This is a genomic window from Rhodococcus sp. 27YEA15 (assembly GCF_049739425.1).
GTDB lineage: Bacteria > Actinomycetota > Actinomycetes > Mycobacteriales > Mycobacteriaceae > Rhodococcus_F.
The window spans coordinates 1,337,672-1,453,014 of sequence record NZ_JBMHHW010000001.1; the positions used below are offsets into that span (position 1 = coordinate 1,337,672).

Consider the following 115,343-nt stretch of genomic DNA (forward strand, 5'->3'; position numbering starts at 1 on the left):
TTCGGCGGAATTGTCTTGTTGTTGCTCTGCTACTTCGGATTCATCGTCGGCGACGGTGACAGTCGTGGATTCTTGGGTCTGAGCACTGACGGTGGGATGAATATCCGCATGGTGGCCGTGTTGGCCGCCGTCTGGTTCGCAGTTTTCGCCATTCCGGTGTTCCTGAAAGTCCCGGAGTTGTCGACCCCGGATGTCGACCCCGGATCAGGCAAAGCCGGCTTCGTCGAGTCGTATCGAGTGTTGTGGCGCGATCTACGGGAGATGTGGAACGTCGACCGACGCACCATCTGGTATCTGATCGCCAGTGCGCTCTTTCGGGACGGTCTTGCCGGTGTGTTCACCTTCGGCGCCGTTCTGGCGGTCAACGTCTACGGCATCAGTGCCGCGGACGTCTTGTTGTTCGGTGTCGCAGCCAACGTCATCTCGGCAATCGGTGCTCTGGTGGCCGGGCGCTTCGACGACCGCGTCGGCCCAAAGCGCGTCATCACCGTCTCACTCGTGTCGATGATCGTGGTGGGAGCCATCTTGATGGCAGTGTCGGGACCGTTGATGTTCTGGATCTTCGGCCTGGCTCTCTGCCTGTTCGTCGGGCCTGCGCAGTCGTCGGCACGAACGTTTCTCGCTCGTATCACTCCGCCCGGCCGCGAGGGGCAGATGTTCGGCCTCTACGCGACCACCGGACGCTCGGTGTCGTTCCTCGCGCCTACCCTCTTCGGTCTGTTCGCCTGGCTGTTCGGTGCCGACCGCGCCGGCATCATCGGACTTCTGGTCGTTCTCGGTATCGGCTTGGCCGCGTTGTCTCTGGTGAGAGCTCCCGAGGGCGACCGGGCCGTCACCAGGAGCTGAATCCGGCTCGGGGTGTGGTGATCGAGATACTCAATCCTTGAAGTACACGAGCTGATGTGTGGTGGCCAGCAGCTCACCGTTGCTGCCCCACACCTCGGCCGACTGATCGAAGTAGCCGTTGCCGAACCGTTGTGCGCGAGCAGTTCCCAGAACGGCGTTGTCGGCCTGGGCGGTCAACGCCTGTGCGTCGGTGTGGAAGTAGGTCGTCATCGACACGGTGCCGGCGGGAACAGCTTTGCCGCGCCGAAGGAAGACTCGGGGATAGAACACGTCACACAGGGCGGTCAATGACGAGTAGTCGAGAGCGCGAGCGGGACGGTCGCGCACCCACAGCGTCGTCGTCGAATCGGAGTGTTCGCCGGCATCGATCCCGGGTATCGCGCCCTGCGCGAAGCGCATCTCGTACTTCTGTGCCCACGCGATGAAGTCGGGAAAATCCAGTGGTGCAATCGCTTCCGCCGGCGGAACCTCGGGCATGGTGATCTCGGTGGACGACCACGTAGGCCGTCTGGTTCCGAACACCGCCGTCGCAGTGGTGGCGACGGCCCCGTCCTGCGAGAGCTCGACGGACCAGTGCTGCGTCGCGCGATTGGTGCGTACCGGTCGAGTGGCGATCTCGAATGCCCCTTCGGCGACCGGGCCGGCGAAGTTGACGGTCAACGACACCGGATCGCCCAGCCGATCCGGATGCCGCAGCACCGAGCCGAGCAGCGTGGCGGCAGTCACCCCACCGAACGGCCCGACCATGTTGTTGTAGGCGGGAGTGGTGCGGCCGGTCGACAGCTCGGTGGCCGCGCCGTCGCCGCGTTCACCGAGGGGAGTCTTCGACTCCAACTCTATTGCCGCGTCGAAGGGATGGAGTGGGGAATCGGTCACGGCTGGGCTCCTGACGCTGGAATGAATTCGGTTTGCCGCAACATACCCGGAGCCGACTATGTGGTGGTGAACGGTGCGATCGTGATCAGGAGCGGGCGCGCTCGATGATCGCCTGCGCCAGATCTTCGGGGCGCTCTTGCGGAATCCAATGGCTGACGCCGTCGAGGACGACGAAGGTGTACGGCGCGTCGACGTACTCGCCACAGCGTTCTGCGCCTGCTCGACCGAGCGCTGCATCACCGGTGCTCCACACATACGTGGTCGGCACAGTGGTCGCCGCGATGTCTCCGAAATCCCGGGTCATGGCGCGATACCAGTTCAGTGCGCCGGTCAATGCGCCGTCGCCGCTGAGTACTCGGATGTGTTCGTCGGCGATGTCCGGGTCGATCCGGCCGTCGAACATCGTGCGCAGCCGGCGGAACTTGTCCTCGGACAGGAGTGATTCGGCTTTACCTTCCTGGCGCAGCAGTCCGATGTACGAGGAGCGCTTCTTCTGGTCGTCGTCCTCTCGCAACGCCCAGCCGAAAGCGGCGGGGTGAGGAACCGAGACGGCAGTCAGTGTGCGGACACGATCGGGGTGACTACCGGCAACCTGCCAGGCGACCGCCGATCCCCAGTCGTGTCCCACCAGGTGGGCCGAGTCGATGTCGAGAGCGTCCAGGATGCCGACGACGTCGCCGACCAGGTGTTCGACGCGGTACGCATCGACTCCCTCGGGACGTGCGCCCGCTGCGTAGCCTCGCTGATTCGGTGCGATAACTCGATACCCGGCATCGGTCAGAAACGGCATGACCAGACTCCATGACGATGCACTTTCGGGAAATCCGTGCAGTGCGAGCAGCGGGGTGCCGTCAGCCGGTCCTGAAACGAGGGCATCGAAGGTGAAGCTGCCGACGGTGATGTCGATCGATGTCGCGGAAGTCATGGCCTTCACCGTACCGGCCTGATGTGAACCCGAGGTCAGTTTCGAGATGGGTTCCAGGTTCGCATGCCGAGAACGACCAGGCGCAACTGCTTGTGCGCGCGAGCAATTACTTCCGATTCGGGCGGGTTGGCGATGCTGCCTGCGTCGAGCAATTCGACGACAGTGGTGAACATGGCGCCGACGATCAGCTCGGCGGCCATCTCCAGATCCTCCGACGTCCAGTTTTCGAATCCCGCGATCCGTGACAGATCGACCGCCAACTCGCTGCAGAACAGCCGCACTTCCGTTGCGATGGCCCGACGTATCTCGGGGACACCGCCGTAGCGTTCTCGGCACAGGAATCGAAATTGAGGGCCGTGTGTATGTACTTGGCGTACAAGGATTTCCAGTGACGCGGACGCTTTGTCGGTGACGGAGTTACGTCGGGTATCGCGAAGCATCCGACGCAGCATTCTCATGCTGTCCTCGACCAGGGCGACGCCGAGCTCTTCCATCGACGCGAAATGCCGGTAGAACGCGGTCGGAACGATACCGGCTTCTCGGCTCACTTCACGCAGGCTTATGCCGGAGAATCCGCGATCGGCCAGCAGGTTCATGGCAGTGTCCAGGAGCGCTGTTCGGGTGCGTTCCTTCCTGACTGCTCTGCTTTCCGGTTCGTCCGGCACGGCCTTGCTCACGAGGACGAGTCTAGGTAGCGGCACCCGGTGCCCTTTCTGCGGCGGGTATGGCCGGCATCACAGTCACGTCGACATGTGTCTGTGTCCACCGTTCACGCCATATTCAGTGAACATTTGTACACTGAAATTTGGCACGCTGGGAACGGCTCCCGGCATGGACTGATAGGGGGAGAACAATGTCGATCACATCTGGCCCGGAATCTCGAGTCAGGCGCAGGCTGTCCGTCATGGGATTGCTGGAGACGATGGTCACCCCTCATCACGTCGACCGCTACCTGGAGTTGATCAACCCCATGGCCACCGTGCGTGACATTCGCGCACAGGTGGTCAGCGTGCAGCACCCGACTTCCGATTCCGTCACGCTCACGCTGCGCCCGACGCGTCAGTGGCAGGGGTTCGCGGCGGGACAGTTCGTCCAGCTCGGTGTGGTGATCGACGGAGTCCGGCACACCCGCTGTTATTCGCCTGCGGGCAGTGCGGCGGATGCACACGAATTGATCGAGTTGACAGTGAAGGAACACCCCGGCGGCCTGGTGTCGCACTACCTCAACACCTCGGCGGCGCCAGGTCTGATCGTCAACCTGTCGCAAGCGGACGGGGTGTTCGTCCTCCCCGCCGATCGACCCTCTCGACTGCTCTTGATCAGCGGCGGTAGTGGCATCACACCGGTCATGTCCATGCTTCGGACGCTCGTCGACGAGAGACATCACGGCGATATCGTATTTCTGCACTACGCCAACCGCGACGCAGATGTGGCGTATCGCCGGGAACTGACCGAGATCGCCCAGCGACATCCCAACGTGAAATTGGTACGCGTGTACACCGAAACCGGAGGTGGTGAACTCGAAGGATTCTTCGATCGGGAACACCTGGACTCGGTAGCCTCCTGGATCACGGATCCGGTGGCGAATGACGCCCAGGCTTACGTGTGCGGGCCGCCCGGACTGATGCGCGGAGTGCGAGAGGTGTTCCGGGATGCCGGTATCGAGAGCCTCCTCAATGCCGAAGAATTCGCACCGGTAGTTGCCGAACCCGGTAAAGCCGGCGGTACGGTCTCGTTCACCAAAACCGGAGTTGAAGCGGAAAATTCCGGTGCCACTTTGCTGGAACAAGCCGAAGCCGCCGGTCTGAACCCCGAATACGGGTGCCGCATTGGTATCTGTTTCTCCTGTACCTCCGTCAAGGCGTCTGGGCGCACCCGCAACATCCGCGCCGGCGATACCGACGACGAACCCGACAAGAAGATCCAGCTCTGTGTCAGTGCCCCCGTCGGCGACGTCGCCGTCGACATCTGAAATCACTGCTCGTCCCGCAACCGTTCGGAGACCGACATGTTTGGACTTTCACTTCCCACGCTCCCGTTCATCGGCAACAACGCCCGTGCCGACCAATCCGCACCGACCGTGCTCACCTATGAGCAGGTCGAGGAGATCGGCCGCGAACTGGACGCACTGCGTGAGCGCACCGTCGCCTCGCTCGGTGCCGACGATCGCGACTACATCTACCGAGTTGTCAAGACACAACGGGGATTGGAAGTAGCCGGGCGCGCACTGATGTACCTGGGCTTCCTACCGCCGGTGTGGCTCGCCGCGGTGGGAGCCCTGAGTATGTCGAAGATCCTGGACAACATGGAGATCGGTCACAACGTCATGCACGGTCAGTACGACTGGATGCGGGAGGCGGGCCTCAATTCCGAAGAGTTCGAGTGGGATACCGTCTGTCCGGCGGATCAGTGGCGCCACTCCCACAACTACATGCACCACACGTACACCAACATCCTCGGCAAAGACCGCGACATCGGATATGGAATTCTGCGGATCGACGAGGCCCAGAAGTGGAACCCCTACTACCTGGGTAACCCGGTGTGGGCATTGACGCTGATGATCCTCTTCGAGTGGGGAGTGATGATGCACGACCTCGAGATCGAGAACGTCATCCAGGGCAAACGCAAGTGGCATGAGGTGAAGCCGCTACTGAAAGGGTGGTGGAACAAGGCAGGCAAGCAGGTCCTCAAGGACTACGTCGTCTTCCCGGTGCTCAGCGGCCCACTACTGGCGACCACGCTGGCCGGAAACGTCACCGCCAACCTGGTGCGGAACGTGTGGACGTACTCGATCATCTTCTGTGGACATTTCCCCACCGGGGTCCAGAGCTTCACCGAGGACGAGACGGCGGAGGAGACGCGCGGTCAATGGTACGTCCGGCAGATGCTGGGTAGTGCGAACATCGAGGGGAGCCCGCTCTTTCACGTCATGTCCGGCAATCTGTCACACCAGATCGAACATCACCTCTTTCCGGATTTGCCTGCTCACCGATACCCGGAACTCGCTCCACAGGTCCAGGCGTTGTGCGTGAAGTACGGTTTGCCGTACAACACCGGCGGATTCTTCAAGCAGATCGGATCGGTATGGGGCAAGATCTTCAAGCTCGCACTGCCGCCCGGACTGGTCAGGACACAGACTCCGCCAGGTGTCGTGATCGAGCGTCGACGAACCGCAGCCTGAGGGAGGGCACACACTGATGGTCGGAAAATTCGAGCGCGGTAAGGACACGGTCCAAGAACTGACCGAATCGGCCGCCGATCACGTCGGAACCATTGCGAAGATCATCGCCGGCGCGGTTCGTGATGTAACCCGCGAGATCGGGGACTGGGTGTCCGACGGCATCGAAATGCGAGAAGCAGCGCAACGCGCCGCGGCCGACGATCGGGCCGAGGCGAGAGCTAGCAGCGGTGAAACCGAGACTGCTCGCAGTGGTGATACAGATACCCCGACCGAGAGCTGACCTGCCTGCAACGACACTGGGTGCCTCCGCGAATTGCGAAGGCACCCAGTGTCGTTGGACAGCTATTCTCAGATGACGCCCAGTGAGATCATGGCGTCGGCAACCTTGACGAAGCCGGCGATGTTCGCGCCGTGCACGTAGTCGCCGGGCTTGCCGTACTCGGCAGCGGTATTGATGGTGCGCTTGTGGATGCCGCGCATGATGCCTGCCAGGCGCTCGTCGGTGTACTCGAAGCTCCAGGAATCACGCGAGGCGTTCTGCTGCATTTCGAGAGCCGAGGTGGCGACGCCACCGGCGTTGGCTGCCTTGCCCGGAGCGAACGCGACGTCCGCATCACGGAAGAGCTGGATGCCGCCGGGAGTGGTGGGCATGTTCGCACCCTCGGCAACGGCCTGAACACCATTGGCGATCAAGGTCTTTGCGGCGTTCTCGTCGAGCTCGTTCTGCGTGGCGCAGGGGAGTGCGACATCGCACGGCACGTCCCAGATCGAACCACCTTCGATGAACTCCGCATGCGGAACCGCATCGGCGTACTCGCTGATCCGACCGCGACGAACTTCCTTGATGTCCTTGAGGAGATCGAGGTCGATGCCCTTCTTGTCCACGATGTATCCCGAGGAGTCCGAACAGGCGATGGCGACGCCGCCGAGCTGGTGGATCTTCTGGATGGCGTAGATCGCGACGTTGCCGGATCCGGAGATCACCACATTCTTGCCCTCGAGGTCGGTGCCCTTTGCCTTGAGCATCTCCGCGACGAAGTACGCGACGCCGTAACCGGTTGCCTCGGTGCGTACCTGCGAACCACCCCAGGTGATGCCCTTGCCGGTGAGAACGCCCGACTCGTAGGTGTTGGTCAGTCGCTTGTACTGGCCGAAGAGATAGCCGATCTCGCGACCACCAACGCCGATGTCGCCGGCGGGAACGTCGGTGTACTCACCGATATGGCGCTGAAGTTCCGTCATGAAAGATTGACAGAAACGCATGACCTCGGCGTCGGACCGGCCCTTGGGATCGAAGTCCGAGCCGCCCTTGCCGCCGCCGATGGGCAGACCCGTGAGAGAGTTCTTGAAAATCTGCTCGAAACCGAGGAATTTCACAATGCCCAGGTTGACACTGGGGTGAAAACGCAGGCCGCCCTTGTACGGTCCGAGTGCGCTGTTGTACTGCACGCGGAAGCCACGGTTGACGTGAACGTTGCCCTGGTCGTCGGTCCACGGCACCCGGAAGATGATCTGGCGTTCCGGCTCGCACAGCCGCTCGATCAGACCGGCGTCGGCGTAGCGTGGATGGCGTTCCAGCACGACGTGCAGGGATTCGAATACCTCGGCGGCCGCCTGGTGGAATTCGGGTTCACCTGCATTGCGAACTATCACCTGATCGTAAATCTGCGCTACGCGGTCACGTACGGACACCGCTCACCTACCTGACATTGTGAGAACTCTTTTACATTTCGGACACATCTTAGTCGGCAATCTTGTAATAAATGACAACCGTGCGACGATGGTGAAATCGGACACATTTGTCTCTTCAGGACCGTCTGGCCGGTTTAAGGCGGTTCGCACCGCACGGTCCTCGTACGCATGGTTCGCCGCTCGGATGTGAATCGGCTCGCTGCAATCCACCGTAAACGCACGTGGCGGTAGATGACAAGGAGTCTGTGTGCACGAAATGCCGCCGTATCGGCAGTGACGTCGGTCTGGCCCGTTGCCCTGTGGCCCGTCACTCGCATGTTTCAGGGTCGGCGCGAGTTCTGTCGGTACCTCGGAGCGATTGTGCCTCGGGGTCTCTACCGTCAAATTATCTGGCGCAACAGTCATTCCGGTGCCGACTACCGGCACCGCACCGACCGGTCCTCGAGAGAAGCGTCCGCCGGCGCGTGTCCTGTACTGGGGGTGTCCGTGGAGTTCACCGCCGTGCTGACAGCCTGAACGGCTTCGCGGCCGACAGCCGGAACGGCTTCCTGGCGAATGTAGTTCGCCGTTGCGAGCGCTCGATCCTGGACGCGTGTTCAGTCGGTGTCGGCGATGCCGGCGGGTGCGGTGGTTCGAGTCTGCGCGTTCGGTTGCAAGGGTGTGCTGCGACGGGGGCCGTCCGCTCGGCAAACTCCATCCGAGTACGCGCAGCAACATTCGTGATCGCGGACACGGTCTCTCCTTTTCGTGGAGTAGACGGGTCGTTCGGTGGGAGGGGATTGGTGATCCGAATCACGTTGGGCGAGTCGAGGCATTCGGTGAGGAACGCGTAGTTGCACAGTGGCGAACCGCAGTGGGCTCCCTCGTTCGACGAGCGCTCGACCGGACCGTATCCCGTCGAGCGCTCGTCCAATGTCAGGCCGGCATCCGCCGTGGCCCTTCTGTTCGGTAGTTCAGTGCGGTAGTTCCGGTGTGCGGTGTGGTCGGGTTCAGAAGGACGTGCTGTGTGACGGGGGAGTCACCGACCGGTGCGCTGCATCGAAGGCGGTGCGTCGGCGTACGGCCGCTGCGGCGCGCAGTGCGTCGTCGATCAACACGACCTGCTGGAGCGCGTCCTCCAGATCGCGGGAGATGAAGGACGGCGACGACATTCGTTCGATCAGCCGCGATGTGGTCCGCGACAGCCACGTATGCGGATCCGAGGTACTGCTTCCCTGCCACCGGTGGGCGATCAATTCGCACCAATCGGCTAGTTCGTCGAATGATTCGGGTTCGGTGGCGACTGCCCGTACCGCCCAGTCGACCGACGCTGCGTCCGACATGTCGATACGTACCCCGGCTCGTTCGAGGATTCGTCCGAGTTCCAGGTTGCCGAGATCGTCGCCGCGACTCCACCACCAGGCGGCAACGAGTGTCAATCCGTTCGCGTTCCGGTCGCGTCGAACCGTTTCGAGAACTGATTTCCACCCGTCAGATACGTGTGACATTTTTCCCCCAATTCACTTTCCGATTTCCTGTATGCAGGCGGAGTTCCTTGTGCGCAGATGGATGAGTCCCGCGAAATGATCGGGAACGACAATGCGACTTTCGGATCTCCGGTGCTCAATGTAGCGCCTTTACTTAGGTCGGAGAACGAACCCCGGTGAATCGGCGTGCCACCGTCTCCACATTGTTACCTGAACCGCGAAAGATGTGTCACGATGGGCGAATTGGTCCTTATTTTCCTGGTGGTGCGGGGTGCGGTCGGGCTGGACTCGGCGAGGTGTCGAGTAAAGACGATCAGTCCCGAATCGGGTATTCAGGCTGATTTATCTCATAACTACTACGTTTAGTCCGCATTATCTGATTGATTGGATATCGACTGAAAGTCCTGTCTTGGTGCCGATGTAAAAGAATGGAATTAACTTGCCGGGACGGATTCTCTTGCTATGTACCAGTTACTGAAACGGTAACCATCTCGGTTGTGGAAAAGATTGCGGGTGTCTGCTCGAAATTCGACGAGTGGAGATTCGATATCCGCTCGGTCCATCGGTGTCGGGCCGGACGACCACTACCCTGAGGTCCTGGCCCGGACGCCACCCGTCGTCGCGCCTCGCCAAGAGCGACAGTTCACCACGATTCACCGAGAATGCATGAACGCGGACGAGTGCTTCGTCGGGTTCGGGTCGGGGGGCGTCGACCTCCTGACGGCTGGTCGGATCTTCGGTATTCGGGGTGTCGACGACGGACAACATGTTCGATCTCCGATCTTCGTCGAGCGAGCGTTCGAGTCGATCCGACAGGTCGGCGTGAAGCCAGAAGAAAGTCGGCGTGAAGCCAGAAGAAATACGGCAATGGTGAATTCACCAATACTGATCAGCGCTCGACAGCGACGCGCAGATATCGAGGACGGCATCGACGAGTGCCGTACGTCGACGTACCGCCAACCACGTCTGTACTTGTAGTCCACGATCTGTGACGCGTCGGAACGTGACCCGCTCGGTGCTGAACGCGCGTGCCGATCCTTCGTGGATCGCCGTCCATGCCGGTGCACCCGAATCGAGCTCGAGCACGTTGCTCTGAAGATCACGGTAAGCAGGTCCGGCCACCGGCTCGACACCCGCGTCGCTGCACGCTTTCGACACCAGCGCCGAGGACGCGGGGTTCTGTTATGCCGGAATCAATCGCGAGGGACGTGCGGCGAGGTCCGACAGGCTCAACGATGGTTGCACTGCCGCCGGACGGCGCGTCCAGACGGCAACGACGACGTGGTCGATCGGTTCTTCCGCGACTGCCAGGAAATATCTGAGTCGTCGGCGTTCGCGCCGTGGCTCGGCGGGTTCACGGCCAGGTTTGCCGAGCAGACCGGCGATCATCCCCGATGATCGTCGGCCCGCTCGATGGCGGTCAGAGGATGAAGAGCATTTCCTGATAGGTAGGAAGTGGCCAGTGATCATCGGCCACAATGGTTTCGAGTAGATCTGCCGTCGCCCGCACCTCGGCCATGGCGGGCAGTAGTGAGTTCCGGGCGTGGTTGGCTTGATCGAAAGGCGTCTCACCGGCGTCGGCTTCGATTGCCGTTCGTAAGGTGAGCAGCGCGGCACGCAGCGCATTGATGGGCTGTGAGACCTCTTCCAGTGGAGCCATGTCCGGTTTCATGCCGGCGGATTTCAATGCCACGACGTTCTGAGCCACCTCCGTCTGGTGGCGCACGGCGGCCGGAAGTATCGACGTGGTGCCGATCTCCGCGGTCAGGCGAGCCTCCACCCCGATGCTCAGCGCGTACTGCTCGAGTCCGACTTCGTAGCGGCTGTGCATTTCGCGGTGGTTGAACACCTTGTACTTCTCGAAGAGTTCCATGGCAGAATCGGTGATCAGTTCCGGGAGTGCATCCAAGGTGGTGCGAAGGTTCGGAAGCCCGCGGGACTCGGCTTCGATCTGCCAGTTTTCCGAGTAGCCGTCTCCGTTGAAGACGACCGCACCGTGGTTGGTGATGATCTCGGTCAGCAGGTTCTGTACTGCCGTGTCGAAGTCCTCGCCCCCTGCGACTGCAGCCTCGAGTGCGGTGGCCATGTAGTCGAGGGCCTCGGCCATGATGGTGTTGATGGTGACCATCGGACCGTTGACGGTCTGCATCGATCCGGGGGCGCGGAACTCGAACCTGTTGCCGGTGAAGGCAAATGGGCTGGTTCGGTTGCGATCGCCAGGATCGGTCGGGAGTATCGGTAAGGTGTCGGCGCCGATCATCATGGTGCCTTTGTCCTTCGACGACGTCGCCGCGCCCTTGGCGATCTGCTCGAACACGTCGGCCAGTTGGTCGCCGAGGAATATCGAGATGATCGCAGGTGGGGCTTCGTTGGCGCCGAGGCGATGGTCGTTGGTGGCCGATGCGACGGACGCCCGAAGCAGTCCCGCGTACTTGTGGACGGCACGGATGACCGCTGCACAGAAAACCAGGAACTGGGCATTGTCGTGCGGATTGTCCCCTGGCACGAGGAGGCTGCCCAACTCGGCGTTGCCCAGCGAGAAGTTGACGTGCTTACCGGAGCCGTTCACGCCCTCGAACGGCTTCTCGTGGAACAGGCATTCCATGCCGTGCTTCTTGGCGACGGTCTTGAACGTCGTCATGAGCAACTGCTGATGGTCGGCGGCGATGTTGCCGCGCTCGAACATCGGGGCGATCTCGAATTGTCCGGGAGCAACCTCGTTGTGGCGAGTCTTCGCAGGTATGCCGAGTTTGAAGAGTTCACGTTCGGTGTCCATCATGAACCCGAGCACCCGCTCGGGGATGGCGCCGAAGTAGTGGTCGTCGAATTCCTGTCCCTTGGGCGGCTTCGCACCGAAGAGAGTTCTGCCGGCGTTGAGCAGATCCGGCCGCGCGACGAAGAAATGACGGTCCACCAAAAAGTACTCCTGCTCTGGGCCGCAGAACGAGACGATGTGTCCAGGATCGTTGTGTCCGAACAACTTCAGAATACGTTCGGCGTGTGTTCCCATTGCCTGCTGCGAGCGGAGGAGAGGAGTTTTGTGGTCGAGAGCTTCGCCGGTCATCGAGACGAACACTGTCGGGATGCACAGCGTGTTGCCGTTGGGGTTCTCGAGGACGTAGGCCGGGCTGGTGACATCCCATCCCGTGTAACCGCGGGCCTCGAAGGTGTTGCGCAAACCCCCGTTGGGGAAGCTGGATGCGTCCGGTTCCCCTTGGATCAGCGTCTTGCCGGCGAATTCGGCGAGCGCCGATCCGTCTGCGACCGGCTCGAGGAAACTGTCGTGCTTCTCCGCGGTAAGGCCGGTCAAGGGATAGAAGACATGCGCGTAGTGGGTGGCGCCCTTCTCCAACGCCCAGTCCTTCATCGCCGACGCAACGGCGTCCGCCACCATGGGGTCGAGTGGCTTGCCCTGCTCAACCGTGGCGATCACCGATTTGTAGATCATTTTCGGCAGTCGCTTCTGCATGACCACCTTGTTGAAGACGTTCGCCCCGAACACCTCGCCGGGTGCCTCGTCGGTGGTGAAGCTGACGGTCGGAGGTGTGTAGGCCTCGACGTCCTTGATCGCCTGCACGCGAACTGCATTCCCACTCATGTGCTTACCCCTCGCCCTGGCTCGGGGCTACACACCTGATTGCGAGCCCGATGGCGCACACCCTACGAAGCTCTCGTATCGACGATGTTTCGAAGGCATTGCGCCTGCGCGCAATTTTTCGCAGTCGCGTTGAACAAGATTCTGGTGGCAGGCACGATCGAGATGGTGATCGACCGAGGTTTCTCGACCGCTACCGTGAGCCGATGATCGAGATCAACAAGGGGTCTTGATGCGCCGGTGGCCAATTGACGCACCGGCGACAGCGATACGACGACCGAGTGACCGAGGTCAGAGTTGCTGATTCGGCCCTGTCAACGATGCCGGTCCGGTGGTGGTCTGATGTGCGCCGGTCAGTCTTTCGACGACGGAGACAACCACTACTGCGAGAGCCAGAACTCCGGCGAACCGTGCAGCCGATGCCAGGGCGCCGGGAAGTGCATTCGTCATGGGAAACAGGGTACTGCCGAGCCGGCGGGATTTGTCCTGCTACGTGTCGTGCGTGCAACGGACACGCTCAGGCGAAGACGGCCGTCCCGCCGTCGACGAGCATGCGCTCGACGGAATCGGCGTCGACGGCTTTGCTGAACAGATAGCCTTGGCCGATCTCGCAGCCGAGGTCGAGCAGCACCTGCCGTTGTTCGTCCGTTTCGATTCCTTCGGCCACCACGTCGAGTGCGAGGATCGGTCCCAAGTGGACGATTGCCTGCACTATTGCCGCGATGAACGGTTCTTCGCTCAGCCGGCGGACGAAATCGCAGTCGATCTTGAGAGAGTCGACCGGATAGTCCCTCAGATGGGTGAAGGAGGAATGGCCGGTACCGAAATCGTCCAGCGTGATCCGTACGCCGGATCGCTTGAGCTTGCGCAATGCCCGCACCACGTACTCGGAGCCGCGCTCACCGAGGAAATGTTCGGTGATCTCGACTTCGACGAGCGACAGCGGTATCCGGAAGTGCTCGAGTCTACGTAGCAGTCGCTCCGCGTAGTTGTCGCGGAGAAACTCCACCGGCGACGCGTTGAGCGATACCGGTAGGACCGTCACGCCCGACTCCATCCATCGGGACATGTCCGCGAAAACCTTGATCTGCATCAGATCGCTGATCTTGGCTGCCAACTCGTGATCATTGAATGCCTCGGCCACCGAGTCGGGTGCCTGGATGTCGCCGCATGGCGATCGCCACCGAAGAAGAGCTTCGAATCCGACGATCGACCCGTCGTCGAGTCGGACCTTGGGCTGGTAGTAGGGCTCGATGGCGTCGTCACGGACGATTTGACGCGCGTTGCGCAGCTGTGTGGCCGTCCGCTCGGCATCGGCCAGCATCGTGGTACTGAACATTCTGATGCCGCCGCGGCCACCGGCCTTGAGATCGTTGAGTGCGGTGTCGGCGCACTTCATCAGATTCGCGGCGTTCTGTGCGTCGCGGGGGTAGACGGCGCAGCCGATACTCATTCCGCCGTTGACCACTTTGCCGCCGTAGGTGATCGGAGCATGTATCTGTGTCAGTACCTGTTCGGCTGCCGCCAGGAACTCGGCCTCGTTCTGCACGTCGCCGATCAGGATCGCGAACTCGTCGCCGCCCAGTCTGGCGACATAGCTGTTCGCCGGTAGGCATGCACTCAGTCGCCGGGACAGAATCCGTAGCAGATGATCGCCTGCCGGATGGCCGAGGGTGTCATTGACGTGTTTGAAGTGGTCCAGATCGACGAGCATCAGGCCCACCGACATCGCCTCGCGATGAGAGCTTCCCAGGAATTGTTTCAACTTCACGTTGAACGAGCGACGGTTGTGCAAACCTGTGAGTTCGTCTCGTTCGCTCGCGATGCGCAAACGAAGTTCGGCTTCACGTTGTGGCGTCACGTTCCGGGACACACAGAGGATCCCACTGGTCGTTCCGTCGTCGTCCTTCATCGGCGTCAGTATGTTGTCCCAATGCTGAGGCTTCTGGCCCGGCGCGATACTCATTCCCATGAAACGTGCGTTTCTGCCGTCCAACGCGGTGCCGAGTGCCTTTCTGCCCTGAGCGCGCACCTCTTTGGGTAACAGGTCCAACCATTGGAGTCCGGCAATGTTCACCTCCGGCGGAATGCCGAACGCCAGGTAGCCGGACTTGTTCATGTGCGACAAACGGCCGTCGACGTGAAGGATCTTGATGCAGTCCACGCTCACATCGAGCATGTTGTTCTGTTTTTGCAGTTGCTCCGACAGGCTGCGCATTTTCGATACGTGCTCGTCGACGTCGACGAAGGTGACGCTCCATTGTGAAAGCTGATCGTCGAACGATTCGGGCTTTGCCGTGATCGAGAACCAGCGGTAGTAACCGCAGTGGTGACGCAGGCGACACTCGACGTCGACAATTCCTCGACGCTCCTGCGCCTCCTGCCAGGCGGTGTAGACGGCCGCGATGTCGCTGGGGTGTACAACGTGAAGGATGTCTTCGACAGTGGTGTGGGCTTCGAGGGAGCCGGTGTACTCGCGCCACGCCTTGTTGGAGTAACCGGCCCGGGTGGCAGCGTTTCCCACCCAGACCGGATGCGGAAGTAAATCGAGAACCGATGCGGTCTCGCGTGAAACGCTCGCCGGTGCCGGCTCGGCAACGGCGACGTCCGAGGGCTTGTCGGTCGACGTGCACCGCATCGGCCGGTGGTCGAGGAAAGTCACTGTACGAGCTCCACTGTATAAATCTCCACGGGCATACCACCGAGCGTGCTCGGTGTAACTTCTCCGGTTACCGCACCCGATCGCGGCAAACGATAACTACGCATCCCGAGCTCTCGCGCTATCGGAGACGCTGTGCCGGTTTTGGTCGCCATTGCCCGTCTTCCTCGCCGAATGTCCATACTGTATCAGGGGGATAGCCTCTTGGTAACAGTCTGATTTGGGTCAATATTGTCCCAGATCGACTGGAGATTTCCCTGTATCGAGCGGAGATCGGCAACGATTATCGCGATAGTCGACCATGTCGACCGATGCGCTGTTCCGCCCGGGTATGTCGCGTTCGTCGATGGTGTTCCGGCGACTGTTTCCTTCCGAACTGCGATGATGCGAGGTGCGGTGGGCGCGCTGCTCGGATGTCGGAAACAGAGGTCTCATACTGCCGAACTATCGCGAGGCTGCTGATGTAGTTGATGCGTCGATTGAGCGACTGAACAGCCGCTGCCACGGGTTTCTACGAATTTTCCGGTATGCGGGTTCGGGGAATCGACCCAGGGACGTCGCCCGCTGTTGCGTTCGGGCGGGCGGATCTGCGTGCCGCTGGGCGTCGAATTGGTCTCACCCCTCATGCGCCTCGGATAACGGTCGATCCGGTGCGTATGCCGACACGACGCTCGGGTACTGCCGTATCGATTTTCAGGCCTCGTCGGGGGTGGTGGATATCGCCGGGGTACGCGCCTGTCGGGCTCCACGTTCGTGCGAATTGACCCGTCATCGAACTTGTACTCGAAGCTCTCGTAGCTGTCTCGTAGCTGGCTTGCCCCACGCGAGGTGAGTGTCCGGATGGCATCGCAATCCGTTCAGCCCCGAGATCACGGGGAGGTGACCGGTCGGGATTTCGTCAGCCGGCGGGTCTGCCGGCGGCCATCGTGACCGCCGTGGTTTCCGGGCCGAGAATGCGGCCGTCTTCGGCGAGTACCTCGACGCGGGCAACCGGACGTCCACTTTCTCGGTCCACCAGCCGAGCGCGAACCTCGTCGTCGTCGAACAGGTAAGCGTCGCCCCACTGTCTCAGGGCTGCTATCACCGGAAAGAGGGCTCGACCCTTCTCGGTGAGGACGTATTCCTGGTACGAGCTGCCGTCGGTGGCCGGAATCGTCTCGAGCATGCCGTTCGAGACGAGTGCGTGTAGCCGTGCGGACAGGATGTTCTTCGCCAGTCCGAGGTTCTTCTGGAACTGACCGAATCGGGTAACCCCCTCCAGGGCGTCCCGGATGATCAGCAAGGTCCAGCCGTCTCCGATCAGGTCCAGTGGCCTGGCGACGGGACAGCTGGCGTTCTCGTGCGTCGTTCTCTTCGGCATGGGCACTCCCGGATTCTCGGTTCCGACGGTTCCAAACTGGTTGCTTAATGCTACCACTTGGTGCATATTGAGCCGGTAGCACTATGCAACCACTTTTGAGTTCGGAGAAGACATGCATCACGAGAGAGCGGAGTCGCCGCAAGGTGTGGGAAGGTCGCCGTCCTCGACCGACGTCCATCGACGTCTGCCGAGAGCGGTGGTGTGGTTGTTCGCGGTTGCGTGCGGCCTCGCAGTGGCCAATGTGTATTACGCGCAACCCTTGCTCGATTTGATCGCCCAGGACTTCGAGATGGCGAGCGCGTCGGTCGGCGTGGTCGTCACCGCAACCCAAATCGGATACGGGATAGGTCTTTTGGCCGTCGTTCCGCTTGGAGATCGTCTCGACCGAAGACGTTTGATCGTCGCGCAGTTCGGACTGTCCGTGCTGGCGCTCGCCGGGGTTGCGGTGGCCCCGTCGCCGTTGATCATGTTGGTGGCAATGGGACTCGTCGGGGTGCTCGCGGTGGTCGCTCAAGTTGTCGTGGCGTACACCGCAGCGCTGGCGAACCCCGATGAGCGTGGGCGGGTGGTCGGTACCGTCACGAGCGGCATCGTCATCGGAATTCTGTTGGCACGCACCGTTGCGGGAGCCATGGCGGACGTCGGTGGTTGGCGGGCGATATTCGTCGTATCAGCCGGGGCGACGCTGATCATGGCCGCAGTCCTCGTGCGGGCCACACCGCCGGACGGTCGGGAACGCCCGAAGATCTCGTACCCAGAACTGATCGGTTCGGTTCTCGTCCTACTCGTACGCGAGCCCGTGTTGCGAATACGTGCGCTGCTCGCCTTGTTGATCTTCACGGCGATCACCGTGTTGTTGACCCCCATGGTTCTTCCCCTGGCAGGTCCGCCGTTCTCGCTCTCGCACACTCAGATCGGATTGTTCGGGCTTGCCGGCGCAGCGGGCGCCCTCGGGGCCTCGTACGCCGGACGGCAAGCAGACCGCGGGCATGGTCAACGGACGACGGGCATCGGACTGGTGATCATGCTCGCATCCTGGATACCGATCGCGCTGCTACCGCACTCACTGTGGTGGCTCGTGCTCGGAGTGGTGACCATCGACTACGGACTGCAATCCGTTCACGTCGCCAATCAGAGCCTGATCTACCGAGTGCGCCCCGAAGCGCAAAGCCGACTCACTGCGGGATACATGCTGTTCTATTCCATCGGCTGCGCATCCGGAGCGATCCTCTCGACCCTGGTCTATGCGAGGTGGGGTTGGAGCGGAGTGTGCACACTGGGTGCGGGTGTGAGTGCGTGTGCGCTGTTGTTCTGGATGTCGACCAGGCGTCTGGCCCCTTGAGTCGAATCCTGCGCCGTGTGCTCGATCCTGAGGTCTCGTAACGCCGTTCGAGCCCGGCCGACGCAATTGGTGGCAGGGCGACTACTCCCGGAGGCGACCGCAGTCGGCGGCGCGGATCACGCTCGTTCTCGAATCGCTGCCGCCAAAGCACCCACAGTCGGGTACCCGCGCAAGCCGTCCTCGGTTCGGTAGACGCGGCATGCCAGATCGGTAATCCGGCCGGTGTCGGGGAAGGCGTCGACGCCGTCGATCAAAATCGTCGGTGATCCGGCGAACGACACCGCTGCGGCCTCGTCGCTCGTGGACAGCAGTCGGTACGACACTGTCGCGTCGATGGGACCGACCGCCGCCAACGCCTCGCTCACCCGAGCACCTGCGCCCTCGGCATTCGGGCACTCGTCCACGTACAAAATCTCTATATCCATCGCGTTGTCATCTCGTAATTGTCGTGGGCGGTCCACGCGGCATTTGTGTGTCGAACGAGTGGGATCGGCGACGGCCCGATTCGTCACAGCGTGGAAAGGTGTCCGGCTACCGCCGAGCCCATGAAAAGTGCCCCCGGCAGGATTCGAACCTGTTTGTGAGGGTCGAGGCCCCGGCCCCGATACCAGCGCATATGCCGATCTACGTGCACGTACGCGGTGTGGCGGTAACGGGTAGAAGTGTGCACCGATACCCTTTTGTAGGTATTGCAAGGGAACGATAAGGGAACGCAGGGGCACGCTATGGCGGCACGGCAACGCAGGTCATTCGGAACGGTCAAGGAACTGCCCTCGGGGCGGTGGCGTGCGTCGTACATTGCCCCCGCCGACGGTGTGCGGTACGCGGCACCGGTGACGTACCCGTTCAAGTGGGAAGCCGAGGCGTGGGTGGCCGCCGAACGTAAGAAGATCGACCTCGGGACGTGGCGGCCACCGGGGGCCGAGGTCGAACGGGGCCTCACCCTCACCGAGTATGCCGAAAAGTGGTTGGCCGAACGTACGCTCAAACCGCGCACCCGGTCGTTGTACGACGACCTGTTGCGTCTGCACATCGGCCCCGGCCTCGGCAGCCTCGAGATGGGTTCCTTGCGGCCCGCTACTGTCCGCACCTGGCACGCGGGATTGACGACGGGGGACACCCGCAAGGCTCATGCCTACGCCCTACTGCACGCCATTTGCGCCACCGCCGTGCACGACGAGGTGTTGGACGCCAACCCGTGCGTGATCCGCAAGGCCATGGGTACCGAACGGTCGAGGGCTATCAACTTGTTGACCCCCGCCGAGCTGGCGGCCCTGGCCGACGCGATGCCCGCCCCGCTCTCGTTGTCGGTATTGCTGGCCGGTTGGTGCGGGTTGCGCTCCGGTGAGTTCAAGGAACTACGCCGTGGTGATGTGGAGGCCGACGGGTCGATCATCCGCGTACGCCGCGCCGTGACGTACCGGGGCGGTGAGTATCGGGTCGATACCCCCAAGACCAAGGCGGGGAGCCGGGACGTGAGTGTGCCGCCGCATGTACAGGCGGCCCTGGTTGCCCACCTGGCCGCTCATGTGGGCCGCGCCAAGACTGCCCTGTTGTTCCCCTCGAAAGATGGTGAACACCTTGGTGATTGGGATTACCGCCGCCCGTTCAAGGCGGCGGCCTCGGCTATCGGCAAACCGGAACTCACGGTGCACGACCTACGCCACGTCGGTGCCGTGTTGGCGGCGCAGGTGGGGGCCACCACCGCCGAACTCATGGGACGCCTCGGCCACGCTACGCCGAATATGGCCATGCGCTACCAGCATGTAGCGGCGGGCCGTGACGCCGATATCGCGGCCAAATTGTCGGCCATGGTGACCCCGTAATCGGTGTTACTCGGGTGATACTGCCGTGTTACTTAACCTGTTACTTTCTCATGCATAATCAAGCCCCGCAACAACTTTGGTTGCGGGGCAGTTGCGTTCTGTGGGCACGTACGTGTAGAAATGTCGTAGCGGGTTCACAGGCCCGCTGGTGATGTTCTCAGTCACCAAGACTCACGCGATGTCGGGGCACCTAGCCATCCCGAGGTACATCACGACGGTAAGCCCGCCTGTGGGGCGCTCCGGCGGGTGCTCGGTACAGAATCCACCCCTGTACTAGGAGCACTGTTATGGCCCGCAAGCTCGTTACCATCGCCCAGGCCGCCGAGGCCGTCGGCGTCGAGGATTCGACTATCCGTCGTTGGATACGTGACGGCAGGTTGCCCGCGTTCCGTCTGGCCGGTCGCCAGGTGCGTATCGACGTAACCGCAGTCGACGCCCTACTCACCCCGATTGGTGCGGCCAAGTGATCGACCCCGAGGTGGTGCGCGCCGTCGTCGACAAGGCCCCACCACTCACCCCGGCCCAGCGTGATCGCCTACGCGTCGTCATGGGAACCGCTAGGGCAAAGCCGCGCAACGCCATTGGTTGCGCAGCATGACCGCCCTCGTGATTGCCGTCTACAGCACCATGTTCGGGTACGTCACCGAATTGGCGCGCAATGCCCGTTCCCCTAGATAGCGAAGAACCCCGGCCCACCAAGCCGAGGTTCACGCACTGCACAGATCAAGGTAAAAAATGACTGAGAACCACAGTACCATTGCTGACCTGCTACGACACGCTGCAACGATGCCAGGGTGCGCCTCGTGTGACGCCGACGTGTCGATGACCAGCGACGGGGGTACACCGGGCATTTTCCACGTCGAGGTAGCCCATGCGCCGGGTTGCCCCGAACAACGAGTGCGTGACCGCAAGACGCGGCGCGCAAACCGTGCCCGTCGTACGGCACGCCACAACGGCAAGTACACGCGATGACCACGTTTGACTGGACCGAGTTGGACGGTGACGCCGACCGTATTCCGCTACACCTCGATTTCGAGTCGTTGCCGCAGTACGTTCGAGAGTTCGTGTACGACGAAATCGCCTGCGCCGAAACATTCGACGACGTACCCAAGTGGATACGAACTCTCACCGGCGCGCCGAGTGATTGGTCGTGGACCGAGATACACAACCGCGCCGAGTACGACAGCGCATGGAACGACGCCTACGCCGAGGACAACCGTCGTGGCGTCGAGGCGGCCAGGGCCGCAGAGGCGCAACGACTGGAAGACGTCAAGGCCGAGCGTCGGCTACGTGCCACCGAGGCCGCACGCGAGACGCTGGCCCGTGAGAAGGCCGACGCCGCCGGTGTTCGTCCGGTTGCGTCCATGGTGATGACCGCCGCCGCCCTCATGGCGGCAACCCCGCCGCCCGCGTTGATCGAGGACGTACTCGACGGCGGCGGCATGTCGATGCTTGTCGGCATTCGTGGCACGGGTAAGTCGTTCCTGGCGCTCGACATGGCGTTGAGCATTGCAACGGGCCGTAAGTGGGGAACGCACGATACGCACCCGGTCACGGGTCGCGTCCTGTACCTCGTCGGTGAGGGCGGGGGCCGTGCGTTCGGTATCCGTATCGAGGCCTGGTGCAGGCACCATGGCGTTGATCCTGCCGACCTTGACGGACGGTTTCTGGCCGTGGACGGGGCGGTGCCGTTCATGTCGTCGAGGTGGGACGAATTGGTGGCCCTGGCAACCGAGTTCGGCCCCGACCATGCCGTGATCGACACGTTGAGTCGTCACGCCGTCGGACTCGAGGAGAACAGCAACAGCGACGCCGCCACCGGTGTAGCCAAGGCCGAGGCCCTACGTGACCGCACAGGGTGCTCGGTGATGACGTTGCACCACCCGGCCAAGGCCGTTACCGGTGGCGTCAACGCGGGCCGTGGCGCTGGAGCGTGGGAGGCCGCAATCGACACGGTGCTCACTCTCGAGGAAATCGACGACGGGGTGATCGTCGTCGAGGCCACCAAACAGAAACATCGCCCCGAGGTGATCGTCGGGCATTGGCGACTCGACGCCGTACGCGTGACCCCGAACGGCACATGGGACACCTCGGTGGTGCCGGTGCCCGTCGACCCGATGACGCTGCCGGGGGTGGTGGCAGAACGCACCGCGACGGGTAACAAGGCCGTCGCCGTCGAGGCGTGGCTTGTCGAGGCAGTGGCCGCCGATCCTGGCCTTGCGGCTACGCGTTACTACCGGGCCGAGGGTGTCGAGCGGGTCGTCGAGGTGGACGGCGTTCCGGTGGCGTTCTCGGTCACCGATGCCAAGGCCGCCCTTGACCGGTTGACCGGTGACGGTCGACTCGTCGAGACGGTCCACAACGCGAATAAGAAGACTCTCACGGTGGGGTTGGCCGGGGCCTCGGAGACACCCGCGTGAGGGGTCCAATCCGGTTGTTTGCGAGGCCCGAAATCGGGGCCGTTTTGGTCGTGTTGGCAAACAACTGGACTGGCCGTCGGTTGTTTGGTGGGGCAAACAACCGGAAACCATGGCCCACCTGGCATTACGTGATCGGTTGTTCGGGTTGTTTGAGTTGTTCACTGCACTCACAAACAACCGGAAACGGTGGTTGTTCGGGTTGTTCAGGTGTCTATGTACCTGAACAACCAAACAACCGACCTCGGAACGACGCCGACAAGGGAAGAAATCGCCCCCGTTGTCGGGGCGGTGGCGCTGGTCGATCACCACCGCCGAGGCCGATCCCGTTACCGCCGACGGGGCACCGGCCAATCCCTCACGAAACGTACGACGCGGCACTACCGAGAGACGGGGCCAAGCAATGCCAGTGCGCGTAATCCGGTCGAGGCGGCTACGGCCTCACATCGTCCGTGTGGGTGGTGGCTTACCGCCGGCCCACCACCAACCGACAGCCGACGAGTTCGACGCCCATAGGGCCACAGCAAGCCAGCAACACACAACCGACGAAAGGCACAACCAATGGACATCACAGATCAACCGATGAATGGTGCAATCGCAGCGTTGCGCATGGTCCTTGGTGTCCGTGCCGCCGAGGACGGCGACCCGGCGCAGATGCTCGCCACCATCCACGACCTCAACGAGCACAACCTCATCGAGACGCTGACAGAGCTGGCCCGCCTGCTGTCGGTGTACGTCGAGTTGCAACACGGTGAGGGCACCGACGCCATGCTCAGGGCCAACCTTGCGGCGGCGGTGGCCAATGGCGGTTAGGACGGAGCGGCAACGGCGCGTAGCAGCGGCCAGGAACGCACTACGGGCCGATCCTTGGTACCAGCTACTCGACGAGGCCATTGCCGACCGCCGCCGACGCCAGCGGATGCGTGGACCGGCGTACGGCGTCGAGGGCCGGGTGGACGGCGCGGTGGTATCCGCCCGGTTGGCAAGGCGGGCGGCGGCCTCGGCGGCAATCCTTGAGCGGTACGGTTCCAAGGCCACCACCGAGGTCGCCGATCCCCAGGGTAGTGCATAAAACCACTATTTTATGCACAACTTTATGTGTGGCACTGCGTGTCAATTTCGACTGTGACATGCGGTGTCGCCGCCGCTATTCGGGTCATTACCGGAGTCAGTGGGGTAGGGGTCGGAATTGTAAGGCCTCAGTTGAGAATCCACCCCCCTCCCTCCGAGGGCATTCGCGTGCGCAATGTCTGGCGTTGATGTGGCACAGGGCATCTGGGGGCCAGTCCGGGGCATCCTGGCGGAGGTCTCCACCCCCTCGGGGCGGTGGGGACGGCCTCACGGGCCGCTATCACCCCAACCACCGAGTTCGCCGGTTTAGTAGGGCACCCTAAGTTAGGCACCGAGTGCCACTATCATTCATTTCATGCACGCTCGTGCATGACCATTCATCACCCGGTAGGGTGGGGGTGTTCCAATGTGAGTGAGGTCGGTCGCCATGCCGACGGGTCGGTGGCCAAGGCCGTGGAACCTCGGCCACCGACCCTGCATCTACCGAAAGGCGTTGGCGCACATGCCAGGACCGAAGCCCGCGAACCTCAAGTTGATCGGTGGCAGAGGCCCCGGCAAGGACAGTTCGGGCCGTTCCGTCGTGACTGTACCGTCGGAACGCATTGCCCCGCTGATGCCCAAGGGCCTACCCCGTGAGGCGCAGGCCGAGTGGAAACGCGTTGTGCCGTTGCTGGACAAGCTCGAGGTGTTGGCCGGTGACCTGCATCGTGGCGTGTTGATCCGCTACGTGCGGGCGTGGGCCGAATACGTCGAGTTGACCGCAGACATTGCCAAGCATGGCCGCACGGCGGTGGCCAAGGTTCGAGACAGTGCAGGCAACGAAACCACCAAGCGGGTGCCGCGCCCCGAGGTCAAGTTCCTGGCCGACGTGCGGGCCGAGGTGAACCGACTCACCGCCGACCTCGGGTTGTCACCGGCCACCGAGGCCAAGGCGTACGCCTCGGCGCAGGCGTCGAGGACACCCAAGGATTTCGGTACCAACCCGTTCGCGGCGGGGTCACGATGAACGCCGCCGAACTCGACGCCCTGGTGGCGCGGTTCGACCCCCTCGGTCTCACCAAGGCCCCACGCACCGGCCCACGCGACCCCGAGGCGTTCGACCTGCGCGTGTATTGGACCCTCGGCAAGGGGGCCGCGAAAGTGGCATGGGGGTTCAAGGGTGACCACGAACGGTGCACCATTGCCCTGGGCAAGCATGTGGGGGAGGACCGCGCCAAGCGGATATGCGCGGCCTATCACATCGACCTGTTCGGCGTGGCCCCGCGTGAGTCCGTCGTGGCCGCGAAACCAGACGTACCCGCCGAGTGGGATTTCGACGCCGACTCACCCGAGGACGCCATGCCGCCGGAATCCGACGAGGCCCCGGCCACCGAGGACGACACCGAGGTACCGGCGGAACCCATCGACGACCATGCAGAGGACGAACCAGATGAACCCAAGCCCGACAACCGAACCCGCAGAGAACGTGAGCGAGACGCCCGACGGGGGCGCAACCGCAACGGACGAGGCAAGGCCGACGAGGTACCCGATACTGCCGGTGTACGCCTCGGGGGACTACGCGGCGATACACGAACCGACGACGTACACGAGCGACCCGATAGCGGCGGCGCACTGGGACGAAAGATTGTGGGGCTACCGGTGATGAAGCACAAGGGAATCACTGTCGGCAAGATCAAGGCGGGGGCCGACGACGGCCTCGGTGAGGGTGAGTTCATCGCCTACGCCTCGGTGTTCGGCAACCGCGACAGTTACGGCGACGTGGTGCAACCGGGGGCGTTCGCCAAGTCGATTGCGGCTTGGGCCAAGTCCGGTAATACGTTGCCCATCCTGTACGGCCACGACGCCAAGAATCCGCACATGAACGTCGGCGGGGTGGTGTCGATGGTCGAGGACGAACGGGGCCTCAAGGTTCACGGAAGGTTGGACCTCGACACGCCGACCGGTGAACAGGTGTACCGCCTGGTCAAGGGGCGGCGGCTATCGCAACTGTCGTTTGCCTACGACGAGGTGACCGCGCACCCGGTCAAGGGTGACCCACGCCTCGGTAATTACAAGTCCCTCGACGAACTGCACCTACACGAGGTGTCCCTCGTGCCGGTGGGGGCCAACCGTGAGACCTCGGTACTGGCCGTCAAGGCGGCACCCACAGGGCCGTCGGTCAAGGCGTGGGAAGCCTATTTCACCGCCGCCCGTTTCGGGTCGGTACCTGCTCCCCTTTAGGGGAGCGGTACCCCGAGAGCATTGGCATGCAACGGCTCTCGTTCTGTATTATCCTTTGTATGACGTCGACACGGCCAGGCACCCGCCCCGCCGTCCGGGTCATCCTCGCCAACGCGAGTGGACGCCGGAAAGGCCAGCGGACTACCGCCCGCCGACCGGGAACACCCCGTCGTGAGGCTCACAGTAACCGTTGTGCACCAACGTGTTTCGTTGGCGCAGTGAGTCCCGCGAAAGGGGACCGATTCATATGAAAATCAAGGAACTACTCGACCTGTCGGCCAAGGCCGAGGCAGGCACTCAGGGTCACGTCGATGAGGCCAAGGCCCGCCTGTTGACCCTCGGTAGTGACCTCGTGGCCGTTGCGGGGGATGAGGGCCGCGAACTCGACGACGAGGAACAGGCGGCACTCAAGGCGGCGGCGGGGGCTATCGACAAGCTCGACGTCAAGGCGGTACAGATCAAGGAATCGGCGGCGGTTATGGCGCGGTTCGCTGGTCTGGCCCCGGTGGCCAAGGCTTCGGTCCTCGGCGGTGGCGCGGGCGGCCATGGCAGCCCTACCCCGACCGGTGAGATTCCCGAGGGTTCGCGCCTCAATTTCCGCGCCAAGGCCGCCACCGTCGGACTGGTGACCAAGATGGGTGACCCGAGTGGCAGCAAGGCCCTGGCGTCGAGCGGTGACGCACTCACCGGCACCCCGATTGATTCCACGATCTACGAACAGGGCAAGGTGTCGACCTCGGCACTGGGAATCCTGCCGGTCAAGACCCGCCCGCCGACGTACACGTACCTACGCCAGACCAAGCGGGACAACAAGGCGGCACCGGTTGCCCTCGGTGACCTCAAGCCCACGAGTGAGTACGGCGTCACGAGCATCGACGGCAAGCTCGAGGTCATCGCGCACGTTGCCGAACCGACCCCCGAATACTGGCTCGAGGACTTGCAGAGTCTCGGATCGTTCGTCGAAACCGAGTTGATGTACGGCCTCGACCGCGCCGTCGAGGCGCAGGTGCTCAATGGTGACGGCGTTGGCCCGCACCTCACGGGTGTACTCAACCAGTCGGGCGTGCAGGTGCAGGCGTTCACTGTGGACGCCACCACGACCGTGCGTAAGGGCCTCACCGCCCTCGAAATGGTTGGGTACGAGGGCGGGGGCATCATCATGCACCCGCAGGCGTGGGAAGCAATCGAGTTGTCCCGCCGCCAGGACGGTAGTCCCGACCTCGGTTCCTCGTTGCCGGTGGACCGTGCCGCACAACGTCTGTGGGGCCTGCGTATCGCGGTGAGTACAGCGGTACCGGTCAAGACCGGCATCCTGTTCGACCTCGGGGCACTGGCGGTCACCACCGACGGCGCGGTGCGTACGCAGTGGTCGAACAGCGTTGCCGACGACTTCGCACGCAACCAGGTTCGGGCACGTAATGAGGGCCGTTTCGGCCTCGACATTTACCGACCCAACGGCATCGTCAAGTTGGCCCTGGCCGCCGCGTAGACCGGCGTTACTCCGCTGATACTGCGGCGTTACTCAAACCGCCCCGGACCTCGATACGAGGCCGGGGCGGTGGTATCCGCGTAGGAGGTTTGTCTACGAGGCGCTAGGGGTGTAGTCCCACTCGTACTGGCGTTTCGGTGGGTCGATTGTCACCCAAAACAATCGGTAGGTACTGACACCCGCGCCGGGGGTGAGGTCGAAGTACGCACCGTTCTCGATGGGGTGGGGCACCGCTTCGTTGTAGCGGGTGCCGAGTCCCTGAATCGTAATCATCGCCGCCTTTGCGCCGGTGATGTTGGTGAGTCGGTACTTGCCGTCTACAACCTCTACCGACCATGGATCTGCTGACATACCGAGTGCCTTTCGTCGAGGGTACCGACTCGTCGGTCGGTTACCTGCAAGCGTAGGGCCGCCTACCGACAAACCGGGATGATCCCGACATTTGTCGACGCGCTTTCGTGGGCACTGGCCGCCGCGTAGTTCGCCCAAACCACCACCGCCCCGGCCTCACACGAGGACCGGGGCGGTGGCGTTTGTGCAGATGGTCAAGGGAACGATAAGGGAACGATACCCCTCAAAACATGCTCTGACCTGGTGCCCCCGGCAGGATTCGAACCTGCGACCAAGAGATTAGAAGGCTCTTGCTCTATCCCCTGAGCTACGGAGGCGCGAAGAACAGCATACTCGAGGCCATGGGTAGTGATGTGCACCGCCCAAGTCCGACGCGTTGTCGTAGAGATTTCCCGAAGGTCCTACCCTGGGAACCATGGCTACACCCGACCTCGCGCCGACGGATTCGCCCTCTGAGTCCGAAACGCCCAATGACGCCCCCGCGTCGACTACCGCAATCTTCGTCGTCTGCGGACTGATCGCCGGGCTCACTGCCGCAATCGTGGTGGGATTTTCCGCCTCGCAAGCGCTGACCCTTCTCGGTATTCCGGATCCTGGACCGATCACCACGTACGGGCTTCCGGCAGTGCGGGCGGTCGGGGAGATCGCGGCGGTGATCGCGATCGGATCGCTGCTCCTGGCAGCGTTCTTCGTACCGCCGCAGCAGTCGGGTGTGCTCGACGTCGACGGCTATCGGGCGGTCCGGACGGCGTCGTACGCGGCGATCGTGTGGGCGGCCTGCTCGTTCGTGATGGTGCCACTCACCTTGTCCGACACGTCGGGTCGGCCGTTCTCCGAGGCGATAAAGCCGGCTAATCTGTGGTCGGGTCTCGACCAGGTCGACATCGCCGGCGCATGGCGGTGGACGGCGATCATCGCCGTGGTCCTCGCCGTTCTGGCGCGCCTGACACTGCGCTGGTGGTGGACCCCGCTGTTGCTGGTCGTCGCCGTGATCGGTCTCATGCCCCTCGCGCTCACCGGGCACTCGTCCTCAGGAGGGTCGCACGACGTCGCCACCAACAGTCTGATTCTGCATCTGGTCGCGGCGTCGCTGTGGGCGGGCGGATTGTTCGCACTCCTGGCCCATGCTCGGCGCGGTGGTGTGCATACGGACGTGGCTGCGCACCGTTTCTCCACCGTTGCCACCATCTGCTTCGTGGTGATGGGCGTCAGCGGCATCGTCAACGCGATAGTTCGCCTGCCCCTCGACGACCTGTTCACCACTACCTACGGGCGCCTCATCGTGGCCAAGACCGTCGCTCTGGTGATACTCGGCTTCTTCGGATTCGCACAGCGTCGTCGGGCGTTGCCCGCGCTGGCGAAGAATCCGCAGAGCCGCGGCGCCCTCATCCGGTTCGCCGGCGCCGAGCTGATCGTGTTCGCGGCCACCATCGGTCTGGCAATCGGCCTCGGCCGTACCCCGCCGCCTCCGCCGCTGACGATTCCGTCGATCCCCGAGGTGGAGTTGGGCTACAACCTGCCGAACCCCGCCGTCGTTCACTGCTTTCGTCACGGACTGGCGTTTCGATCTGATCTTCGGCACGGCAGCGGTGGCCGCGGCACTCGTCTACGTGCTGGGTCTGCGTAAGCTCGCCAAGCGCGGCGACTCCTGGCCGGTGGGCCGCACCATCGCGTGGATGTGCGGGTGCGCGGTTCTGCTCGTCGCGACGTCGTCGGGCGTCGGCAAATATTCACCCGCCGTGTTCAGTGTGCACATGGGAGCCCACATGGCGCTGTCCATGCTCGGCCCGGTACTGCTGGTGCTCGGCGCGCCGATCACATTGGCGCTGCGCGCACTCGATCCGGCGGGCAAGAATGGGGTTCCCGGACTTCGCGAGTGGATTCTCACCGCCCTGCACAGCCCGTTCTCGAGGTTCATCACCCATCCGGTGGTCGCGGCCGTGCTGTTCGTCGGCGGCTTCTACGTGCTGTATCTCGGTGGAATCTACGGAGCCACCGTTGATTCGCACAGTGCACATCTGCTGATGAATCTGCATTTCATCCTCAGCGGCTATCTCTTCTACTGGGTGGCGATCGGAGTGGACCCGTCGCCGCGTCAGCTGCAACCGGTGACGAAACTGGCGATGGTGTTCGGGTCCTTGCCATTTCATGCCTTCTTCGGTGTTGCGTTGATGAGTACGACGGAAGTAATGGGTGCCACCTACTTCCGGTCACTCGGCTTGGGTTGGAACAACGATCTTCTCAGCGATCAACAACTGGGCGGCAGCATTGCCTGGGCGACGGGCGAGATCCCGCTGATGGTGGTCATGATGGCCCTGCTCGTTCAGTGGTCACGCAGTGACGGTCGCACGGCGCGGCGGACAGACCGTGCCGCCGAACGCGATCACGACGCCGATCTGGCCGCCCACAACGCCATGTTCGCGGAGTTGGCGCGGCGTGAGCGAGAAGGCCACGACACCCGTCGTCGTGACGAGTGAAGTCCTATTTCGCCGATTTCGTCGCCGATGCAGAATGAGCTCGTAGGCTCCCTCGACGCCGCGGTCCTCGGCACAGCGTGCAACTGTGCCGAGGTCCGAGGTTCGATCTCGATGTCCGAGGAATTACTCCGAGTGCTGTCGTGATTTTCGGCCTGGATCAGGGGATACGTGAGGCTGCAGTGGACAGTGCGTCGGTGACGCGGTCCACTCCCCAGGGCAGTGAGATCGGCGACGGAAAGCCCAGTGCGTTCGGCACACCCGAATTGCGGGCGATGGACACGATGGCCCCGCGTTGGACCGTTGACAGGTTCCGCCACTGTGCGTTGTCGCGCATGTAGTCGATGTCCCCGCTGGGGGAGATGACAACAGCGATGTCGGTATCGAGCTGTGCGACGAATTCGTAGCTGATGACGCCACGTCCGTCGGCATCGGTCGCTACTGTTTTCGCCCAGTCGGTCAGCTGGAATCCCAGGTCCTTCATGGCCATTCCGATTCCGCGACCCTCGTCGGCGAGGATGTACAGCTGTCCGTTCAGGTCGCCGATGACTGCGTTGAACTGCACCCCTTCGAATTCGGGATGGGCCGCGCGGACGGTGGCGAGTCGGGCCTCGGTTGTCGCGACGGCGGTTTGTGCCGCGTCGTCTCGGCCCAGAGCCTTGCCGATCTTCCGGGTGGAGTCCTGCCAGGGCTCGGCGTTCGCCTTCTCGTCGAAGTGCACCACCGGGGCGACGTTCGAGAGTTGCTCGTAGGCGCCTTCGGTGAGACTCCACTGGCCGGTGGCAACGATGACATCGGGTTGAAGTGCCACTATTTGTTCGAGGTAGGACTGTGGATCGCCGTCGAACAGTAGCGTCGGGATTTCGCGGTCTCCAGCGGAGAGCAGAGCATCGACGCCGCCTCCCGGATCGGGCGGCAGAACCTGGTACCCCACCTCTGCCAATGCATCGACTTGCCAGGGCCATGCCCCGACGCCGTTCGTGGACACGAGGATGTTCGCGTCAGTCGGAAGCGCTATCGGCATGACACCGATCGAGATGACCATGTCGGCATCCTGTGGCGAGAGCGGGAGCACCCGGGCGGCGCCCACCGGTACCTGGGCTTCGCCGAATTTTCCTGTCACAGTGACTGTTTCTCCATCGGCGGAGTTGAGGGAGTTCCCGCCGCAGGACGAGAGGACCACCAGGAGCAGGCCGATGAAGGCGGCGGTCGACGCGCGCTTCACAGCGGATGCCCGTTCGGTCCACCGGCATTGCCGGGCACAGTGCACTTGGCCATGGCGCGGTGTGCCATGAAGCACAGGCTGTCGTTGCTCAATTTCCACTGTCCGTCGATCCAATACCACTTGAGAGTCGCTTGAGTCGGAGTCGTTCCGGGCAGCGAGGTAGTGAGCTGAGCGCGAGCGACGTCGCCGGTGACCGTCACCGGAGCCGAGAGTTCCCATTTGTAGATGGCGGAGGCGATGTTCAAGGCGCCTCCCACTGCACGAACGGTGGGAACACCTGCTGCGCCGCCTTCGATCGACGCCGCCACTTCGGCGTCGGTCGTGGCCGACGAGAGACCACGCTGTAATTGACTGTTCAACGTCGACAGTTCCGGTGTGGACGGACCTTGCGCTGCTGGTGCGTCTACCACCGCGGCATCTGCTGCCGGGGCGTCCACCGGGGCAGGCGCTTGAGCCGCCGGAGCGCTCGCGGCCGGGGCGTTCGCCGCGGTCGAGGTTGTCGACGGAGCGGCCGAGGCCGGAACCTGCGGATCGAGCACGGTGACGCCACTGTCGGCTGCTTTGGTGGGCAGGCCGGCAGGGGTTGCCATGGTCACCACTACCTGGCGGTCCTGGTCGCCGAGGTGCATGCCGAGCAGGACGAGGCCGGGGATCGCGGCGCCGATGACGCCTGCCACACAAGCAGATACGGCCACCGTCGGCCAATGCGGGCCGCGACGTCGCGGCGGCGGGCCGGTGTGCGTGTCGTGCTCTCCCCACTCTTCGAGTTCGTTGCCCGTCTGCATGCTCATCGCGTCGTCTCCATTAGGCGATAGGGATCTTCCTGGTGGTCGCACTGGTGCTCACGGCCACTCTCTGGTGCGTCGAGTTCGTCCACACACCGCGAGAAATGTTAGCTTAGGCTAACTTGTCTTTACTGTCGGGGTGGTAACAGACGCAGGCGTCCAGTCGGACGGTGTTGTCCACAGACGACCTGGCGATGCACAGGTCGATATCCGTTGGTGCCGTCGGCGTCGCGCCGTTCCACACTCGAACCTGTCGACGATCGGTCGGCCCCGCAGGATCTGAGCGGGTTCGAGATTCGGAAGGAATCGGACATGTACGAAACGCATGCCACAGTCGTGGGCACCGTCATCACCAATCCGGTGAAACGTCAGACCGGTAGTGGTGAAGAAGTGCTGAGCTTTCGGATGGCGAGCAATACCCGTCGGCGCGACATGTCGACGGGGGAGTGGATCGACGGCGTCACTCTGTATCTGACCGTGACCTGCTGGCGCAGGCTCGTCACCGGCGTCGGGGCTGCGATCATGAAAGGTGATCCGGTGATGGCGACCGGGGAACTGCGTACCAACGAATACACGAGCAAAGAGGGATTCCCGCGTTCCGATCTGGAACTGCGCGCTACCGCTGTGGGTGCGGATCTGGCGCGCTGCATCGCCAAGATCGAACGACCTCGGCCGGCGGCGGAAGGTACGGAATCTATTGTAGGCGAAGGGGATTCGAGTATCGGTGGGGATGCAGCGGCCGCGTGAGGGTTACCTGGGGCAGTCGCGAATCCGGCCCTGGCCGCCGTCCACGCGCTCGAGAAGTTGATGCAAGATCGTGCGCTCGTCCTCGTCGAGGTCGTCGAACACGTCCGACGATTCACGTCGTTGCGCCTGGGCGACCTCGGCGGCAAGCGCGGCGCCGGAATCGGTGAGTTGGAGAAGGACGGCGCGGCGATCGTCGGGGTCGGGTGTGCGGCTCACCCATCCTGCGGCTTCGAGAGAGTCCACCACGTCCGTCGCCGAGCGAGGAACTATTCGGAGCCGTTCGGCAAGGAATCCCAGCCGCACCGGTTCGCCCGCTCGGGTGAGCACTCGAAGCGCTCGGCTTTGTGAGGGTGAGAGTCCGAACGGCTCCAATGCCGACATCTGACGGCGACGGATGCCGCGCGCGACGGACATCACTACATCGGTGAGTTCGCGGTCTCGGGAATGCATGGCATCAGTCTAGCGTTATGGGTGTCAGCCTCATAGTGAGGTAACCTCATCAATATGAGCCACAGGTGAGAACGCCTCCAGGAGGTAACGTGAAACCCGATCACATCGAAAAATTCGAAAACCCCGCCGTCGAGACCACTCCGGCGGAACCCGTACCGGTACGACGCGTACTCGGACTCTTCAAGCCCTACCGATCTCAGATCGCCATTGTCAGTGCCGTCATCACACTCAGTGCGATAGTCGCCCTCGGAAGCCCGCTGCTCCTGCGCGCAATGCTCGACCACGGCATCCCCGACAAGAATCTCCGACTGATCACAGCTCTGGCGATCGGCATGATCGTCATCGCAGTGGTGACCAGTTGCCTCGGTGTGGTGCAGACGTGGATGTCGAACAGTATCGGCCAAAAACTCATGCATCAATTGCGGGTCCGTGTGTACACGCATCTGCAGAATCAATCTCTCGGATTCTTCGCGAGAACTCGAACCGGTGAAGTGCAATCGCGTATCGCGAACGACATCGGCGGTATGCAGTCCGTGGTGACCAACACCGCTACGTCCATCGCGCAGAACGCGACTACCGTTGCCGCCACTGTGGTGGCGTTGTTCCTGCTCGACTGGCGGTTGGCGATCTTCTCGCTGGCGATCCTGCCGGTGTTCATCCGTATCGCCCGCAAGATCGGCAACGAGCGACGCAAGATCTCGGGTCGACGCCAACAACTACTCAGTGATCTGTCGGTTCAGGTGGAGGAATCCCTGTCTGTCAGCGGGATTCTGCTCGGGAAGACCACCGGCGCCAAATCCGCTCTGACCGACCGATTCGCCGAGCGCTCCGCCGAAGTGGCCGATGTCGAGTTGCGCTCGATGATGGCAGGCAAGTGGCGGATGGCATCGATGTCCATCACCTTTGCCGCCATGCCGGCGCTGGTCTACTGGTTCGCCGGATTCACCCTCGACCACGGCAACAGCATTACCGTCGGCACGCTGGTCGCGTTCACCACCTTGCAAACCCAGTTGTTCCGGCCCACCATGATGCTCCTGAACACCGGGGTGGAAGTGCAGAGTTCGATGGCACTGTTCAGTCGGGTGTTCGAGTACCTCGATCTTCCGATCGAGATCGCCGATCCCGAGGAGTCCGTCAGCTTCGATCGCGACCGGATGTCCGGTGAACTCGAGTTCGTGCATGTCGATTTCTCCTACCCGGGTACCGAGAGCAAGACTCTCGACGGCATCGATCTGACTGTCCCGGCGGGTGGGACCCTTGCGCTGGTCGGGTCGACCGGTTCGGGCAAGACCACCCTCGGATACCTCGCCGCCCGGTTGTACGACCCGACCGCCGGGTCCGTGACCATCGACGGCATCGACCTGCGGGAACTTGACTTGAAGACCGTCTCGGACCTCGTCGGAGTGGTGTCCCAGGAGACCTACCTGTTCCACACGACCATTCGCGAGAACTTACGATTCGCCAAGCCCGACGCCACCGACGCCGAGATCGAGCAGGCCGCGCGCATCGCTCAGATCCACGAATTCATCTCGGGGTTGGACGACGGCTACGACACCATGGTCGGTGAGCGCGGCTACCGATTCTCCGGTGGTGAAAAGCAGCGCATCGCGATAGCCCGCACGGTCCTGCGTAACCCCCCGATCCTCGTTCTGGACGAGGCGACGAGCGCACTGGACAACAAGACCGAGCGGGCACTGCAGGACGCTCTGGACGAGCTGATGGTGGGCCGCACCACTGTAGTAGTGGCGCACCGGCTTTCCACTGTCCGAGACGCGGATCTCATCGCAGTGCTCGATCACGGCGTGGTCGTGGAAAGCGGTACGCACGACGAATTGGTGCTGCAGGGCGGTCGTTATGCACAACTGCTCGCGGCAAGCGGTACCGACGCCGTGGAACTTCAGACCGCGTGAGAAGTATCCTCGGTATCGGCTGCATGGATTTCGGCCGAACCCGAAGCCAATGACCAGGATTCGCACAGGTTCGGCCGGTACCCTCGCTGCGGTGAGTTCGACGATCTCGATGGAACCTGCGGCAACGTCCCGCGAGGAACGCCGACTCCACTTCGGAACCCGATCGGGGAACGGTGGCGCGATGGCTTTCGTGGAGATCCCTCGACCGCGGCGTCGGCGCCACAATCGTGGCGATGGGACATACCGACGATCATTGCGGTGGCGACGATCAGCGTCGGATACCGGCGTGCGAGTGCGGTTCGACCGCAACGCGGGTAGCCGATCGAGCCTTCCCGGCGATGGGTATTTCTCGTCCTCGGACGTGGTGTACGGCTTGTCGCGACACTCGGCTTCGTCGGCGTGGACGCGGACACGCTGTTCTGGGTGCGTGCCCTGCAGGTGATGCTGCTCTTGTTCGTCGTTCCGTTCGTCTTCGCGACAGGAGAGCCTCGTACTGCACTCGTATCGTGCTCGATCCGACCGGGCGGGAGAAGTTCGACGCGGTGACGGGTGGTCGATCCGCTCGAGTGCGCACTTTCCCGGCCACCACATCCGTCGTCATGCTTGCCGCGCCGTGGCTGCCGCACCTCACCGGTTGGTACATCGCGGTGTTGGAGCGCAACATCGTCGATCAACTGTCCCGACTACTCCCGGTGCTCGTCGGCTTCGGCTCCTTCTACTCGCGATCTCAGGCAGATCCGTTACCTCGCAAGTATTCTCAACATTGCTACCGAGTACTACGGTCAGCACGAGCGGTTGTGGGGTCCGGATCGGCACACCGATCAGACGATCGGCGCCGGAATGCTGTGGGTGCTCGGTGATGTCATCGGTATCGCCTTCCCGCTGACTTCGATGCGTGCTTTCAATCTCGACCAGCGAGCCAAAGCTGCTGAAGTCGATGTCGCCGAACACGATTTACGGACTCTTTCCGACGTGCCGATCGATGCGGAGCCGACTGGAAAATTCCTCATCACCGCGCCGGGCACGAGACCGACCCGCACGTAGGTCATCGAGGTGGTCGACGCCCTGATTCCCCGAACCTCAGCGCCGCGGACTGGCCCGGACCGACTACGAACACTTGCTCTTGCAGGACAATCTCCTCTCGTACTGACGGCGAACCGCGTGATCGCCGGCTCGATTCTTCCGTCGAGGATCGAACGAGCCGTCGTTCGACGGTCCGAATTGGTCTTGTTCGCGCCGGCCAGAAAGTTGCCGAGGACGCGGATGCGCACTTGGTAGGCTTCGCGAGGAGAACGATTCCTCGTGTCCGAAGTTCCGGAAAACGGCGTCAGCGCACCATCCGGGGCCGATTTGGTTTGTCGGATAACATCGACTGACAGAAGCCCGAATGGCCCGCAGGAGATCCGAACGAGATTTCCTCTGGTCATACTCAAGAAATCCCAGCTAGGAGACCCACGGCGTGGCCGAGTTCATTTACACGATGAAGAAGGTGCGCAAGGCGCACGGTGACAAGGTCATCCTCGATGACGTCACGATGAGCTTCTATCCCGGGGCCAAGATCGGTGTGGTCGGACCGAACGGCGCCGGTAAGTCCAGCATCCTCAAGATCATGGCCGGGCTGGATCAGCCGGGCAACGGCGAGGCGTTCCTCGCTCCGGGCGCAACTGTCGGCATCTTGATGCAGGAGCCGGAACTCGACGAGTCCAAGACCGTCCGTGAGAACGTCGAAGACGGCCTCGGTGAGACCATGGTCCAGCTCAAGCGGTACAACGAGATCGCCGAGCTGATGGCGACGGACTACTCCGACGAGCTCATGGAGGAAATGGGCGATCTGCAGGAGAAGCTCGACCATGCCGACGCGTGGGAGATCGATTCCCAGCTCGAACAGGCCATGGATGCACTGCGTTGCCCGCCGCCGGAGGAAATGGTCACGCACCTCTCCGGTGGTGAGAAGCGCCGGGTGGCTCTCTGCAAGCTGCTGCTGAGCAAGCCCGACCTCCTGCTCCTCGACGAGCCCACCAACCATCTCGACGCCGAATCCGTTCTGTGGCTCGAGCAGCACCTCGCCGCGTACCCCGGCGCCATCCTCGCCGTGACTCACGACCGGTACTTCCTCGACCACGTCGCCCAGTGGATCTGTGAGGTCGACCGTGGTCGGCTCTACCCGTACGAGGGCAACTACTCCACATACCTCGAGCAGAAGGCCGCTCGCCTCGAGGTTGCGGGCAAGAAGGATCAGAAGCTGCAGAAGCGACTCAAGGACGAGCTCGCGTGGGTTCGGTCCGGTGCCAAGGCCCGTCAGGCCAAGAACAAGGCCCGCCTCGACCGTTACGAGGAAATGGCGAACGAGGCCGAGAAGACGCGCAAGCTCGACTTCGACGAGATCCAGATTCCGGCACCGCCGCGCCTCGGCGATGTCGTCGTCGAGGTCTCCAACCTGGACAAGGGTTTCGACGGCCGCGTCCTGATCAAGGATCTCTCCTTCACGCTCCCGCGTAACGGCATCGTCGGCGTCATCGGACCCAACGGTGTGGGTAAGACGACGCTGTTCAAGACCATCGTCGGCCTCGAAGAGCCCGACGCCGGTGAGGTGAAGATCGGTCAGACGGTCAAGCTGAGCTACGTCGACCAGAACCGCTCGAACATCGACGCGACCAAGACGGTGTGGGAGGTCGTCTCCGACGGGCTCGATCACATCGTCGTCGGTCAGACCGAAATGCCGTCGCGGGCGTACATCAGCTCGTTCGGCTTCAAGGGACACGATCAGCAGAAGCCGTCCGGCGTCCTCTCCGGTGGCGAGCGTAACCGCCTCAATCTGGCGTTGACGCTCAAGCAGGGCGGAAACCTGATCCTGCTCGACGAACCGACCAACGACCTCGACGTCGAAACCCTGGGTTCGCTGGAGAACGCTCTGGAGGAGTTCCCGGGCTGCGCCGTGGTGATCTCGCACGACCGTTGGTTCCTCGACCGCACCTGCACCCACATTCTCGCCTGGGAAGGTGGCTTCGGCGACAACGAGGCTGCCTGGTACTGGTACGAAGGAAACTTCGAAGGGTACGAGGCCAACAAGGTCGAGCGCCTCGGACCGGACGCTGCGCGTCCGCACCGCGTCACACACCGCAAGCTCACGCGCGACTGATCGCCCATACCGCTCATATCGGGTGACTGCGCCGAGTTGTGGCGCGTAGTTCACCCAGGGCACAGATCACCGCGGCTAGTCTCGACATGAGATTGGCCGCGGTGATCAGAACCCACAAGGATGTGAGCCTCGAATGACCGACCGAGCACCTGTGCACTCAGACGACCTCGACGAGGAAGTAGTCAGTGCGCACCTACGTGAAGCCTTCCTCGCCGACATGGACACCGGAGACGGCTCCGCAGAAGAGACTGCCACCGGCTCCCCACTGCACACCGGCGGCGGTGATGCCGTCCGCGGGCGATGGGATCGAAGTCTGTCGGCGCACCTGAGATTGGGGCGGCGTCGTGACAGCAAGACCGCACTGTGGCGTGTCCACCGGCCGTCGGGACCCGACGGGATCGGCGCCGCGGTACAGATCGTCACCGACGACATGCCGCTGCTCGTCGAGTCCGTCACCTCGATTCTCACTCGCGAAGGTGTGGGGATCAGCCACTTCGCCCACCCGATTCTCACCGTCGAGCGTGACGAGTCGGGAAATCTGATCTCCTTGGGAAAGAACGGCATCCAGGAATCGTGGATGCACGTGCAATTGGAATCCGGCGCCCAGGACGACGTGCTCGACGCCGTCGAAGCGCAGCTCGGCCGAGTCCTTGCCGACGTTCGGCAGGTAGCGGCGGACACCGAGGACATGACCGCCCTCCAACTCGAGATCGCAGACGGTCTGCGCGCTGCTGCCGAGTCGGCCACCGGTCGCATCTCCGCCGACGAATTCGACGACACCGCCGGGTTGCTTCGCTGGATGGCCGACGGAAATTACGCGGTCCTGGGTTACCGGCAGTTCGAGAGCACACCGGATGGTTCGCGAACCGTACCGGGCAGCGGGTTGGGCGTTCTGCGGTCCGATGCCGTCTCGGAGGGGCCGCTGAGTTTACCGCCGGTCGCCGATCTCCCGGACCGGCCGCTGCTGGTGCTCACGCAGGGATCGTTCCCCGCTACCGTGCACCGTGCGGTCTATCCGTACTTCGTCGGTGTCTCCATCTTGGACGATGCCGGAAACATCGTGGGTGAGCACCGGTTCCTGGGCGTGTTCACCGTTGTCGCCCTGCACGAGAACGTGCTCGCCATTCCGCTGATCGAACGCCGCGTGCGGGAAGTGATCGCTCGCGCCGGAGTGGATCTGCACTCGTATTCGGGGCAGGCGATGCTCGAGGTGATCCAGTCGTTCCCGCGCACCGAGCTGTTCTCGAGTGACACGCAGACGTTGTTCGAGACAGTGCACGCGGTGCACGGCATCGGGGTCCGCAGGCAGGTAAGGCTTTTCGTTCGCGAGGACCCGTTCGGCCGCTTCGTCTCCTGTCTGGTGTACTTGCCGCGAGACCGGTACACGACACGGATTCGGTTGGCGATGCAGAACGCACTGTGGCACGAATTCGGTCCGGGCACTGTCGATTACACGGCTCGGGTTACCGAGAACGACGTGGCGATGCTGCATGTGACGATCCGTCGTGACGGCAACGGTGCTCCGGTTCATCCGGATGTCTCCGAAAGCAACCGCGAGCGGGTGCAGGCGCTACTGACCGAGATCAGTCGCAGCTGGAACGATCGGATCGCGGACCTGGTTCGAGGCAGCTCTCGCGTGGACCTCGATCTGGTGCAGAGATATTCCCGAGTGCTTCCCGACGGGTACAAGGAAGACTTCGAGCCCTCGCGTGCGCTGTCCGACATCGCCAGGCTCGAGGCACTGGCTCCCGGGGCCATCGACGTGTTGCTCTACCGGGCAGTCGATTCGGATCCGGGACAGTGGCGGTTCACCCTGTTCGTCGGCGGCGACGGTGTTTCGCTGAGCCAGGTACTGCCGGTGTTGCAGTCCCTCGGCGTCGAAGTTCTCGACGAGCGACCACACCGGGTGCAGCGTCTCGACGGCGTCACCTGCTGGATTTACGATTTCGGGCTGTCGGTACCACCGGATCTGCGGGCGTCGGTAGAGGTCGATCTCGACAGTCAGGTTCCGCTCGAGACCAGTAGCGACCCGTTGACCGCAGTGCAGAAGCGGTTCACGTCGGCGTTCGGTGCCGTGTGGTTCGGCCGAGCGGAAGCTGATCGATTCAACGAACTCGTCCTCCGCGCCGGCTTGACATGGCGTCAGGCCGTGATCTTGCGTGCCTATGCGAAGTACCTGCGACAGGCCGGTTTTCCCTACAGCCAGTTCCACATCGAGGGCATCGCGCTCACCCATCCGCGAACCGCGTCGGCGCTGGTGGAACTGTTCGAGGCGATGTTCGATCCGGACAACGGCAGTGAATTGCGCGTCGACGAACTCGAAGCTCAGGTGGGTGCGTCGATCGACGAGGTGCTCAGCCTCGACGCGGATCGCGTCCTGCGGGTCCTGCTCACGTTGGTGAAGGCGACGCTGCGCACCAACTTCTACGTGGTGGACGCGCACGGGCGTGAACGTGACTACCTGTCGGTGAAGCTCGATCCGAGTCGGATCGCCGAACTGCCCAAACCTCGGCCGGCGTTCGAGATCTACGTGTACTCCCCGGAGGTCGAAGGCGTGCATCTTCGCTTCGGCGCCGTTGCCCGTGGCGGCCTACGGTGGTCGGATCGCCGTGAAGACTTCCGGACAGAGGTCCTGGGGTTGGTGAAGGCGCAGGCGGTCAAGAACGCCGTCATCGTCCCAGTGGGCGCGAAAGGGGGCTTCGTGGTGAAGAATCCACCGCTACCCACCGGCGACCCGGCTCTCGACCGCGCTGCGACGTTGGCGTCGGGCCAGGCCAGTTACACGACGTTCATCTCCGGACTGCTCGACATCACCGACAACGTGCACCCGGACACCGCGGAGGTGGTTACTCCCGATCGTGTGGTGCGCAAGGACGGCGACGACAACTACCTGGTGGTGGCCGCGGACAAGGGTACGGCCACGTTCTCCGATCTCGCGAATTCCATTGCCGCGAAATATGATTTCTGGCTCGGAGACGCGTTTGCCTCGGGCGGTTCGGTCGGTTACGACCACAAGGGTATGGGCATCACCGCGCGCGGAGCCTGGGAAAGTGTCAAACGGCACTTCCGTGAACTCGGTCTCGACACGCAGTCGGAAGACTTCACGGCGGTCGGTGTCGGGGACATGAGTGGGGACGTCTTCGGTAACGGAATGCTTCTGAGCCGGCACATCAGGCTCGTCGGCGCGTTCGATCACCGGCACATCTTCCTCGACCCCGATCCGGACGCCGCCGTCTCGTTCGAGGAACGCCGACGTCTGTTCGAGCTGCCGCGCTCGTCGTGGGCTGACTACGACACGAGCCTGATCAGCGCTGGGGGCGGAGTATGGGATCGGACGGTCAAATCCGTCCCGATCGCCGAAAGCGCACGTCTCGCACTGGGTCTCGATGATGCCATCACGAAACTTTCGCCGCCGGATCTCATGCAGGCGATTCTGTCGGCCCCCGTGGACCTGCTGTGGAACGGCGGAATCGGTACCTATGTCAAGGCATCCACCGAAACTCACGCACAGGTCGGTGACAAGAGCAACGACGCCGTGCGCGTCGACGGAAAGAATCTGCGGGTGAAGGTGGTCGGCGAGGGCGGTAACCTCGGTGTGACCGCTCTGGGGCGCATCGAGTTCAGCGCCCACGGCGGCCATGTCAACACCGACGCCATCGACAACTCGGCCGGCGTCGACTGCTCCGACCACGAGGTCAACATCAAGATCCTCCTCGACTCGCTGGTGCGTGCGCAGTCGCTGCCCGGCGCCGAGCGGAATCCGTTGCTGGCGTCGATGACCGACGAGGTGGCAGCGCTGGTGTTGGCGGACAACATCGCGCAGAACGCGCTGCTGGGGGTGTCTCGACTCACAGCGCCGCAGATGCTCGGCGTGCACCGACGGCAGCTGACGGAGCTGAGCAGGACTCGGGGCTTGGACCGAAAACTCGAGGCGCTACCTGCGGACAAGGAGATCGAACGTCGACTACAGTCCGGAACCGGTTTCACGTCACCTGAATTGGCCACGCTCACCGCGCACGTGAAGCTCGCGCTCAAGGACGACCTGTTGGCGACGGAGCTGCCGGACGTCGACTACTTCACCCAGAAGATTCCGCAGTATTTCCCGACCGCTGTCCGAGACAGATTTCGCGCCGAGATCTCGTCCCATCCGTTGCGGCGGCAGATCGTCGCCACGGTGCTGGTGAACGAGGTCATCGACAACGGCGGAATCACCTACGCCTACCGGCTCGCCGAGGAGACGGGGGCGAGTAGTACCGATGCGGTGCGCGCATACTGGGCTGTACGCGAGGTATTCGCGCTGGACGAGATGTGGGGCCGTATCCGCGCGTCCAGAGTCAGCGCCGAGATCGAGGACGAACTGATCGTGGAGTCTTGTCGTCTTCTCGACCGGGCGTCACGGTGGTTCCTCGCGAATCGACCGCAGCCGATCGCGGTCGGCGCGGAGATCGCTCGCTACTCGGCTGCCTACCGTGCCACTGCTCCTGTGGTTCCCGACATGCTTGCCGGTCATCAACTCGACGATCTGTGGATCAGGGCGCAATCGGTGATCGACCGTGGGGCTCCGAAAGAGTTGGCGCTCGACGTATTCCGACTCCTGGACATGTATTGCCTCCTCGATATCGCCGATATCGCCGACATCGAGGACCACGACATCGTCGAGGTCGCGGCGCTCTACTACGCTCTCGACGCGCATCTGGGGATCGACTGGTTGCTCAGTGCGGTCTCGAGCCTCGAGCGTGGCGATCGTTGGCATTCACTGGCCAGGCTGGCGTTGCGAGACGATCTCTACAGTTCGCTGCGTCAACTGACGATGGAAGTTCTCGTCGGTGGCGAACCGGGGGAGTCTCCCCAGGAAAAGATCGACGACTGGGAGTCGACGAACGCCTCACGGCTGGCCAGGGCCAGGGCCGCTCTCGGGGAGATCTTCGGATCTGGGACGCTTGACCTGGCGACGCTCTCGGTGGCGGCACGTCAGGTTCGCAGCATGGTGCGCAGTGTGGGCACCCGATCGGAGGTAGGACGTTGAGCGAGGGATTCCACGCCCACGTGGTGGTTCGGTGGTCCGACATGGACGCTTTCCAGCACATCAACCACGCCCGGATGGTGACGCTGCTCGAGGAAGCGCGGATCCCATGGCTGTTCGAGGATTCCAGCCCCACCGTCACACTGCGTGAGGGCGCCGTGGTCGCCGATCTGCACGTCAAGTACAGAGGTCAACTGCGGCACGAGGATTCGCCACTGGATGTCCTCATGTGGGTGGACAAGGTCCGCGCGGTGGACTTCACGATCAACTACGAAGTGCGCCCGCACGGTGCCACCTCGGACACGGCGCCGTCCGTCGTCGCGTCGACGCAGATCGCGGCATTCGACATCGACACACAACGCTTGCGTCGCCTCAGTGGCCCGGAGCGGGAATTCTTGGAGAGCTGGCAGCGTGTATGAACGTGTCCTGAGCGTGCCGGCCGGGGACGAGCGGAAGAACCTGGCCGGCTTCGTCTCTCACGCCCTACGGCTGGACGAGGCCGCGGTCATTCGCTTGCGCAAGCGGGGGGCGGAGCACCTCAGTGCCTGGGCCGCAACGGGATTCGATGCGCTGGCCACCCGCACCGTCGTGGGTTCGGTCAACCCGGACGACACGTCGGCGGCGGGGGATCAGCTCCTGGCTGCACTCGAAGCGGCAACCGGGGGAGCGATCGATCCCGGGTTCGCGATGGACTCGGCCTGGCGAGGAGCACTCCCGCCCGAGGGTGGCTTCGAGCACCTCGAGGACGTTCCGGCTCGTGTTCTGATCGATCTGGCCAGGCGGGGTAACTCACTGGCCCGCGAGCACGGCAGCAGCCACGGGCCACCGGCCTCGTTACTCGATCAGGACGTGATCACCGTCGCCGGGCCCAGCGGGGCTGTCGGAATTTCGATGCGTGTCGTCTTCGCCTTGACGGCGATGGGATTCGTGCCGCACTCAGGACCGGATGCGATGTCGGCGGATATCGACCTGACCACGATCGACGAGTCGGAACAGGTTCGGGTGCGCGCCAGCCGGTCCTGGGTTCGGCTGGACGCCCGCTACGGCTCGATCTACCGCCATCGCGGCGGGTCGATCCCGCTGACCGTCGCCAGATAGTTTCCGGCAACGGCCAACGGCACATCGGGATCTCAGACCAACCAAGCTGCGGCGTTGACGGCGAGCTGGCCGTCGACGAGCGGAGCACTGCTGAGAATCAGCTGACCGGCCGGCAGGGCGATCGGTGCGTCCGTGGTGTTGAGTGCGCAGATCAGTCCGCCGCGACGCCGGAACGCGAGGCAGCCGGGTGGGCTGCCGTACCAGTCGACGTCGGGACCGGAGAACTCCGGCCGAGTGCCGCGCAATTCGAGGGCGCTGCGGTACAGCGAGAGCATCGAATCGACGTCCTCGATCTGGGCTTCCACGGTCAACGGCGCCCACTCGGCAGGCATGGGCAGCCACGTGGTTTCCGCTGTCGTGAAGCCGAACGGTGGGGTGGAACCCTCCCACGGCAACGGAACCCGGCATCCGTCACGCCCACGCTCGGTGTGCCCGGACCGTTCCCACACCGGATCCTGCAGGGCGTCATCGGGTAGTTCGACGTTCGGCAAGCCGAGTTCGGCGCCGTTGTAGATGAAGGCGGCACCGGGCAGAGCCAGCTCCACCAGGGCCATGGCCCGCGCCCGCTCGGTTCCGGCTTTCCCGCCGCCGTACCGAGTTACCTCGCGCTCGACGTCGTGATTCGACAGCGTCCAGGTGGGGGTACCACCGACCTCGGCGACGGCGTCGAGCGAGTTCTCGATGGCCTCCCGTACGGACTCCGCGACGAACGGCGTCTCGGCGAGACGGAAGTTGAAGCCGAGATGAAGTTCGTCCGGCCGAATGTACTCACCGAATTTGACGTTGTCTCGGACCCAGATCTCGCCGACGGTCATCGTGTCCGGGAACTCGTTCATCACTTTACGAATGCCGCGGTGGATTTCGTGCACGGCAGGGTTGTTGAAGCGCGGATCGTCGTCCGAGTTCCGCATGAGTTCGTTGAGCTGCCAGTCGTGATCGGGCAGGCCGTCCGGTTTGGCCATGCCGTGCGCGACATCGATGCGGAACCCGTCGATGCCTCGTTCGAGCCAGAATCGCAAGGTCTGGGCGAGGTCGTCGAACACCTCGGGGTTCTTCCAGTTCAGATCGGGTTGTTCGGTGGCGAAGATGTGGAGATACCACTGACCGGGGGTTCCGTCGGCCTCGGTGATCCGTGTCCAGGCCGGGCCGCCGAAGATACTGGGCCAGTTGTTCGGTGGCTCGTTGCCGCCGTCGCCGCGGCCGTCTCGGAAGATGTACCTGGCCCGTTCGGCGGAACCGGGCGCTGCGGCCAGCGCCGCCTGGAACCACTTGTGTCGGTTGCTGGTGTGATTGGGCACCAGGTCCATCGTCACCTTGATGTCGCGCTCGTGTGCGGACGCGATGAGTGAGTCCATGACCGCCAGATTCCCGAAAAGCGGATCGATGTCACGTGGGTCCGACACGTCGTAACCGTGATCAGCCATCGGGGATCGCATGACCGGGCTCAGCCAGATCGCGTCCACACCCAGCAATTCGAGGTAACCCAGACGCTCCTCGACACCGCCGAGGTCGCCGATGCCGTCTGCGTCGGAATCGGCGAACGAGCGGGGATAGACCTGGTAGAAGACCGCGTCGTTCCACCACGGCGGATCGGGCTGACTGGCGACGGACGGATCCGCAGGGGTACTCACGGGACTCATAGTGCCAAACGTCCGGGCTCGGTACGAGTCGGCGTCACTGAAAATCTGGTTCTTTACCTGTTCTTGGTGTACTTTGCACTCACGCAGTTACGGTGTTCGGCAATTCCGCTGTTACCGAACGGGGCGTATATCGGATTCCATTTCCAGGGGGCGTCACCATGGCATTGTCGACCATCGAAGCGGTCAGTCTCGACCGCATTCTCCTGGAGCACGACCCGATCAACAGCGACTGGATAATCTCTGGCACACCGGTCGCGCGGGCCGCTCAGTGGTCTGCAAGTAAAGACGGATCAACGACCACCCATGTGTGGGATTGCACCAAAGGTCGTTTCCGGTGGTACTTCCACGCCGACGAGATCGTCCACATCATGGAAGGCTCCGTCACCGTGGAAGCCGAGGGCGTCGCCAAGCGCACCCTGACGGTCGGTGACGCAGCTCTGTTCCGTGCCGGCAGTTGGTCGGAGTGGCACGTGGAGGACTACGTTCGCAAACATGCCATCTTGAGTGTTCCTCTGCACCCGACCGTTTCCCTCGGCGTCCGCGCCCTCAGGCGTGTCGGCAAGGTCTTCTCTCCCCGCCCCAGGCCGCGAATTCTGAAGGCGGAAGCCCTGAAGGCGGAAACTCGGAATGCGGAGGCCCTGAAAGCGAAAGCCCTGAAGGCGGAAACTCAGAAAGCGGAATTGACCATGGACGATGCGGCCATCTCCATGTAGTCGACCAACTGCTTCCGCCGGACCGCGTCCATCGTCTTCTCGTCGATGGACGCGATGGCGACGTGCATGCAGCGCAGCCACGCATCCCGCTGAATCGGGCCGATGACGTACGGGTTGTGCCGCATCCGCAGGCGCGGGTGCCCGCGCTCGTCGGAATACGTGTGCGGGCCGCCCCAGTACTGCTCGAGGAACATGCGCATGCGCCGCTCGGCGGGCCCCAGGTCGGCTTCGGGGTAGAGCGGTCGCACCACTTCGTCCTTCGCGACTTCCTCGTAGAAACGCGCGGTGAGTTTTTCGAACGTCTCGGCTCCGCCGACGGCGTCGTAGAAGGTCTGCTGTACGTCATTCATGGCACCGCCCATTGTGCCTGACGACACGCACGGCGCGTCCCGGGGTCGGACGGGCGGTTCACGTCACCGAGAATTCACGGTCCGTCCGGGCAGATTTGTGCGAAATGGGAGTGCGCGCGAGAAAAATCCGTGGTCAACTTGGGGGCAGTCTCCCGGAGGTCGAATGAAGAACCGACATGCTGCACGTAATCACCGACAACTCCAGCCCACTGGCACGCGGAAAGACCGCGCGGCAGGGGCTGTTCTGGAAGTTGTACCCGAAGGGTTCGGCCTTGCGTCCGACCCACTTTTTCCGGCCGAGGATTCTCGTCACGAGAAGTTCCCTCCCGATCCCGAAGTCCCGTCCTGGATCAAACGGCGGGTTCTGTTGCTCAACGTCACCTACGAGCCGCTGACGGCGCTGCCCGCGCGCCGTGCGGTAGTACTGATGGCCTGCGGAAAAGCCGATACCGTTCACGAAGACGAGCACGGCCCGGTGGTTCGTTCGGCCGACTGGTCGGTGCAGGTTCCGTCGGTGATTCGACTGCGCACCTACGTTCGTGTGCCGTATCGGGCTCGTATTCCCATGACCCGCGCTGCACTGATGCACCGTGACCATTTCCGGTGCGCGTACTGCGGAGCCAAAGCGGAAACCATCGACCACGTCGTTCCCCGAAGTCGCGGCGGTGAGCACTCGTGGGAAAACTGTGTCGCCTGCTGCGCGCCCTGCAATCACCGTAAGGCCGACAAGATGCTCAGCGAACTCGGTTGGGTGCTTCGAGCGGAGTTGGTGCCACCGAGCGGCCCGCACTGGCGATTGCTCGCGGCCACCAAGGAACTGGATCCGTCCTGGATGCCATATCTGGGTGTGGGCGCGGCCTGAACGAGAAGTGCAGCGAAATTTTGCTGCCCTGACGCCATGGTCCGGGACGTTCTGGGCTACCTTGTCTGGTGTGAGCATTCTCGAGGTAGTTCTGATATACGTTGGGATTCCGGTTCTGATCACTGCGTTCTTCGCGGTTGCGTCCTTCCTCGGGAAGAAGACGCCTGGCCCGGTTCCGCCGGCGTTCCACCTTGGCGAGTCGTGGGATCACGCTCCGGTGCTGTGGAGCGCGGTCGACGAGGTCACTGTCCGTGGCGGTCACCACGGCAGTGCACACGCCATCGAAGCCGGTTCGGCTGACCTGATTGGAGGATCCGCAAGTGGCAAGTGGTGATCATTCCAGCGCGCTCGCAATAGCGCCCGAAGACCTGCCCGTCGGCAGTGTCATCACCTCGAGTGGACGTGTCTCCGGTGTACACCGGATCGGCGACCCGTTCACCGACGATCTACCGTTCGAAGTCGAGGAACTCGTCGCACTCGATGTGGCGATCACCGAGGCGACTCGGGCGACCAAGATCCGCTTCAACGCGTACGTCGGCGATCTCGGAGCCGATCCGGCCGCCGGTGTGGCCGCGCTGTTCCCGACCACGCCCGAAGCCGAGCGCTCCATCCTGATCGCCGTTTCGCCGAACCAGCGAACCGTCGAGGTGCGTACCGGTCGAGCCGTGGCAGACCGGGCAACCGATCGTGTTGCGCAACTCGGCACCACCGCCGCTGTGGCATCCTTCAGTGAGGGAAACCTGATCGACGGATTGATCAGTGCAATCCGCGTCATGGCGGCAGCGATTTCCGCTCCGTAGCATTCAGACCGCGCACAGGCAGGTGCCCGCCCCGATTCACGAGAATCGGGGCGGGCACCTGCCTTTCGTGTGTCAGCTCGCGTCGAAAGTCCGGGCGGCGAGGCAGCGCACCACTGCGGCCTGTCCCTCGATGACGAGACGGCGCAGCGCCGACGGGATGTCGCCGGTGAGGAATCGGTCGGCGGCAGCGACGGACTCTTCGGAGATCGACCAGGCCGGGTAGAGGCCGATCACGACGGTCTGTGCGACTTCGCTCGAGCGTCGCTCCCAGACTGCGGCGATGTCGTCGAAGTATCGGGAGACGAACGGCTCGAGTAGTTCGCCTTGTCCTTCGCGGGAGAAACCGCCGATGATCGCGCGGGCGGTGATGTTGGGAACCGAGTCGTCACCGACCACCTTTGTCCATACTTGTTCCTTGACCGCTGCTTGCGGGCGGCCCGCGGCGGCTGCGGCTGCCTGACGGGCACCGGCAGCGGTCGGATCGCGCTGTGCTTCGGCGTCGATGAACGGGGTCTCGATCCCGTCGGCGTCGATGACACCGGCAGCAGCGAGAGCCCCGACGACGCGCCAGCGCAGATCGGTGTCGACGAGCAGACCGTCCAGACCGGCAGTAGCCGGATCGGCATCGAGCAATGCGCGAAGGACGTCGGTGTGCCGCGGTGAAAGCTGCACCCCGGTCAGTGCGTTCACGTAGGCCAACTGATGATCGGACCCGGCCTCGGCTGCGCGAGCCAGCTCGAGGAGGCGATCCGCGAACCGGGGCCACCCGGTCGAGGATGCCCACGCCGGGTCGGCGTAGCCGCCGATCGCGGTCTGTGCTTGCAGTAGAAGTCGCTGCACGACACCGACTTCGGTCTCAGAGCTGATGCCACGCTGAACGAGTGCCACGAAATCGCGGGCCTTGAGCTCGGCCTGACGGGTCATCTCCCAGGCTGCCGACCACACCAGGGTGCGAGGCAGTGATTCGGCGATGTCGCCGACCCGATCGACAGCGGTGGCGAGAGAGTCGGAATCGAGTCGAACGGAACCGTAGGTGAGGTCGTCGTCGTTGAGCAGGACCAGATCACCGCGTGACACCCCGACCAGTTCGGGGACGTCGGTGCTCTCGGCGGCGTCGAGGTCGAGCTCGACGCGGTGGCTGCGCACGAGTTTCCCGTCGACGTCGCCGTAGATACCGATCGCGATGCGGTGGATACGCCGCTCACCCGCGCCGGGGGCTGCACCGTCCTGTATCACGGCGAAGCGGGTGAACTTACCTTCCGAGTCGACGTCGAAGTCGGGGCGCAGGATGTTCAGGCCCGTGGTCTTGAGCCATTGCCTTCCCCAGTCGGAAAGGTCACGGCCGGAAGCAGTTTCGAGTGCGCCCAACAGGTCGTCGAACGTGGCGTTACCGAAGGCGTGCTCACGGAAGTATTCCCGCAGACCAGCCAGGAACGGCTCGAGCCCGACGTACGCCACCAGCTGCTTGAGAACGCTCGCACCCTTGGCGTAGGTGATTCCGTCGAAGTTGACCTCGACGGCGGCCAGATCGGGAATGTCCGCGGCGATGGGATGCGTCGAGGGCAACTGGTCCTGCCGGTACGCCCAGGACTTCTCCACGTTCGCGAACGTCGTCCATGCATTCGTGTATTCGGTGGCCTCGGACTGGCACAGCACCGAAGCGAACGTCGCGAAGGACTCGTTGAGCCACAGGTCGTCCCACCAGGTCATCGTGACCAGGTCGCCGAACCACATGTGCGCCATCTCGTGCAGCACCGTCTCCGAGCGGCGTTCGTACGAGTAGCGGGTGACCTTGGAACGGAAGACGTAGTCCTCGAGGAATGTCACCGCGCCGGCGTTCTCCATCGCGCCCGCATTGAACTCGGGGACGAACAATTGGTCGTACTTGCCGAAGGCGTAGGGAACACCGAAGTTGCGGTGGTAGAAATCGAATCCCTGTTTGGTCTCGGTGAACAGGCGCTCCTCGTCCATGAACTCGGCCAACGATGCGCGGCAGAAGATTCCGAGGGGGATCTCGCCGTGCTCGTCGGAGTAGACGTCGGTCCACTGCGCGTACGGTCCGGCGATGAGCGCAACCAGATAGGTGCTCATCTTCGGGGTGGTCCGGAAGACGTGCTTGCCGGGTTCGGCGATAACCGTATCGACGACGGCGGAGTTCGAGATCACCTTCCACGAGGTGGGCGCGGTGACGCGGAGGTCGAAGGTGGCCTTGAGATCAGGCTGGTCGAAGCACGCGAACATGCGCTTGGCATCGGCCGTCTCGAACTGCGAGTAGAGGTACACGGCGTCGTCGGTGGGGTCGACGAATCGGTGCAGCCCCTCACCGGTGTGCGAGTACACACAATCCGCGTCTACGACCAGTTCGTTGTCGGCAGCGAGATTCGGCAGGTTGATTCCGGTCGCCTCGTCGTACCCGGAAACGTCGAGGGCGGTGCCGTTGAGTGTTGCCGAATGAACCCGGGCGGCGACGATGTCGACGAAACTGCTCGCCCCGGCCGTCGCCGAGAACGTGACAGTGGTGATCGAGCGGAACGTCCCTTCACCGGGGGCGCCGTTGCCGTCCGTGAGATCGAGTTCGATCAGGTAATTCGCGACGGTCAGTTGTGCTGACCGCTGCGCAGCGGTTTCGCGTGTCAGGTTCGGTGCGACCACGAAGATCTCCTCGTTGATGGTGCGGATCTAATATGTCCATCCCATCACGAAGCGAACTGCTTCACCTCACGGACGTATCCGACAGCGCAATTGCCGGATCGGCCAGTCGCCGAGGGTCCACCGGGTGGGCTGACGAGACAAGTTCCTTGATGTCCTCACCGGCGTCCCAGATGTTCACGTTCATGCCGGCCAGCACCTTGTTTGCGCTATCGAGCCAGAATGCCAGGAACTCCCGCTTGTCGACGTCGCCGCGCGTGATCACCGACGTGTACGAGCCGTGCGGCGCGTGCCCGACGTATTCCATTCCGAGGTCGTACTGATCGGTGAAGAAATACGGCATCCGCACGTACTCGGCAGGGAGTCCGAGCATGGTGTCGGCCGCGATCTCCGGCTGGTTGAGCGCGTTCGCCCAGTGTTCCACTCGGATTCGGGTGCCGAGAATCGGATGCTGGGCCGCTGCGATGTCGCCGACCGCCACCACGTCCGGATCGCTGCTCTGCAGGCCGGCGTCGACGATCACGCCCCCGTCGACGTCGATGCCGGCTACCGATGCCAACTCGATGTCGGGCAACGCTCCGACGGCGATCAGTACCGCATCGGCGGGGATCGTGGTGCCGTCGGCCAGGGTGACGCCGGCGGCGCGCCCACCCTCTACGGCGATCGCACCGACGTCGGTGCCGGTGCGCAGGTCCACGCCGTTCTGCCGGTGCAGGTTCGCAAATACCTGCCCGATCTCCGGTCCGAGCGTCGACTCGAGGGGGAGGTCGGAGTGTTCCAGAACTGTGACGTTCACGTCGAAACCTCGCGCTGACGCCGCGATTTCCAATCCGATCCAGCCGGCGCCGATCACGACGAGTTTCTTGTCCGCCGCCAAGGCTCCCAGCAGCGCAGCCGCCTGATCTACCGTCCGAACGTAATGGACACCGTCGGCGTCGGCCCCGGGAATGTCGAGGCGACGCGAACGAGAGCCGGTAGCCAAGGCGAGTTTGTCGTAGGCGAGTGTCGACCCGTCCGGCAGCGAGACGGTGTGCGCTGCGACGTCGATTGCCGTCACGGTCGTGCCAGGTCGAAGGTCGACGTGATGGTCGCGGAACCAGTCGCCGTCGTGCACGGTGAATTCGGGGAGGGTCTTCTTGCCCGCGAAGAACTCCTTGGACAGTGGCGGCCGCTCGTACGGAAGGTGATCTTCTGCGCTGACGACGGTGATCTCGCCGTCGAAATCTCGCTTACGCAGGGCTTCTGCTGTCTTCGCACCGGCGAGCCCGCCGCCGACGATCACGAATCTCCGATTGGTGCTCATGCCTGAACCACTCCTCCGCAGTCGGGTACCTCGACAGTACTGCGACTGCGACGTCGTTCGTGAGTATCGCGGGAAGGATTGAGGGTCGATCGTTGTTGGCACAACAGGTGCGGGCAGGCACGCCCGCACCTGACATGTAACGACCGAAACATGAACGACAGGGAGTTTCTTCGTGAGCGCAACCTCGAGCACTACCAAGGACACTGCTGATTTCTGGTTCGACCCCCTGTGCCCCTGGTGCTGGATCACCTCGCGGTGGATTCTCGAAGCGCAAGAGGTACGTGACATCGAGGCCAAGTTCCACGTCATGAGCCTCGCCGTCCTCAACGAAGGCCGCGACCTTCCGGAGGCGTACCGCGAGACCATGGCAAAGGCATGGGGGCCGGTTCGCGTTGCGATCGCCGCAGCGCAGCTGAAGGGTGACGACATCCTTCTACCGCTCTACACCGCTCTGGGCACGAAGATTCACAACGAAGGCAACAAGGATTTCGACGAGGTGATCAAGCGGTCTCTCGAAGAGCTCGGCCTGCCTGCCGAACTCGCCGATGCCGCGAACACCGACAAGTACGACGAGGCGCTGCGCGAGAGCCATCACAAGGGCATGGACGCCGTCGGACCCGATGTGGGAACGCCCACGATCCACGTCAACGGTGTGGCTTTCTTCGGCCCGGTCCTCTCACGTATCCCGCGCGGCGAGGACGCCGGACGAGTGTGGGACGGCGCGGTGGCACTGGCGAGCTACCCGCACTTCTTCGAACTCAAGCGCACCCGTCACGAGAATCCGGAATTCGACTGACCACTGGGCACGGGCGGTAAGCCCGGACCAGGACCGATCATCTTCGGTTTGAAGAAGAGATGACCTGATCGCGTGCGGTTGCGCAGAGCAGCCGCACGCCAGGTCAGAACCGGGTGACTCGACAAAAGATTGACCAGCCAGGCGAAAAAGCCGGACTCGAGAGTTGCGCGGTCTGCCAGCTCGTCGAAGCCGACGAGGCCTACCAGATATTTTCCGGCACCGAGTACACCCATCGCGCCAGGTGCCCCCACCGGGCGGACGTGGAATCCGAAGTTGTCGGCGGTGTACTCCATCGAGCGGGAGAGCGACGACCCGATCACCGGAATGTAGTTCGACGCGAACTGCCCCAACTGCCGCCAGTAGGATGCGTGACCGGCCGCGATGTGGCCCACCTCGTGGCCGATGATGAAAGCCAGCGCATCCGGTTGCCTGGCTTGCCCGCCCACTTCGAACAGATCGCTGTACACGACCACGAACCGCCGAAATCCGTGGCCGGATGCGAAGGCGTTGATCTGGCCGTTGCCGAGAACGACGTATGCGTCCGGCGGCTTTCTCATACCGAACCGGGCCGCGGCCTCCGCCACCATCCGATATCCGTCGGGAAACTGGGTGGGCGTCATCTTGATACCGTTCACCTGCTGGGACGCGTACAACTGACCGCGAGCGAAGAACAAGATGATCGGAGCGGCCAACACCACCAGAATCCAGGTGGACAGGTCGCCGGTCGCGATCAGGATCACCGCCACGACATACGTGATCGCCGTGGTCAGAATCGCCAGAACGAGCAGAGGGATCTCCCAGGGATGCCGAACGGGAGCGCTTCCGGGCACCATTCGTCCGGGCCCTGATACCGATCGACCCGGGGGACCGGCTGCGAACGCCTGCGCCGGATGACCACTGTGACCGCTGTCGGGGTGCATGGGCACCACGATAGGTGGCTCGGAGAGTCGGGTGCGGGATCGACCGTTCGATGTCGACCCGGGTGCGGTCCGCCGGTGGGGCCTGCGAGAATTGTCGCCATGCGCGTATACCTGGGTGCCGACCATGCCGGATTCGAACGTAAGAACGAGATCATCGAACACCTGAAAGCGAACGGACACGAAGCTGTCGACTGCGGAGCACACGAGTACGACGCCGTGGACGACTACCCGGCCTTCTGCATCGAGGCCGCCAAGCGGGTCGTGGCAGACGAAGGCAGCCTGGGCATCGTCCTCGGTGGCAGCGGTAACGGCGAGCAGATCGCCGCCAACAAGGTTCCCGGCGCCCGATGTGCACTCGCGTGGAGTGTCGAAACTGCGAAGCTCGCTCGCGAGCACAACAACGCCCAACTCATCGGCATCGGCGGCCGCATGCATTCCCTCGAGGAATCCCTCGCCATCGTCGACGCCTTCCTCGCTACCGCCTGGTCCGGTGAAGAGCGCCACCAGCGTCGCATCGACATCTTGTCCGAGTACGAGAAGACCGGCGTCGCACCGGCACTGCCGCAGGCCTGACCGAAAAGAGTTCACCGTGCCCGAGGGCCACACCCTGCACCGATTGGCACGGTTGCACACCCGCAAGTTCGTCGGTTCACCAGTTCGCGTCTCGAGTCCGCAGGGAAGATTCGCCGAAGATGCACGACTGGTGGACGGGCATGTACTCGTGTCGTCGGATGCCTGGGGTAAACATCTCTGGCACACCTACGACAACGGGCTGATCGTTCACGTTCATCTCGGTCTGTACGGAAAGTTCACCGACAGCGCTCCGCCGATGGAAGAACCGGTAGGCCAGGTGCGGATGCGAATGGTCGGTGCCGACTTCGGCACCGACCTTCGCGGTCCTACCGCCTGCGAGGTTCTGTTGCCTCCGCAAGTCGCTGCCATAGAGGCCAGACTCGGCCCCGACCCGTTACGGCGCGATGCCGACCCGGATCAGGCGTGGTCGCGGATCTCGAAGTCCAAGACCGCAATCGGCGCGATGCTCATGGACCAGGCCGTTCTTGCCGGCGTCGGGAACGTCTACCGCGCCGAACTGCTCTTCCGGCACGGCATCGATCCGGAGCGGCCGGGCAACCTCGTCACTCAGGACGAATGGACTGCGATGTGGGCAGACCTCGTCGACCTGATGAAGGTGGGCGTACGCCGTGGCAAGATGCACGTGGTGCGCGCCGAGCACGACAACGGCGATCCGGCTTACGCGAAAGACCGGCCGCGAACGTATGTCTACAGAAGAGCAGGATCGCCGTGCCGTGTGTGCGGCACGACGATCCTGCATTCGGTCATGAAGGCACGAAATCTGTTCTGGTGCCCGGTGTGTCAGGCGAGTTAGAAGTCGAATCCGCCGAAGTCGCCGCCCCCGAAGTCGCCGCCCCCGAAGTCGTTCCCGCCAAAGTCGTTCCCGCCCCCGAAGTCGTTCCCGCCCCCGAAGTCGTTCCCGCCCCCGTCGAAACCGCTTTGGTCTCCGTCGAAGTCGTTACCGCCGCCGTCGAAACCGCCGTCGCCGGAAGCGAATTGATCTGCTCCGTAGCCGACACCCGCCATGCCCGAGAACATGGCCGAGAAGAGCAGCATCGAACCCATACCCCAGGCCCCTGCCACCAGCGCAGGCTTCCACCACGGCTCGGAATACCAACCCGCCGGGACGGGACGACCGGCAACTCGACCGCCAGGATAGTAATTGGGCGTGGCCGACGACGGATTCGGTGACGCCGCAACCTTACGGCCCTCGAACTCGACCTCACGATCCTCGGTGACCGAACCCGCAGCTTTCTGCCCTTCGATGGTCGGTACCTCGGGCCCCGGGTCCATTCCCATGGCTGTTCGTGCCGCGCGGATGTAGTAAAGGCCTTCCAGTGCAGTCTGTTTCGCCAGCCGGGCCTGGACGGGTGACGTCGCCTGATCGATCTGTGAACCTGCGGCGTTGTAGCGCTCGCCGGCGTCGGCGAGGGCCTGACGCGACGCGTCGTCATTGCCGGTGAGGTTGTAGACCTGCCCGCCGAGACGTTCTATCGACTGCCGGGCATCGGCTTTGGCGTCGTCGAGTTGGCGGGCGCTGCTTCCCCCGTTTCGCTGCTGGCTCTTCATGACAAGGAAGACAACCGCCCCCAGGACTATGAGGATGAGAAGAAACGTGGTCATGGAGTGCCTCCCGGGCCAGTGTGGAGCGTGGGCGATGCCGACCGACGTCGAGGAAGTCGGCGGGCGAATCGGACAACTCCAGGATACGGACTCGGGTGGGGTTGTCGTCCGGGCCGGCGATCGCGGGCGGGGCAACACGAAAAAGACCGGCAACAGGTTTGTCGCCGGTCTTCGTTCGAGGTTTCCCTCCGATGTGGAGGGGATGACGGGAATCGAACCCGCGTGATCAGTTTGGAAGACTGAGGCTCTACCATTGAGCTACATCCCCGTGCATACGCGAACTCGGGATCGCCGTGTTCGTCGTCTGCGATACGGAACTTTACCCAATGCCGCCCCGATTTTCATAATCGGGGGTGGGGACCGGACATGACCTGCGAAGTTGCCGAAAGCGGAGTCACCGCCGACAGCCGTCGACGGCGGCATCTGCTCCGCGCCGAGTTGCCCGCATCCGTGATGGTCGGGCTGCCCGCATCCGTGAATATCTGCGAGTGCAATACTTGTGCGGTCTCCCGGGCTGGGCCGTGTTCGAATGTCGGTCGGGTTCGTGAGAGAGTGGTGAGCGCGATAAGGTTGAACGCGGCCGTTCGGACCGGCTCACGTCGGTTGCGACGTGACGGTCCATTTTCGGTGTTCGGCCGGCTGTTCGGTTGGACCGGCTCGACAGTTCGACCAGCTGGACAGATCGACAACGGGATGTAGCGCAGCTTGGTAGCGCATCCGCTTTGGGAGCGGAGGGTCGCAGGTTCAAATCCTGTCATCCCGACAAGTACGTATACGGCACCACGACCCTCGCTCGGCGGGGTCGACGGGGTGCCGAGCAGGACAGACCGACCGCAAGCCAGTACTACCCAAGTAGTGAGCAAGACCAGACGAAGGAGCGAAGTTTCGTGAAGAGCACCGTCGAGCAGCTCAGCCCGACGCGAGTCCGTATCAACGTTGAGGTGCCCTTCGCGGAACTCAAGCCTGATTTCGACAAGGCCTACAAGGCCCTCGCGCAGCAGATTCGTCTCCCCGGCTTTCGTCCCGGCAAGGCTCCGGCCCGCCTCCTCGAAGCTCGTGTCGGCCGCGGTGCCGTGCTGGAGCAGGTCGTCAACGACGCACTGCCCACGCGTTACTCCGAGGCAGTCACCAGCGCCGGCGTGAAGGCCATCGGCCAGCCGGAGATCGAAGTCACCAAGATCGAAGACAACGAACTCCTCGAATTCACCGCCGAGGTCGACGTCCGCCCCGAGATCGAACTCCCCGAGTTCAGCTCCATCAACGTCGAGGTCGATCCGATCGAGATCACCGACGAGGCCATCGAAGAGCAGCTTCTGTCGCTGCGTCAGCGTTTCGGCACTCTCACCGGTGTCGACCGCGCAGTGCAGGACGGTGACTTCGTCTCCATCGATCTCTCCGCGACCGTCGACGGCGAGAACGTTGCGGAGGCAACCGCGAGCGGCCTGTCGCACGAGGTCGGTTCGGGACAGCTCATCGAGGGTCTCGACGAGGCCGTCGTGGGTGTGAAGGCAGGCGAGTCGAAGGACTTCACCTCGAACCTCGTTGCCGGTGAGTTCGCAGGCAAGGAAGCTGTCGTCACCGTGACCGTTCAGACGGTCAAGGAACGCGAACTGCCCGAGGCCGACGACGAGTTCGCCGAGCTCGCCAGCGAGTTCGACAGCATCGACAAGCTCAAGGACGATCTGCGTGAGCGTGTGGGACGCGTCCGCAAGGTCGAGCAGGCCGGCCAGATCCGCGACAAGGTGCTCGAGCAGCTGCTCGAGACCGTCGAGGTCCCGCTGCCCGAGGCTGTCGTCAAGGCCGAGGTCGACTCGGCACTGCACGACGCCATTCACGGCCTCGATCACGACGAAGAGGCACTGAACAAGGCTCTCGAAGAGCAGGGCAGCAGCCGCGAAGAGTTCGACAAGGAGACGTTGGAGGCCGCTGAGCGCTCCGTCAAGACGCAGCTTCTTCTCGACGCGATCGCCGATGCGGGCAACGTCACCGTCGGCCAGGACGAGCTCACCGAGCGCATTCTGTTCCAGGCGCAGCGGTACGGAATGGCTCCGGAGCAGTTCATCCAGCAGATCCAGCAGGCCAACCAGCTCGGTGCCGTCTTCGCGGACGTGCGACGCGGCAAGGCACTCGCGTCGGTCGTCGAAGCTGCCGGTGTCACGGACACCAGCGGCGCCGTCGTCGACACCGCTGAACTGTTCGGTGGCGGCGAGGCTGAAGCCGACGCCGAGGCTGACGATTCCGCCGAGAGCGAAGACAAGTAAAAACGCAGGTTGTCGGGTGTTTTCACCGCAGTCGACTGCGATGAGATTTCCGCTTTGAGCGAAGTAGGGCGGCACCGGGACTCCGGTGCCGCCCTACTTGGTTAGTGTCTGTGTCAGTAGATGAGTTTTGGTAAAGAAGATCCACACAGAAGGCAGGTACCGTGACTTCCAATCACCTGGAGACTTTCCAAAGTCCCGCCATGGCCTCAGCAACCGCTGGGTTGAACCTCAGTGACTCCGTGTTCGAGCGCTTGCTGCGCGAGCGCATCATTTTCCTCGGTACCCAGGTCGACGACGACATCGCCAACAAGCTGTGCGCGCAGATCCTGCTGCTCTCGGCCGAGGACCCGACGCGAGACATCTCGCTCTACATCAACTCGCCCGGTGGATCGGTCACGGCCGGCATGGCGATCTTCGACACCATGCAGTTCGCGGAGTGCGACATCGCCACCTTCGGTATGGGTCTGGCTGCCTCGATGGGTCAGTTCCTGCTGTCGGCAGGCACGAAGGGCAAGCGTTACGCCCTGCCGCACGCGCGCATCATGATGCACCAGCCGTCCGCCGGTATCGGCGGCTCCGCCAGCGACATCGCGATCATGGCCGAGCAGTTCAAGCACACCAAGCGCGAAATGGCCGAGCTGATTGCTCAGCACACCGGTCAGACCGTCGAGCAGATCACTGCGGACTCCGACCGCGACCGTTGGTTCACAGCGAAGGAAGCCCTCGAATACGGCTTTGTCGACCATGTCGTCTCCCGTGCGAACGAGGCAGGCGGCGCCGGCAACTGAGCCGGCTCGATCCGTCCCTTAGCTGCCCGATTCATACTTTGGAGAACTGATGACACATCGTTTCGAAGCCAACTCGCTGGGCGGCCAGGCGCCGTCGGCACCCCAATCGCGTTACATCCTGCCCCAGTTCACGGAGCAGACCAGCTACGGCGTCAAGACGTCCGACCCCTACAACAAGCTGTTCGAAGAGCGCATCATCTTCCTCGGCTCGCAGGTCGACGACGTCTCCGCCAACGACCTCATGGCGCAGTTGCTGGTGCTCGAGTCCCAGGACCCGGACCGCGACATCACCATGTACATCAACTCGCCCGGTGGATCCTTCACCGCGCTGATGGCGATCTACGACACGATGCAGTATGTGCGTGCCGACATCACCACCGTCTGCCTCGGTCAGGCCGCATCGGCTGCTGCGGTGCTTCTCGCCGGTGGTACGCCGGGCAAGCGTTTCGCACTCCCGAACTCGCGCATCCTGATCCACCAGCCTGCCACCGGTGGCATCCAGGGCCAGGTCTCGGACTTGGAGATCCAGGCCGCGGAGATCGAGCGTATGCGTCGCCTGATGGAGACCACGCTGTCGCTGCACACCGGTAAGGATCCGGAGACCATCCGGGTCGACACCGACCGCGACAAGATCCTCACCGCCGAGCAGGCGAAGGAGTACGGCATCATCGACGACGTGCTGGCTTACCGGAAGCTCAGCGCGCAGAAGTAGTCGAATTCCGCCTCGTGCCGAATACAAGTACAGGACTTTTCGGTGCGGGGCGGTACTCCGGAGAATTTGCTGGTAGCGGTGGTGCACGGCAAATCTTTCGGGCCCAGATCTCTGTTCTCGGATCGCGAAACTCCGTGGACAAGTCGACCCCGCCTCGAATCTGCGGGTACCGTCACTTCACGGGCTGATTCCGATCGGCGTCAGGAAGCGTCCAGCACCTCGGAGAGCATCGACGGGCTGTGGGGTATTCGAGACGTTCGGGTGTCGGCGAGTGCACGAACATGAAGGAAGTAGGGACCTCACGAGATGGCACGCATCGGCGACGGCGGGGATCTGCTCAAGTGCTCTTTCTGCGGTAAGAGCCAGAAGCAGGTCAAGAAGCTCATTGCAGGACCCGGGGTGTACATCTGCGACGAGTGCATCGACCTCTGCAACGAGATCATCGAAGAGGAGCTCGCGGAGTCGAGTGAGGTCAAACTCGACGAGCTTCCCAAGCCCGCGGAGATCCGCGACTTCCTCGAGAACTACGTGATCGGCCAGGATTCCGCCAAGCGGACTCTCGCGGTTGCGGTGTACAACCACTACAAGCGGATCCAAGCCGGTGACAAAGGCCGTGACGCTCGCGGTGAGACTGTCGAGCTCGCCAAATCCAACATCCTGATGCTCGGACCCACCGGCTGCGGCAAGACGTATCTCGCGCAGACCTTGGCCAAGATGCTCAACGTGCCGTTCGCGATAGCCGATGCGACGGCGTTGACCGAGGCCGGTTATGTCGGTGAAGACGTCGAGAACATTCTGCTCAAGCTGATTCAAGCCGCCGACTACGACGTCAAACGCGCCGAGACCGGCATCATCTACATCGACGAGGTCGACAAGATCGCCCGCAAGAGCGAGAACCCCTCGATCACCCGCGACGTGTCCGGCGAGGGCGTGCAGCAGGCCCTGCTCAAGATCCTCGAGGGAACACAGGCAAGTGTGCCGCCACAGGGCGGACGCAAGCATCCGCATCAGGAATTCATCCAGATCGACACGACCAACGTGTTGTTCATCGTTGCCGGTGCGTTTGCCGGCCTCGAGCGGATCGTCTCCGACCGTGTCGGAAAGCGTGGCATCGGGTTCGGTGCCGAGGTGCGTTCGAAGGCCGAACTCGACACCGTCGATCGGTTCGCCGAGGTCATGCCGGAGGATCTGATCAAGTTCGGTCTGATCCCGGAGTTCATCGGCCGTCTTCCGATGATCGCGTCCGTGACCAACCTGGACAAGGAATCGTTGGTCCAGATCTTGTCCGAGCCCAAGAACGCTCTGGTCAAGCAGTACCGTCGACTCTTCGACATGGACGGCGTCGAACTCGAATTCACCGAGGAAGCTCTCGACGCGATTGCCGATCAGGCAATTCTGCGAGGCACCGGTGCTCGTGGGCTGCGAGCCATCATGGAAGAAGTTCTGCTTCCGGTGATGTACGACATCCCCAGCCGTGACGACGTCGAGAAGGTGGTGGTGACGGCGGAGACGGTCAACGACAACGTTCTGCCCACCATCGTTCCGCGCAAACGTGAGCGCGGCGAGCGGCGCGACAAGACCGCATAGATTCCCGTATCCACCAAGACCGTGGCCCTGTACCTTTCGAAGGTGCAGGGCCACAGTCGTTTACCTGACCGCGCCCTGCCGGGCGGCGGCGAGTTGCTCTGTCTGCGCCTCGGTAAGCCCCAGACTGAACGTGTAGTCGGCTTCTGACATTTCCGTATTCAGAAAGTGCCGTGCACCAACCCTCGGGTTGCTCGCGGACACCGTGGGGGCCGTCGGTCAGCAGAACGGCAGGAAACTCGCCGACCGCTCGGCTGTGCCAGAAATCGGATCCCGACGTCAGTGGCGCAGTGTCCTCCGATGAGAGCCCGCCCACCTGATGCGCGATCGCATCCGGCACGTCGATCCACTCGGGTGACGGTCGGTGTCAGCATTCACGGTGGACTGGCCGCACAGGCTGTAGACGGGATGAACAGGCTTACCGGGCGCCTTCGCGCACTGCGGACCGGACCACGACACGATGCGGATGTGAGTACACGTTCATCGAGTCACCCCGAACGAATCCGGCCAATGTGAGACCGGATTCCTGGGCGAGTTCGGCAGCCAGGGAGGATGGCGCGGACACCGCTCCGAGGATCGGGATTCCGGCCATGACAGCTTTCTGGACGAGTTCGAACGAGGCCCGCCCACTGACGATCAGGACGGTGTCGTAGAGGGGGACACGACCGGCGGCGAGTGCCCAACCGATCACTTTGTCGACGGCGTTGTGGCGGCCGACGTCCTCGCGGAGCACCAGCAGTTCGCCGGATGTGGTGAACAGTCCGGCGGCGTGCAGCCCGCCGGTCGAGTCGAAGATCCGCTGGCTCGCGCGCAATGTGTCCGGCATCGACGACAGGACGGTAGACGTGACCGATGCCTGGTCACCGACGAGGGGATGTCTGGTGGTGGTACGGACGGCGTCGAGCGAAGTCTTTCCGCACACCCCGCAGGCAGAACTGATCACGGTGTTACGGTCGGTGCTGGGATCGGGCAACGGCACGCCCGGGGCGAGCGCGACGTCGAGCACGTTGTAGGTGTTGGCGCCGCTCTCGTCGACGCCGTCGCAGTAGCGGACCACACTGACGTCGTCGCGGCTGCCGATGATGCCCTCGCTGAGCAGGAATCCGTGGACGAGATCGACGTCGTTGCCAGGGGTCCGCATGGTCACCGCCAGGACGCGCCCACCGATTCGCATTTCTAGGGGCTCCTCGACGGCGAGGGTGTCCGGGCGTTTGACGACGCGGTCGCCGCTGATCCGGACGACGGGTGTGCGCGCGGTGACGCGGCCCATCAGCGGGTACCTGCCGCTTCGAGTCGGACGGTGACACCTTTGGACACCGGCGTGTTCGACTTGGCCGCAACGTGTTCGAGAGGAACCAGGGGATTGGTCTCGGGGTAGTACGCGGCGGCGTTACCGCGCGGGGTGTCATAGGAGACGATGCGGAAGTCAGTGACCCGGCGCTCTTCGAGGGTGCCGTCGGGCGTTGTCCACTCGGAGACGATGTCGACGAGGGCGCCGTCGGTGAATCCGAGTCCGGTGATGTCGTCGGCATTGACGAGGATCACCTTGCGGCCGCCCTTGATGCCGCGGTAACGGTCGTCGAGACCGTAGATGGTGGTGTTGTACTGGTCGTGGCTGCGCATGGTCTGCAGGATCAGCCGACCGGCCGGGGTGGGTAGCCAGCGGAGTTCGTTGACACCGAAGTTCGCCTTGCCGGTGTGGGTTCGGAACTCGCGCGAATCCCGGGGCGGGTGGGGGAGTTGGAATCCGTCGGGTTGGCGGACACGGGTGTTGTAGTTCTCGCAGCCGGGCACGACCCGCGAGATGGAGTCGCGGACGAGATCGTAATTGCCTTCGAAGGCTGCCCACCGCACTGAATGATTCTCACCGAGCAGTTGCCGAGCCAGCTGACAGACGATGGCGACCTCGCTGCGCAGGTACGGGCTGACCGGGGTGAGTCGTCCGCGGGACAGGTGCACCATCGACATCGAATCTTCCACGGAGACAAGCTGTTTTCCCCCGGCTTGGACATCGAGGTCGGTACGGCCCAGGGTAGGGAGAATGATCGCGGTACGCCCGTGGACGACGTGGCTGCGGTTCAACTTGGTGGACACCTGCACTGTGAGCTCGCACTGGCGGAGTGCGGATTCGGTGGCGGCGGTGTCGGGACTGGCCTGGATGAAGTTGCCGCCCATCGCCATGAAGAAACTCGCCTTGCCTGCATTCATGGCGCGGATCGCGTCCACGGTGTCCCAGCCGTGCTTGCGCGGTGACTTGATGGAGAACTCGGTGTCCAGTGCGGCCAGGAACTCCTCGGGCATCTTCTCCCAGATACCCATGGTGCGATCGCCCTGCACGTTGGAGTGGCCGCGTACCGGACACACTCCGGCGCCCGGCTTGCCCATCATGCCGCGCATGAGGAGGAGGTTGACGGCCTCCTCGATGGTCGCGACCCCGTGCGCCTGCTGAGTGATGCCCATCGCCCAGCAGATCACGGTCCGCTGCGAACGTGCGAGTGCAACTGCGGTCTCTTCGAGTTGGCGCATACTCAGGCCGGTGGCTTCTACCACGGTAGCCAGATCGACTGCGCGGATGTGGTTTTCGTAATCGTCCCAGCCGGCGCAGTACTCGTCGACGAACGCCCGATCCACCACGGTGCCGGGGGCGGCGTCCTCGAGTTCGAGCAGGAGCTTGCCCAATCCTTGGAACAGCGCCATGTCACCGCCGAGTCGGATCTGCAGGAACTCGTCGGCGATGTCGACACCGTTGCCGATCACCCCGGACACCTTCTGCGGATCCTTGAAGCGTCGCAGTCCGGCCTCGGGGAGTGGGTTGATCGCGACGATCTTGGCGCCGTTGCCCTTCGACTTCTCCAGCGTGGACAGCATGCGCGGATGGTTGGTACCCGGATTCTGGCCGGCGATCAGGATGAGATCGGCGTTCTCGAGATCGGGAACCGTCACCGAGCCTTTTCCGATGCCGATCGACTCGGTGAGCGCACTGCCCGACGACTCGTGACACATGTTCGAGCAGTCGGGCATGTTGTTGGTGCCGTAGCTGCGAATCATCAGCTGGTAGAGGAATGCGGCCTCGTTGGAGGTGCGACCGGAGGTGTAGAACACCGCCTCGTCGGGTGATGCCAAGCTCTGAAGATGATCGGCGATCAGAGCATACGCGCCGTCCCAGTCGATCGGCCGGTAGTGAGTTGCGCCCGGCTCGAGCACCATCGGATGCGTGAGGCGACCCTGCTGGCCCAGCCAGAAATCGGTCTTGCCGTCCAGATCGGCGACGGAATGCTCCGCGAAGAACTCGGGGGAGACCGTCCGCAGGGTTGCTTCCTCGGCGACGGCCTTGGCCCCGTTCTCGCAGAACTCGGCCGGCTTGCGATGTCCGGGTGTCTCGGGCCAGGCGCAACCCGGACAGTCGAATCCGTGGCGCTGGTTCAGACGTGTGAGCGTGCGGGCAGTGCGCACCGCCCCCATCTGCTCGACACCTCGCTTCAACGACACCAGCACGGCCGGGACCCCGGCGGCGTAGTCCTTGGGGTGGGTGACCTCGAGGTCGGCTTCGTCGATGTCTTTCGAAGGTCCATGGCGCGTCATGACTCCATGGTGGCGGAAATCAGGCGGCGGCGCTGTAGAACGGGTCAGTCGGCACGCGACGGTACCCTGACTGGATGGGTGTACTGGTGAGGCCTGCCGCTCGATCCGACATCGCGCCGCTCTCCGCAGTACTGGCGGATGCATTCGACGACGATCCGGTGATGACGTGGATGTTGCCTGACCCGTCAACCCGTATCGCGCGCTTGAAGCGATTGTTCGCTGCAGAAACCCGCTATCACCATCTGGCAGGCGGCGGCGCCGAGGTCGCCGCAGCCGAAGACGGCACGATCGGGGGCGCAGCGCTCTGGGATCCGCCGGGCCGCTGGCAGCAGTCGCGTGCGTCGGCACTGATCAGCCTGCCTGCCATGGCGCGCGCGTTCGGACGTAACCTCGTGCGGGCCGGGCAGACCCAGTCCATGATGGAGGACGCACACCCGAGAACTCGCCATTGGTATCTGGGCACCATCGGGACCAGCAGCACGGCGCGCGGCGGCGGGTACGGCGCAGCGCTACTGAATTCACGTCTGGATCGGTGTGACCACGAGCGAATCGACGCCTACCTCGAGAGCAGCAAGGAATCGAACATCTCGTACTACAACCGTTTCGGCTTCGACGTCACTCGTGAGATCGTCATTCCGGCCGGCGGACCCACCCTCTACGCGATGACGCGTACACCGAGATGACGAGCCGACCGCCTGCTGCGTGATAACAACTAGTAGTGACCCAGATTCCCGAGCTCCATGCAGGCACCCCGTTCGACGAACTCGACAGTTATCTCGCCCTGGCGAGATTGTCCGGATTGGTAATGGCATCCGACGGTTCTCTGTTGATCTGCTCACGTGCGGTGCTCGATGAAACGGGCACCGAATACGTGTCCTCGTTGTGGGAAATCGATCCGGAGGGCCGGCGTCCGGCGCGTCGGTTGACCTGGGGCTCCACCGGCGAGTCGTCCGCCACCTTCGCATTCGACGGTGATGTGCTTTTCACCGCGACCCGACCAGTCCCAGGCGAGACGAACCCGGCACCCTCGCTGTGGCGTCTACCTGCAGCGGGCGGCGAGGCACAGCTGCTCGCCTCGCGCACCGGCGGGATATCGGCGGTCACGGCTGCCGTATCCGCACCGACATTCGTGGCACAGACCGCCGTCATGGCCGCAGCGGTCAGTCTCGAGCAGGACGATCAGGTGCGTACCTCGCGTCGTGAAAAGAAGGTGTCGGCGATCCTGCACACCGGATACCCCGTTCGGCACTGGGATCACGACCTGGGGCCCGATCATCCCCATCTGGTGGTAGCAGAATCCGATTCGTCCGAAGCCGTCGATCTGCGTGACCTCACCCCGACCGCCGGCGCCGCATTACGGGAGTCGACGCTGACGATCAGCGCGGACGGGCTGTTCCTGATCACGACCTGGCAGGTGGAGGGAGCCGGCGCTTCGCTGCGGTCGGTGCTGGTCCGGGTGGACACGGTAACCGGAGACCGCACGGTGATCGTCGACGATGCCGAAGCTGACGTGTACGGCCCGGTGCTCTCGGCCGACGGATCGAAGCTCGCGTTCATCCGCGAAAGCCTGAGCTCGCCGGAATCCGCGCCGCAGATGTCGTTGCAGCTGTTCGACCTGGGATCAGGTCGGATCACCGGGGTGGCCGACGAGTGGGATCGATGGCCGACGTCGCTGGCGTGGTTGCCCGACGGTTCGGGTCTGGTGATCACCGCCGACGAGGGTGGTCGCGCACCGATCTTCACCGTCGATCTATGGGGACAACCGGTCCGGCTGACCGGTGACGACGCTGCGTACACGAACGTGCGTGTCGCACCGGACGGCGAGACGGTCTACGCACTTCGAGCGTCCTACGACACCCCGCCGCACGTTGTACGGGTCGATGTCCGGACCGGCGTGATCACGGCACTGCGTGGGCCGGACTCGGCACCGGAACTTCCCGGTACCTTGACCGAGGTGGACACGCGCGCCGAGGACGGTACCGCGGTACGCGGTTGGTTGGCCGTACCGACCGGTGCGGCGCCGCACGCCCCGGTCCCGCTGTTGTTGTGGGTACACGGCGGGCCGCTGAGTTCGTGGAACACCTGGTCATGGCGCTGGAATCCGTGGTTGCTGGTGGCGCGGGGTTACGCGGTTCTGTTGCCGGACCCGGCGTTGTCCACCGGATACGGGCAGGACTTCGTCCAGCGAGGTTGGGGCCGGTGGGGCACGGCGCCGTTCGCGGATCTGATGGCGATCACCGACGTTGCAGTCTCACGCCCGGAGATCGACCCCAAGCGCACCGGGGCGATGGGCGGTTCGTTCGGCGGATACATGGCCAATTGGATTGCCGGCCACACTAATCGGTTTGACGCGATAGTGACTCACGCCGGATTGTGGGCGCTCGATCAGTTCGGTCCCACCACGGATGCGGCGTGGTACTGGCAGCGCGAGATGACGCCGGAGATGGCCGTCGAGAACTCCCCTCACCTCTACGTGGCGGACATCACCACTCCCATGTTGGTCATCCACGGCGACAAGGATTATCGCGTCCCGATCGGTGAGGGACTGCGGCTGTGGTACGAATTGCTCGCCGAGTCGGGTCTGCCCGCCGACGACGAGGGTCGGACCGATCATCGCTTCCTCTATTTCCCGGACGAGAACCACTGGGTGCTCAAACCCGAGCATGCCAAGATCTGGTACGAGGTGGTCATCGCGTTTCTCTCGGAGCACGTCCTGGGAGAGGACGTGCCTTTGCCGGAGATTCTCGGCTGAGGTCGGCGAGATCGACGTCGGCGCGGCGTTCGGCGAGGCGACAACCCGGTGCCCCGCCGGGTACGTCCGCCGCTGATGTGTCAGGAACAGCGCGGACCTGCGGCACCACCGTTGACGTGACCTGCATATCGGGACTTGCAGCTAGAGTTCGTCTCCCGTGTTCGGCGTCGTCGGTGTCGTGGCCGGATCCGGCAGACATATTTTTCCCACCGGCCGGCCGCACTTCACGTGCAGAACTCGGGCCATGTGACGGGCAAATTCGCGCAGAGCGGGCGGTTCACTAGGATTGGCTCGTGACCAGTGCATCTCCAGAGAACCCCCGGACCCCCGCCGACGCCCTACCCAAGAGCTGGGATCCCAGCGCGGTAGAAGCCGATCTGTATCAGGGCTGGGTAGATGCCGGATACTTCGAGGCCGATGCGGCCAGTGAAAAGCCCGGCTACTCCATCGTGCTGCCGCCACCGAACGTCACGGGCAGCCTGCACATGGGCCATGCTCTCGACCACACCCTCATGGATGTGCTCAGTCGTCGTAAGCGGATGCAAGGTTACGAGGTGCTGTGGCTGCCGGGTATGGATCATGCCGGTATCGCCACGCAGTCCGTCGTCGAGAAGCAGCTTGCCGTGGACGGCAAGACCAAGGAGGAGTTCGGTCGCGAACTGTTCATCGAGAAGGTGTGGGACTGGAAGCGTGAGTCGGGCGGCACCATCGGTGGCCAGATGCGCCGTATCGGTGACGGTGTCGACTGGAGTCGAGACCGTTTCACCATGGACGAGGGCCTCTCGCGCGCCGTCCAGACCATCTTCAAGCGCATGTTCGACGACGGTTTGATCTACCGCGCCGAGCGGCTCGTCAACTGGTCGCCCGTGCTGCAGACCGCGATCTCCGACATCGAGGTGAAGTTCGAGGACGTCGAGGGTGAACTGGTCTCGCTTCGATACGGCTCGCTCGACGACAACGAGCCGCACGTCGTGGTTGCCACCACCCGGGTCGAGACGATGCTCGGTGACACCGCCGTCGCCGTCCACCCGGACGACGAACGCTACAAGCACCTCGTCGGAACCACCCTCGACCACCCGTTCACGGGTCGGCAGATCCCGATCATCGCCGACGACTACGTCGACCCCGAGTTCGGCACCGGCGCCGTGAAGATCACCCCGGCCCACGATCCCAACGACTTCGAGATGGGTCTGCGGCACAACCTGCCGATGCCCGTCATCATGGACAAGACCGGCAAGATCGCCGACACCGGAACCGAATTCGACGGCATGGACCGCTTCGAAGCTCGCGTGAAGGTGCGCGAAGCTCTCGCCGAGCAGGGCCGCGTCGTCGCCGAGAAGCGCCCGTACCTGCACAGCGTCGGCCATTCGGAGCGCAGTGGCGAGCCGATCGAGCCGCGCCTGTCGCTGCAGTGGTGGGTCAAGGTCGAAAAACTGGCCAAGGCTGCCGGTGACGCAGTGCGCAACGGCGACACCGTCATTCACCCGGCAAGTCAGGAGCCGCGCTGGTTCGACTGGATCGACAACATGCACGACTGGTGCATCTCGCGTCAGCTGTGGTGGGGCCACCGTATCCCCGTCTGGTACGGCCCCGATGGCGAAGTTGCCTGCTTCGGCCCCGACGAGACCGCGCCTGAGGGGTGGGTCCAGGACCCGGACGTCCTCGACACCTGGTTCTCCTCCGGGTTGTGGCCGTTCTCGACGATGGGGTGGCCGGACAAGACTCCCGAGCTCGAAAAGTTCTATCCCACCAGTGTTCTCGTCACCGGATACGACATCATCTTCTTCTGGGTCGCCCGCATGATGATGTTCGGCACGTACGTCTCCGAGGACGAGTCCATCACCTCGGGTCCGGGTAAGTCGGGTCCGCAGGTGCCGTTCAAGGACGTGTTCCTGCACGGACTGGTCCGAGACCAGTTCGGCAAGAAGATGTCGAAGTCCCGCGGCAACGGCATCGATCCGCTCGACTGGGTCGAGCGCTTCGGCGCGGACGCTCTGCGCTTCACGCTCGCTCGTGGCGCCAACCCGGGCAGTGATCTCTCGGTCGGTGAAGACCTGGCGCAGTCCTCGCGCAACTTCGCCACGAAGTTGTTCAACGCCACCAAGTTCGCCCTGATGAACGGGGCGGCTCCCGCCACGTTGCCCGCGCGCAGCGAACTCACCGATGCCGACCGGTGGATTCTGGATCGGCTCGACGCGGTGCAGGCCGAGGCCGATGCGGCATTCGACCGATACGAGTTCAGCAAGGCCTGCGAGGGCCTGTTCCACTTCGCGTGGGACGAGGTCTGTGACTGGTACCTCGAACTCGCCAAGGTGCAGTTCGCCGGTGGCGAGACCGTTGCCGCCAACACCCGCGCAGTACTGGGCAACGTGCTCGATTCGCTGCTGCGTCTGCTGCACCCGGTCATCCCGTTCGTCACCGAAACTCTGTGGAAGGTGCTCACCGGCGGAGAGTCGGTTGTCGTCGCGGACTGGCCGGTGCTCTCGGGTGTGCCGACCGACACCGATGCCGCGCGGCGGATCGAGGACACGCAGCGTTTGATCACCGAGGTGCGCCGTTTCCGAAACGACCAGGGGCTCAAGCCTTCCCAGAAGGTACCTGCTCGCGCGTCAGGTCTGGCCGAAGCCGGCATGGACGGACAGTTCGCGTACGTCGCCGCGCTGTCCAAGCTGACCGAACCCGAAGAGGGCTTCACCGCGTCGATCTCCGTGGAGGTGCGCCTGAGCGGCGGTACCGTCACGGTCGACATCGACACCTCCGGCACCATCGATCTCGGCGCCGAGAAGAAGCGTCTCGAGAAGGATCTGGCGGCAGCACAGAAGGAACTCGTCACCGCGGACAACAAGCTCGCCAACGAGGCGTTCCTGGCAAAGGCGCCCGACGCCGTCGTCGACAAGATCAAAGGCCGTCGGCAGGTTGCGGTCGAGGAGATCGAACGCATCACTGCTCGTCTGAAGGAGTTGGGCGACAAGTGAGCACGCCGGAGTCGAGTCCGTTCGACGGATCGGAACCGCACAGCTTTCACCCGCCGAGCTCGGTGCCGTCGCCGGTGGACATCGCGGAGTTGGCGCTCGTCGAGGCAGAGCTCGACAAGCGGTGGCCGGAAACCAAGATGGAGCCGTCACTGACGCGCATCGAAGCGTTGATGGACATGCTGGGTTCGCCGCAGCACAACTACCCGTCCGTGCACGTGACCGGTACCAACGGCAAGACGTCGGTGACCAGGATGATCGACGCGCTGATGACGGCCATGCACCGTCGTACCGGCCGCACCACCAGCCCGCACCTGCAGATCGCCACCGAGCGGATCAGTATCGACGGAGCCCCGATCTCCCCGCGTCTGTACGTGGACACCTTCCGGGAGATCGAGCCGTACGTACAGATGGTGGACGCGCAGTCCGAAGAAGCCGGGGGACCGGCGATGAGCAAGTTCGAGGTGCTCACCGCGATGTCATACGCGGCGTTCGCCGAAGCGCCGGTCGACGTCGCCGTGGTGGAGGTCGGCCTCGGTGGCCGCTGGGACGCCACCAACGTCATAGACGGTCAGGTGGCTGTGATCACGCCGATCAGCCTCGACCATGCCGAGTACCTGGGCAGCGACCTCGCCGGCATCGCGGCGGAGAAGTCCGGAATCATCAAGAAGGGCCGCGAAGGTCTCGTGCCGGTGGACACGGTCGCGATCATCGCCGAGCAGACCCCCGAGGTGATGGAGGTCCTACTGCGACGTGCCGTCGAGGTCGAAGCGGCCGTCGCCCGGGAGGGCTCCGAGTTCCGCGTGCTGGCCCGCCAGATCGCGGTCGGTGGACAGCAGTTGGAGTTGCAAGGGCTCAGCGGCGTGTACACCGAGATCTTCTTGCCGCTGCACGGCGAACATCAGGCTCGTAACGCCGCGTTGGCCCTCGCTGCCGTCGAGGCGTTCTTCGGTGCCGGACCGGATCGCCAACTCGATCAGGACGCGGTACGTCACGGTTTCGCCTCGATCGTCAATCCGGGAAGACTCGAACGTGTCCGGAACGCGCCGACGGTATTTCTCGACGCGGCACACAACCCGGACGGTGCGCGGGCTCTCGCCGCAGCGCTGGCTGCGGAATTCGACTTCCGTAAACTTGTCGGTGTCGTCAGCATCATGGCGGACAAGGACGTCGACGCGATCCTGAACGCATTCGAGTCGGTGTTCGACGAGATCGTGGTGACCCACAACGGGTCCCCACGAGCCATGGACGTCGAGGAACTGGCCAACGCCGCGGTGGCGAAGTTCGGAGACGAACGAGTCGTCGTCGTACCGCTCCTGGCCGACGCGTTGGAAGCAGCCATCGGCATCGCCGAGCAGGTCGCCGAACCCGGCGAAGCCGTGTCGGGGGCAGGCGTGGTGGTCACCGGATCGGTGGTCACCGCAGGCGCTGCCCGCACCCTGTTCGGAAAGGACCCCGCGTGAGTACCCCCTCGCAGCCGAAGCCACAGTTCGGTCCACCCACCAAGGATCCGTGGAAGAGCTTCCGCGGCGTCATGGCGGGAACGTTGATCCTGGAGGCGATCGTCGTCTTCCTCGCATTGCCGGTCGTCGCAGTGGTCGGCGGGGGACTGACGGTGTTCTCCGGGACGTACGTCGTCGGCCTCGGGGTGCTGATGATTCTCGGCGGTGGCGTCCAGGGGAAGCCGTGGGCGATGAGCTTCAACATCGCCCTGCAGGTGCTGCTGATCCTCGGATTCTTCGTGCACTACTCGATCGGCATCATGGGCATCGTGTTCGCCCTGGTGTGGGCGTACCTGTTCTACCTGCGCCGAGATATCGCTCGGCGGATGGACGAGGGCCTGCTGCCGGGGCAGCGGGACTGACCATTTAGGCTGTTCGCTGTGACTGAGCGCACCCTTGTACTGATCAAGCCCGACGCCGTTGCCCGTGGATACGTGGGAGAAATCCTCTCGCGTATCGAGCGCAAAGGCCTGACTATCGCCGCCCTGGAACTGCGCGTCGCCTCCGAGGACGTCGCAGGCAGCCATTACGCAGAGCATGCAGAGCGGCCGTTCTACCCGAGCTTGTTGGAATTCATCACCTCCGGTCCGTTGGTTGCCGCTGTACTCGAGGGCCCCCGCGCCATCGCGGCATTCCGTCAGCTCGCCGGCGGGACAGATCCCGTGGACAAGGCACTTCCCGGCACCATCCGCGGCGACTTCGGGCTCGAAGCACAGCAGAACCTGGTGCACGGCAGTGACTCCGTGGAATCGGCAGAGCGCGAAATCGCCCTCTGGTTCCCGACCCTGTCCGCCATCTGATACATCACGAACAATACGTTTCTTCGCTGAAATCAGCGGCCCGTATCCCACATCGGTGCGCCCTTTGCAGTGGCAGGCGCATTGATGTGGGATACTGCTATGTAGTTGAGCGGCAATTCTGTTTCACGCATGTTCAATCGGATGACACCTGGGTTCGATGCCCTTTCATCGCTGCCGAAGGTCAACAGGAAATCCCTGGACCTCTGCACGCTGGATGATCAGGCGCTCGCGTTCAGGACAACGGCCATCCAGCCAGGCGTTTCATGAACCGTCAGTGAATAACGGGCACTGCGGAACATGCGGCGCGAGACCTTTACAATCTCGTTCTCACTTCTGGGTACGAGTACACACAGCGCGCTCCCGCGTGGCCGCGTGACAACTCGAATGACGAGTTGGACGCGCCCGGGGGCTGAGGAGACTTACGTGGCCGATCGATCCCTATCCGACTCAGATTCGAACACCACCCCGGAGTTCCCGGAGAAGATGCGCGTACACGCGCTGGCGAAACTGCTCGGACTCACCAGCAAGCAGGTTCTCGCCGAGGCTGCCGCGCTCGGAAGTGAAATACGCAGTGCCCAGTCGAGCGTGAACCGTGAGATCGCCGAGCGCATTCACGCGTCGATCCACGCCGTCGGCGAGGCAGTCGAGCCCGTGATCGAGGCTCTCGACGTGCTCGGCGACCCCATTGTCGAGCAGCCTGCCGTCGAGCAGCCTGCCGTCGAGACGGTAGTGGAAGACGTTCTCGTCGAGGTGCCCGCGGAGCCTGAGGCGCCCGTGGAGAAGAAGCCCACCAGGGCCAGGCGCTCGCGCAAGAAGGTAGTCGTGGCAGAAGCGGCCGTCGAGGAGACGGCTGCCGCGGCGGTGGAAGAGGTGGTCGAGGTTGATCCGGCCGTTGCCGAGATCGCCGCAGACCTCGACGCCGCAGCGGCCCTGCAGGCCAAGGAAGCCGAACAGTCCGATCTGTTCACCTCCTTCGAAGCGCCGCAGACCCAGCAGACCGCACCGGAACCGGCATCGGCGCAGGTGCCGCTTTTCCTTCAACCTGACCCCGAAGCTGCGGAGGTGGCCCCGCGTCGTCGGCGTGCCCGCCGCGAACCCGCAGCACCGACCCCCGCCCCGGACACCCTGCAGATCGTCGAGGCAGAAGCGGTCGTTTCGCAGCCGCCTGCCGTCGAAGCCGAAGCCGAAGCCGAAGCCGTTCCGGCGGTGACCGCACCGCAGAGCGAGGGTGAGAACGCGGACACGGACTCCGACGATGACGACGACGATCAGCCGCGCCGCCGCCGCCGTGGCCGTCGCGGGCGCGGCCGTGGCCGCGGTGAGCAGGCGAACGAGTCGGGCGCGGACGACGAGTCCGACGCAACCGGTGACACGGATTCGGACGTAGCCGACGACGTCGATACAGCTGCCGCCGAGACGTCCGTCGTCGAAGAGCCGGAGGATCAGCCGGACGATGCTGCCGAGTCCGAGGCGGACAACGCCGACGATTCCGATCTGGATGCGGACAGCTCGAGCCGTCGCCGTCGCCGTCGCCGTCGCCGGAAGACCGGAACGGACAGCACTACCGATGCGACGACCACCGTGTCCGAGGACGACCCGCCGAACACCGTCGTGCACGAGCGTGAACCGCGCAACAAGACTCGCGTCAAGGACGAAGTGCAGGGCATCAGCGGGTCCACCCGCCTCGAAGCCAAGCGCCAGCGTCGCCGCGACGGGCGGGATGCCGGACGTCGCCGTCCGCCGATCCTGACCGAATCCGAGTTCCTCGCCCGCCGTGAGGCCGTCGATCGCGTCATGGTTGTCCGCGATCGAGCCGACAGCGGACGTCCGCATGCCACCACGCAGGTTGCCGTGCTCGAAGACGGCGTCCTGGTCGAACATTTCGTGACGAACTCGGCGTCGGCGTCGATGGTCGGCAACGTCTATCTCGGGCGGGTGCAGAACGTACTGCCCAGCATGGAGGCCGCGTTCATCGACATCGGCCGTGGCCGCAACGGCGTGCTCTACGCCGGTGAGGTCAACTGGGAAGCTGCCGGTCTCGGTGGTAACTCGCGCAAGATCGAACAGGCCCTCAAGCCGGGCGATCAGGTTCTGGTGCAGGTCAGCAAGGACCCGGTGGGCCACAAGGGTGCCCGCCTGACCACGCAGATCTCGCTGGCCGGTCGTTTCCTCGTCTATGTGCCGGGCGGTAGCTCCACCGGCATCAGTCGTAAACTTCCCGACACCGAGCGCAAGCGCCTGAAGGAAATTCTGCGCGACATCGTTCCTGCCGACGCCGGTGTGATCATCCGTACCGCGTCCGAGGGGGTCAGCGAAGAAGAGTTGGCCCGTGACGTCACGCGGTTGCAGGCTCAGTGGGCAGGTATCGAGGAGCAGGCCGCAGCAGCGGATACCGGCAAGTCCGGGAATCCGCAGGCCCTCTACGAGGAGCCCGACATGTTGGTCAAGGTCATTCGTGACCTGTTCAACGAGGACTTCTCGAAACTGGTCATCGAGGGTGAGAAGGCGCACGCCACGGTTGCGAACTACATCAACTCCGTCGCCCCCGATCTCCTTCCGCGGCTCGAGAAGTACGTACCCGACAACAACATCGACGTCTTCCAGGCCAGGAGGATCGACGAGCAGTTGGCCAAGGCGCTCGATCGGAAGGTGTGGTTGCCCTCCGGTGGCACCCTGGTGATCGACCGCACCGAGGCGATGACAGTGGTCGACGTCAACACCGGCAAGTTCACCGGTGCGGGCGGCAACCTCGAGGAGACCGTCACTCGCAACAATCTCGAGGCGGCCGAGGAGATCGTTCGTCAGATGCGTCTGCGCGACATCGGCGGAATGATCGTCGTGGACTTCATCGACATGGTTCTCGAATCGAACCGAGACCTGGTTCTGCGTCGACTCACCGAATGCCTGGGACGTGATCGCACCCGTCATCAGGTGTCGGAGGTCACATCACTCGGCCTCGTGCAGATGACACGCAAGAAGTTGGGCACCGGTCTGGTGGAGGCATTCTCGACCACCTGTGAGCATTGCCACGGTCGCGGCATCATCGTGCATTCCGAGCCGGTGGAGGTGAAGTCCGCCGACGACGGCGGGCCACGCCAGGGGTCGCAGCGCGGTGATTCCGGGCAGTCTCGCAAGAACAAGCGTGGTCGTGGTGACAAGCCCGCAACACCGGAGACCAACGGGCAGGACGTGCCGGTGGCCGAGGTTCCGGCGGTCGACGCGACCGTCAAGCGGGCACATCCGGTGGCGCTGGCGATGGCATCGCATCAGTCGGACGACTCCGACCGCCATGTCGATTCGGTTGCCTCCGGTGCCGGGGAAGGCGTCTCTGGCGTCGAGTCGGCGTCTCCCGCTGCGGGTTCGGAGATCGATGCATCCAAAAGTGCCGATGAGATCGCTCCTACTCCTGTCGAGCCTGAGCGCGTTCGTCCTGACGTTGTGGATGATCCTTCGTCGACGGACACCGAGTCACCCGACCCTGCCGCTGATCGCGAGCCGGCGGCCGAGGCACCCTCGTCGACGAACGGGACTGCCCCACGCGGCCGTCGTCGCAGCCGTCGGGCGTCGCGGGCAGCGTCTCCGGTCGTCTCGGACAAGCCGGAGGTGGGAACAGTTTTCGTGATCCCCACCCCGGAGTCGGTGATAGCGCCTGAACCGGCTGCTGCTCCGGTTGTGGAGGTTCCGCCTGCGGACGAGGTGGTAGTTCTCAAGCGGCCACGTCGCCGTCGTGCCGCTGCCCGGCCGGCCGGCCCTCCGGTCGACGGGGTATAAGTAACACCGCACGCAAGCCCTGCTGTGCGCCTTTATCAACCCCCGGCGGTTGAGAAAGGCGCACAGCAGGAAGAGATCGGCCTGCATAACTGCAGGTAGAAGGCGCGAACCTCGACGCTCGAGGATTCGAGGCACGGTGGTTTGACCCTGACGGTTGCTTTCCCGTAACCTTGCATAGTCGCCACCCGGCGGTAGAGATTCCGTGTGCCTCGAGTGCGTGAGAATGTCCCGGTACCCAGTACCGAGTCGGGATGACACACACCAGACCAGTCGCGATGCACTTCAAGCCTCAGGCACGCAGCGCGAGCAAGTTCGAAGAAGCAAGGGGTAGCCCTCCGATGGCAACGTACGCGATCGTCAAGACCGGCGGAAAGCAGTACAAGGTCGCTGTTGGTGACCTCGTCAAGGTCGAGAAGATCGAGGGTGAGCCCGGCACTGCTGTCTCGCTTGCTCCCGTTCTCGTGGTTGACGGATCCGACCTGACCACCGATGCGGCCAAGCTGGCCGACATCGCGGTCACCAGCGAGATCGTCGAGCACACCAAGGGCCCGAAGATCCGCATTCACAAGTTCAAGAACAAGACGGGTTACCACAAGCGTCAGGGCCACAGGCAGCCGCTTACCGTGATCAAGGTCACGGGAATCAAGTAATTCTTTCTTCTTCCGCTGATTTCACCCGAGGAGGGTCAACAACATGGCACATAAGAAGGGTGCATCCAGCTCCCGTAACGGTCGCGATTCGAACTCCCAGCGCCTCGGCGTGAAGCGTTTCGGCGGCCAGTCGGTCAGCGCAGGCGAGATCCTGGTTCGCCAGCGCGGCACGCACTTCCACCCCGGCGTCAACGTCGGCCGTGGCGGCGACGACACCCTGTTCGCTCTCGCTGCCGGTGCAGTCGAGTTCGGCCAGAAGCGTGGACGCAAGACCGTGAACATCGTTCCTGCCGTCGTTGCGGCTGAGGTCTAGTCTCTCTCGCTAGTTGTGCATCGGCAGTTCGCTACATGCCTACTGTGATGCGTTCCAAGCTCCCAATAGGGGCGGACCAGGGTTACCCAACCCGGTCCGCCCCTATTGTCTGTTTGACGCTCGCCCGCTCGTCCTCGATCATCGAGTGACGGGTGTCGTTCCACCCATCCGAGCAACCCTGCTCACCAGAAGTTCAGCTCAACGCGTGAAACCCGCAATTGACTGAGGAAGGATCCGGCAGTCATGTCCCGATTCATTGACCGTGTTGTGTTGCACGTGAACGCAGGTAAGGGCGGAAACGGTTGCGCTTCGGTGCACCGTGAGAAGTTCAAACCACTCGGCGGCCCGGACGGTGGCAACGGTGGACGCGGCGGCGACGTGATTCTCGTCGTCGACGAAAACGTCCACACGCTGCTCGACTTCCACTTCCACCCCAACGCCAAGGCCACGAGCGGCAAGCAGGGGATGGGCAGTAACCGTGAGGGCGCCAACGGCGAAGACCTGATCCTCAAGGTTCCGGACGGAACCGTCGTGCTCGATCCGGCAGGCAACGTCCTGGCCGATCTCGTCGGTGTCGGCACCACGTACGAGGCAGCTCAGGGTGGACGAGGTGGCCTCGGTAATGCGGCACTGTCCTCGAAGGCCCGCAAGGCACCCGGATTCGCGCTTCTCGGTGAAGACGGCGTCGAACGCGACCTGGTGCTCGAACTCAAGTCGGTTGCCGACGTGGGACTGCTCGGATTCCCTTCTGCCGGTAAGTCTTCCCTCGTGTCGGTACTTTCGGCCGCCAAGCCGAAGATTGCCGACTACCCCTTCACCACTCTCGTTCCCAACCTCGGCGTCGTCTCGAGTGGTGAGACCACTTTCACGGTTGCAGACGTCCCCGGTCTGATTCCCGGTGCCAGTGAGGGTCGCGGTCTCGGCCTGGACTTCCTGCGCCACATCGAGCGCTGCGCCGTTCTCGCACACGTCGTCGACTGCGCCACCCTGGACCCGGGCCGCGACCCGATCTCGGATATCGATGCTCTCGAAGCCGAACTGGCGGCCTACAAGCCGGCACTGTCCGGGGACTCGGGCCTTGGCGATCTCGACAAGCGGCCCCGCGTCGTCATCCTCAACAAGACCGACGTTCCCGAGGCCGCCGAGCTGGCCGAGATGGTCACCGCCGACATCGAAGCGCGAGGCTGGCCGGTCTTCACCATTTCAGCCGTCAGCCGAGAAGGTCTGCGTCCGTTGACCTTTGCGTTGGCGAAGATGGTTCGCGACTACCGAGAGGCGAACCCGAAGCCGGAACCGAAGCGTCAGATCATCCGGCCGGTCGCCGCCAGGCAGGCAGACTTCACCGTCGAGTTCGATCCCGATGTGCCGGGCGGCTTCATCGTGCGCGGCACCCGCCCCGAGCGGTGGATTCGTCAGACCGCCTTCGACAACGACGAAGCCGTCGGCTACCTCGCGGACCGTTTGGCACGGCTCGGTGTCGAGGACGCGCTGGTCAAGAAGGGCGCGCAGCCCGGTGCATCGGTCACCATCGGCGACGTCAGCTTCGACTGGGAACCGCAGACTCCGGCGGGCGTCGACTTGACCCGAACCGGTCGCGGCACCGACCCTCGACTCGACCAGGTGGAACGTATCGGCGCCGAGGAGCGTAAGCACGCTCGCCGTGTCCGGCGTGGACTCGTCGACGAAGACTGAGCGTTTGCGCTCCGCACATCACCAAGGATCGACACCGGAAGCGAGGGAACGGGACTGTGCTCGGTTCCACCAGAACATCGATAGCGTCGGCACACAGCATTGTCGTCAAGATCGGATCGTCCGCCCTCACCAGCCTGGTGTCCGGGCTCGACACCGAACGACTCGACCTGTTGGCCGACGCCATCGAAGCCCGCATGCGTGCAGGCTCCGATGTCGTCGTGGTCTCCTCCGGCGCGGTCGGTGCCGGACTGGCGCCACTCGGCCTGACCAAGCGGCCTCGTGATCTGGCGACCAAGCAGGCAGCGGCGAGCGTCGGCCAGTTGGCACTGGCTCATGCCTGGGGCACTTCCTTCGCCCGGTACGGGCGCACGGTCGGACAGGTTCTGCTCACCGCCGACGACATCGCACGCCGGACACAGCATCGCAACGCCCAACGCACTCTCGATCGACTACGCGCTCTGCACGCGGTGGCCATCGTCAACGAGAACGACACCGTCGCCACCACCGAGCTACGGTTCGGTGACAACGACCGCCTCGCCGCGCTGGTGGCACATCTGGTCGGGGCCGACGCGCTGATCCTGTTGTCCGACGTCGACGGACTGTACGACGGCGATCCCCGAAAGGGCGATGCCACACTCATTCCCGAGGTCAACAGCCCCGAGGACCTCGACGGCGTCGTTGCCGGTTCTGGTGGCGCATTGGGCACCGGAGGTATGGCGTCGAAGCTCTCGGCGGCGCGATTGGCCGCGGATTCCGGTGTGCCCGTACTGCTCGCCGCAGCGTCCGACGCGGCCCGGGCACTACTCGGCGCCGATGTGGGTACCGCGTTCGCGCCGCGCCCCACCAGATTGTCGGCTCGCCGGTTCTGGGTGCGCCACGCCGCCGACACGCAGGGTGAAATTCAGCTCGACGACGGGGCCGTCCGTGCCGTCGTCTCCAAGCGGCGCAGTTTGCTTTCGGCCGGTATCACCGGTGTATCCGGCGACTTCCATGCCGGTGACGTGGTGTCGCTGATCGGCCCGGACCACACGCCGCAGGCTCGCGGTGTCGCCGCCTTCGATGCGTCGGAAATCGAAGAGATCCTCGGTCGCTCCACGTCCGAGTTGCCCGCGGAGATGCAGCGTCCGGTTGTTCACGCCGACGATCTGGTGGCACTCTGAGCTTCCATGAGCGCTGAGAGTGCTTCGGTGCAACCGATGTCGAGTGTGAGATCGGCGAATTCGTCGCCGCGGGTCCTGCCTCGATTGACGATGACTATCGGCTTGGCTTCTTTTGCTGCGAAGCGTACGAATCGGAGGCCGGACATGACCGTGAGTGAAGAACCGGCCACGAGCAGTGCGTCGGCGCTCTCGACCAGGTTGTAGGCCCGGGCCACCCGCTCCTTGGGGACGGACTCGCCGAAGTACACGATGTCGGGTTTGAGGATTCCGCCGCACACCTGGCAGTCGACGACGTTGAAGTGGGCAGTGGACTCGATGACCGCGTCCGCGTCGGGAGCAATCTCCACTCCCTGTGCGCCTGCAACGGTTTCGGCGAATCCGGGATTGGCTTCTTCGAGGCGCTCGGCAAGGGTTGTCCGGGATATCAGCCGATTGCAGTCCAGACAGCGCACCTGTGCGTAGGTGCCGTGTAGATCGATGACGTTGTGTGCCCCGGCCTTGGTATGCAGCAGATCCACGTTCTGGGTGATGACGCCGACGGTTCGGCCTGATCTTTCGAGGCGGGCGACGGCGCGGTGCCCGTCATTGGGGCGGGCGGCGTCCATGAACCGCCAACCGAGGTGGTTGCGCGCCCAGTAGTGCCGTCTGAATGCGGCGTCGCCGATGAACTGTTGGAAGGTCATCGGGTTGCGGGGTGGTGAATCCGGGCCACGGTAGTCGGGGATGCCCGAGTCGGTGGATATCCCGGCGCCCGTCACGATCGCGAGGCGTCGGTCGGAGAGCAGCTCGGACATCTCGTCGAGCATCCCGTCGATGGTGTTGTGCACGGAATCCAGGATAGGCGCGTCGCCGGGATCGGTTCGGAACGCTGCGCCGCGGACGACCGTGATTGTGCGGGACTCGTTCGACGATGACGCTCGAAGGTGTGAATCCGCCATGGATACAACATTTCTTACGGAAGCACTTCCACTCTCAAATGTAGTAGGTATGCTACATATAATCGAATATCAACGATGGGAGGGTTCATGGCTCGGACAAGTGACATCGTTCTCGACATGCACGCGCTGCAGATGTGGTACGACGCCACCGAAGTTCTGCGCGAGGTGACGTTTACGGTCAGGCGGGGTGAAGTACTGGTGATGCTGGGACCGAACGGGGCAGGTAAGAGCACCACTGTCGAGATTCTCGAGGGATTTCGCCGCAGGTCGGGTGGGCGCGTGAGCGTGCTCGGCTCTGATCCCGAGGATGGGGATCAGGCCTGGCAGGCGCGGATCGGGGTGGTGCTCCAATCCTGGCGGGATCACGCGAAATGGCGAGTGCGTGAGTTGCTCGATCATCTCGGCACGTTCTATCGGCCGTATCTCGAGGCCAGAGGTGAAAGTCCCTGGAATACCGACGAACTCGTGAAGCTGGTCGGGCTGGAGGAGCACTCGGACAACAAGGTGTCCACGTTGTCCGGCGGCCAGCGTCGCCGGCTGGATGTGGCCATCGGTATCGTCGGACGGCCGGAACTGCTGTTCATGGACGAGCCGACCGCCGGCTTCGATCCGGCCGCGCGGCAGGATTTCCATGATCTCGTTCACCGACTCTCCGATCTGGAGGACACGACGGTGCTGATGACCACCCACGATCTCGACGAGGCGGAGAAGATAGCGGACCGCATCCTCATCCTGGCGGGCGGGCGCATCATCGCCGACGGTTCGGCCGACGAGCTGTCGCGGTCCGTCGCCGGTGAGGCCGAGGTCCGCTGGTCGGTGGATGACCAGCGATTCGTTCACACCACCACCGAGTCGACGAAGTACGTGCACGAGCTGTTCAAGCAACACGGCGATCGGATAGCCGAACTCGAGGTGCGCCGAGCCTCACTCGAGGACACGTACATGACGCTGGTTCGGCGGGCGGAAGCCGGCGACATCGACGGATCGGCACTCACTCTCGTGGAGGCGGCGCGATGAACCCCACCATCAATGCAATCCGGGCCGGGCTCGTCCGTGGCCGGATCGAACTTCGGCAATTGATGACCAACGGGACCGATCTGATCGGTCAGTTCGGTACCCCGATCATTGCTCTTGTCGTGCTGTTTCTGTTGCGCAACAAGGAATACGGCGGCAGTGAACTGTCGATCGCGGAGCTTGCGCTTCCCAGTCTGATCGGCACGGTCATCGCGTTCAACGGCATCTTCGCGATCGCCAACGTGTTGGCGCTCGACCGGGAAGACGGCACACTGCTGCGGGCAAAGTCATTGCCCAACGGCATGATCGGATACTTCGTCGCCAAGATCACCACGGCCGCGGCGTCGGTGGCCGTTCAGGTGATCGTCGTCTTCGCACTCGGCATGCTGATCATCGGTGGATTGTCGCTCGACGGGGCGGGCGCGTGGTTCACCTTCGCCTGGGTGCTGGTGCTCGGCCTGCTCGCAACCCTCGCGGTGGGAGCAATTCTCGGCAGCATCATCGAGGGCTCGCGTGGATCGTTCCTTCTGACGATGCCGCTGATGGCACTCGTCGCGATTTCGGGCATCTTCTATCCGATCACCGGCCTGCCCGGCTGGTTGCAAGGCGTCGGGCAGGTGTTCCCGGTGTACTGGGTGGGACTCGGAATGCGGTCGGCGCTCCTGCCGGACGACGCTGCGGCCATCGAGATCGGCGAGTCCTGGCGGCACGTGGAGACCGCAGGTGTGCTGGGCGTGTGGGCGATTCTTTCTCTGATGATCGCGCCGGTAGTGTTGCGACGCATGGCACGTCACGAATCAGGATCCAGTATGGCCCAGCGGCGCGACAAGGCGATGCAGCGTGCCTTCTGAACTCATCTACAACCGCATCGCGATGCTCCGTGCCGAGCGGGGCATTTCGAGGCGGGAGTTGGCCGAGGCGCTCGGTGTTCACTATCAGACCGTGGGTTACCTCGAGCGCGGCGAGTACAGTCCCAGCTTGCATCTGGCATTGCGCATCGCCGTGTACTTCGAGGTGAACGTGGAGGTCGTGTTCTCCACCGAACCCTTTCCCCGACTGGGATCGGCCACCGAGACAGCGTGACCGGGATCGTTCAGCGGGAGGCATCGGACCGGTCGACGAGTCACCGACAGCATTCTCGCCCGGCAGAACAGTAGGCCCGTCGAGAATCTCGACGGGCCCACAGTTCGATGTCGTCACTGACGGGAGTGAGGGTCAGTACCCGGCGATCGGATTGACGAGGGCGGCGAGGGTCTCGCCCCGAGCGAAGCGTTCGACGTTCTTGCCGATGTGCTCGGCCAGAGCAGCGTGTCGAATGGCTCCCGGATTGGAATCGTGTGGGGTGATGATCGCATTGGTCAGTTCCCACAGTGGGTGGCCGTCGGGAAGTGGTTCGGGATCGGTGACGTCGAGGCCCGCGCCGCCTATTCGCTCTTCGGTGATTGCCTCCACCAGGGCGTCGGTGTCTATCAAGGAACCGCGAGCAACGTTGATCACCCACGAATGTGGTTGCATTGCAGCCAGTTGTGCACGGCCGATCAGATGGTGCGTCGTCGCGGTTGCCGGTGCCGCGATGACGAAGTGGTCCGCGCGGGAATAGAGTTCGTCCACACGGGTGGTCGGCCAGGTTTCGACGGCGCCGGGAACGGGATTGCCGGAACGGTTGATCGCGATACTGTCCGCCCCCTGCGCGGCCAGCATCGGAATCAGAGCCTTGCCGATTCCTCCAGCTCCGATGATCCCCACAGTGGCGCCGCGGAGAGTACCGATTTTCGGCATGAACTCTGCGCGACGCCACGTCCGGGCTTCGATGTGAGCGGGTAGATGACGAACGCCGGCCAGCAGCAGCATGAGGGCGTGTTCGGCCACGGTGGCCGAGAACGCGCCGGCGGCCGACGTCCAGACGAGTTCGGTGTCGCTACGGATCACTCCGGCGCCGAACCATTCCTCGATGCCTGCCGAGGACAGCTGCACCCAGCGCACCGTCGAAGGCAATGCGGTGGGGAAGGATTCGGGTGAGCCGGTCCAGACAACGGCGTCGGCGGACTCGATGGGACTGATCAGGCCACCACCCCTGACGACTGCACTTTCGAGCAGTGCGTCGGGGGCAGGGCCGATCGCTACACGGGGTGTGGTGTCGATTGCCATGAAAGGGACGCTACGCGGGCACCTCGACAAGTGGGTAAACGCCGTTCTCGTCGTGCACTTCGCGACCGGTGACCGGGGGATTGAAGACGCACAGCATCCGCATCTCGGTCTCCGGCTCCACCCGGTGGCGTTCGTGACCGTCGAGAAGGTACATCGAACCGGGTGCCAGGTCGTATTCTGTGCCGTTGTCCAGGTCGATCAACTTGCCGGTGCCCTCGACGAGCCACACGGCCTCGACGTGATTGGCGTAGTGGAACTCGTTGACCGAACCGGCCTTGATGGTGGTCTCGTGGAAGGAGAATCCGACGCGGTCACCGCCCAGGACGATGCGTTTGCTGCGCCAGTTGCCGTCCTCGCTGGTGATGTCGCGGTCGGTGTCGGTGATCTCGGAGGTAGTACGAACGATCACGGTGATCCTTTCTCTAGCTGCAGACCTTGAGCGTAGCCTCGGCCAGGATCGACAGGCCGTGCTCGAGTTCGTCGTCGGCAATCGTCAGGGCCGGAAGCAGTTTCACCACCTGGTCCGAAGGTCCGGACGTCTCGGCCAGCAATCCCTCGTCGAATGCCAGCTGGCAGACCTTGCCCGCGCGCTCGGGCTGTTCGAAGACAAGACCTTGCACGAGGCCGCGGCCGCGATGCGATACCTCGCCGGGGAACTGGTCGGACAGATTTGCGAAGCACTCGCTGATGCGTGCACCCTTGCGCATGGTCGACTTGCTCAGTGCGTCGTCGGACCAGTAGTGATCGAGAGCGACTTTGGAAGTGACGAAGGCGGGATTGTTACCGCGGAAAGTGCCGTTGTGCTCGCCCGGCCCCCAGACGTCCAACTCGCGCTTGAACAGGGTCAGGGCCATCGGCATCCCGTAGCCGCTGATCGACTTGGACAGAGTGACGATGTCCGGCACTATGCCGGCTTCCTCGAACGAGAAGAACGGGCCGGTACGTCCACAACCCATCTGGACATCGTCGACGATCAGGAGGATGCCCCGATCCGAGCACAGGGTTGCCAGAGCCCGAAGCCACTCGGGGCGAGCGACATTCACTCCACCCTCGCCTTGAACTGTTTCCACGATGACGGCGGCGGGCCGGTTGATGCCGCTGCCGGAGTCGTCGAGTACTCGCGAGAACCAGTGGAAATCCTCGGTGACGCCGTCGAAGTAGTTGTCGAACGGCATCGGCGTCGTGTGCACCAGTGGAACGCCGGCGCCCGCGCGCTTCATCGAATTGCCGGTCACGGACAGCGCGCCCAACGTCATTCCGTGGAATGCGTTGGTGAAGTTGATGATTGCCTCACGGCCGGTGACCTTGCGGGCCAGTTTGAGTGCCGCCTCGACGGTGTTGGAGCCGGTCGGGCCGGGGAACTGAACCTTGTAGTCCAGCCCGCGGGGCTCGAGGATGGTGCGCTGAAAGGTTTCCAGGAACTCCCGTTTGGCAACGGTGGACATGTCGAGACCGTGGGTGATGCCGTCACTCATGATGTAGTCCACCAGCGCGGACTTGAGAACCGGATTGTTGTGCCCGTAGTTCAGGGCCCCGGCACCGGCGAAGAAGTCGAGGTACTCGCGGCCGTCCTCGTCGCGGAGCCATGATCCGGATGCCGTGGTGAATACCGCCGGCCAGTCACGGCAGTAGCTGCGAACTTCGGATTCGAGGGACTCGAAAATACTTGCTTCGTTGACGTTCATTTTTTTCTGTGTTCCTCCGGGGCAGGCAGTGTACCGAGCGCGAATCCGCACTAGGCGCCGACGAGAAATAGATCCTCGGCTTCGTGTCCATCGGGAAAATCATTGGGTGCGAACAGTGTTTGTTTGCTGATCGGAACTCCGCGACCTCGCGCGAGGGCCGTGAAGAGTGCGATCGACGCCGTGTTGTCCGGGCTGATCGTCGTCTCGAGACAGGTAAGTCCCAGTGGGGCAGTACGATCCATCAGTGTGTCGAGCATGCGGGCGGCAATTGCCTTGCCGCGCTGCTCCTCGTCGACCGCCACCTGCCACACGAACAGGGTCTGTGCTTCGCTCGGGCGAGAGTAACCGGAGATGAATCCGACAACTCGCCCATCGACCTCGGCGACTATCGACGTGGCGCTGAAATCCCTGCACCACAACAGGTATGCGTAGCTCGAGTTCAGATCGAGCACCTTGGAATCTCGTGCGATCTCCCAGAGCCGGACTCCGTCATCGATCTGTGGGCTTCTGAACAACACCGCGTCCGGCGCGGTGGTCGGGATAGCTCTCGTATCAACAGGCTTCATCGGTAATCCGAACGTAACAATCATTGCCGTCGAAGTCATGCACCTGTCCGATTCGGGCCGTACAGAACCGGCTACCGCCCAGGTGAGACACCAACTGTGATGGTGCTCACGTTTGGTAACCTTTCGGTCGCCGAAAGCGAAGAGGTGGCGCCTTCGGCGCTATTTGGGGCTCGCGAGAGCGAGCGGAAGTACAGCGTCCGCGCCGGCGGTACGTAGCGCCCTCGCGGCCATCGTGAACGTCCATCCGGTGTCGGCCGTCGTGTCCACGAGAAGGATCGGACCATGATGCTCGGAGAGGTCGGGAACCTCCCAGGCGTCGACCAACCCGGCGACGCGATAGGCCGAGTTCGCAGCGGACACCGGCGGGTGGTCGGGACGCAGACGCAACTCCCCGAGATCTGCAAGCCTTCCCACCTGGGCCAATCTCGCCGACAGGCTTCTCACGAGAATTGGATGGGTCGCGGACTCGAGGGCCATCACGCCGGTGGGACGCTCCGCCCAGTCCCACGCGGCCAGGACGCTCACACATGCACTCACCACGGCATCCGGAACCTCGCTGTCCGGTCCGTCCAGGAGAGCACGCAGACGCTGGCCCCAGCCCAAATCCGACAGGCGTCCCAGGATCCGACCTGGTTGCGGCCCGCCGGTGATCTTTCCGGACAACTTCACACCCAGCTTCGCCAGACCGGTCGGCCACATCTTTCGCGGCTCGAGATCGAACCCCGGCCGCTCGAGCCGCGCCCGGGTTTCGTCGAGTGCCGCGGTGTCGACGGTGATGTCGTGACGCGTGCCGGTGCAGTTGTCACATCGCCCGCACTCGCTGTTCGCCGGAGTCAACCCGGGGTCGTCGAGTTGCTCGCGCAGGAACGTCATACGGCAGGTGGTGATGCGTTGGTACTCGACCATGGCGTCTTGTTCGGCCTGTCGAGCCTTGTCCAGGCGGTCGTATCGCTCGGCGTCGTACACCCACTGCTGACCGGTACTGATCCAGCCGCCCTTGACTCGCTTGACGGCGCCGTCGACGTCGAGGACCTTGAGCACCATCTCCAGGCGGGTGCGATTGAGTTCCACCAGCGGCTCGAGTGCCGGCGTCGACGTGGCCTTCTCGGTGTCGAGGTGCTCGATGACGCTGCGAACAAGATGCTCGCGAGGGAATGCGACGGACGCGAAGTAGCTCCAGATCTGTTTGTCCTCGGAGCCGGGGAGCAATATCACGTCGGCACGATCGGTACTGCGACCGGCCCGACCGACCTGCTGGTAGTACGAGATCGGTGAGGACGGTGCCCCGAGGTGGATGACGAATCCCAAGTCGGGTTTGTCGAAACCCATGCCGAGAGCGGATGTCGCGACCAGAGCTTTCACCCGGTTTCCCAGGAGGTCTTGCTCGAGCGATTCGCGTTCCGTCGGGTCGGTCTGGCCGGTGTACGCGGCCACGACGTGCCCGCGCTCGGACAGCAAGCTTGCCAGATCACGAGCGGCCGAGACCGTCAGCGTGTAGATGATCCCAGAGCCGGGCAGAGTTTCGAGTGTCTGGGCGAGCCACGCCGCGCGGGCCGTGGCTTCCGGAATCTGTACGACGTTCAGATGCAGCGACTCACGTTCGAGGCCGCCGCGTAGAACGAGAGTCTCCTCACCGCCTACACCGAGCTGCGCCGACACGTCCTCGACGACGCGGTTGTTGGCCGTCGCGGTGGTGGCCAGAACAGGTATGCCCTCGCCGAGTTCGGCGATGAGGGTGCGGATACGTCGGTAGTCCGGGCGGAAGTCGTGGCCCCAGTCGGACACGCAGTGTGCCTCGTCCACGACCACGAGCCCGGCGTCCGCGGCAAGGGATGGGAGCACCTGGTCGCGGAAGTCCGGGTTGTTCAGCCGTTCCGGGCTGACCAGCAGGACGTCGAGGTCACCCGCCGCCACCCGGGCGTGGATCTCGTCCCATTCGGTGACGTTTCCCGAGTTGATGGTGGCTGCTCGCACCCCCGCGCGCTCGGCGGAGACAACCTGATTGCGCATCAACGCCAACAACGGCGAGACGATGACCGTCGGACCGTGCCCGGCGGCACGCAGCAACTTCGCGGAGATGAAGTACACCGCCGACTTGCCCCAACCGGTTCTCTGGACGACCAGTGCCCGCTTACGGTGCACCACGAGGGCTTCGATGGCCGTCCACTGGTCCTCGCGCAGGCGGGCGTCGGGTCCGGCGAGTTCGCGGAGCAGTCGCTCGGCTTCGTCGCGCAGGATCGGGGCAGCGGCGGTGGTCATGCAGCCCATCGTGCCCGACGCTCCCGACATATGTCGGTCTCAGATCTTCGTGACCGGCGCCTGCAACTCGGTGATCCACCCGGCGACGTCCTCGGGGCACGCCAACGTCACCTCCCGGCGGGGTCCGGCAGTGCGATATCCGGCCTCTTCGATCCACCGAGCCAACGCTTCGTAGGTCTGAAGACAGTGGTCCATCGATCCCTTGTGCAGCAGCGTGGCCACCTGCGCTTCGGTGGGTAGATCGACGATCACGAACTCGTACTCTCGTTCCGGTTCGGCGTCGATCGGCAATGCGGCGTGGACGACGACGTTCTCCCCGTCACCGGCGTCCTCGTAGTAGGCGATGGCCGGGCCGACGGGAACAAGCCCGGCATGGCCGAGGTGCTCGCCCAATCGTTCGTACAACCCGCGAACCACAGGCCCAATCGACAACGGTTCCATCGACGCGGCCATACCGGTCAACTCCGCCACCCGGACAGCCGGAACAGGCTTGACCACAACCTCGTATTCAGACATCTTTCCCTCGTTTCGATGATGTGTAGACGGGCTTGGATGTGCGCCGGTCGCATGGAGGCCTCGTGGATCCGTAAGTCGAGTTCGGAGCGCCGCAGAGTGAGCATGTTGCCACGCTCACCGGGGATTCCGGCACCCGCCCGCACCTGTGCCGAGGTGAGCGCCAGGTCCTTCGGATCCACGATCCGGATGAGCTGTGCCAACTGTCCGTTCTACGACCTCACCCGGTGTCGGAGTCGAGCGGACCTTCCAGGAGGTTCTCGACGGCGGCACGCGTCGGCGACGACGCCGCGGCACCGTGGATTGTCGTGGCGAGGCCACCGGCGGCGCAGGCATATCGCAGCGCCCGACCACGATGACGAATCCATTCGACGGCGAAGGCGCCCGTGAACGCGTCACCGGCCCCCGTGGTGTCGACCGGTGTGACGAGTGGCGAATCGGAGTGCACGGTGCCGTCGGGTCCGCGCAGGTCTGCTCCTGCGGCTCCGAGAGTGGTGACCAGATACGGAACACGGTCCGTGATCGAGGAGAGTTGCCCGGCCTCACTCTGATTGACGACGAGGATGTCCACCGAATCGATCAGTCCACTCGGAACATCCTGCACGGGTGACGGGTTGAGAACGACGATCGTACCGTTGGCGTGTGCGTGACGAACTGCGGCGGTGACCGTCGTCAACGGGATCTCGAGTTGACACAGAAGAACGTCGGCGCGCGAGATCGCGGCCAAGTCGGCCTCGGTCAACTCGGAGACCGTGTCGTTGGCGCCGGCGACGACCACGATGTTGTTCTCGGCGTTCGCGCTGACAGTGATGGCCGCGACGCCGGTGGACCCGTTCACGGTGCGGAGCAGTTCGGTGTCGACTCCGGCCTCGGCGAGCATGGTGCGAAGTTGTGTGCCGAAACCGTCGTCACCGATCGCGCCGATGAACGAGACGTCGCCGCCGGCCTTGGCCGCCGCGACGGCCTGATTGCTGCCCTTGCCTCCAGCTGTGGTGGAGAAAGCGTTGCCCAGCAGTGTTTCTCCCGGAGCCGGAAAGCGTGGCACCGTGGTGACCATGTCCATGTTGATGCTGCCGACGACGACAATCCGAGGCGCTTTCACGAGTCGAGACTATCGGTCTGGCAACGCATGAGCTCTACTCGCGCGAATTGCGTTCGCGGAGTCAGTCCCGCCACCTGGCCAGCATTCCGAAGGCCAGAATGGCAGCGACAGCCGTGGCAACACCGAAGATCGTTGCGCTGGTGGTCAGCCCACTACTGTCGCTCACGAATCCCGACGCCACCGGGACAATGCCCGCGAATACGTACCCGCCGAAACTCAGCGCAGAATTCGCCTCGGCGATTCTGGCTCGGGGTACGGCACTGTTCAGTACCGAAAACGCCCCCAGTTGTGCTGCGCCCTGACCGATTCCTGCCAGGATCGCGCCGAGCACGAGGATGGGGATGGATTTGTCGTGGACTGCGTATACGGATACGAGCATTCCGACAGCGGTGAACGCGGTAGCAGACACAAGCGTGGAGCTAATGGACATTCGTCTGATTGCGAACTGGACCGCGGTACTGAATCCGAACATGACGAAAGGAACTGCACCGCTGACAATTCGATTTGTCGAACCGATCACCTCCGTCAGCATCGCCGGGCTCAAGGCAAGGATGAACGACGTGCCCGTCATTCCCGGCATGTACGCGGCAAGACCGCGGATCAGGTCGCGACGGTTCTCCTTGGGCACGGACGGGGCCTTGAGCCATGTAGTTGTGACTGTTCGCGCGGAGCGAGGCAATTGGGATACGGATACCACAGCAGATGCCAGGAGTGCGAGTTCCAGGAAGAACACGGTCTTGGTGGGTGCCCCGAAGGCTTCGGACATCGCACCGGACAGGAGAGGCCCAGCGGCAAGACCTACGCCCATCGCGACTGATCCGGCAAGCGACGCCTCCCGTTTTCGCAGACTCCCGGCGACATCGGAGACTGCGGCCATTCCGGCGGCGACAACGGCGCCGACCGCCAGTCCGGTGACCAGTCGACCCACCAGGAGCATGACGACATTCGACGCGAGGACGAACACGACGCTTGCCGTCATCCCCAGCACCAGTGCCGGAATCAGGACAACCTTCCGCCCGAGTCGATCCGCGAGGACTCCAGCGATCGGCAGAGCAACGAGTAGACCCCCGATGTAAGCGGAAAAGATCACCGTCATCATTCCGGTGGAGAAGCCTATCGAATCTTTCCAGATCACGAAGAGCGGCGTCGGAATGTTGGACAGGAGGAAGATCGCGGTCAGTGGCCACGCCGACCACCAGATACGTGCGGACGAAACGGGATGTGCCGACGTCGCGACAGATGCCTGGGTCATTGTGGCTGCAGCTCTCGCAGCAGCGGGACGAGTTCGCTGCCGACCTCGTCCAACGCGTCCGCATACGAGTTGTAGTCGAGTTTCTCCGTCGCCAGTCGAAAGACAACGTGGCGGGCACCGGCGTCGACGTACTTCTGCACTTGCTCTGCCACTTGGTCGATCGTGCCGCCGAGGATTCCCTGGGTCGTTCGCATCGTCGCCAGCGGAAGTCCGTAGTAAGCACCGAAATAGGCGGACAGCGTGGCCTCGGCGACCTTCGTGCGAGTGCTCGAGGCGACGGATAGATAGAGTGCCGGTGTCACGGAGTCGTGGGCACGAGATGCCGCCTCACCGGCCGCGAGAATCAGCTCCCACCCCGCTCGGTATTTTTCGGGGCTGGTACTCGTCGGCATCCAACCGTCGTATTTCTCGCCGATGGATTTCGACATTCGAGGCGAGGAGTGAGCGATCCACAAGGGGATTCCGATTGTGCGAGTTGTCCTGGGGAGCAACGAGACATCGCGAATCTCGTGAATTTTTCCTTCGAACGTGACCGGCGCGGACTGGGCTTGCCACAGCCGACGGCAGATTTCGGCGCTCTCCGTCATGGATCGAGCCCGATCCTGGAACGACAGCCCGTATGCGGAGAATTCTCGTTCGGTGGCGGACGATGCGAATCCGGAACCGAGTCCTGCCACGATTCGCCCGTTCGACATCCGGTCCAGACATGCCAATTCGTGCGCAAGTTGAACTGGCGGTCTCAAGGGCATCAATACGGCTGTTCCGAGGGTGATGTCGGTAGTGACCGCCGCCGCTGCCGCCAGTGAGAGCAGTGGATTCATCCTCGACCGAGCTAGCGGAGACTCACCGGCCCACAGGGAATCGAAGCCCAACTGCTCAGCACGTGCAGCCAACTGCGGTATCTTCTCCGGATAGTCAGTGGAGTCGACGGCTGCCTCGCGCCCTGGTAGGACGACACCGATTTTGATGCTGTGATTCATGGTCGACATGGTTCCGCATCCTTGGATCTGCCTTATCGTGTGAAGGCACTGATAACTTGCTCGGTTTGTTCCGGATTCAGCCGCGGATCGCACAAGGTCTCGTACGTGGACGAGAGGAGATCGGATTCTACGACTCCTGCACCGGTGCACTCGGTTACATGGTGCGAAGCGGTCTCCAGATGTAGGCCGGAAGGGCGAGCTCCGCTGGCGTCGAACGACGTGCAGAACTGTTGTACCTCGGAGATCGCATCCGCTAGACGTCGAGTTTTCACGCCGTTCGAAGCTGACAGTGTGTTCCCGTGGAGAGGATCGCACAGCCAGATCGGATTGTGGCCGGCGTTCTGGACAGCTCGTACGAGTGCGGGAAGTACGGACTCCACTGTGCCGTTTCCCAACCTCGCTATCAGTGTCAACCGTCCCGAAATTCTGTCGGGATCGATCGAGTGGCACAGTGCGACGATGCTCTCGGCAGTTGTCTCAGGGCCTATCTTGATTCCGACCGGGTTGGCGACGGATGCCATCAACGCTACGTGAGCCGAGTCGAGGGACCGAGTGCGATTTCCGATCCACGGCACATGTGTAGACGTGAGATACCTTATACCTTTGTTGTTTTCGCGAATTTGGGGGCGTTCGTAGTCCAGGACCAGTGCTTCGTGGCTGGACCAGGGACCCATGGTGTCGTGGCCGGTGCCTCGCCGCACCTCGGCGAGGTGGTCGATGGCATGTCGACTGGCGTTGCGTACCGAAACCATACGGAGTGGGTCATGGGCTCTACCGCTCACCGTCGCATCAGGGGAATTGATCAATTCGCCTTTGAAAGACGGTAATTCGACGTTGCCGATCATTTCTGTCGGATTGGTTCTCGGTTTTGCGAATTGGCCACCGATTCTGCCGATGCCCACCACAGGTACAGCAGCCGAGCCGCCCAGCTTCCGACTCATGAGTGCGAGAAAGTCTGTCTTGCGAAGATGGTGGGCGGCTGAGTCTTCAGCTAGATTCTCAGCGCAGTCACCGATCTGGAGTACGTGTGCTCCTCCGTTCGCAACCTGTTCGAGTTGGCGATACAGCTCGTCGAAGTCCTCGATCCGGACCAGAGGTTTGTGAGTCGAAAGCTCTGATACCGCGTGAACACGATCCGGATGAGTGTCCCAATCGGGCTGTTGGGAGATGCTGTGTTCATCTCGGACGTAGCTGCGGGTCGAGTCGGTCATGTCTGGTCCCAGTGCGACCCGGGGATCAAGCCTTCGATCTCGACGAGAAGGTCGTCTCTGCACACCGCGACATTGAGGTATTTGACGTCGACATCGACGCCGAGCCGAGCGGTGACCACAGATTTCACTTCGGGCGCGTCGATCTCGTTCTTGACGTAGACCTTGACTCTGCGCAGATCATCCAGCCGGAATTCGGACGCGCGCCCCACGGATGCAAGGTTTTCGGATCCGATCAGCTCGGCGATGTTGTCCAACACCGTTGCGGTTTGCAACCCTACGTTGTCACGATGGACTGTTTCGTGGCCGATGATGCTTGCAGTCCCGGACACGAACAGCGTCTCGTCGACTTCGTCCGCCGTTTCGCTTTTTCCGGCATGCTCGAGAAGTGTGGCTCTTGCGAAACTAGGAGACTCGGGGCCGTAGGCCTTCGGATACCGGTATGCGGGAACTTGGCGCTTGTTTTCGAGGTCGATCGGCTTTCCATTTCGGGCGGCCAGGAAGCAGATGGAAATTCCACGGGCGCGCGTGCCTATACCCGTTGCTGCCGGCATCCGACCGGTACCGTCCCCGTACGACTTGAATGCTTCTGATCGTCCGGAAACGAAGTCCCGATATATTTCCATTCCCTGTGAATTTTTTTCGACTATCCCGCCGACAAAATTCCACATTCGAAAGATGTTTTGATAGTTGTATTCGGCAATCAGGCGAAAGGCCTGCTCGTACACAGATCGTGTTGCATTCGCGTATTCGCCGGCTTCCGGTATTCGAGCTACGCAGAAGAAGTATTCGCCGTCGTAGGAATACGCCAGATCTCCGGATGTGCCACAGGTCACTGACCGATTTGTGATCCAGGTTTCGGTGAATGAATCGAACCCGTCCGATGACATGGGTATATCCAGAATTGGTGCGCCTGTTGCCGACTCTCGCAGGCCGGAGTCACCGCCGAATACTATTTGGCCTAGAACTTCCCCGTCGAATGACCGTGAATTCGCGGGTGAATCGATTTCGTGAAAGGTGGAAATCAAGGAATTTTTCATTTTCGTGCACCCCCGTTTATTCGGTGCGATTCGTTTCTTTTCAAAAGTAACACAGATGCGGAACTCTGAATGTTGACGGGGGGTTAACAGCGCGATTCACGCCTGTGCTGAAGGTATTGCGCCACATTCCGATGTTCACGTAACGAGCGGGTAATGTCAAAGATCGTGTTCATGACTCAATTCATGTCATTTCATCGACCTCCGCGTTCAATGTCTAGGACTGTCGCGGCAACGGGTGATTTCGGCGGGCTTTGCGGATGACCCGTCGAGCCTCCGCGTCGGTGGACACCGACGGCGGTGAGCCGTCGAGCGGTTTGCGGGCGGTTTCGGGAATGAGCAGTACGGCGAGTCCGCCGATCACCGCCGCGATCATCATGTACACCGGTGCGACCAGATGGCTGCCCGTGGAACTCTCCAGAGCGGTCAGGACCAGGGGAGTGGTGCCGCCGAAGATCGACACCGCAAGGTTGTAACCGATTGCCAACCCGCCGTACCGAATCCCGGTCGGAAACAAGGCCGGGAGTACGGACGGGAATACGCCCACGAACAGCAGAAGCAGGCCGCCGAGAATTGCGAGACCGAGAAAGATCGTGACGTAGCTCCCCATGCCGATCAGCAGATAGGCGGGTAGTGACAAGACGAAGAAGCCGATGAATCCGCTGAGTAGTAACGGTTTACGGCCGATGCGATCTGACAGCTTGCCGACGAAGCTGATGCCCACCATCATCACGAGCATGACGACGATCATGAGAACGAGGCCATGTGACTCGTCGTATCCGAGCGTGGTGCTCAGGTAGGTGGGCATGTAACTCAGCAGGCCGTAGTGGGCGACGTTGTACGTCGCCACGAGCACTATGCACAGAACGAGTGGACGCCAGTTCTCCACCAGAGTTTCGCGCAGTTTATTTCCGGTGGATTCAGCTGCGAGAGAGCGATTCTCGACCTGCTCCATCTTCTGGAACGCGGGCGTCTCCTCGAGGCGAAGTCGCAGGTACAGCCCGATAAGTCCCAGAGGGCCGGCGACGATGAACGGTATGCGCCAACCCCACTGCAGCAGGTCTTCTTCACTGAGGACGGTCTGGATGATCGTGACGAGTCCGGCCGCAGCCACGTATCCGGCCAGAGTGCCGAATTCGAGGAAGCTGGCGAAGAAGCCGCGACGCTTGTCCGGCGCGTACTCGGCGACGAATGTACTGGCCCCGCCGTACTCGCCGCCGGTGGAGAAGCCTTGCATCAATCGCAGGAGTACCAGCAGGACGGGGGCGAGAATGCCGATCGACTCGTAACTGGGCACGAGACCTATCGCGAAGGTACTGCCTGCCATCATGATTATGGTGGTGGCCAGCACTTTCTTGCGGCCGATCCGGTCGCCCAGCGGTCCGAAGAACAAGCCGCCGATCGGTCGGACTACGAAGGCGGCGGCGAAGATGGCGAAAGTGGACAGAAGCTGAGCGCTGCCGCTCGCATCCGGAAAGAACACTTTGCCGATGGTGGTGGCCAGATAGGCGTAGACGCCGAAATCGAACCATTCCATGGCATTTCCGAGCATGGTGGCCTTGACAGCCCTTGTGACAGACGCGGCGTCGGTGACACAGACGTCGGGTGACTGCGCGACCTCGTCGGCGCTGATCGAATTGTGTGGTGTGCTCATGAAGTGCGCTCCCCAACGCAATCATCGAACCGAGCGGGGCACGCACCTGATGCACGCATCTTTTCGTTGCCCACCCGCCGATGTGCCGGTCGGGAACATGTGACCGCGATGCCCTGTGGCTCGAGACGACCCCCGTCGTCCGGCTCTGGCCCGCGGCAGTGCCCGGAGCCCTGAGAGGCTCCGGACTGCCGGCAAGTAAGACGCCAACGCTACCAAAGGTGGGAGCGGAAAACGATTGTCGTCCTAGAAAGCGCGCGCGTACTGCGCCGGAACCTGCGTCCCCACGGCGGCGTCGAGTTCGCGAGCGGCGCGTCGTGGCCAGTAGGGGTCGCGCAGTAACTCGCGGCCGAGGAGCACTGCCGTCGCGCTGCCGTCCTCGACGATCTTCTCGGCTTGCTCCGGTTCGGTAATCAGCCCTACCGCAGCCGCCGGGAGCAGGCTCTCGTTCTGCACCCGCCGCGCGAACGGCACCTGGTAGCCGGGCTCGACCGGAACAGACGCGGCAGCGGAGTTTCCGCCACTGGAGACGTCGATCAGATCGACTCCGTAATCGGCGAGGATGTTGGCGAGGGCCACGCTCTGATCGACCGTCCAGCTGTCGACGTCGAGTCCGCGCTCCTCCGTCAGCCAGTCGGTGGCGGACAGACGGACGAACAGCGGTAACTCGGCGGGCCACACCTCACGGACCGCAGTGAGGATGTCGAGGAGCAGCCGAATCCGGTTGTCGAAGCTGCCGCCGTACTGATCGGTGCGCTTGTTGCTCTCCGGCGAAAGGAATTGGTGAACCAGATAACCGTGTGCGGCATGAATCTCGATGACCTTGAACTCCGCCTGAAGGGCGCGGGTGGCTGCCGCAGCGAAATCCGCGACGATCCCGGCAATGGCTTCGATGCTCAGTTCGGAAGGTGCGGTGAGTTCGCCGAACGGAACTGCACTGGGCGCAACCGTCGGCCACGACAGGCGGTCGTCGGCGTCCAGGCTCTTGCCGCCGCGCCACGGCACCTGCGTCGAGGCCTTCCGGCCGGCATGTGCGAGCTGGATCCCCGGAACTGCACCGAAGTACTGGATCTGCGCGACGATCTCCGCGAACGCGCGGGCCTGGGTTTCGTTCCACAACCCGAGATCGGCTGCACTGATCCGACCTTCCGGGCTCACGGCCGTGGCCTCGGCGATGATCAACCCCGCGCCGCCGATCGCCCGGCTCACCAGATGCGTTCGATGCCACTCGTTGGGCACTCCCACCTGGTCGCCGATCACGTCGGCCGAGTACTGGCACATCGGTGCCATCCACACACGATTGGGAAAGGTGACACCACGGAGGGTTAGGGGCTCGAACAGCACACTCACTTGCAGGCTCCTGACATGAACTCGAATAGGGCGATCGCCCCAACTGCAACACCGCTGCGGGCGAATCATTCCCCGCGGTGATTCGAATGCGACAGGCACCGGCCGGGCGAGCAGTACAGGTGCCCGGAGCGCCGTCGGGGGTGCCTCGTCGAGGAAAACGGTGTCCGCGCGACGGCTCATGCGCTCTCGTTCGTCACCCAGCGGTTCTCTCACGGAACCGCCGGTGGTTAATGTGTATTCATGACTGCTGTAGCACCTGGAGCGGAAACCGCCGGAGCACCTGGAGTGGAAACCGCCGGCTCGGACGCATCCGACACCAAATCCGTGGTCCACGACGCCGCTCGCCGGGCGCGCACGGCTTCACGTGTTCTCGCTCTGCTCACCACCGCGCAGAAAGACGCTGCACTACACGCTGCAGCCGATGCGATTCTCGCCGCCACCGGCCGGATTCTCGAGGCCAACGCCGTGGACATTGGCACCGCGAAGGCAGCGGGCACCGAGGAATCGCTGCTCGATCGACTTCGGCTGACGGCGCCGCGCATCGAAGGAATCGCGTCCGGCTTGCGTCAGGTTGCCGGACTGCCAGACCCCATCGGTGAGGTGTTGCGCGGATCGACGTTGCCCAACGGTCTGGAACTGCGTCAACAGCGGGTACCTCTCGGCGTCGTCGGAATGGTCTACGAGGCTCGCCCCAACGTCACCGTCGACGCATTCGGCCTGACCCTCAAATCGGGAAATGCTGCGCTGCTTCGTGGTTCGTCGTCCGCAGTCAAATCCAACGAAGCTCTGGTGACGGCTTTGCGCGCGTCGCTGGCCGCACAGGAGCTCCCCGAGGACGCGGTCCAGTTGCTGCCCAGCGCGGACCGATCGACGGTCACCCACCTCATCCAGGCCCGTGGTCTGGTCGACGTCGTCATCCCGCGCGGCGGAGCCGGCCTCATCAACGCAGTCGTTCGGGATGCGACGGTCCCCACCATCGAAACCGGCGTCGGAAACTGCCACGTGTACGTGCACTCGTCCGCCGACCTGCTGATGGCCGAGAAGATCGTGATCAACGCCAAGACCCGTCGTCCCAGTGTGTGCAACACCGCCGAGACGATCCTGATCGACAAGGCCATCGCCGAGACCGCTGTGCCACAACTGCTGCAGGCGCTGCAGATGCACGACGTCGTCGTACACGGTGATCTGGCCGGGCTGGTTCCCGCGACGGAGGAGGACTGGTCGAAGGAATATCTCACCCTCGACGTCGCGCTCAAAGTCGTCGAGAATCTGGATGCGGCAGTAGAACACATCGATCGGTACGGCACCGGCCACACCGAAGCCATCGTGACCGGCGATCTGGCCGCCGCCCGCGAGTTCACCGCTCGTGTCGACGCGGCAGCGGTCATGGTCAACGCATCTACCGCCTTCACCGACGGCGAGCAATTCGGTTTCGGAGCCGAGATCGGCATCTCCACCCAGAAGCTGCATGCTCGCGGGCCGATGGGGTTGTCGGAACTGACGTCCACCAAATGGATCGTCTGGGGCGACGGGCACACCCGACCCTGATCGCTCGTCCGGACTTGCACCACCTTTGAAGGAGAATCCCGTGGACCGAGCTCTTCCCGACACGACACCCCTGTTCGCGAGCGTCGACGACGTGTCCGCTCGACTGGCCGAGACCGGCTACTTGGCGGACAAAGGCACAGCCACGGCGGTGTTCCTTGCCGATCGACTCGGTAAACCTCTGCTCATCGAGGGCCCGGCCGGCGTGGGAAAGACGGAACTGGCCCGTGCCGTCGCCCAGACCACCGGCGCCGAGTTGGTGCGCCTGCAGTGCTACGAGGGCGTCGACGAGGCGCGTGCGCTGTACGAGTGGAACCATGCGAAGCAAATTCTGCGGATTCAGTCGGCCGGGTCGAGCGAGAACAGTTGGGATTCGACCAAGGCGGACGTGTTCTCGGAGGAGTTCTTGCTCTCGCGGCCGTTGCTCAAGGCGATCCGGCGCGAGGATCCGACGGTTCTGCTGATCGACGAGACCGACAAGGCCGATGTCGAGATCGAGGGGCTCCTCCTCGAAGTGCTCAGCGACTTCGCGGTCACCATTCCCGAACTGGGAACCATCACCGCCACCCGCAAACCGTTCACGGTGCTGACGTCCAACGCCACCCGCGAGCTGTCCGAGGCGCTCAAGCGTCGCTGCCTGTTCCTGCACCTGGATTTCCCCGACGCCGATCTCGAGCGCCGCATCCTCGCCAGTCGCGTCCCGGAACTACCCGAGGCGATCGCCGAACAGTTGGTCAACACGATTCGGGTGCTGCGCGGAATGCAGCTCAAGAAGGTGCCGTCGGTCTCGGAAACCATCGACTGGGGACGTACCCTTCTGGCTCTGGGTATGGACACCCTCGACGACGATGCCGTGCGAGCCACCCTCGGCGTCATCCTCAAACACCAGTCCGATCAGGTGCGGGCCACCGCCGAACTCCGGTTGAACTGAGGTCTGCCATGACTCTCGCGGGATCGACACCGTCGGCATCGGGTGGCCCGGCCGCCCCGTACGGCCTGCCCGGTCACCTCGTGGACTTCGTCGAGGCCCTCCGGCGGCGCGGCATCATGGTCGGACCGTCCGAGACCGTCGACGCCGGCCGGGTGATGTCGGTTCTCGACCTGCTGGACCGAGAGTCGCTGCGTGAAGGTCTCGCGTGTTCGCTACTGCGTCGGCCCACTCACCGAGCGACGTTCGACGCGGTCTTCGACCTCTGGTTTCCCCGAGCGACGGGTGAACGGGATTCGGCCGGTGTCGATCTCACGTTGCCACGCAAGCCCGACGGCACGGTGGACATGCAGGCGTTGCGCGAGCTGATCGCCGAACTGTTGGCCGACGGCAGCGACGAGTCCATGAATCTGACCGAATTGCTCACCGCGGCGATGGTCGAGGAGCTCGGGCAGTACCAGTCCAACAACGGCCCGTCCTTCTCCGCCTACCAGGCACTTCGGGACGTGGCTCCGGAAACTCTGCTGAACAAGATCTTGCAGGGAATGCTCGGCAACCAGAACGGTGGAGCCGAAGGCAAGGACAATTCCGACTACCAGTCGGAGGTGGCCAAGCGCACTGCCGCGCAGCGTATCGCGGACTTCCGCAAGATGGTCGAGAAGGAAACGCGTCGACGCACGGCCGAAAACCTCGGCAAGGAGCGCGTCGCGACCTATTCGGTCCCGAAACTGGCGGAAGAGGTCGACTTCCTGCGCGCATCGGACGCCGAACTGACGACCCTCAAGAAGAACGTGGCGCCGCTCGCCCGACTACTGGCGAGCCGGTTGGCCGTTCGCCGTAGCCGCAGCCGAGCAGGTTCTATCGACCTGCGTCGCACATTGCGGAAATCGATGTCCACCGGCGGCGTCCCGATCGACCTGGTGCAGCGCAAGCCGAAGCGGGCTCGCCCTGAGCTCGTCGTCATGTGTGACGTGTCAGGATCGGTGGCCGGATTCAGCCACTTCACGCTGCTTCTGGTGAACGCGCTGCGAGAGCAGTTCTCGCGGGTGCGAGTGTTCGCGTTCATCGACACCACCGACGAGGTCACCCGGTTCTTCGACTCCAACGCCGATCTGGGTTCCGCGATGTCGCGAATGGTGCGCGAAGCCGAACTGATCACCTATGACGGCCACTCCGATTACGGTCATGCGTTCGGTGTCTTCCAGGAGAAGTTCGCGCAGTCCATCACCAGTCGCACCTCGCTGCTGGTACTCGGGGACGGGCGGAACAACTACCGAGATCCCAACCTCGGTTCACTCGCGCACATGGTGGCCGTCGCCAAGCACGCGCACTGGCTCAATCCCGAACCGAAGGGACAGTGGGGAACGGGTGACTCCGCGGCCAAGGTGTACAACGAGGTCATCAGCATGCACGAGTGCCGCTCCGCGTCACAGTTGGCGGAGGTCGTATCCGGCCTTCTCCCGGTCTGAGCACGTAAGCTGCTCTCTCGTGCAGAAGGGACAAGCGGTGCGACGTGCTCGACGACTCGGTGTGATGGGCGGCACATTCGATCCTATTCATCACGGTCACCTGGTGGCGGCCAGCGAGGTCGCCGACCGATTCGATCTGGACGAAGTGATCTTCGTCCCCACGGGTCGGCCGTGGCAGAAGCAGGGCAAGGGTGTCAGCCCCGCCGAGGACAGGTACCTCATGACGGTGATCGCCACCGCCTCCAACCCGCGGTTTTCCGTCTCCCGGGTAGACGTCGACCGCGAGAAGGTCACCTACACCGTCGACACCCTGCGTGATCTCAAGGCGTACCACCCGGACGCCGAACTTTTCTTCATCACCGGTGCCGATGCGCTGGCCAGCATCCTTTCCTGGCAAGATTGGGAAGAGTTGTTCGCACTGGCGAAGTTCGTCGGAGTGTCCCGCCCGGGTTTCGATCTCAACACCGAACACCTGGCAGGGCACCTCGCGGCCATGCCCGCCGATGCGGTCACGTTGATAGAGATTCCCGCCCTTGCCATTTCGTCGACAGAGTGTCGGCGGCGGGCAAGCGACGACCGCCCGGTCTGGTACCTGGTACCCGACGGGGTGGTGCAGTACATCTCGAAGCGGAATCTGTATCGACCTGTCGACGCGGAACGCCGGGACGGAGCGACGACGGTGTCGGAGCCCGCACCGGGCGCCGCCGACGCGAAACAGAAGCAAGACCTGAAGACGAAACTGGAGAACATCGAGTGAGTGCAACAACCGAAGCCATCGACATGGCACGCATCGCGGCCCTGGCAGCCGACGAGAAGCTGGCCACCGAAGTGGTGGTGCTCGATGTGTCCGAGCAACTGGTCATCACGGACTGCTTCGTGATCGCCTCGGCGACCAACGAGCGTCAGGTGAACTCGATCGTCGAGAACATCGAAGACCGCCTGCGCGAAGCCGGCCACAAGCCGGTCCGCCGTGAAGGCACCCGTGAAGGCCGGTGGGCGTTGCTCGACTACGCCGACATCGTCGTCCACGTCCAGCACGACGAGGAGCGCAACTTCTACGCCCTCGATCGCCTGTGGAAGGACTGCCCCACGGTGACCGTCGACGGCCTCGGCCAGAACCAGCCCGGACCGGTGGACGCGCACACCGTCTTCGATACCGACACGGTTTCCGAGCCGGACGCCCAGAACTCGGACGCCCAGAACTCGGACGCCCAGAACTCGGACGCGCAGGAGCCGTCACTGTGACAACCTCGGCGCCCAGCAGGGCGTCGGGTACCGGGGCCGTCCGTCGACTGATCTTGCTGCGTCACGGACAGACCGAGTACAACGCCGACAGCCGGATGCAGGGGCAACTCGACACCGATCTGTCGGAGCTCGGCCGGACACAGGCGAAGGTTGCCGGACAGATCATCGGTGACAGAGGGCCGCTGACCGTCGTCTCCTCGGACCTGCGACGGGCGTATTTCACCGCGGTTGCGGTCGGTGACGTGGCCGGGCTTCCGGTCCTCACCGACACGCGGCTGCGTGAAACGCACCTCGGTCAGTGGCAGGGCTTGACCCACCACGACGTCGATGCACTGGCACCAGGTGCCCGGGGTGCCTGGCGCGGCGATGCGACACTCGCCCCGCCGGGCGGTGAGAGCCGTGTCGACGTGGCACGGCGCAGCGTGCCGGTTGTCAGCGAACTGGTTCGCCGACACCCGGGCTGGGGCGAGGATCCCGTCGTCCTGGTGGCGCACGGCGGTTTGATCGCCGCGTTGACCGCTGCGCTACTCGATCTGCCGGTCGACAGATGGGCAGTGTTCGGCGGGTTGGGAAATACCAGCTGGGCGCAGCTCAGCGGGCATGGCCCCGCCGAATCCGTTCAATGGCGGCTCGACGTGTGGAATGCCTCGGCGAGCGTTGCCCATGACATCCTCTGACACATCTGTCCAACCCGACTCGGCGGGGCGTTCTGTCTCGGTGCGGCGGCGGCCGGTGCTACTGGTGCTGGCCGACTCGCTGTCCTACTTCGGACCCAAGGGCGGACTGGCGGCCGATCATCCGCAGATCTGGCCGAACATCGTTGCGGCCGAACTCGACTGGGACGTCGAGCTGGTTGCCCGGATCGGCTGGACCTGCCGGGACGCATGGTGGGCGCTGACACAGGACCCCCGGGTCTGGGCAGCGGTCCCGAAGGCAGGTGCTGTCGTCTTCGCCGTCGGGGGGATGGACTCGTTGCCGTCGCCGCTGCCGACCGCGCTGCGCGAGACCATTCGCTATGTGCGACCACCAGCCTTGCGTCGAGCTGTTCGTGAGGGTTACCAGTGGTTACAGCCACGGCTCGCGCCACTGGGCCGCCCCGTCGCGCTGCCGCCGCGGCTGAGTGTGGATTACCTCGAAAGTTCACGAGATGCGCTGGCGTACATGCGCCCCGAGCTGCCCGTCATCGCGACCTTGCCTTCGGTTCATCGCAGTGCGGCGTATGCGAATGTCCACAGTGGCCGCCCGGCGGCCGCCGCGGCGATCACCGCCTGGGCGAACGACAAGCAGATTCCCGTCGTCGACCTGGCCGAAGCAGTACGAGACGACATCTGCTCTGCGAACGCCAATCCCGACGGAATCCACTGGGGGTGGGCCGGTCATGGCGCTGTGGCTGCCGCGATGATCGCCGCGATCCGCGCCGCCGCGCCGGAACCGGTGGACGCATCCCCGAGTGATGCGGGCTGACGCGATGTCGGTCATGGTGGTCACCGATTCGGCGGCATGCGTGCCGGCTGAGGTCGCGGCAGCATGCAGGCTGCACGTGGTGCCGCTTCACGTGCTCCGGGACGGGTGGGATCTTCGTGAGGGCATCGACGGCATGCCGGACGACCTGGGCGGAGTGACCACCGCCGGCGCCACCCCGGCGGAACTGTCACAGGCCTACGCTCAGGCGCTGGACCTCAGCGCCGGCGACGGTGTCGTTGCTGTCCATATTTCACGGCAACTGTCCGGTACCTGGGAAGCCGGCCGGTCTGCGGCCGAAGAGTTCGCCGGATCTGTCCGGGTGGTCGATTCGCGTTCGGCTGCCATGGGTCTGGGATACTCGGCGCTCGAAGCTGCCCGACTCGCCGAACGCGGCGCGTCTCTCGACGCCGTTTACGAGCGCGCCGTCGCAGTCGCCGACCGTGGCCGCTGCCTCATCGTCGTCGACAAACTCGAACAACTGCGCCGGGGTGGTCGGATTGGCACCGCAACGGCATTATTGGGCACCGCTCTGGCGATGAAACCGCTGCTGCACCTGGTGGACGGCAAACTGGTGCTCAAAGACAAGACCCGCACTACCACCAAAGCCCTTGCCCGACTGGTGGACACCGCGGTGGCGAAGGCCGGTTCGAGTCGCGTAGCCGTTGCCGTGCATCACATGCGAGCGCGCGAGCGGGCCGATGACGTCGCCGAACAGTTGGCCGAACGCATTCCGGATGTGGCCGAGTCGACGGTGTCCGAATTCAGCGCAGTGATCGGGGCTCACGTGGGGATAGGCGCGATCGGTGTGGTCGTGTGTCCGCTCGACGCCGTCGACGTGTAACAGTCGCCCGCAGCGGTGAGCATCGCACACTGTCTGGCCGCGCAGCGGTTTCTCGCTGATCCACACGGCGAGGTGTTCTCGAGTCCACAGGTTTTCTCGGGATCGCAGTTGTCCACGAGCACGCAGTTGTCCTCGAGTATGCAGTTGTCCACAGGCGAGAACTCTTCCGATGCTCTGATCGAGGTGCTCGCTACCGTCCCTTCATGCGGATCAGCGAGGAGCGAGAGCGAACTCGAGATCGTCTGACGGCGATGAGTGGTGAACGACGGCCCGCCCACGGGCGGGCCGTCGAATCCGACCGCTCCCACGACGGCCGGGGCGATGACCATGACGACATCGACGTCGACATCGACGTCGACATCGACGAGTACGACGACTTCGCCGACAGCCGTCCAGGCCGTCACGACGATCTCGACGTACCGAATCGACCCCGGTGGCTCGATGACGGCGGCGAGTACGAGCGCGGTTCGTATCGGTCGGGCCTGCACGAATACGACCCGTACGACGACGGATCGGCAAGTCGGAGCCCTCGATCGGATCTGATACCGGAGCATTGGCGAGGCATGCGATGGCGACCGAATCGGACCGGCGTGATAGCGCTGATGGTGGTCGCCGTGGTTGCTGTGGCAATCGGGCTCTTTGCCGTGTGGTGGGATTCACCTACCGTGCAATCGGTTCCGCCGATCCCGGTCCCGACCAACGTTGCCGTGATCGATACTTCCGGCGCAGCGGCGCCCAGCAGTGTGCCGGTCGCCGCGATCGAGCGAGTGGTGGTCAGTGTGGTCGGTTGGGTCGTCACTCCCGGCCTTGTCGACCTTCCGGCAGGCTCGAGGGTGGCGGACGCGCTCGGCGCGGCAGGCGGGGTTCTCGACGGTGGCGACACCATCGCGCTGAACCTGGCCCAGAAGCTCACCGACGGCGATCAGATCGTGGTCGGTCGAATCGGTGAAATGCCCAGTTCCTCCACGGGCGGTGAGGCAACGCCGTCCAGTGCCGGCGCGCCGACCGGAGGCACAGCGGGCGGACTCGTCAACCTCAATACCGCCACCGAGCAGGAATTGGATGGATTGCCGGGCGTCGGGCCGGTGACAGCCGGTGCGATCGTCGCGTGGCGCTCGGCAAACGGGAAGTTCACGGATGTGGAGCAATTGGGGGAGATCGACGGAATAGGTCCGGCTCGATTGGCGAAGCTGCGCACGTTGGTCTCGGTGTGAGCGAGGACAGCGAGAGAACGGTACTCGACGCGCGAGTACTGCCGGCGGCCCTGGCGGCCTGGGCGGCCACCGTGTCGGCCGTGTTGTTCGGAACCGCTGCCGCATGGATTCTCGCTGCGACACTGGCGGCGTCGGCAATGGTTGTCCTACTCGTATTCCGTGGATCGTGGTCTCGGATTGTGCTGGTGGCATTGGTATTCGGAATCGGATTCAGTGTGGTAGGTGCGTGGCGAACGGCCGAGACCGTCGATCATCCGTTGCGCATCGCTGCAAAAGAGACGGCGTGGGCGACCGTCGAGGTGGCGCCCGTCGAGGACCCACACGCCGTCGGTGGAGCGAATCCCGGACATATGGTCTTCCGGGCGACTCTACGATCGGCGACGATCGGCGGGCAAACGGTCTCCGGTGGCGGCCAGGTGACCGTGCGCGGTCCGGGGTGGGCGTTTGCCGATCTGCTTCCGGGCCAAAGCGTGACGGTGCGGGGCAAGGTCGGACTGCCGTGGCGCAACGATCTCACGTTGGCGGTGATCACGTCCGAGGGCGAACCGGTGAAAGTCGGTGACCCACCCTGGTATCAGCGTTGGGCCGCAGCTGTCAGGGATCGCTTCGCGGCAGTGTGCGCTGCTGCCTTGCCTGAACGGCAGGCCGGTCTGCTTCCCGGTCTGGTGGTGGGGGATACATCGGGACTGTCGCCGCAAGTGAAGGAGAACTTCAAGGTCGCCGGGCTCACGCACCTGACTGCGGTCTCGGGGGCGAACATCAGCATCCTGCTCGGGGCTGTTCTGTTGGTGGTGCGGGCTGCGGCGCTGAGTCCGAAAGTGGGTGCGGTACTTGCATTGACGGCGTTGGCAGCGTTCGTGATCATCGCCCGCCCGTCGCCGAGCGTCCTCCGGGCGTCGGTGATGGGTGCGATCGGATTGCTGAGTTTGGTCACCGGTCGGCGCAAGCAAGCACTTCCAGCTCTCGCGGTAGCGGTGGTCGGCCTCATCACCGTGATGCCGGAGCTGGCTGTGGACTGGGGCTTCGCGCTCTCGGTCGCAGCCACCGGTGCGCTCGTCTTGATAGCGCCGGTATGGGTGGGCGGCTTGTGTCGATGGGGGTGGCCTCGATGGCTTGCCGAGATCGTCGCAGTATCGTGCGCAGCCTTCGTGGTGACCGTGCCGCTGATGGCGGCGATGACGGGCACCTTCAGTGTGGTGACGGTGGCAGCGAACATGGCGGTGGCGCCGGTGATCGGCGTTATCACCGTGATCGGCGCTCTGGTAGCGCTGTGCGCAGTGTTTTCGACGACGGCCGCAACGGCGGTCGCCTTCGCGGTCAGAGCACCGATGTGGTGGCTACTCGAGGTATCTGAACGCTCGGCCGCAGTCCCCGGTGCCACCGTCTCGGTTCCGTCGGGCGCAACGGGTGCGGCAGTCACGGCAGGGGTAGTACTCGCTGCTGTTGCACTGTTACGCTTCAGGATTGCCCGACGCGCGGTAGCCGGAATCGTCGCCTGCGCAATTCTGACATTTCTCGTCCACCATGTTTTCGGGCGCGACCGAATTCCGTCCGGATGGGCGTTGGTGATGTGTGACGTCGGCCAGGGTGACGGTGTGGTTCTGGCGGCCGGTGACGGACGGGTGGTGGTCGTCGACGCGGGACCGGATCCTGCGTCGATGGATCGATGTCTCGGCAGATTGGGTGTGCGGGACATCGCGCTGGTGGTCATCAGTCATTTTCACGCCGATCACATCGCCGGACTGGCCGCGGTTCTGCACGGGCGCTCGGTCGGAGCGGTAGGCGTGGGACCTATGTTGTTGCCGGAAAACGGATTCAACGAGGTCATGGCCGCCGCGCAGGCGTACGGAGTTCCAGTCCTGGGCCTCGAGGCCGGAAATCGGTTCTCTTTCGGGACAGTGCAACTGGACGTTCTCGGTCCGCTACTTCCGGTTCCACGGCTACCCGGCAGCGGTGAAGCCCGGGCAAATGATCAGTCCGTGGTGATGATGGCACGCACTCCGGCCGGTCGAATCCTGCTCACCGGGGACAGTGAAACCGCCGGAGAAGAAGCGATCCTGAGATCTGGGATCGACGTACGAGCGGACGTTCTCAAACTGCCACATCACGGATCTCGGACGACGTCGACGGCGTTCCTTCGCGCAGTCAACCCTCGGCTGACTTTGATCAGTTGTGGCCGCGGCAACACGTTCGGGCATCCGCATCCCGAGATCCTCGAAGACCTGACGACACTGGGAAGCGCCGTCTCGCGGACCGACCTCGACGGAACGGTCGCCGTCTACGGGCAGGCAGGCGGATCCGTGTCGGTGGTGTCGACAGGACGTGGGAACGTCTTCGGGTAAGTGACGTCTTGGGGTAAGTATTGCGATCTCGGTTCACCCTCTGCGGCAGGCTCCTGGTTCCAGTTCATCCCGTGGGCACGGCTGTCCGGTGCCGGCCTCCAGAACGACTGTCGTTTCAGGACTGTTCCGGTTTTGGTCTTCGGATCGAAGATCTCCAGAATCGAGTGTTGGAAGCTTCGACGGAATGTGTGTCCTCGAGTGCGGCCCGGATCTGCTCGAGTTCCTTGTTGCCGCCGCCGAGGTTCCGTCGACGGGTGTATCCGGCCCATCTTCGACAGAGCCCGTCGGCTCCCCCCGACGCCGAGCGTGGTGTCCTGCGCCAGCTCGTGGACCTCGGGTTGGGTTGCGCCTGAACTTTGTCGTACAAGCGAGGTAGACGTTTCGCCCGATACGGTGATCGAGTGTGGCGATCAGAGGTTTGGCGTACCCCGGTGTGAAGGGGAGTGGCGTCAATCGATAGCCGTAGTTGTTCAGGAGCTCGGGGACGATCGGGGTCACGTCGTGAAATCCACCGAAGGTGAACTATCGATACCGGTACGGCTGGTACTGGGCGACAGCGAGCAGATATGCGCAGTTGCCCATGTTGTTGCGCGCCTGAGCGCTGCGACAGCGACTCAGGTTCAACCACATTGCGCAGTCCCGTAAGTAGCAGATCCCAAGTCTTCGCGTCGCCCACGCCATCTCGAATGTTGAACGTGATCTTCGTCAGGCCCGGCCCCGACAACTTCATGAAGTCCGTGAGCTTGATCGATGTGTCCTCTGCATGTGCCGAAAATGTCACGGGCGAGACACCGGTCCAGGTTGGTGACGGCCGTCCAGTTCGGTGAGCCTTGTTGGTACGGTCGGAATCGAGGTAGGCGACTGCGCTCGGATCAGTTCACCGCGTGATCTTCTGATTCGAAACCACGAGGATCGAGAAGACTCGCACGCATCGACGGATGTGCCCACATGTCCCCGGCGGCTACGGTCGGGGTGACGGGTCCGTATCTCGCGTGTCGGCGGGACGTGGGAACATCTTCGGGTGAGCACACCGAACGGCGTCGAACCACTGCACCTGGTACTCGGAGACGACGAGTTCCTGATCGACCGAACGGTGTCCTCCCTCATCCGGTCGGTGCGTGGCGATCGTGGGCAGGGTATCTCCGACCTCCCCGTCACCAAGATGCGTGCGGGAGACACCAATGCGCCCGAACTCGCCGAACTTCTCAGTCCGTCGCTGTTCGCCGAGGATCGGGTCATAGTGCTGGAGTCGGCGGCCGAGGCCGGCAAGGACGCCGTCGCGCTGGTGCTCGACGCGGCTCGTGAACCGGCCGAGGGTGTTGTGCTCATCGTCGTGCATTCCGGCGGTGGCCGCGCCAAAGCACTGGCACCGGCTTTGGAAAAGCTCGGCGCCATGGTGCACCAGTGCGGCAAGCTCGGGAAAGGCCAGCTTGTCGACTTCGTGCGTAGCGAGTTCAAGGCAGCAAAGGTGACCGTCGCGCCCGATGCCATAGCGGCGGTCATCGAGAGCGTCGGATCCAACCTTCGTGAACTGGCGTCGGCTTGCTCACAGTTGGCAGCGGACACCGGCGGCAAGATCGACGTCGACGCCGTGCACCAGTATTACTCCGGCCGTGCCGAAGTATCCGGATTCGACGTAGCGGACAAGGTGATCGTCGGCGATACCCGCGGCGCACTCGAAGCCCTGCGGTGGTCCGATCAGATCGGAACACCGCACGTCCTGCTCGCCGATGCGCTCGCCGATGCAGTGCACACCATCGCGAAAGTAGGCCCGGTCGCTCGCGGCGGCGACCCGTTCCGCCTGGCGTCGGAGCTGGGGATGCCGCCGTGGAAGGTCAAGAAGGCCGTCAAAGAGGTGAACGGCTGGGATCCGACATCCATCGGCGCAGCCATGAAGATAGTTGCCACTCTCAATGCCGACGTCAAAGGAGCTGCGGTCGATTCGTCGTTCGCTCTGGAAATGGCCGTCCGCAACGTGTGCGCACTGCGCCGGAACTGACTCCTCGGCGTGGTGCGCGGTAGGACTCACCTCGGCGCGCTCACATCGTGAACGAACGATAGCCACCCGGTCTTTCGACCGTGTGGCTATCGAATTACGCACTCGTCGACGGAGATCGCCGGGGAGTGAACGTCAGAGCTTGTTGGCAACCTGCGCGAGCGCAGACTTCTTGTTGGCAGCCTGGTTGGCGTGGATAACGCCCTTGCTTGCTGCCTTGTCGAGCTTGCGGCTGGTGGCGACGAGGAGCTCGCTGGCCTTGTCCTTGTCACCGGCTGCCGCAGCCTCGCGGAACGAACGAATCGCGGTACGCAGCGAGGACTTCACCGACTGGTTACGGAGTCGGGCCGCCTCGTTGGTACGGATTCGCTTCACCTGGGACTTGATGTTGGCCACGCGTAAAATCCTTGTCGTCTTTAGCTGGTTACGGTCGAGAAAGCTGTGGGCGCACTGATGCACCGACTGGGAAGATTACCAGCCGGGGGCCCATTACCCCAAACCGTCGCACGATGCGTCCGTCGGAGAGCGTACACGGACGCGGCGGCGTGCCGTCCAAGATTGCCGGGTCGGCACGGTCTGCGCTGCCGGGTCGGCACTGTATACGTTGCCGGGTCGGCACTGTCCGTGCTGCCGAATCGGCGCTTGTGTAGCAGCATGATCGCGTATGACGCCGCCATCGAAAAGTGCGAGTTCTTCACGGTCGGCTTCGAGCCGGGCGCGACCGTCCACGGTGTTCGACGGTTATTCGGACATCGGCCGTTACGAGTTGGCGTTCGACGAGATGTTCGAGCCGGACGGTACTGTCCGCGGGCCGTACAGGGGTGTGTACAAGGCATTGGCACCGACCTCGAGTGCTGATCTCGCCGCGCGCGCCGACGCGCTCGGTCGAGCGTTCATCGATCAGGGTGTGACGTTCTCGCTCTCCGGTCAGGAACGGCCGTTTCCGCTCGACCTTGTTCCCCGGGTGATCGCCGCTGCCGAGTGGGCAAGGCTGGAGAAGGGGATCAAACAGCGGGTCAAGGCATTGGAGCTGTTCCTTGCCGACATCTACGGCGAACAGCGGATTCTGCGCGATCATGTTCTGCCACGACGGCTGGTGACGTCGTGTGAACACTTTCATCGCGAAGCGACAGGTATCGTGCCGCCGAACGGGGTACGCATTCACGTTGCGGGCATCGATCTGGTGCGTGACGAGGCCGGGGAGTTCCGGGTGCTCGAGGACAATCTGCGATCGCCGTCCGGGGTGTCGTACGTGATGGAGAACCGACGCACGATGACGCGGGTGTTTCCCGATCTGTTCATGTCTCACAAGGTTCGCGCCGTCGGTGACTACGCGACGCATCTGCTGCGCGCGCTGCGCGCAGGTGCTGCCCTCAACGAGGCGGATCCTACTGTCGTGGTTCTCACGCCCGGAGTGGCGAACTCCGCGTACTTCGAGCACTCGTTACTGGCTCGCCAGATGGGTGTGGAACTCGTCGAGGGTCGTGATCTGTTCTGCCGGGACAACGTCGTCTACATGCGTACCACCGAAGGGGAACGTCAGGTCGACGTCATCTACCGGCGGATCGACGACGAATACCTCGACCCCATGCATTTTCGTCCCGATTCGATTCTCGGTGTGGCCGGGCTGTTGAACGCGGCGCGGGCCGGCAACGTGGTGATCTCGAGCGCTGTCGGAAACGGGGTCGGTGACGACAAACTCGTCTACACGTACGTCCCACAGATCATCGACTACTACCTCGGTGAGAAACCACTGTTGCAGAACGTGGACACGTTCCGGTGCTGGCTCGACGACGAATGTGAGGAGGTCCTCGACCGGGTGGCCGAGTTGGTGATCAAACCGGTCGAGGGTTCGGGTGGTTACGGAATCGTCTTCGGCCCGGACGCGAGCCCCAAGGAACTGGCCGCGATCAGACGCAAGATCAAGGCCGATCCACGTGGCTGGATCGCGCAACCTCTGGTGCAGCTGTCGACGGTTCCGACCAAGATCGACGACGTCCTCTCGCCGCGGCACGTCGATCTGCGACCGTTCGCCGTCAACGACGGCGAGGACGTGTGGATATTGCCGGGCGGGCTCACCCGCGTAGCTCTGCCCGAGGGCTCGCTCGTGGTCAATTCGAGCCAGGGTGGCGGAAGCAAGGACACCTGGGTGCTGGCGAGTCGTACCTCGGCGGAAGACCCGGAGTTGTCGGGTGAGGAGCTGGTCGGCGAGCCACCGGAATCCGCCGAGCCGGTCCAGGGGCCGGAACTGACCAATTCGCAGCAACAACAACAGCAGTGAACGGAGCGTGATCTCACGATGCTTGCTCGTAACGCAGAGTCGCTCTACTGGATCGGGCGTTACGTCGAACGCGCCGACGACACCGCCCGCATTCTCGACGTCGCCGTCCATCAACTTCTCGAGGACGCCACCGTGGACCCGGACCGCACGTCCCGGCTGCTTCTTCGGGTGCTCGGGATCGAAGCACCCGAAGGCAAGTTGGACGTTCGCTCGTTGACCGATCTGGTGGCATTCAGCCGCAATCAGGTGGGCTCGATCGTCGATTCGCTCGCCAGCGCCCGTGAGAACGCCCGCGGTGCGCGTGAGGTCACCTCCAGTGAGATGTGGGAGTGCCTGAACACCACGTACAACGGCCTGGCCGAACGTGAGCGTGCGTCACGACGGTTGGGGCCGCACGAATTCTTCCGTTACGTCGAGGAGCGGGCCGCGATGTTCGCCGGGCTGGCCGATTCCACGCTGAGTCGAGACGACGGCTACCGGTTCCTGTTGCTGGGGCGCTCGATCGAGAGGGTCGACATGATCGTGCGCATGCTTCTCGCCCGTGCGGGTGACCGACCCTCGTCACCGGCGTGGGTGTCGGTACTGCGTTCGGCCGGTGCGCACGACACGTATCTGCGCACGTATCGCGGGGCACTCGATGCGAATCGGGTCGTCGAATTCATTCTGCTGGACCGCCTGTTTCCGCGTTCGGTGTTCCACTCCATCCGGCAGGCGGAGAAGTGTCTCGAGGAGCTGGACCCGCAGCCGGGCAGTCGGGTCGGTATTCGCGCGGAAGCCCCTCGTCTGCTCGGTCGAGCCCGGAGCGAACTCGAGTTCTTGCCACCGGGAGTACTGCTCGAGGATTTGCAGGGGCGATTGATCGGGTGGCAGGAGACGTGCCGGGAGTTGGGAGATGCCATCGCCCTGCAGTATTTCCATGCCGCACCGTGGGTGGCCTGGACGGACGCCGGCGCCGACTACGTGGACACGACCGGGGAGGAATTGTTATGAGCTGGCGGATGAGGGTGGTGCACACCACCGGTTATGCCTATGACGCACCGGTGACGTCGTCGTACAACGAGGCGCGGTTGACGCCGCGTGGTGACGGCAGACAGACGGTTATTCTGACGCGCGTCGACACGCAGCCGGCAACGCGTGCGTACCGGTACACCGACTATTGGGGCACGGCCGTGACGGCGTTCGATCTGCACGCGCCGCATACCGAACTGGAAGTCACCGGGCTTTCCGTTGTGGAAACCGAACCTTTTGCCGATCCGGAAGAAAAAGTGGATTGGGGCGAATTGGTCGGCGAGGCGGTTCGGGATCGGTTCAACGAACAGTTGAGTTTCACCAGATATGTTCCGGCTGATCGAAAACTTGCTGCGATCGCGAAGGAATTAC

The 115,343-nt window shown here is 63.4% G+C and carries 103 protein-coding genes, 3 tRNA genes and 1 pseudogene (2 of these 107 running past the window's edge); 66 read left to right on the forward strand and 41 right to left on the reverse strand.

Annotated features, from left to right (window positions below; genetic code table 11):
- Window positions 1-846 carry the 3' portion of an MFS transporter gene (locus ABH922_RS06165; RefSeq protein ID WP_424806076.1) on the forward strand. 513 nt of this gene lie to the left of the window's left edge, so the window shows 846 of its 1,359 coding nt (coding positions 514-1,359); the start codon falls outside the window, past its left edge; the stop codon is at window positions 844-846.
- Between the two features lie 30 nt (window positions 847-876).
- Here ABH922_RS06165 and ABH922_RS06170 read toward each other — a convergent pair whose 3' ends face one another.
- From ABH922_RS06170 to ABH922_RS06180, 3 genes are all read right to left on the reverse strand, one after another.
- Window positions 877-1,722 carry an acyl-CoA thioesterase gene (locus ABH922_RS06170; RefSeq protein ID WP_424806077.1) on the reverse strand — a complete coding sequence of 282 codons (846 nt, stop codon included), beginning with the start codon at window positions 1,720-1,722 and terminating at the stop codon, window positions 877-879.
- Between the two features lie 85 nt (window positions 1,723-1,807).
- Window positions 1,808-2,647, reverse strand: a complete 840-nt coding sequence (locus tag ABH922_RS06175) for an alpha/beta fold hydrolase (RefSeq protein WP_424806078.1) — start codon at window positions 2,645-2,647, stop codon at window positions 1,808-1,810.
- A gap of 35 nt (window positions 2,648-2,682) precedes the next feature.
- Window positions 2,683-3,348 carry a TetR family transcriptional regulator gene (locus ABH922_RS06180; protein ID WP_424806079.1) on the reverse strand — a complete coding sequence of 222 codons (666 nt, stop codon included), beginning with the start codon at window positions 3,346-3,348 and terminating at the stop codon, window positions 2,683-2,685.
- A 152-nt stretch (window positions 3,349-3,500) separates the two neighbouring features.
- Between ABH922_RS06180 and ABH922_RS06185 the strand changes: the two genes are divergently transcribed.
- Genes ABH922_RS06185 through ABH922_RS06195 form a run of 3 tightly spaced genes read left to right on the forward strand, consistent with a single transcriptional unit; the run spans window position 3,501 to window position 6,108 of the window.
- Window positions 3,501-4,619 carry a ferredoxin reductase gene (locus tag ABH922_RS06185; protein ID WP_424806080.1) on the forward strand — a complete coding sequence of 373 codons (1,119 nt, stop codon included), beginning with the start codon at window positions 3,501-3,503 and terminating at the stop codon, window positions 4,617-4,619.
- A gap of 36 nt (window positions 4,620-4,655) precedes the next feature.
- On the forward strand, window positions 4,656-5,828 hold the full coding sequence (locus tag ABH922_RS06190; RefSeq protein WP_424806081.1) for a fatty acid desaturase family protein: 1,173 nt from the start codon (window positions 4,656-4,658) through the stop codon (window positions 5,826-5,828).
- A gap of 16 nt (window positions 5,829-5,844) precedes the next feature.
- On the forward strand, window positions 5,845-6,108 hold the full coding sequence (locus ABH922_RS06195; RefSeq protein ID WP_424806082.1) for a hypothetical protein: 264 nt from the start codon (window positions 5,845-5,847) through the stop codon (window positions 6,106-6,108).
- A gap of 68 nt (window positions 6,109-6,176) precedes the next feature.
- On the opposite strand, the gene gdhA is transcribed toward ABH922_RS06195, so the two are convergent.
- The 8 genes from gdhA to ABH922_RS06235 form a co-directional block, all read right to left on the reverse strand.
- A complete protein-coding gene (gene gdhA / locus ABH922_RS06200) occupies window positions 6,177-7,520 on the reverse strand; it encodes an NADP-specific glutamate dehydrogenase (RefSeq protein ID WP_424806083.1) in 1,344 nt (447 codons plus the stop codon).
- A gap of 989 nt (window positions 7,521-8,509) precedes the next feature.
- Entirely contained in the window at window positions 8,510-9,007 is a 498-nt protein-coding gene (locus ABH922_RS06205; protein ID WP_424806084.1) for a hypothetical protein, read from the reverse strand.
- A gap of 855 nt (window positions 9,008-9,862) precedes the next feature.
- On the reverse strand, window positions 9,863-10,108 hold the full coding sequence (locus ABH922_RS06210; protein ID WP_424806085.1) for a hypothetical protein: 246 nt from the start codon (window positions 10,106-10,108) through the stop codon (window positions 9,863-9,865).
- 60 nt (window positions 10,109-10,168) lie between these two features.
- Complete coding sequence (locus ABH922_RS06215) at window positions 10,169-10,375, reverse strand: hypothetical protein (protein ID WP_424806086.1); 207 nt, start codon at window positions 10,373-10,375, stop codon at window positions 10,169-10,171.
- 31 nt (window positions 10,376-10,406) lie between these two features.
- A complete protein-coding gene (locus tag ABH922_RS06220) occupies window positions 10,407-12,584 on the reverse strand; it encodes a glutamine synthetase III (RefSeq protein WP_424806087.1) in 2,178 nt (725 codons plus the stop codon).
- A gap of 288 nt (window positions 12,585-12,872) precedes the next feature.
- Window positions 12,873-13,031, reverse strand: coding sequence for a hypothetical protein (locus tag ABH922_RS06225; RefSeq protein ID WP_424806088.1), 159 nt, complete (start codon window positions 13,029-13,031; stop codon window positions 12,873-12,875).
- Between the two features lie 67 nt (window positions 13,032-13,098).
- Entirely contained in the window at window positions 13,099-15,243 is a 2,145-nt protein-coding gene (locus ABH922_RS06230; RefSeq protein WP_424806089.1) for a putative bifunctional diguanylate cyclase/phosphodiesterase, read from the reverse strand.
- 895 nt (window positions 15,244-16,138) lie between these two features.
- Window positions 16,139-16,600, reverse strand: coding sequence for a winged helix-turn-helix transcriptional regulator (locus tag ABH922_RS06235; RefSeq protein ID WP_424806090.1), 462 nt, complete (start codon window positions 16,598-16,600; stop codon window positions 16,139-16,141).
- Between the two features lie 112 nt (window positions 16,601-16,712).
- Between ABH922_RS06235 and ABH922_RS06240 the strand changes: the two genes are divergently transcribed.
- Window positions 16,713-17,942 carry an MFS transporter gene (locus ABH922_RS06240; RefSeq protein WP_424806091.1) on the forward strand — a complete coding sequence of 410 codons (1,230 nt, stop codon included), beginning with the start codon at window positions 16,713-16,715 and terminating at the stop codon, window positions 17,940-17,942.
- A gap of 116 nt (window positions 17,943-18,058) precedes the next feature.
- Here the strand turns inward: ABH922_RS06240 and ABH922_RS06245 are convergent, their stop codons facing one another.
- Entirely contained in the window at window positions 18,059-18,367 is a 309-nt protein-coding gene (locus ABH922_RS06245; protein ID WP_424806092.1) for an alkylmercury lyase, read from the reverse strand.
- A gap of 300 nt (window positions 18,368-18,667) precedes the next feature.
- On the opposite strand from ABH922_RS06245, the gene ABH922_RS06250 reads away from it, so the two are divergent.
- The 10 genes from ABH922_RS06250 (at window position 18,668) to ABH922_RS06295 (ending at window position 26,965) form a co-directional block, all read left to right on the forward strand.
- Window positions 18,668-19,768: a tyrosine-type recombinase/integrase gene (locus tag ABH922_RS06250; RefSeq protein ID WP_424806093.1), complete on the forward strand. Its 1,101-nt coding sequence runs from the start codon at window positions 18,668-18,670 to the stop codon at window positions 19,766-19,768.
- A gap of 287 nt (window positions 19,769-20,055) precedes the next feature.
- The gene (locus ABH922_RS06255; RefSeq protein WP_424806094.1) at window positions 20,056-20,235 is read left to right on the forward strand and encodes an excisionase family DNA-binding protein; all 180 of its coding nucleotides are present in this window, start codon (window positions 20,056-20,058) and stop codon (window positions 20,233-20,235) included.
- Window positions 20,232-20,366 carry a hypothetical protein gene (locus ABH922_RS06260; protein ID WP_424806095.1) on the forward strand — a complete coding sequence of 45 codons (135 nt, stop codon included), beginning with the start codon at window positions 20,232-20,234 and terminating at the stop codon, window positions 20,364-20,366. Before ABH922_RS06255 ends, ABH922_RS06260 begins: the two co-directional genes overlap by 4 nt.
- A gap of 137 nt (window positions 20,367-20,503) precedes the next feature.
- Window positions 20,504-20,740, forward strand: a complete 237-nt coding sequence (locus ABH922_RS06265; RefSeq protein WP_424806096.1) for a hypothetical protein — start codon at window positions 20,504-20,506, stop codon at window positions 20,738-20,740.
- The gene (locus ABH922_RS06270) at window positions 20,737-22,188 is read left to right on the forward strand and encodes an AAA family ATPase (RefSeq protein ID WP_424806097.1); all 1,452 of its coding nucleotides are present in this window, start codon (window positions 20,737-20,739) and stop codon (window positions 22,186-22,188) included. Before ABH922_RS06265 ends, ABH922_RS06270 begins: the two co-directional genes overlap by 4 nt.
- A gap of 558 nt (window positions 22,189-22,746) precedes the next feature.
- The gene (locus ABH922_RS06275) at window positions 22,747-22,998 is read left to right on the forward strand and encodes a hypothetical protein (RefSeq protein WP_424806098.1); all 252 of its coding nucleotides are present in this window, start codon (window positions 22,747-22,749) and stop codon (window positions 22,996-22,998) included.
- Window positions 22,988-23,257 carry a hypothetical protein gene (locus tag ABH922_RS06280; RefSeq protein WP_424806099.1) on the forward strand — a complete coding sequence of 90 codons (270 nt, stop codon included), beginning with the start codon at window positions 22,988-22,990 and terminating at the stop codon, window positions 23,255-23,257. The genes ABH922_RS06275 and ABH922_RS06280 overlap by 11 nt, the downstream gene beginning before the upstream one ends.
- Before the next feature lie 501 nt (window positions 23,258-23,758).
- The gene (locus tag ABH922_RS06285) at window positions 23,759-24,262 is read left to right on the forward strand and encodes a phage terminase small subunit P27 family (protein ID WP_424806100.1); all 504 of its coding nucleotides are present in this window, start codon (window positions 23,759-23,761) and stop codon (window positions 24,260-24,262) included.
- On the forward strand, window positions 24,259-25,476 hold the full coding sequence (locus ABH922_RS06290; RefSeq protein ID WP_424806101.1) for an HK97 family phage prohead protease: 1,218 nt from the start codon (window positions 24,259-24,261) through the stop codon (window positions 25,474-25,476). Before ABH922_RS06285 ends, ABH922_RS06290 begins: the two co-directional genes overlap by 4 nt.
- 247 nt (window positions 25,477-25,723) lie before the next feature.
- Window positions 25,724-26,965, forward strand: a complete 1,242-nt coding sequence (locus tag ABH922_RS06295) for a phage major capsid protein (protein WP_424806102.1) — start codon at window positions 25,724-25,726, stop codon at window positions 26,963-26,965.
- 93 nt (window positions 26,966-27,058) lie between these two features.
- Here ABH922_RS06295 and ABH922_RS06300 read toward each other — a convergent pair whose 3' ends face one another.
- The gene (locus ABH922_RS06300) at window positions 27,059-27,316 is read right to left on the reverse strand and encodes a hypothetical protein (protein ID WP_424806103.1); all 258 of its coding nucleotides are present in this window, start codon (window positions 27,314-27,316) and stop codon (window positions 27,059-27,061) included.
- A 241-nt stretch (window positions 27,317-27,557) separates the two neighbouring features.
- Window positions 27,558-27,633 (reverse strand) — tRNA-Arg (locus tag ABH922_RS06305).
- Between the two features lie 98 nt (window positions 27,634-27,731).
- Here ABH922_RS06305 and ABH922_RS06310 point away from each other — a divergent pair.
- Window positions 27,732-29,793: pseudogene (locus tag ABH922_RS06310) on the forward strand (cytochrome c oxidase assembly protein).
- A gap of 157 nt (window positions 29,794-29,950) precedes the next feature.
- Here the strand turns inward: ABH922_RS06310 and ABH922_RS06315 are convergent.
- Both ABH922_RS06315 and ABH922_RS06320 read right to left on the reverse strand, forming a co-directional pair.
- On the reverse strand, window positions 29,951-31,015 hold the full coding sequence (locus ABH922_RS06315; protein WP_424806104.1) for an ABC transporter substrate-binding protein: 1,065 nt from the start codon (window positions 31,013-31,015) through the stop codon (window positions 29,951-29,953).
- Window positions 31,012-31,806, reverse strand: coding sequence for a hypothetical protein (locus tag ABH922_RS06320; protein WP_424806105.1), 795 nt, complete (start codon window positions 31,804-31,806; stop codon window positions 31,012-31,014). The genes ABH922_RS06315 and ABH922_RS06320 overlap by 4 nt, the downstream gene beginning before the upstream one ends.
- Window positions 31,807-32,112: 306 nt before the next feature.
- Here ABH922_RS06320 and ABH922_RS06325 point away from each other — a divergent pair, with 306 nt between their 5' ends.
- The gene (locus ABH922_RS06325) at window positions 32,113-32,547 is read left to right on the forward strand and encodes a single-stranded DNA-binding protein (protein WP_424806106.1); all 435 of its coding nucleotides are present in this window, start codon (window positions 32,113-32,115) and stop codon (window positions 32,545-32,547) included.
- Between the two features lie 3 nt (window positions 32,548-32,550).
- Here ABH922_RS06325 and ABH922_RS06330 read toward each other — a convergent pair whose 3' ends face one another.
- Window positions 32,551-32,997: a MarR family winged helix-turn-helix transcriptional regulator gene (locus ABH922_RS06330; protein ID WP_424806107.1), complete on the reverse strand. Its 447-nt coding sequence runs from the start codon at window positions 32,995-32,997 to the stop codon at window positions 32,551-32,553.
- An 89-nt stretch (window positions 32,998-33,086) separates the two neighbouring features.
- Between ABH922_RS06330 and ABH922_RS06335 the strand changes: the two genes are divergently transcribed.
- From ABH922_RS06335 to ABH922_RS06365, 7 genes are all read left to right on the forward strand, one after another.
- Window positions 33,087-34,907, forward strand: a complete 1,821-nt coding sequence (locus ABH922_RS06335; RefSeq protein ID WP_424806108.1) for an ABC transporter ATP-binding protein — start codon at window positions 33,087-33,089, stop codon at window positions 34,905-34,907.
- Window positions 34,908-35,228: 321 nt separating this feature from the next.
- Window positions 35,229-35,453, forward strand: a complete 225-nt coding sequence (locus tag ABH922_RS06340) for a cytochrome c oxidase assembly protein (RefSeq protein ID WP_424809583.1) — start codon at window positions 35,229-35,231, stop codon at window positions 35,451-35,453.
- Window positions 35,414-35,767 (forward strand): cytochrome c oxidase assembly protein, encoded by a 354-nt coding sequence (locus ABH922_RS06345; protein ID WP_424806109.1) that lies wholly within the window; start codon window positions 35,414-35,416, stop codon window positions 35,765-35,767. Before ABH922_RS06340 ends, ABH922_RS06345 begins: the two co-directional genes overlap by 40 nt.
- A gap of 599 nt (window positions 35,768-36,366) precedes the next feature.
- Window positions 36,367-38,046 carry an energy-dependent translational throttle protein EttA gene (gene ettA, locus ABH922_RS06350; RefSeq protein ID WP_424806110.1) on the forward strand — a complete coding sequence of 560 codons (1,680 nt, stop codon included), beginning with the start codon at window positions 36,367-36,369 and terminating at the stop codon, window positions 38,044-38,046.
- 217 nt (window positions 38,047-38,263) lie between these two features.
- The gene (locus ABH922_RS06355; protein ID WP_424809584.1) at window positions 38,264-43,072 is read left to right on the forward strand and encodes an NAD-glutamate dehydrogenase; all 4,809 of its coding nucleotides are present in this window, start codon (window positions 38,264-38,266) and stop codon (window positions 43,070-43,072) included.
- Window positions 43,069-43,488, forward strand: a complete 420-nt coding sequence (locus tag ABH922_RS06360; RefSeq protein WP_424806111.1) for an acyl-CoA thioesterase — start codon at window positions 43,069-43,071, stop codon at window positions 43,486-43,488. The genes ABH922_RS06355 and ABH922_RS06360 overlap by 4 nt, the downstream gene beginning before the upstream one ends.
- Complete coding sequence (locus ABH922_RS06365; protein WP_424806112.1) at window positions 43,481-44,167, forward strand: hypothetical protein; 687 nt, start codon at window positions 43,481-43,483, stop codon at window positions 44,165-44,167. Before ABH922_RS06360 ends, ABH922_RS06365 begins: the two co-directional genes overlap by 8 nt.
- 32 nt (window positions 44,168-44,199) lie before the next feature.
- On the opposite strand, the gene ABH922_RS06370 is transcribed toward ABH922_RS06365, so the two are convergent.
- Window positions 44,200-45,798, reverse strand: coding sequence for a glycoside hydrolase family 13 protein (locus ABH922_RS06370; RefSeq protein WP_424806113.1), 1,599 nt, complete (start codon window positions 45,796-45,798; stop codon window positions 44,200-44,202).
- Between the two features lie 167 nt (window positions 45,799-45,965).
- Here ABH922_RS06370 and ABH922_RS06375 point away from each other — a divergent pair, with 167 nt between their 5' ends.
- Entirely contained in the window at window positions 45,966-46,520 is a 555-nt protein-coding gene (locus tag ABH922_RS06375; protein WP_424806114.1) for a cupin domain-containing protein, read from the forward strand.
- Here ABH922_RS06375 and ABH922_RS06380 read toward each other — a convergent pair.
- On the reverse strand, window positions 46,475-46,870 hold the full coding sequence (locus ABH922_RS06380) for a globin (RefSeq protein ID WP_424806115.1): 396 nt from the start codon (window positions 46,868-46,870) through the stop codon (window positions 46,475-46,477). The genes ABH922_RS06375 and ABH922_RS06380 overlap by 46 nt on opposite strands.
- A gap of 163 nt (window positions 46,871-47,033) precedes the next feature.
- On the opposite strand from ABH922_RS06380, the gene ABH922_RS06385 reads away from it, so the two are divergent.
- From ABH922_RS06385 to ABH922_RS06395, 3 genes are all read left to right on the forward strand, one after another.
- Window positions 47,034-47,732, forward strand: a complete 699-nt coding sequence (locus ABH922_RS06385; protein ID WP_424806116.1) for an HNH endonuclease — start codon at window positions 47,034-47,036, stop codon at window positions 47,730-47,732.
- Window positions 47,733-47,802: 70 nt separating this feature from the next.
- On the forward strand, window positions 47,803-48,066 hold the full coding sequence (locus ABH922_RS06390) for a hypothetical protein (RefSeq protein WP_424806117.1): 264 nt from the start codon (window positions 47,803-47,805) through the stop codon (window positions 48,064-48,066).
- Complete coding sequence (locus tag ABH922_RS06395; protein WP_424806118.1) at window positions 48,053-48,532, forward strand: DUF5130 family protein; 480 nt, start codon at window positions 48,053-48,055, stop codon at window positions 48,530-48,532. Before ABH922_RS06390 ends, ABH922_RS06395 begins: the two co-directional genes overlap by 14 nt.
- A 72-nt stretch (window positions 48,533-48,604) precedes the next feature.
- On the opposite strand, the gene pepN is transcribed toward ABH922_RS06395, so the two are convergent.
- Together pepN and ABH922_RS06405 are read right to left on the reverse strand one after the other, a co-directional pair.
- Complete coding sequence (gene pepN / locus ABH922_RS06400; RefSeq protein WP_424806119.1) at window positions 48,605-51,184, reverse strand: aminopeptidase N; 2,580 nt, start codon at window positions 51,182-51,184, stop codon at window positions 48,605-48,607.
- 61 nt (window positions 51,185-51,245) lie between these two features.
- On the reverse strand, window positions 51,246-52,484 hold the full coding sequence (locus ABH922_RS06405) for an NAD(P)/FAD-dependent oxidoreductase (RefSeq protein WP_424806120.1): 1,239 nt from the start codon (window positions 52,482-52,484) through the stop codon (window positions 51,246-51,248).
- 172 nt (window positions 52,485-52,656) lie between these two features.
- Here ABH922_RS06405 and ABH922_RS06410 point away from each other — a divergent pair, with 172 nt between their 5' ends.
- Window positions 52,657-53,280 carry a DsbA family protein gene (locus ABH922_RS06410; protein WP_424806121.1) on the forward strand — a complete coding sequence of 208 codons (624 nt, stop codon included), beginning with the start codon at window positions 52,657-52,659 and terminating at the stop codon, window positions 53,278-53,280.
- On the opposite strand, the gene ABH922_RS06415 is transcribed toward ABH922_RS06410, so the two are convergent.
- A complete protein-coding gene (locus ABH922_RS06415) occupies window positions 53,256-54,113 on the reverse strand; it encodes a M48 family metallopeptidase (protein ID WP_424809585.1) in 858 nt (285 codons plus the stop codon). The genes ABH922_RS06410 and ABH922_RS06415 overlap by 25 nt on opposite strands.
- A 186-nt stretch (window positions 54,114-54,299) precedes the next feature.
- Between ABH922_RS06415 and ABH922_RS06420 the strand changes: the two genes are divergently transcribed.
- Together ABH922_RS06420 and ABH922_RS06425 are read left to right on the forward strand one after the other, a co-directional pair.
- Entirely contained in the window at window positions 54,300-54,773 is a 474-nt protein-coding gene (locus tag ABH922_RS06420; protein ID WP_095969714.1) for a ribose-5-phosphate isomerase, read from the forward strand.
- A 16-nt stretch (window positions 54,774-54,789) separates the two neighbouring features.
- A complete protein-coding gene (locus ABH922_RS06425; protein WP_424806122.1) occupies window positions 54,790-55,587 on the forward strand; it encodes an Fpg/Nei family DNA glycosylase in 798 nt (265 codons plus the stop codon).
- Here ABH922_RS06425 and ABH922_RS06430 read toward each other — a convergent pair.
- On the reverse strand, window positions 55,584-56,396 hold the full coding sequence (locus ABH922_RS06430; RefSeq protein WP_424806123.1) for a DUF1542 domain-containing protein: 813 nt from the start codon (window positions 56,394-56,396) through the stop codon (window positions 55,584-55,586). The two genes, ABH922_RS06425 and ABH922_RS06430, sit on opposite strands and share 4 nt — an antisense overlap.
- A gap of 34 nt (window positions 56,397-56,430) precedes the next feature.
- Between ABH922_RS06430 and ABH922_RS06435 the strand changes: the two genes are divergently transcribed.
- Window positions 56,431-56,622, forward strand: a complete 192-nt coding sequence (locus tag ABH922_RS06435) for a hypothetical protein (protein WP_424806124.1) — start codon at window positions 56,431-56,433, stop codon at window positions 56,620-56,622.
- Here the strand turns inward: ABH922_RS06435 and ABH922_RS06440 are convergent.
- A tRNA-Gly gene (locus ABH922_RS06440) sits at window positions 56,591-56,664 on the reverse strand. The genes ABH922_RS06435 and ABH922_RS06440 overlap by 32 nt on opposite strands.
- A 421-nt stretch (window positions 56,665-57,085) precedes the next feature.
- Here ABH922_RS06440 and ABH922_RS06445 point away from each other — a divergent pair.
- The 5 genes from ABH922_RS06445 (at window position 57,086) to clpX (ending at window position 61,744) form a co-directional block, all read left to right on the forward strand.
- A tRNA-Pro gene (locus tag ABH922_RS06445) sits at window positions 57,086-57,159 on the forward strand.
- Between the two features lie 124 nt (window positions 57,160-57,283).
- On the forward strand, window positions 57,284-58,657 hold the full coding sequence (tig, locus tag ABH922_RS06450; protein WP_424806125.1) for a trigger factor: 1,374 nt from the start codon (window positions 57,284-57,286) through the stop codon (window positions 58,655-58,657).
- 200 nt (window positions 58,658-58,857) lie between these two features.
- Complete coding sequence (locus ABH922_RS06455; RefSeq protein WP_424806126.1) at window positions 58,858-59,445, forward strand: ATP-dependent Clp protease proteolytic subunit; 588 nt, start codon at window positions 58,858-58,860, stop codon at window positions 59,443-59,445.
- A gap of 49 nt (window positions 59,446-59,494) precedes the next feature.
- A complete protein-coding gene (locus tag ABH922_RS06460; protein WP_424806127.1) occupies window positions 59,495-60,157 on the forward strand; it encodes an ATP-dependent Clp protease proteolytic subunit in 663 nt (220 codons plus the stop codon).
- Window positions 60,158-60,463: 306 nt separating this feature from the next.
- Window positions 60,464-61,744: an ATP-dependent Clp protease ATP-binding subunit ClpX gene (gene clpX, locus ABH922_RS06465; protein ID WP_424806128.1), complete on the forward strand. Its 1,281-nt coding sequence runs from the start codon at window positions 60,464-60,466 to the stop codon at window positions 61,742-61,744.
- Window positions 61,745-62,159: 415 nt separating this feature from the next.
- Here the strand turns inward: clpX and fdhD are convergent, their stop codons facing one another.
- Together fdhD and ABH922_RS06475 are read right to left on the reverse strand one after the other, a co-directional pair.
- On the reverse strand, window positions 62,160-63,011 hold the full coding sequence (gene fdhD / locus ABH922_RS06470) for a formate dehydrogenase accessory sulfurtransferase FdhD (RefSeq protein ID WP_424806129.1): 852 nt from the start codon (window positions 63,009-63,011) through the stop codon (window positions 62,160-62,162).
- Window positions 63,011-65,323: an FdhF/YdeP family oxidoreductase gene (locus ABH922_RS06475; RefSeq protein WP_424806130.1), complete on the reverse strand. Its 2,313-nt coding sequence runs from the start codon at window positions 65,321-65,323 to the stop codon at window positions 63,011-63,013. Before ABH922_RS06475 ends, fdhD begins: the two co-directional genes overlap by 1 nt.
- A gap of 74 nt (window positions 65,324-65,397) precedes the next feature.
- On the opposite strand from ABH922_RS06475, the gene ABH922_RS06480 reads away from it, so the two are divergent.
- The 11 genes from ABH922_RS06480 (at window position 65,398) to proB (ending at window position 80,935) form a co-directional block, all read left to right on the forward strand.
- Window positions 65,398-66,006, forward strand: a complete 609-nt coding sequence (locus ABH922_RS06480; RefSeq protein WP_424806131.1) for a GNAT family N-acetyltransferase — start codon at window positions 65,398-65,400, stop codon at window positions 66,004-66,006.
- 35 nt (window positions 66,007-66,041) lie between these two features.
- Window positions 66,042-68,075 (forward strand): S9 family peptidase, encoded by a 2,034-nt coding sequence (locus tag ABH922_RS06485; RefSeq protein WP_424806132.1) that lies wholly within the window; start codon window positions 66,042-66,044, stop codon window positions 68,073-68,075.
- A gap of 293 nt (window positions 68,076-68,368) precedes the next feature.
- Window positions 68,369-71,050, forward strand: a complete 2,682-nt coding sequence (locus ABH922_RS06490) for a valine--tRNA ligase (RefSeq protein WP_424806133.1) — start codon at window positions 68,369-68,371, stop codon at window positions 71,048-71,050.
- A gap of 62 nt (window positions 71,051-71,112) precedes the next feature.
- Window positions 71,113-72,510, forward strand: a complete 1,398-nt coding sequence (gene folC / locus ABH922_RS06495) for a bifunctional tetrahydrofolate synthase/dihydrofolate synthase (protein ID WP_424809586.1) — start codon at window positions 71,113-71,115, stop codon at window positions 72,508-72,510.
- Entirely contained in the window at window positions 72,507-72,911 is a 405-nt protein-coding gene (locus ABH922_RS06500; protein ID WP_424806134.1) for a DUF4233 domain-containing protein, read from the forward strand. Before folC ends, ABH922_RS06500 begins: the two co-directional genes overlap by 4 nt.
- Window positions 72,912-72,929: 18 nt before the next feature.
- Window positions 72,930-73,349, forward strand: a complete 420-nt coding sequence (gene ndk, locus ABH922_RS06505) for a nucleoside-diphosphate kinase (RefSeq protein WP_424806135.1) — start codon at window positions 72,930-72,932, stop codon at window positions 73,347-73,349.
- A 423-nt stretch (window positions 73,350-73,772) separates the two neighbouring features.
- A complete protein-coding gene (locus ABH922_RS06510; RefSeq protein WP_424806136.1) occupies window positions 73,773-77,120 on the forward strand; it encodes a translation initiation factor IF-2 N-terminal domain-containing protein in 3,348 nt (1,115 codons plus the stop codon).
- Between the two features lie 338 nt (window positions 77,121-77,458).
- Window positions 77,459-77,770, forward strand: a complete 312-nt coding sequence (gene rplU, locus ABH922_RS06515) for a 50S ribosomal protein L21 (RefSeq protein WP_424806137.1) — start codon at window positions 77,459-77,461, stop codon at window positions 77,768-77,770.
- 43 nt (window positions 77,771-77,813) lie between these two features.
- Window positions 77,814-78,083 (forward strand): 50S ribosomal protein L27, encoded by a 270-nt coding sequence (rpmA, locus tag ABH922_RS06520; protein ID WP_424806138.1) that lies wholly within the window; start codon window positions 77,814-77,816, stop codon window positions 78,081-78,083.
- A gap of 243 nt (window positions 78,084-78,326) precedes the next feature.
- Window positions 78,327-79,775, forward strand: coding sequence for a GTPase ObgE (gene obgE / locus ABH922_RS06525; RefSeq protein ID WP_424806139.1), 1,449 nt, complete (start codon window positions 78,327-78,329; stop codon window positions 79,773-79,775).
- A 56-nt stretch (window positions 79,776-79,831) separates the two neighbouring features.
- Window positions 79,832-80,935: a glutamate 5-kinase gene (gene proB / locus ABH922_RS06530; protein ID WP_424806140.1), complete on the forward strand. Its 1,104-nt coding sequence runs from the start codon at window positions 79,832-79,834 to the stop codon at window positions 80,933-80,935.
- Here the strand turns inward: proB and ABH922_RS06535 are convergent.
- Window positions 80,908-81,741 carry an NAD-dependent protein deacetylase gene (locus tag ABH922_RS06535; protein ID WP_424809587.1) on the reverse strand — a complete coding sequence of 278 codons (834 nt, stop codon included), beginning with the start codon at window positions 81,739-81,741 and terminating at the stop codon, window positions 80,908-80,910. The two genes, proB and ABH922_RS06535, sit on opposite strands and share 28 nt — an antisense overlap.
- A gap of 219 nt (window positions 81,742-81,960) precedes the next feature.
- Here ABH922_RS06535 and ABH922_RS06540 point away from each other — a divergent pair, with 219 nt between their 5' ends.
- Genes ABH922_RS06540 through ABH922_RS06550 form a run of 3 tightly spaced genes read left to right on the forward strand, consistent with a single transcriptional unit; the run spans window position 81,961 to window position 83,970 of the window.
- Window positions 81,961-82,890, forward strand: coding sequence for an ABC transporter ATP-binding protein (locus tag ABH922_RS06540; RefSeq protein WP_424806141.1), 930 nt, complete (start codon window positions 81,961-81,963; stop codon window positions 82,888-82,890).
- The gene (locus tag ABH922_RS06545; RefSeq protein ID WP_424806142.1) at window positions 82,887-83,738 is read left to right on the forward strand and encodes an ABC transporter permease; all 852 of its coding nucleotides are present in this window, start codon (window positions 82,887-82,889) and stop codon (window positions 83,736-83,738) included. Before ABH922_RS06540 ends, ABH922_RS06545 begins: the two co-directional genes overlap by 4 nt.
- A complete protein-coding gene (locus ABH922_RS06550; RefSeq protein ID WP_424806143.1) occupies window positions 83,728-83,970 on the forward strand; it encodes a helix-turn-helix transcriptional regulator in 243 nt (80 codons plus the stop codon). Before ABH922_RS06545 ends, ABH922_RS06550 begins: the two co-directional genes overlap by 11 nt.
- 132 nt (window positions 83,971-84,102) lie before the next feature.
- Here ABH922_RS06550 and ABH922_RS06555 read toward each other — a convergent pair whose 3' ends face one another.
- From ABH922_RS06555 to ABH922_RS06615, 13 genes are all read right to left on the reverse strand, one after another.
- The gene (locus ABH922_RS06555) at window positions 84,103-85,035 is read right to left on the reverse strand and encodes a D-isomer specific 2-hydroxyacid dehydrogenase family protein (protein ID WP_424806144.1); all 933 of its coding nucleotides are present in this window, start codon (window positions 85,033-85,035) and stop codon (window positions 84,103-84,105) included.
- Window positions 85,036-85,045: 10 nt separating this feature from the next.
- Window positions 85,046-85,444, reverse strand: a complete 399-nt coding sequence (locus ABH922_RS06560) for an ectoine synthase (RefSeq protein ID WP_424806145.1) — start codon at window positions 85,442-85,444, stop codon at window positions 85,046-85,048.
- Between the two features lie 13 nt (window positions 85,445-85,457).
- Window positions 85,458-86,720: a diaminobutyrate--2-oxoglutarate transaminase gene (ectB, locus tag ABH922_RS06565; protein ID WP_424806146.1), complete on the reverse strand. Its 1,263-nt coding sequence runs from the start codon at window positions 86,718-86,720 to the stop codon at window positions 85,458-85,460.
- Between the two features lie 50 nt (window positions 86,721-86,770).
- Complete coding sequence (gene ectA, locus ABH922_RS06570; RefSeq protein WP_424806147.1) at window positions 86,771-87,286, reverse strand: diaminobutyrate acetyltransferase; 516 nt, start codon at window positions 87,284-87,286, stop codon at window positions 86,771-86,773.
- A gap of 159 nt (window positions 87,287-87,445) precedes the next feature.
- The gene (locus tag ABH922_RS06575; RefSeq protein ID WP_424806148.1) at window positions 87,446-89,545 is read right to left on the reverse strand and encodes a RecQ family ATP-dependent DNA helicase; all 2,100 of its coding nucleotides are present in this window, start codon (window positions 89,543-89,545) and stop codon (window positions 87,446-87,448) included.
- A gap of 39 nt (window positions 89,546-89,584) precedes the next feature.
- Complete coding sequence (locus ABH922_RS06580; RefSeq protein ID WP_424806149.1) at window positions 89,585-90,061, reverse strand: GyrI-like domain-containing protein; 477 nt, start codon at window positions 90,059-90,061, stop codon at window positions 89,585-89,587.
- Between the two features lie 217 nt (window positions 90,062-90,278).
- Window positions 90,279-91,160: a ribokinase gene (locus ABH922_RS06585; RefSeq protein ID WP_424806150.1), complete on the reverse strand. Its 882-nt coding sequence runs from the start codon at window positions 91,158-91,160 to the stop codon at window positions 90,279-90,281.
- Window positions 91,161-91,221: 61 nt separating this feature from the next.
- The gene (locus ABH922_RS06590) at window positions 91,222-92,412 is read right to left on the reverse strand and encodes an MFS transporter (RefSeq protein WP_424806151.1); all 1,191 of its coding nucleotides are present in this window, start codon (window positions 92,410-92,412) and stop codon (window positions 91,222-91,224) included.
- On the reverse strand, window positions 92,409-93,401 hold the full coding sequence (locus ABH922_RS06595; RefSeq protein WP_424806152.1) for an LLM class flavin-dependent oxidoreductase: 993 nt from the start codon (window positions 93,399-93,401) through the stop codon (window positions 92,409-92,411). Before ABH922_RS06595 ends, ABH922_RS06590 begins: the two co-directional genes overlap by 4 nt.
- Before the next feature lie 23 nt (window positions 93,402-93,424).
- Window positions 93,425-94,603, reverse strand: a complete 1,179-nt coding sequence (locus tag ABH922_RS06600; protein ID WP_424806153.1) for a 3-deoxy-7-phosphoheptulonate synthase — start codon at window positions 94,601-94,603, stop codon at window positions 93,425-93,427.
- Window positions 94,600-95,640 (reverse strand): FkbO/Hyg5 family chorismatase, encoded by a 1,041-nt coding sequence (locus ABH922_RS06605; RefSeq protein ID WP_424806154.1) that lies wholly within the window; start codon window positions 95,638-95,640, stop codon window positions 94,600-94,602. Before ABH922_RS06605 ends, ABH922_RS06600 begins: the two co-directional genes overlap by 4 nt.
- A gap of 214 nt (window positions 95,641-95,854) precedes the next feature.
- Complete coding sequence (locus tag ABH922_RS06610; RefSeq protein ID WP_424806155.1) at window positions 95,855-97,291, reverse strand: MFS transporter; 1,437 nt, start codon at window positions 97,289-97,291, stop codon at window positions 95,855-95,857.
- A 243-nt stretch (window positions 97,292-97,534) separates the two neighbouring features.
- The gene (locus tag ABH922_RS06615; protein ID WP_424806156.1) at window positions 97,535-98,638 is read right to left on the reverse strand and encodes an NADH:flavin oxidoreductase/NADH oxidase; all 1,104 of its coding nucleotides are present in this window, start codon (window positions 98,636-98,638) and stop codon (window positions 97,535-97,537) included.
- A 240-nt stretch (window positions 98,639-98,878) separates the two neighbouring features.
- Here ABH922_RS06615 and ABH922_RS06620 point away from each other — a divergent pair, with 240 nt between their 5' ends.
- The 12 genes from ABH922_RS06620 to holA all read left to right on the forward strand — a co-directional run bounded on the left by ABH922_RS06620 (window position 98,879) and on the right by holA (window position 111,685).
- The gene (locus ABH922_RS06620; RefSeq protein WP_424806157.1) at window positions 98,879-100,186 is read left to right on the forward strand and encodes a glutamate-5-semialdehyde dehydrogenase; all 1,308 of its coding nucleotides are present in this window, start codon (window positions 98,879-98,881) and stop codon (window positions 100,184-100,186) included.
- A 40-nt stretch (window positions 100,187-100,226) separates the two neighbouring features.
- Window positions 100,227-101,114, forward strand: a complete 888-nt coding sequence (locus ABH922_RS06625; RefSeq protein WP_424806158.1) for an AAA family ATPase — start codon at window positions 100,227-100,229, stop codon at window positions 101,112-101,114.
- 8 nt (window positions 101,115-101,122) lie between these two features.
- Entirely contained in the window at window positions 101,123-102,580 is a 1,458-nt protein-coding gene (locus ABH922_RS06630; RefSeq protein WP_424806159.1) for a vWA domain-containing protein, read from the forward strand.
- 64 nt (window positions 102,581-102,644) lie between these two features.
- On the forward strand, window positions 102,645-103,337 hold the full coding sequence (gene nadD / locus ABH922_RS06635) for a nicotinate-nucleotide adenylyltransferase (protein ID WP_424809588.1): 693 nt from the start codon (window positions 102,645-102,647) through the stop codon (window positions 103,335-103,337).
- Window positions 103,334-103,825 carry a ribosome silencing factor gene (gene rsfS / locus ABH922_RS06640; RefSeq protein ID WP_424806160.1) on the forward strand — a complete coding sequence of 164 codons (492 nt, stop codon included), beginning with the start codon at window positions 103,334-103,336 and terminating at the stop codon, window positions 103,823-103,825. Before nadD ends, rsfS begins: the two co-directional genes overlap by 4 nt.
- Window positions 103,822-104,502, forward strand: a complete 681-nt coding sequence (locus ABH922_RS06645) for a histidine phosphatase family protein (protein WP_424806161.1) — start codon at window positions 103,822-103,824, stop codon at window positions 104,500-104,502. The genes rsfS and ABH922_RS06645 overlap by 4 nt, the downstream gene beginning before the upstream one ends.
- Window positions 104,489-105,289, forward strand: coding sequence for a diglucosylglycerate octanoyltransferase (gene octT, locus ABH922_RS06650; RefSeq protein WP_424806162.1), 801 nt, complete (start codon window positions 104,489-104,491; stop codon window positions 105,287-105,289). The genes ABH922_RS06645 and octT overlap by 14 nt, the downstream gene beginning before the upstream one ends.
- Window positions 105,290-105,293: 4 nt before the next feature.
- Window positions 105,294-106,130 carry a DegV family protein gene (locus ABH922_RS06655; RefSeq protein WP_424809589.1) on the forward strand — a complete coding sequence of 279 codons (837 nt, stop codon included), beginning with the start codon at window positions 105,294-105,296 and terminating at the stop codon, window positions 106,128-106,130.
- Between the two features lie 15 nt (window positions 106,131-106,145).
- The gene (locus tag ABH922_RS06660; protein ID WP_424806163.1) at window positions 106,146-106,376 is read left to right on the forward strand and encodes a hypothetical protein; all 231 of its coding nucleotides are present in this window, start codon (window positions 106,146-106,148) and stop codon (window positions 106,374-106,376) included.
- Window positions 106,334-107,344, forward strand: a complete 1,011-nt coding sequence (locus ABH922_RS06665; protein ID WP_424806164.1) for a helix-hairpin-helix domain-containing protein — start codon at window positions 106,334-106,336, stop codon at window positions 107,342-107,344. The genes ABH922_RS06660 and ABH922_RS06665 overlap by 43 nt, the downstream gene beginning before the upstream one ends.
- A complete protein-coding gene (locus tag ABH922_RS06670; RefSeq protein ID WP_424806165.1) occupies window positions 107,341-109,686 on the forward strand; it encodes a ComEC/Rec2 family competence protein in 2,346 nt (781 codons plus the stop codon). Before ABH922_RS06665 ends, ABH922_RS06670 begins: the two co-directional genes overlap by 4 nt.
- 1,021 nt (window positions 109,687-110,707) lie before the next feature.
- Window positions 110,708-111,685, forward strand: a complete 978-nt coding sequence (gene holA, locus ABH922_RS06675) for a DNA polymerase III subunit delta (protein WP_424806166.1) — start codon at window positions 110,708-110,710, stop codon at window positions 111,683-111,685.
- A gap of 132 nt (window positions 111,686-111,817) precedes the next feature.
- Here holA and rpsT read toward each other — a convergent pair whose 3' ends face one another.
- A complete protein-coding gene (gene rpsT / locus ABH922_RS06680) occupies window positions 111,818-112,078 on the reverse strand; it encodes a 30S ribosomal protein S20 (RefSeq protein WP_424806167.1) in 261 nt (86 codons plus the stop codon).
- Between the two features lie 268 nt (window positions 112,079-112,346).
- Here rpsT and ABH922_RS06685 point away from each other — a divergent pair, with 268 nt between their 5' ends.
- The 3 genes in view from ABH922_RS06685 to ABH922_RS06695 are tightly spaced (at most 18 nt apart) and all read left to right on the forward strand, a layout consistent with a single transcriptional unit that may run on beyond the window.
- Window positions 112,347-113,963 carry a circularly permuted type 2 ATP-grasp protein gene (locus tag ABH922_RS06685; RefSeq protein WP_424806168.1) on the forward strand — a complete coding sequence of 539 codons (1,617 nt, stop codon included), beginning with the start codon at window positions 112,347-112,349 and terminating at the stop codon, window positions 113,961-113,963.
- Window positions 113,964-113,981: 18 nt separating this feature from the next.
- On the forward strand, window positions 113,982-114,953 hold the full coding sequence (locus ABH922_RS06690; protein ID WP_424806169.1) for an alpha-E domain-containing protein: 972 nt from the start codon (window positions 113,982-113,984) through the stop codon (window positions 114,951-114,953).
- Window positions 114,950-115,343: the 5' end (the start) of a transglutaminase family protein gene (locus ABH922_RS06695; protein ID WP_424806170.1), read on the forward strand. It continues 449 nt past the right edge of the window; the window shows 394 of its 843 coding nt (coding positions 1-394); the start codon lies at window positions 114,950-114,952; its stop codon lies off the right edge, out of view. Before ABH922_RS06690 ends, ABH922_RS06695 begins: the two co-directional genes overlap by 4 nt.

Coding starts and splice junctions, on each gene's coding strand:
- ABH922_RS06175 (WP_424806078.1), bottom strand. CDS start 2,647: ATGACTTCCGCGACATCGATCGACATCACCGTCGGCAGCTTCACCTTC.
- ABH922_RS06185 (WP_424806080.1), top strand. CDS start 3,501: ATGTCGATCACATCTGGCCCGGAATCTCGAGTCAGGCGCAGGCTGTCC.
- ABH922_RS06190 (WP_424806081.1), top strand. CDS start 4,656: ATGTTTGGACTTTCACTTCCCACGCTCCCGTTCATCGGCAACAACGCC.
- ABH922_RS06195 (WP_424806082.1), top strand. CDS start 5,845: ATGGTCGGAAAATTCGAGCGCGGTAAGGACACGGTCCAAGAACTGACC.
- ABH922_RS06205 (WP_424806084.1), bottom strand. CDS start 9,007: ATGTCACACGTATCTGACGGGTGGAAATCAGTTCTCGAAACGGTTCGA.
- ABH922_RS06215 (WP_424806086.1), bottom strand. CDS start 10,375: ATGATCGCCGGTCTGCTCGGCAAACCTGGCCGTGAACCCGCCGAGCCA.
- ABH922_RS06220 (WP_424806087.1), bottom strand. CDS start 12,584: ATGAGTGGGAATGCAGTTCGCGTGCAGGCGATCAAGGACGTCGAGGCC.
- ABH922_RS06225 (WP_424806088.1), bottom strand. CDS start 13,031: ATGACGAATGCACTTCCCGGCGCCCTGGCATCGGCTGCACGGTTCGCC.
- ABH922_RS06235 (WP_424806090.1), bottom strand. CDS start 16,600: ATGCCGAAGAGAACGACGCACGAGAACGCCAGCTGTCCCGTCGCCAGG.
- ABH922_RS06240 (WP_424806091.1), top strand. CDS start 16,713: ATGCATCACGAGAGAGCGGAGTCGCCGCAAGGTGTGGGAAGGTCGCCG.
- ABH922_RS06245 (WP_424806092.1), bottom strand. CDS start 18,367: ATGGATATAGAGATTTTGTACGTGGACGAGTGCCCGAATGCCGAGGGC.
- ABH922_RS06250 (WP_424806093.1), top strand. CDS start 18,668: ATGGCGGCACGGCAACGCAGGTCATTCGGAACGGTCAAGGAACTGCCC.
- ABH922_RS06255 (WP_424806094.1), top strand. CDS start 20,056: ATGGCCCGCAAGCTCGTTACCATCGCCCAGGCCGCCGAGGCCGTCGGC.
- ABH922_RS06265 (WP_424806096.1), top strand. CDS start 20,504: ATGACTGAGAACCACAGTACCATTGCTGACCTGCTACGACACGCTGCA.
- ABH922_RS06270 (WP_424806097.1), top strand. CDS start 20,737: ATGACCACGTTTGACTGGACCGAGTTGGACGGTGACGCCGACCGTATT.
- ABH922_RS06275 (WP_424806098.1), top strand. CDS start 22,747: ATGGACATCACAGATCAACCGATGAATGGTGCAATCGCAGCGTTGCGC.
- ABH922_RS06280 (WP_424806099.1), top strand. CDS start 22,988: ATGGCGGTTAGGACGGAGCGGCAACGGCGCGTAGCAGCGGCCAGGAAC.
- ABH922_RS06285 (WP_424806100.1), top strand. CDS start 23,759: ATGCCAGGACCGAAGCCCGCGAACCTCAAGTTGATCGGTGGCAGAGGC.
- ABH922_RS06290 (WP_424806101.1), top strand. CDS start 24,259: ATGAACGCCGCCGAACTCGACGCCCTGGTGGCGCGGTTCGACCCCCTC.
- ABH922_RS06295 (WP_424806102.1), top strand. CDS start 25,724: ATGAAAATCAAGGAACTACTCGACCTGTCGGCCAAGGCCGAGGCAGGC.
- ABH922_RS06300 (WP_424806103.1), bottom strand. CDS start 27,316: ATGTCAGCAGATCCATGGTCGGTAGAGGTTGTAGACGGCAAGTACCGA.
- ABH922_RS06320 (WP_424806105.1), bottom strand. CDS start 31,806: ATGAGCATGCAGACGGGCAACGAACTCGAAGAGTGGGGAGAGCACGAC.
- ABH922_RS06325 (WP_424806106.1), top strand. CDS start 32,113: ATGTACGAAACGCATGCCACAGTCGTGGGCACCGTCATCACCAATCCG.
- ABH922_RS06330 (WP_424806107.1), bottom strand. CDS start 32,997: ATGCATTCCCGAGACCGCGAACTCACCGATGTAGTGATGTCCGTCGCG.
- ABH922_RS06355 (WP_424809584.1), top strand. CDS start 38,264: ATGGACACCGGAGACGGCTCCGCAGAAGAGACTGCCACCGGCTCCCCA.
- ABH922_RS06375 (WP_424806114.1), top strand. CDS start 45,966: ATGGCATTGTCGACCATCGAAGCGGTCAGTCTCGACCGCATTCTCCTG.
- ABH922_RS06380 (WP_424806115.1), bottom strand. CDS start 46,870: ATGAATGACGTACAGCAGACCTTCTACGACGCCGTCGGCGGAGCCGAG.
- ABH922_RS06385 (WP_424806116.1), top strand. CDS start 47,034: ATGAAGAACCGACATGCTGCACGTAATCACCGACAACTCCAGCCCACT.
- ABH922_RS06405 (WP_424806120.1), bottom strand. CDS start 52,484: ATGAGCACCAATCGGAGATTCGTGATCGTCGGCGGCGGGCTCGCCGGT.
- ABH922_RS06415 (WP_424809585.1), bottom strand. CDS start 54,113: ATGGTGCCCGGAAGCGCTCCCGTTCGGCATCCCTGGGAGATCCCTCTG.
- ABH922_RS06420 (WP_095969714.1), top strand. CDS start 54,300: ATGCGCGTATACCTGGGTGCCGACCATGCCGGATTCGAACGTAAGAAC.
- ABH922_RS06430 (WP_424806123.1), bottom strand. CDS start 56,396: ATGACCACGTTTCTTCTCATCCTCATAGTCCTGGGGGCGGTTGTCTTC.
- ABH922_RS06435 (WP_424806124.1), top strand. CDS start 56,431: ATGCCGACCGACGTCGAGGAAGTCGGCGGGCGAATCGGACAACTCCAG.
- ABH922_RS06455 (WP_424806126.1), top strand. CDS start 58,858: ATGGCCTCAGCAACCGCTGGGTTGAACCTCAGTGACTCCGTGTTCGAG.
- ABH922_RS06460 (WP_424806127.1), top strand. CDS start 59,495: ATGACACATCGTTTCGAAGCCAACTCGCTGGGCGGCCAGGCGCCGTCG.
- clpX (WP_424806128.1), top strand. CDS start 60,464: ATGGCACGCATCGGCGACGGCGGGGATCTGCTCAAGTGCTCTTTCTGC.
- fdhD (WP_424806129.1), bottom strand. CDS start 63,011: ATGGGCCGCGTCACCGCGCGCACACCCGTCGTCCGGATCAGCGGCGAC.
- ABH922_RS06475 (WP_424806130.1), bottom strand. CDS start 65,323: ATGACGCGCCATGGACCTTCGAAAGACATCGACGAAGCCGACCTCGAG.
- ABH922_RS06480 (WP_424806131.1), top strand. CDS start 65,398: ATGGGTGTACTGGTGAGGCCTGCCGCTCGATCCGACATCGCGCCGCTC.
- rplU (WP_424806137.1), top strand. CDS start 77,459: ATGGCAACGTACGCGATCGTCAAGACCGGCGGAAAGCAGTACAAGGTC.
- rpmA (WP_424806138.1), top strand. CDS start 77,814: ATGGCACATAAGAAGGGTGCATCCAGCTCCCGTAACGGTCGCGATTCG.
- obgE (WP_424806139.1), top strand. CDS start 78,327: ATGTCCCGATTCATTGACCGTGTTGTGTTGCACGTGAACGCAGGTAAG.
- ABH922_RS06535 (WP_424809587.1), bottom strand. CDS start 81,741: ATGCTCGACGAGATGTCCGAGCTGCTCTCCGACCGACGCCTCGCGATC.
- ABH922_RS06540 (WP_424806141.1), top strand. CDS start 81,961: ATGGCTCGGACAAGTGACATCGTTCTCGACATGCACGCGCTGCAGATG.
- ABH922_RS06545 (WP_424806142.1), top strand. CDS start 82,887: ATGAACCCCACCATCAATGCAATCCGGGCCGGGCTCGTCCGTGGCCGG.
- ABH922_RS06555 (WP_424806144.1), bottom strand. CDS start 85,035: ATGGCAATCGACACCACACCCCGTGTAGCGATCGGCCCTGCCCCCGAC.
- ectB (WP_424806146.1), bottom strand. CDS start 86,720: ATGAACGTCAACGAAGCAAGTATTTTCGAGTCCCTCGAATCCGAAGTT.
- ectA (WP_424806147.1), bottom strand. CDS start 87,286: ATGAAGCCTGTTGATACGAGAGCTATCCCGACCACCGCGCCGGACGCG.
- ABH922_RS06575 (WP_424806148.1), bottom strand. CDS start 89,545: ATGACCACCGCCGCTGCCCCGATCCTGCGCGACGAAGCCGAGCGACTG.
- ABH922_RS06580 (WP_424806149.1), bottom strand. CDS start 90,061: ATGTCTGAATACGAGGTTGTGGTCAAGCCTGTTCCGGCTGTCCGGGTG.
- ABH922_RS06590 (WP_424806151.1), bottom strand. CDS start 92,412: ATGACCCAGGCATCTGTCGCGACGTCGGCACATCCCGTTTCGTCCGCA.
- ABH922_RS06595 (WP_424806152.1), bottom strand. CDS start 93,401: ATGTCGACCATGAATCACAGCATCAAAATCGGTGTCGTCCTACCAGGG.
- ABH922_RS06600 (WP_424806153.1), bottom strand. CDS start 94,603: ATGACCGACTCGACCCGCAGCTACGTCCGAGATGAACACAGCATCTCC.
- ABH922_RS06605 (WP_424806154.1), bottom strand. CDS start 95,640: ATGAAAAATTCCTTGATTTCCACCTTTCACGAAATCGATTCACCCGCG.
- ABH922_RS06610 (WP_424806155.1), bottom strand. CDS start 97,291: ATGAGCACACCACACAATTCGATCAGCGCCGACGAGGTCGCGCAGTCA.
- ABH922_RS06620 (WP_424806157.1), top strand. CDS start 98,879: ATGACTGCTGTAGCACCTGGAGCGGAAACCGCCGGAGCACCTGGAGTG.
- ABH922_RS06630 (WP_424806159.1), top strand. CDS start 101,123: ATGACTCTCGCGGGATCGACACCGTCGGCATCGGGTGGCCCGGCCGCC.
- nadD (WP_424809588.1), top strand. CDS start 102,645: ATGGGCGGCACATTCGATCCTATTCATCACGGTCACCTGGTGGCGGCC.
- octT (WP_424806162.1), top strand. CDS start 104,489: ATGACATCCTCTGACACATCTGTCCAACCCGACTCGGCGGGGCGTTCT.
- ABH922_RS06655 (WP_424809589.1), top strand. CDS start 105,294: ATGTCGGTCATGGTGGTCACCGATTCGGCGGCATGCGTGCCGGCTGAG.
- ABH922_RS06665 (WP_424806164.1), top strand. CDS start 106,334: ATGCGGATCAGCGAGGAGCGAGAGCGAACTCGAGATCGTCTGACGGCG.
- ABH922_RS06685 (WP_424806168.1), top strand. CDS start 112,347: ATGACGCCGCCATCGAAAAGTGCGAGTTCTTCACGGTCGGCTTCGAGC.
- ABH922_RS06690 (WP_424806169.1), top strand. CDS start 113,982: ATGCTTGCTCGTAACGCAGAGTCGCTCTACTGGATCGGGCGTTACGTC.